At 62.7% G+C, this 112,459-nt stretch carries 114 protein-coding genes (2 of these 114 only partly in view); 71 read left to right on the forward strand and 43 right to left on the reverse strand.

Translation table 11 applies throughout. The annotated features are described in order from the left end of the window. From atzF to urtA, 12 genes are all read right to left on the reverse strand, one after another. Positions 1–1,333: the 5' portion of an allophanate hydrolase gene (gene atzF / locus ACVZUB_RS07715; RefSeq protein WP_063314794.1), read on the reverse strand. It extends 377 nt beyond the left edge of the window; 1,333 of the gene's 1,710 nt are visible here — the first part of the coding sequence; it begins with the start codon at positions 1,331–1,333; its stop codon lies beyond the left edge, outside the window. A 17-nt stretch (positions 1,334–1,350) separates the two neighbouring features. Then, entirely contained in the window at positions 1,351–2,052 is a 702-nt protein-coding gene (locus ACVZUB_RS07720; RefSeq protein WP_019744458.1) for a GntR family transcriptional regulator, read from the reverse strand. A gap of 76 nt (positions 2,053–2,128) precedes the next feature. Then, the gene (locus tag ACVZUB_RS07725) at positions 2,129–2,662 is read right to left on the reverse strand and encodes a carboxymuconolactone decarboxylase family protein (protein ID WP_003941526.1); all 534 of its coding nucleotides are present in this window, start codon (positions 2,660–2,662) and stop codon (positions 2,129–2,131) included. Further along, on the reverse strand, positions 2,659–3,465 hold the full coding sequence (locus tag ACVZUB_RS07730) for an SDR family NAD(P)-dependent oxidoreductase (protein ID WP_118606415.1): 807 nt from the start codon (positions 3,463–3,465) through the stop codon (positions 2,659–2,661). Before ACVZUB_RS07730 ends, ACVZUB_RS07725 begins: the two co-directional genes overlap by 4 nt. A 97-nt stretch (positions 3,466–3,562) precedes the next feature. Further along, positions 3,563–4,816, reverse strand: coding sequence for an MFS transporter (locus ACVZUB_RS07735; RefSeq protein ID WP_058227455.1), 1,254 nt, complete (start codon positions 4,814–4,816; stop codon positions 3,563–3,565). Positions 4,817–4,825: 9 nt separating this feature from the next. Further along, the gene (locus tag ACVZUB_RS07740; protein ID WP_039973481.1) at positions 4,826–5,815 is read right to left on the reverse strand and encodes an LLM class flavin-dependent oxidoreductase; all 990 of its coding nucleotides are present in this window, start codon (positions 5,813–5,815) and stop codon (positions 4,826–4,828) included. A 136-nt stretch (positions 5,816–5,951) separates the two neighbouring features. Further along, positions 5,952–6,641, reverse strand: coding sequence for a GntR family transcriptional regulator (locus tag ACVZUB_RS07745; protein ID WP_042923309.1), 690 nt, complete (start codon positions 6,639–6,641; stop codon positions 5,952–5,954). Position 6,642: 1 nt separating this feature from the next. Then, positions 6,643–7,335, reverse strand: a complete 693-nt coding sequence (urtE, locus tag ACVZUB_RS07750) for an urea ABC transporter ATP-binding subunit UrtE (protein WP_003941544.1) — start codon at positions 7,333–7,335, stop codon at positions 6,643–6,645. Between the two features lie 3 nt (positions 7,336–7,338). Further along, on the reverse strand, positions 7,339–8,175 hold the full coding sequence (urtD, locus tag ACVZUB_RS07755) for an urea ABC transporter ATP-binding protein UrtD (RefSeq protein ID WP_003941545.1): 837 nt from the start codon (positions 8,173–8,175) through the stop codon (positions 7,339–7,341). Continuing rightward, complete coding sequence (gene urtC, locus ACVZUB_RS07760; protein ID WP_007735392.1) at positions 8,172–9,278, reverse strand: urea ABC transporter permease subunit UrtC; 1,107 nt, start codon at positions 9,276–9,278, stop codon at positions 8,172–8,174. The genes urtD and urtC overlap by 4 nt, the downstream gene beginning before the upstream one ends. Continuing rightward, on the reverse strand, positions 9,275–10,159 hold the full coding sequence (gene urtB, locus ACVZUB_RS07765; RefSeq protein ID WP_003941514.1) for an urea ABC transporter permease subunit UrtB: 885 nt from the start codon (positions 10,157–10,159) through the stop codon (positions 9,275–9,277). The genes urtC and urtB overlap by 4 nt, the downstream gene beginning before the upstream one ends. A 54-nt stretch (positions 10,160–10,213) precedes the next feature. Continuing rightward, positions 10,214–11,470, reverse strand: coding sequence for an urea ABC transporter substrate-binding protein (gene urtA / locus ACVZUB_RS07770; RefSeq protein ID WP_482628276.1), 1,257 nt, complete (start codon positions 11,468–11,470; stop codon positions 10,214–10,216). A 267-nt stretch (positions 11,471–11,737) separates the two neighbouring features. Here urtA and ACVZUB_RS07775 point away from each other — a divergent pair, with 267 nt between their 5' ends. The 9 genes from ACVZUB_RS07775 (at position 11,738) to ACVZUB_RS07815 (ending at position 21,076) form a co-directional block, all read left to right on the forward strand. Next, positions 11,738–12,478 (forward strand): TetR/AcrR family transcriptional regulator, encoded by a 741-nt coding sequence (locus ACVZUB_RS07775; protein ID WP_003941474.1) that lies wholly within the window; start codon positions 11,738–11,740, stop codon positions 12,476–12,478. Between the two features lie 126 nt (positions 12,479–12,604). Further along, positions 12,605–13,789: an ABC transporter substrate-binding protein gene (locus ACVZUB_RS07780; RefSeq protein ID WP_063314791.1), complete on the forward strand. Its 1,185-nt coding sequence runs from the start codon at positions 12,605–12,607 to the stop codon at positions 13,787–13,789. Positions 13,790–13,804: 15 nt separating this feature from the next. Further along, positions 13,805–14,680 carry a branched-chain amino acid ABC transporter permease gene (locus ACVZUB_RS07785; RefSeq protein ID WP_020906730.1) on the forward strand — a complete coding sequence of 292 codons (876 nt, stop codon included), beginning with the start codon at positions 13,805–13,807 and terminating at the stop codon, positions 14,678–14,680. Then, entirely contained in the window at positions 14,680–15,708 is a 1,029-nt protein-coding gene (locus tag ACVZUB_RS07790) for a branched-chain amino acid ABC transporter permease (protein ID WP_054781648.1), read from the forward strand. The genes ACVZUB_RS07785 and ACVZUB_RS07790 overlap by 1 nt, the downstream gene beginning before the upstream one ends. After that, positions 15,705–16,478: an ABC transporter ATP-binding protein gene (locus ACVZUB_RS07795; protein ID WP_007735383.1), complete on the forward strand. Its 774-nt coding sequence runs from the start codon at positions 15,705–15,707 to the stop codon at positions 16,476–16,478. The genes ACVZUB_RS07790 and ACVZUB_RS07795 overlap by 4 nt, the downstream gene beginning before the upstream one ends. A gap of 1 nt (position 16,479) precedes the next feature. Further along, a complete protein-coding gene (locus ACVZUB_RS07800) occupies positions 16,480–17,184 on the forward strand; it encodes an ABC transporter ATP-binding protein (protein ID WP_054781647.1) in 705 nt (234 codons plus the stop codon). 9 nt (positions 17,185–17,193) lie between these two features. Beyond that, a complete protein-coding gene (locus ACVZUB_RS07805) occupies positions 17,194–18,834 on the forward strand; it encodes a class I adenylate-forming enzyme family protein (RefSeq protein WP_063314790.1) in 1,641 nt (546 codons plus the stop codon). Between the two features lie 68 nt (positions 18,835–18,902). Further along, positions 18,903–19,922, forward strand: a complete 1,020-nt coding sequence (locus tag ACVZUB_RS07810; RefSeq protein WP_063314789.1) for an alpha/beta hydrolase — start codon at positions 18,903–18,905, stop codon at positions 19,920–19,922. A gap of 131 nt (positions 19,923–20,053) precedes the next feature. Then, positions 20,054–21,076: an alpha/beta hydrolase gene (locus tag ACVZUB_RS07815; RefSeq protein WP_063314788.1), complete on the forward strand. Its 1,023-nt coding sequence runs from the start codon at positions 20,054–20,056 to the stop codon at positions 21,074–21,076. Between the two features lie 5 nt (positions 21,077–21,081). On the opposite strand, the gene ramB is transcribed toward ACVZUB_RS07815, so the two are convergent. From ramB to ACVZUB_RS07835, 4 genes are all read right to left on the reverse strand, one after another. Further along, entirely contained in the window at positions 21,082–22,494 is a 1,413-nt protein-coding gene (ramB, locus tag ACVZUB_RS07820) for an acetate metabolism transcriptional regulator RamB (RefSeq protein WP_003941547.1), read from the reverse strand. A gap of 125 nt (positions 22,495–22,619) precedes the next feature. Continuing rightward, positions 22,620–23,879: a formamidase gene (gene fmdA / locus ACVZUB_RS07825; RefSeq protein WP_042923284.1), complete on the reverse strand. Its 1,260-nt coding sequence runs from the start codon at positions 23,877–23,879 to the stop codon at positions 22,620–22,622. 94 nt (positions 23,880–23,973) lie between these two features. After that, the gene (locus ACVZUB_RS07830; RefSeq protein WP_037129638.1) at positions 23,974–24,261 is read right to left on the reverse strand and encodes an FmdB family zinc ribbon protein; all 288 of its coding nucleotides are present in this window, start codon (positions 24,259–24,261) and stop codon (positions 23,974–23,976) included. Between the two features lie 79 nt (positions 24,262–24,340). Further along, complete coding sequence (locus ACVZUB_RS07835; RefSeq protein WP_233405668.1) at positions 24,341–24,964, reverse strand: serine/threonine protein kinase; 624 nt, start codon at positions 24,962–24,964, stop codon at positions 24,341–24,343. 504 nt (positions 24,965–25,468) lie between these two features. Here ACVZUB_RS07835 and aceA point away from each other — a divergent pair. From aceA to ACVZUB_RS07855, 4 genes are all read left to right on the forward strand, one after another. Then, positions 25,469–26,758, forward strand: coding sequence for an isocitrate lyase (gene aceA, locus ACVZUB_RS07840; RefSeq protein ID WP_003941533.1), 1,290 nt, complete (start codon positions 25,469–25,471; stop codon positions 26,756–26,758). A 184-nt stretch (positions 26,759–26,942) separates the two neighbouring features. Beyond that, on the forward strand, positions 26,943–27,839 hold the full coding sequence (locus ACVZUB_RS07845; protein ID WP_003941541.1) for a 3-hydroxybutyryl-CoA dehydrogenase: 897 nt from the start codon (positions 26,943–26,945) through the stop codon (positions 27,837–27,839). A 91-nt stretch (positions 27,840–27,930) separates the two neighbouring features. Then, complete coding sequence (metE, locus tag ACVZUB_RS07850) at positions 27,931–30,237, forward strand: 5-methyltetrahydropteroyltriglutamate--homocysteine S-methyltransferase (protein ID WP_336504916.1); 2,307 nt, start codon at positions 27,931–27,933, stop codon at positions 30,235–30,237. Positions 30,238–30,309: 72 nt separating this feature from the next. Continuing rightward, complete coding sequence (locus ACVZUB_RS07855) at positions 30,310–31,350, forward strand: NAD(P)-dependent alcohol dehydrogenase (protein WP_042452947.1); 1,041 nt, start codon at positions 30,310–30,312, stop codon at positions 31,348–31,350. 37 nt (positions 31,351–31,387) lie between these two features. Here the strand turns inward: ACVZUB_RS07855 and ACVZUB_RS07860 are convergent, their stop codons facing one another. Beyond that, on the reverse strand, positions 31,388–32,182 hold the full coding sequence (locus ACVZUB_RS07860) for an RNA polymerase sigma factor SigF (RefSeq protein WP_482628277.1): 795 nt from the start codon (positions 32,180–32,182) through the stop codon (positions 31,388–31,390). Next, positions 32,179–32,610, reverse strand: coding sequence for an ATP-binding protein (locus ACVZUB_RS07865; RefSeq protein WP_003941553.1), 432 nt, complete (start codon positions 32,608–32,610; stop codon positions 32,179–32,181). Before ACVZUB_RS07865 ends, ACVZUB_RS07860 begins: the two co-directional genes overlap by 4 nt. 391 nt (positions 32,611–33,001) lie before the next feature. On the opposite strand from ACVZUB_RS07865, the gene ACVZUB_RS07870 reads away from it, so the two are divergent. After that, a complete protein-coding gene (locus ACVZUB_RS07870; protein WP_007735372.1) occupies positions 33,002–33,445 on the forward strand; it encodes an STAS domain-containing protein in 444 nt (147 codons plus the stop codon). A 55-nt stretch (positions 33,446–33,500) separates the two neighbouring features. Here the strand turns inward: ACVZUB_RS07870 and ACVZUB_RS07875 are convergent, their stop codons facing one another. Next, positions 33,501–34,769: a glycosyltransferase gene (locus tag ACVZUB_RS07875; protein ID WP_475845388.1), complete on the reverse strand. Its 1,269-nt coding sequence runs from the start codon at positions 34,767–34,769 to the stop codon at positions 33,501–33,503. Between the two features lie 120 nt (positions 34,770–34,889). Here ACVZUB_RS07875 and ACVZUB_RS07880 point away from each other — a divergent pair, with 120 nt between their 5' ends. Continuing rightward, a complete protein-coding gene (locus tag ACVZUB_RS07880) occupies positions 34,890–35,303 on the forward strand; it encodes a DUF6292 family protein (protein ID WP_003941464.1) in 414 nt (137 codons plus the stop codon). Positions 35,304–35,325: 22 nt separating this feature from the next. Here ACVZUB_RS07880 and ACVZUB_RS07885 read toward each other — a convergent pair whose 3' ends face one another. Further along, positions 35,326–35,895, reverse strand: a complete 570-nt coding sequence (locus ACVZUB_RS07885) for a DUF2231 domain-containing protein (RefSeq protein WP_065352112.1) — start codon at positions 35,893–35,895, stop codon at positions 35,326–35,328. A 114-nt stretch (positions 35,896–36,009) separates the two neighbouring features. On the opposite strand from ACVZUB_RS07885, the gene ACVZUB_RS07890 reads away from it, so the two are divergent. Then, positions 36,010–36,231 (forward strand): hypothetical protein, encoded by a 222-nt coding sequence (locus tag ACVZUB_RS07890; RefSeq protein WP_039973486.1) that lies wholly within the window; start codon positions 36,010–36,012, stop codon positions 36,229–36,231. Positions 36,232–36,247: 16 nt separating this feature from the next. Here the strand turns inward: ACVZUB_RS07890 and ACVZUB_RS07895 are convergent, their stop codons facing one another. Both ACVZUB_RS07895 and ACVZUB_RS07900 read right to left on the reverse strand, forming a co-directional pair. After that, the gene (locus tag ACVZUB_RS07895) at positions 36,248–37,102 is read right to left on the reverse strand and encodes a polyphosphate kinase 2 family protein (RefSeq protein ID WP_047268875.1); all 855 of its coding nucleotides are present in this window, start codon (positions 37,100–37,102) and stop codon (positions 36,248–36,250) included. 57 nt (positions 37,103–37,159) lie between these two features. After that, positions 37,160–37,894, reverse strand: a complete 735-nt coding sequence (locus tag ACVZUB_RS07900) for a TetR/AcrR family transcriptional regulator (RefSeq protein WP_003941527.1) — start codon at positions 37,892–37,894, stop codon at positions 37,160–37,162. Between the two features lie 170 nt (positions 37,895–38,064). Here ACVZUB_RS07900 and ACVZUB_RS07905 point away from each other — a divergent pair, with 170 nt between their 5' ends. The 5 genes from ACVZUB_RS07905 to ACVZUB_RS07925 all read left to right on the forward strand — a co-directional run bounded on the left by ACVZUB_RS07905 (position 38,065) and on the right by ACVZUB_RS07925 (position 42,367). Beyond that, a complete protein-coding gene (locus tag ACVZUB_RS07905; RefSeq protein ID WP_020968906.1) occupies positions 38,065–39,345 on the forward strand; it encodes a DUF445 domain-containing protein in 1,281 nt (426 codons plus the stop codon). A gap of 103 nt (positions 39,346–39,448) precedes the next feature. Continuing rightward, positions 39,449–39,955 (forward strand): helix-turn-helix domain-containing protein, encoded by a 507-nt coding sequence (locus ACVZUB_RS07910; protein WP_003941483.1) that lies wholly within the window; start codon positions 39,449–39,451, stop codon positions 39,953–39,955. Continuing rightward, the gene (locus ACVZUB_RS07915; protein WP_003941552.1) at positions 39,948–40,775 is read left to right on the forward strand and encodes a heparin-binding hemagglutinin; all 828 of its coding nucleotides are present in this window, start codon (positions 39,948–39,950) and stop codon (positions 40,773–40,775) included. The genes ACVZUB_RS07910 and ACVZUB_RS07915 overlap by 8 nt, the downstream gene beginning before the upstream one ends. 95 nt (positions 40,776–40,870) lie before the next feature. Continuing rightward, a complete protein-coding gene (locus ACVZUB_RS07920) occupies positions 40,871–41,167 on the forward strand; it encodes a DUF2516 family protein (RefSeq protein ID WP_003941505.1) in 297 nt (98 codons plus the stop codon). A gap of 168 nt (positions 41,168–41,335) precedes the next feature. Continuing rightward, a complete protein-coding gene (locus ACVZUB_RS07925; protein WP_482628278.1) occupies positions 41,336–42,367 on the forward strand; it encodes an alpha/beta fold hydrolase in 1,032 nt (343 codons plus the stop codon). Between the two features lie 12 nt (positions 42,368–42,379). Here ACVZUB_RS07925 and purU read toward each other — a convergent pair whose 3' ends face one another. Further along, positions 42,380–43,267: a formyltetrahydrofolate deformylase gene (purU, locus tag ACVZUB_RS07930; RefSeq protein ID WP_003941509.1), complete on the reverse strand. Its 888-nt coding sequence runs from the start codon at positions 43,265–43,267 to the stop codon at positions 42,380–42,382. Between the two features lie 64 nt (positions 43,268–43,331). On the opposite strand from purU, the gene deoC reads away from it, so the two are divergent. Next, positions 43,332–43,997, forward strand: a complete 666-nt coding sequence (gene deoC, locus ACVZUB_RS07935; protein ID WP_482628279.1) for a deoxyribose-phosphate aldolase — start codon at positions 43,332–43,334, stop codon at positions 43,995–43,997. Here the strand turns inward: deoC and ACVZUB_RS07940 are convergent. Continuing rightward, a complete protein-coding gene (locus ACVZUB_RS07940) occupies positions 43,994–44,764 on the reverse strand; it encodes an LmeA family phospholipid-binding protein (protein ID WP_058227464.1) in 771 nt (256 codons plus the stop codon). The genes deoC and ACVZUB_RS07940 overlap by 4 nt on opposite strands. A gap of 127 nt (positions 44,765–44,891) precedes the next feature. Between ACVZUB_RS07940 and ACVZUB_RS07945 the strand changes: the two genes are divergently transcribed. The 3 genes from ACVZUB_RS07945 to ACVZUB_RS07955 all read left to right on the forward strand — a co-directional run bounded on the left by ACVZUB_RS07945 (position 44,892) and on the right by ACVZUB_RS07955 (position 49,326). Then, positions 44,892–45,470, forward strand: a complete 579-nt coding sequence (locus ACVZUB_RS07945; RefSeq protein ID WP_003941523.1) for a type IV toxin-antitoxin system AbiEi family antitoxin domain-containing protein — start codon at positions 44,892–44,894, stop codon at positions 45,468–45,470. Positions 45,471–45,780: 310 nt separating this feature from the next. Then, positions 45,781–47,211, forward strand: coding sequence for an Ig-like domain-containing protein (locus ACVZUB_RS07950; RefSeq protein ID WP_482628280.1), 1,431 nt, complete (start codon positions 45,781–45,783; stop codon positions 47,209–47,211). 81 nt (positions 47,212–47,292) lie between these two features. Beyond that, positions 47,293–49,326 carry an Ig-like domain-containing protein gene (locus ACVZUB_RS07955; RefSeq protein ID WP_064074207.1) on the forward strand — a complete coding sequence of 678 codons (2,034 nt, stop codon included), beginning with the start codon at positions 47,293–47,295 and terminating at the stop codon, positions 49,324–49,326. Positions 49,327–49,396: 70 nt separating this feature from the next. Here the strand turns inward: ACVZUB_RS07955 and ACVZUB_RS07960 are convergent, their stop codons facing one another. The 3 genes from ACVZUB_RS07960 to ACVZUB_RS07970 all read right to left on the reverse strand — a co-directional run bounded on the left by ACVZUB_RS07960 (position 49,397) and on the right by ACVZUB_RS07970 (position 51,267). Continuing rightward, on the reverse strand, positions 49,397–50,185 hold the full coding sequence (locus ACVZUB_RS07960) for a hypothetical protein (protein ID WP_007735354.1): 789 nt from the start codon (positions 50,183–50,185) through the stop codon (positions 49,397–49,399). A 7-nt stretch (positions 50,186–50,192) separates the two neighbouring features. Continuing rightward, complete coding sequence (locus ACVZUB_RS07965; RefSeq protein ID WP_007735352.1) at positions 50,193–50,693, reverse strand: DUF2505 domain-containing protein; 501 nt, start codon at positions 50,691–50,693, stop codon at positions 50,193–50,195. A gap of 76 nt (positions 50,694–50,769) precedes the next feature. After that, entirely contained in the window at positions 50,770–51,267 is a 498-nt protein-coding gene (locus ACVZUB_RS07970; RefSeq protein WP_003942023.1) for a DUF2505 domain-containing protein, read from the reverse strand. A 74-nt stretch (positions 51,268–51,341) separates the two neighbouring features. Between ACVZUB_RS07970 and ACVZUB_RS07975 the strand changes: the two genes are divergently transcribed. The 4 genes from ACVZUB_RS07975 (at position 51,342) to ACVZUB_RS07990 (ending at position 56,013) form a co-directional block, all read left to right on the forward strand. Then, positions 51,342–52,385, forward strand: coding sequence for a UDP-N-acetylmuramate dehydrogenase (locus ACVZUB_RS07975; RefSeq protein ID WP_051649640.1), 1,044 nt, complete (start codon positions 51,342–51,344; stop codon positions 52,383–52,385). 32 nt (positions 52,386–52,417) lie between these two features. Continuing rightward, complete coding sequence (locus tag ACVZUB_RS07980; RefSeq protein WP_042452959.1) at positions 52,418–53,614, forward strand: L,D-transpeptidase; 1,197 nt, start codon at positions 52,418–52,420, stop codon at positions 53,612–53,614. Between the two features lie 120 nt (positions 53,615–53,734). Continuing rightward, entirely contained in the window at positions 53,735–55,258 is a 1,524-nt protein-coding gene (locus ACVZUB_RS07985) for a hypothetical protein (RefSeq protein ID WP_064074206.1), read from the forward strand. After that, positions 55,255–56,013: an ESX secretion-associated protein EspG gene (locus ACVZUB_RS07990; protein ID WP_054187843.1), complete on the forward strand. Its 759-nt coding sequence runs from the start codon at positions 55,255–55,257 to the stop codon at positions 56,011–56,013. The genes ACVZUB_RS07985 and ACVZUB_RS07990 overlap by 4 nt, the downstream gene beginning before the upstream one ends. A gap of 15 nt (positions 56,014–56,028) precedes the next feature. Here ACVZUB_RS07990 and ACVZUB_RS07995 read toward each other — a convergent pair whose 3' ends face one another. The 3 genes from ACVZUB_RS07995 to ACVZUB_RS08005 are packed head-to-tail and all read right to left on the reverse strand — an operon-like array spanning position 56,029 to position 60,089. Continuing rightward, positions 56,029–56,778: an SDR family NAD(P)-dependent oxidoreductase gene (locus ACVZUB_RS07995; protein WP_064074205.1), complete on the reverse strand. Its 750-nt coding sequence runs from the start codon at positions 56,776–56,778 to the stop codon at positions 56,029–56,031. Positions 56,779–56,793: 15 nt separating this feature from the next. Continuing rightward, positions 56,794–59,115, reverse strand: a complete 2,322-nt coding sequence (locus tag ACVZUB_RS08000; protein ID WP_482628281.1) for an arylsulfatase — start codon at positions 59,113–59,115, stop codon at positions 56,794–56,796. Beyond that, complete coding sequence (locus ACVZUB_RS08005) at positions 59,112–60,089, reverse strand: TauD/TfdA dioxygenase family protein (protein ID WP_042452972.1); 978 nt, start codon at positions 60,087–60,089, stop codon at positions 59,112–59,114. Before ACVZUB_RS08005 ends, ACVZUB_RS08000 begins: the two co-directional genes overlap by 4 nt. A gap of 342 nt (positions 60,090–60,431) precedes the next feature. On the opposite strand from ACVZUB_RS08005, the gene ACVZUB_RS08010 reads away from it, so the two are divergent. Continuing rightward, positions 60,432–61,703, forward strand: a complete 1,272-nt coding sequence (locus ACVZUB_RS08010) for an ROK family transcriptional regulator (protein WP_082845690.1) — start codon at positions 60,432–60,434, stop codon at positions 61,701–61,703. A 15-nt stretch (positions 61,704–61,718) separates the two neighbouring features. Here the strand turns inward: ACVZUB_RS08010 and ACVZUB_RS08015 are convergent, their stop codons facing one another. After that, positions 61,719–62,078: a YybH family protein gene (locus ACVZUB_RS08015; protein WP_054187841.1), complete on the reverse strand. Its 360-nt coding sequence runs from the start codon at positions 62,076–62,078 to the stop codon at positions 61,719–61,721. Positions 62,079–62,148: 70 nt separating this feature from the next. Here ACVZUB_RS08015 and ACVZUB_RS08020 point away from each other — a divergent pair, with 70 nt between their 5' ends. After that, positions 62,149–63,018, forward strand: a complete 870-nt coding sequence (locus ACVZUB_RS08020) for a LysR family transcriptional regulator (RefSeq protein ID WP_063314780.1) — start codon at positions 62,149–62,151, stop codon at positions 63,016–63,018. Here ACVZUB_RS08020 and ACVZUB_RS08025 read toward each other — a convergent pair. The 3 genes from ACVZUB_RS08025 to ACVZUB_RS08035 form a co-directional block, all read right to left on the reverse strand. Beyond that, complete coding sequence (locus ACVZUB_RS08025) at positions 62,984–63,988, reverse strand: tocopherol cyclase family protein (RefSeq protein ID WP_063314779.1); 1,005 nt, start codon at positions 63,986–63,988, stop codon at positions 62,984–62,986. The genes ACVZUB_RS08020 and ACVZUB_RS08025 overlap by 35 nt on opposite strands. After that, on the reverse strand, positions 63,985–64,377 hold the full coding sequence (locus tag ACVZUB_RS08030; protein ID WP_058227471.1) for a PaaI family thioesterase: 393 nt from the start codon (positions 64,375–64,377) through the stop codon (positions 63,985–63,987). Before ACVZUB_RS08030 ends, ACVZUB_RS08025 begins: the two co-directional genes overlap by 4 nt. Positions 64,378–64,441: 64 nt before the next feature. Continuing rightward, complete coding sequence (locus ACVZUB_RS08035; RefSeq protein WP_003942001.1) at positions 64,442–65,215, reverse strand: PIG-L family deacetylase; 774 nt, start codon at positions 65,213–65,215, stop codon at positions 64,442–64,444. Between the two features lie 111 nt (positions 65,216–65,326). On the opposite strand from ACVZUB_RS08035, the gene ACVZUB_RS08040 reads away from it, so the two are divergent. From ACVZUB_RS08040 to ACVZUB_RS08075, 8 genes are all read left to right on the forward strand, one after another. Then, positions 65,327–66,553 (forward strand): MFS transporter, encoded by a 1,227-nt coding sequence (locus ACVZUB_RS08040; protein ID WP_003942019.1) that lies wholly within the window; start codon positions 65,327–65,329, stop codon positions 66,551–66,553. Further along, positions 66,499–67,326 carry an alpha/beta fold hydrolase gene (locus tag ACVZUB_RS08045; protein WP_042452989.1) on the forward strand — a complete coding sequence of 276 codons (828 nt, stop codon included), beginning with the start codon at positions 66,499–66,501 and terminating at the stop codon, positions 67,324–67,326. The genes ACVZUB_RS08040 and ACVZUB_RS08045 overlap by 55 nt, the downstream gene beginning before the upstream one ends. A 42-nt stretch (positions 67,327–67,368) precedes the next feature. Then, positions 67,369–68,697, forward strand: coding sequence for a D-inositol-3-phosphate glycosyltransferase (mshA, locus tag ACVZUB_RS08050; protein ID WP_003941843.1), 1,329 nt, complete (start codon positions 67,369–67,371; stop codon positions 68,695–68,697). Next, positions 68,694–69,191 (forward strand): type III secretion system chaperone family protein, encoded by a 498-nt coding sequence (locus ACVZUB_RS08055; protein WP_047268888.1) that lies wholly within the window; start codon positions 68,694–68,696, stop codon positions 69,189–69,191. The genes mshA and ACVZUB_RS08055 overlap by 4 nt, the downstream gene beginning before the upstream one ends. A gap of 139 nt (positions 69,192–69,330) precedes the next feature. Further along, a complete protein-coding gene (locus ACVZUB_RS08060; protein WP_312638323.1) occupies positions 69,331–70,932 on the forward strand; it encodes an AMP-binding protein in 1,602 nt (533 codons plus the stop codon). A gap of 46 nt (positions 70,933–70,978) precedes the next feature. Beyond that, complete coding sequence (locus tag ACVZUB_RS08065) at positions 70,979–71,734, forward strand: phosphoglyceromutase (protein WP_003941992.1); 756 nt, start codon at positions 70,979–70,981, stop codon at positions 71,732–71,734. A gap of 162 nt (positions 71,735–71,896) precedes the next feature. Beyond that, positions 71,897–73,132: a sensor histidine kinase gene (locus ACVZUB_RS08070; protein ID WP_003941938.1), complete on the forward strand. Its 1,236-nt coding sequence runs from the start codon at positions 71,897–71,899 to the stop codon at positions 73,130–73,132. Then, on the forward strand, positions 73,129–73,818 hold the full coding sequence (locus ACVZUB_RS08075; protein WP_003942020.1) for a response regulator transcription factor: 690 nt from the start codon (positions 73,129–73,131) through the stop codon (positions 73,816–73,818). The genes ACVZUB_RS08070 and ACVZUB_RS08075 overlap by 4 nt, the downstream gene beginning before the upstream one ends. 87 nt (positions 73,819–73,905) lie before the next feature. On the opposite strand, the gene ACVZUB_RS08080 is transcribed toward ACVZUB_RS08075, so the two are convergent. Then, positions 73,906–74,691, reverse strand: a complete 786-nt coding sequence (locus ACVZUB_RS08080; protein WP_003941928.1) for a DUF3109 family protein — start codon at positions 74,689–74,691, stop codon at positions 73,906–73,908. A gap of 66 nt (positions 74,692–74,757) precedes the next feature. Here ACVZUB_RS08080 and ACVZUB_RS08085 point away from each other — a divergent pair, with 66 nt between their 5' ends. From ACVZUB_RS08085 to ACVZUB_RS08095, 3 genes are read left to right on the forward strand one after another with little or no spacing between them, the layout of a single operon-like run. Next, on the forward strand, positions 74,758–75,708 hold the full coding sequence (locus ACVZUB_RS08085; RefSeq protein ID WP_003941975.1) for a Ppx/GppA family phosphatase: 951 nt from the start codon (positions 74,758–74,760) through the stop codon (positions 75,706–75,708). Continuing rightward, positions 75,708–76,826, forward strand: coding sequence for a hypothetical protein (locus ACVZUB_RS08090; protein ID WP_064688318.1), 1,119 nt, complete (start codon positions 75,708–75,710; stop codon positions 76,824–76,826). Before ACVZUB_RS08085 ends, ACVZUB_RS08090 begins: the two co-directional genes overlap by 1 nt. A gap of 7 nt (positions 76,827–76,833) precedes the next feature. Then, complete coding sequence (locus ACVZUB_RS08095; protein ID WP_042923251.1) at positions 76,834–77,718, forward strand: sugar phosphate isomerase/epimerase family protein; 885 nt, start codon at positions 76,834–76,836, stop codon at positions 77,716–77,718. Here ACVZUB_RS08095 and ACVZUB_RS08100 read toward each other — a convergent pair. The 4 genes from ACVZUB_RS08100 to ACVZUB_RS08115 form a co-directional block, all read right to left on the reverse strand. Beyond that, complete coding sequence (locus ACVZUB_RS08100; RefSeq protein ID WP_003941905.1) at positions 77,698–79,131, reverse strand: HAD-IB family hydrolase; 1,434 nt, start codon at positions 79,129–79,131, stop codon at positions 77,698–77,700. The two genes, ACVZUB_RS08095 and ACVZUB_RS08100, sit on opposite strands and share 21 nt — an antisense overlap. Further along, entirely contained in the window at positions 79,128–81,464 is a 2,337-nt protein-coding gene (locus ACVZUB_RS08105; protein WP_007735324.1) for a glycerol-3-phosphate 1-O-acyltransferase, read from the reverse strand. The genes ACVZUB_RS08100 and ACVZUB_RS08105 overlap by 4 nt, the downstream gene beginning before the upstream one ends. Positions 81,465–81,467: 3 nt before the next feature. Further along, on the reverse strand, positions 81,468–82,934 hold the full coding sequence (locus tag ACVZUB_RS08110; RefSeq protein ID WP_058038153.1) for a wax ester/triacylglycerol synthase domain-containing protein: 1,467 nt from the start codon (positions 82,932–82,934) through the stop codon (positions 81,468–81,470). Between the two features lie 155 nt (positions 82,935–83,089). Beyond that, complete coding sequence (locus ACVZUB_RS08115) at positions 83,090–83,713, reverse strand: TetR/AcrR family transcriptional regulator (protein WP_003942051.1); 624 nt, start codon at positions 83,711–83,713, stop codon at positions 83,090–83,092. Between the two features lie 150 nt (positions 83,714–83,863). Here ACVZUB_RS08115 and ACVZUB_RS08120 point away from each other — a divergent pair, with 150 nt between their 5' ends. From ACVZUB_RS08120 to ACVZUB_RS08150, 7 genes are all read left to right on the forward strand, one after another. Then, a complete protein-coding gene (locus ACVZUB_RS08120; RefSeq protein WP_042453006.1) occupies positions 83,864–84,502 on the forward strand; it encodes a MerR family transcriptional regulator in 639 nt (212 codons plus the stop codon). Then, positions 84,499–85,344 carry a thioesterase family protein gene (locus ACVZUB_RS08125; protein WP_042923249.1) on the forward strand — a complete coding sequence of 282 codons (846 nt, stop codon included), beginning with the start codon at positions 84,499–84,501 and terminating at the stop codon, positions 85,342–85,344. The genes ACVZUB_RS08120 and ACVZUB_RS08125 overlap by 4 nt, the downstream gene beginning before the upstream one ends. A gap of 34 nt (positions 85,345–85,378) precedes the next feature. After that, on the forward strand, positions 85,379–86,194 hold the full coding sequence (gene proC, locus ACVZUB_RS08130) for a pyrroline-5-carboxylate reductase (protein ID WP_003941923.1): 816 nt from the start codon (positions 85,379–85,381) through the stop codon (positions 86,192–86,194). 126 nt (positions 86,195–86,320) lie between these two features. After that, a complete protein-coding gene (locus tag ACVZUB_RS08135) occupies positions 86,321–86,557 on the forward strand; it encodes a helix-turn-helix domain-containing protein (protein ID WP_003941845.1) in 237 nt (78 codons plus the stop codon). Positions 86,558–86,801: 244 nt separating this feature from the next. Further along, positions 86,802–86,903 carry a 30S ribosomal protein bS22 gene (locus ACVZUB_RS08140; protein ID WP_003402602.1) on the forward strand — a complete coding sequence of 34 codons (102 nt, stop codon included), beginning with the start codon at positions 86,802–86,804 and terminating at the stop codon, positions 86,901–86,903. 217 nt (positions 86,904–87,120) lie between these two features. Continuing rightward, complete coding sequence (locus ACVZUB_RS08145; protein WP_007735316.1) at positions 87,121–88,254, forward strand: NAD-dependent epimerase/dehydratase family protein; 1,134 nt, start codon at positions 87,121–87,123, stop codon at positions 88,252–88,254. Further along, on the forward strand, positions 88,251–89,288 hold the full coding sequence (locus tag ACVZUB_RS08150; protein WP_007735315.1) for a lysophospholipid acyltransferase family protein: 1,038 nt from the start codon (positions 88,251–88,253) through the stop codon (positions 89,286–89,288). The genes ACVZUB_RS08145 and ACVZUB_RS08150 overlap by 4 nt, the downstream gene beginning before the upstream one ends. Before the next feature lie 39 nt (positions 89,289–89,327). On the opposite strand, the gene ACVZUB_RS08155 is transcribed toward ACVZUB_RS08150, so the two are convergent. Next, positions 89,328–90,323 (reverse strand): HAD family hydrolase, encoded by a 996-nt coding sequence (locus ACVZUB_RS08155; RefSeq protein WP_003941873.1) that lies wholly within the window; start codon positions 90,321–90,323, stop codon positions 89,328–89,330. Between the two features lie 200 nt (positions 90,324–90,523). Here ACVZUB_RS08155 and ACVZUB_RS08160 point away from each other — a divergent pair, with 200 nt between their 5' ends. The 12 genes from ACVZUB_RS08160 (at position 90,524) to ACVZUB_RS08215 (ending at position 99,278) form a co-directional block, all read left to right on the forward strand. Beyond that, positions 90,524–90,784 (forward strand): glutaredoxin family protein, encoded by a 261-nt coding sequence (locus tag ACVZUB_RS08160; RefSeq protein ID WP_003941953.1) that lies wholly within the window; start codon positions 90,524–90,526, stop codon positions 90,782–90,784. A gap of 140 nt (positions 90,785–90,924) precedes the next feature. Then, a complete protein-coding gene (locus tag ACVZUB_RS08165) occupies positions 90,925–91,812 on the forward strand; it encodes a redox-sensing transcriptional repressor Rex (RefSeq protein WP_007735314.1) in 888 nt (295 codons plus the stop codon). Beyond that, on the forward strand, positions 91,809–93,170 hold the full coding sequence (locus tag ACVZUB_RS08170; RefSeq protein ID WP_003941867.1) for a glutamyl-tRNA reductase: 1,362 nt from the start codon (positions 91,809–91,811) through the stop codon (positions 93,168–93,170). Before ACVZUB_RS08165 ends, ACVZUB_RS08170 begins: the two co-directional genes overlap by 4 nt. Further along, a complete protein-coding gene (gene hemC / locus ACVZUB_RS08175; RefSeq protein ID WP_482628282.1) occupies positions 93,167–94,141 on the forward strand; it encodes a hydroxymethylbilane synthase in 975 nt (324 codons plus the stop codon). Before ACVZUB_RS08170 ends, hemC begins: the two co-directional genes overlap by 4 nt. Before the next feature lie 60 nt (positions 94,142–94,201). Next, positions 94,202–95,764, forward strand: a complete 1,563-nt coding sequence (locus tag ACVZUB_RS08180) for a bifunctional uroporphyrinogen-III C-methyltransferase/uroporphyrinogen-III synthase (RefSeq protein WP_003941969.1) — start codon at positions 94,202–94,204, stop codon at positions 95,762–95,764. A gap of 75 nt (positions 95,765–95,839) precedes the next feature. Next, positions 95,840–96,814 (forward strand): porphobilinogen synthase, encoded by a 975-nt coding sequence (gene hemB, locus ACVZUB_RS08185; protein WP_217018562.1) that lies wholly within the window; start codon positions 95,840–95,842, stop codon positions 96,812–96,814. A gap of 49 nt (positions 96,815–96,863) precedes the next feature. Continuing rightward, the gene (locus tag ACVZUB_RS08190; RefSeq protein ID WP_003942024.1) at positions 96,864–97,526 is read left to right on the forward strand and encodes a hypothetical protein; all 663 of its coding nucleotides are present in this window, start codon (positions 96,864–96,866) and stop codon (positions 97,524–97,526) included. A gap of 57 nt (positions 97,527–97,583) precedes the next feature. After that, complete coding sequence (locus ACVZUB_RS08195; protein ID WP_003941930.1) at positions 97,584–97,739, forward strand: hypothetical protein; 156 nt, start codon at positions 97,584–97,586, stop codon at positions 97,737–97,739. A 15-nt stretch (positions 97,740–97,754) separates the two neighbouring features. Next, entirely contained in the window at positions 97,755–98,192 is a 438-nt protein-coding gene (locus ACVZUB_RS08200) for a hypothetical protein (RefSeq protein ID WP_003942066.1), read from the forward strand. Continuing rightward, complete coding sequence (locus ACVZUB_RS08205) at positions 98,185–98,700, forward strand: hypothetical protein (protein WP_003941872.1); 516 nt, start codon at positions 98,185–98,187, stop codon at positions 98,698–98,700. Before ACVZUB_RS08200 ends, ACVZUB_RS08205 begins: the two co-directional genes overlap by 8 nt. Then, complete coding sequence (locus ACVZUB_RS08210) at positions 98,693–98,965, forward strand: hypothetical protein (RefSeq protein WP_007735305.1); 273 nt, start codon at positions 98,693–98,695, stop codon at positions 98,963–98,965. Before ACVZUB_RS08205 ends, ACVZUB_RS08210 begins: the two co-directional genes overlap by 8 nt. Before the next feature lie 31 nt (positions 98,966–98,996). Next, complete coding sequence (locus ACVZUB_RS08215) at positions 98,997–99,278, forward strand: metal-sensitive transcriptional regulator (protein ID WP_003942012.1); 282 nt, start codon at positions 98,997–98,999, stop codon at positions 99,276–99,278. 12 nt (positions 99,279–99,290) lie between these two features. On the opposite strand, the gene ACVZUB_RS08220 is transcribed toward ACVZUB_RS08215, so the two are convergent. Then, a complete protein-coding gene (locus tag ACVZUB_RS08220) occupies positions 99,291–99,902 on the reverse strand; it encodes a TetR/AcrR family transcriptional regulator (protein WP_003942004.1) in 612 nt (203 codons plus the stop codon). A gap of 254 nt (positions 99,903–100,156) precedes the next feature. On the opposite strand from ACVZUB_RS08220, the gene ACVZUB_RS08225 reads away from it, so the two are divergent. The 9 genes from ACVZUB_RS08225 (at position 100,157) to ACVZUB_RS08265 (ending at position 109,748) form a co-directional block, all read left to right on the forward strand. Beyond that, on the forward strand, positions 100,157–100,903 hold the full coding sequence (locus tag ACVZUB_RS08225) for a 3'(2'),5'-bisphosphate nucleotidase CysQ (protein ID WP_482628283.1): 747 nt from the start codon (positions 100,157–100,159) through the stop codon (positions 100,901–100,903). Then, positions 100,900–101,805 carry a sulfate adenylyltransferase subunit CysD gene (gene cysD / locus ACVZUB_RS08230; RefSeq protein ID WP_019744365.1) on the forward strand — a complete coding sequence of 302 codons (906 nt, stop codon included), beginning with the start codon at positions 100,900–100,902 and terminating at the stop codon, positions 101,803–101,805. Before ACVZUB_RS08225 ends, cysD begins: the two co-directional genes overlap by 4 nt. Further along, a complete protein-coding gene (gene cysN / locus ACVZUB_RS08235; RefSeq protein WP_063314774.1) occupies positions 101,805–103,706 on the forward strand; it encodes a sulfate adenylyltransferase subunit CysN in 1,902 nt (633 codons plus the stop codon). Before cysD ends, cysN begins: the two co-directional genes overlap by 1 nt. Before the next feature lie 24 nt (positions 103,707–103,730). Then, positions 103,731–104,090, forward strand: a complete 360-nt coding sequence (locus ACVZUB_RS08240) for a nuclear transport factor 2 family protein (protein WP_003942015.1) — start codon at positions 103,731–103,733, stop codon at positions 104,088–104,090. Beyond that, positions 104,084–104,875, forward strand: a complete 792-nt coding sequence (locus ACVZUB_RS08245; RefSeq protein ID WP_075832653.1) for an SDR family oxidoreductase — start codon at positions 104,084–104,086, stop codon at positions 104,873–104,875. Before ACVZUB_RS08240 ends, ACVZUB_RS08245 begins: the two co-directional genes overlap by 7 nt. A 22-nt stretch (positions 104,876–104,897) precedes the next feature. Continuing rightward, on the forward strand, positions 104,898–106,043 hold the full coding sequence (locus ACVZUB_RS08250) for a sulfotransferase family protein (RefSeq protein ID WP_075832655.1): 1,146 nt from the start codon (positions 104,898–104,900) through the stop codon (positions 106,041–106,043). A gap of 88 nt (positions 106,044–106,131) precedes the next feature. Beyond that, a complete protein-coding gene (locus tag ACVZUB_RS08255) occupies positions 106,132–107,193 on the forward strand; it encodes a DUF1214 domain-containing protein (protein WP_064113988.1) in 1,062 nt (353 codons plus the stop codon). 24 nt (positions 107,194–107,217) lie between these two features. Next, entirely contained in the window at positions 107,218–108,876 is a 1,659-nt protein-coding gene (locus ACVZUB_RS08260) for an ABC transporter substrate-binding protein (RefSeq protein ID WP_482628284.1), read from the forward strand. Further along, complete coding sequence (locus tag ACVZUB_RS08265) at positions 108,873–109,748, forward strand: TIGR03619 family F420-dependent LLM class oxidoreductase (RefSeq protein ID WP_482628285.1); 876 nt, start codon at positions 108,873–108,875, stop codon at positions 109,746–109,748. Before ACVZUB_RS08260 ends, ACVZUB_RS08265 begins: the two co-directional genes overlap by 4 nt. On the opposite strand, the gene ACVZUB_RS08270 is transcribed toward ACVZUB_RS08265, so the two are convergent. Then, positions 109,739–110,299, reverse strand: a complete 561-nt coding sequence (locus ACVZUB_RS08270) for a TetR/AcrR family transcriptional regulator (RefSeq protein WP_007735287.1) — start codon at positions 110,297–110,299, stop codon at positions 109,739–109,741. The genes ACVZUB_RS08265 and ACVZUB_RS08270 overlap by 10 nt on opposite strands. Before the next feature lie 131 nt (positions 110,300–110,430). Between ACVZUB_RS08270 and ACVZUB_RS08275 the strand changes: the two genes are divergently transcribed. Then, the gene (locus ACVZUB_RS08275) at positions 110,431–111,447 is read left to right on the forward strand and encodes an ABC transporter permease (protein WP_075832659.1); all 1,017 of its coding nucleotides are present in this window, start codon (positions 110,431–110,433) and stop codon (positions 111,445–111,447) included. 40 nt (positions 111,448–111,487) lie between these two features. On the opposite strand, the gene ACVZUB_RS08280 is transcribed toward ACVZUB_RS08275, so the two are convergent. After that, positions 111,488–112,459: the 3' portion of an acyl-CoA dehydrogenase family protein gene (locus ACVZUB_RS08280; RefSeq protein WP_024487810.1), read on the reverse strand. It continues 960 nt past the right edge of the window; the window shows 972 of its 1,932 coding nt (coding positions 961–1,932); its start codon lies off the right edge, out of view; the stop codon is at positions 111,488–111,490.

Below are 112,459 nucleotides of genomic sequence, written 5' to 3' on the forward strand. Positions count from 1 at the left end.
TTCCGGTATCGACGAGGGTGGGTGAAGGCACACCGCCGAGTCGCGCAGCGAGGTCGATGGCGATCTGGTCGTCGAAAGCGGGTACGACGAACATGACGCCGAACGGGTGATCTTCGGCAGTGCGGTGTCCGGGCGCCGCGACGGCCGCCATGTCGAGCAGGTTGCAGAAGTTGGTGAAAGCTCCCATCCGGCGGTTGATTCCGAACGGATCCTCGGTCACGGCGGCAATCGTCGGGTGTTCGGTGGTGGTGGGAAGCAGTAGGGCGTCGAACCCGGCGAGGAGTTCCCGGGCGGCAGCCTTGGCGCGGGTGAGAGCATCGAGATCGTCGACTAGCTGGTATCCGGTGGGGTGCTTCGCACCGAGCACGATGTCGGACACCGCGGGATCTGCTCCGGCAGGACGAGTTTCGAGGAACTCGCCGGCAGCGGCGTACCGCTGCGCCACCACGGCGCCGTCGTAGAGCAATCGGGCCGCGTCGAGCAGTCCGGATATGTCGACGGTCTCGGTCTCGGCGCCGCCGGCTACCAGAGCTGTCACAGTGTCCTGAAATGCTGCCAGATACGGCGGGCTCAGTTGAGCGAGATCCTCGATTCGGGGGACGGCGACGCGGGGATTCGGCGCCGCCGCGAGACGAACGTCGGAAGGCCAGACGCGGCTGCGGGGATCTCGAGGTTCGTGGCCGATCATGATTGCCGCTGCCGCGGTTGCCGATTCGAGGTCGTCGGCAAATACCGTCAGAGCGTCGTAGTCGACGCAGGCGGGCACTACTCCGTGGGCGGGGATGACGCCGAGCGAGAGCTTGAGTCCGTAGATCCCGTGGAACGCTGCCGGCACCCGGCCCGAACCGGCAGTGTCGGTGCCGATTCCGATGTCTGCAATTCCCAGCGCGACAGCGACGGCGGATCCGGAGCTACTACCGCCCGAGATCAACTCTTCGTCCCAGGCGCAGCGAACGGCTCCGTACGGACTGCGCGTTCCGACCAGTCCGGTGGCGAACTGGTCCAGATTGGTCTTCCCCAGAACAACAGCCCCGTGCTCGATCAACCGCGCAACGGCACTGGCGGTTTCGTCCGGCGAATACGCGAATTCGGGGCACGCCGCTGTGGTCGGCAGACCGGCGACGTCGACGTTGTCCTTGACGGCGACCAGACGCCCAGCCAGAGGAAGATGCTCGCCCGTGGCGATTCTGGCTTCGACCGAAGCGGCATCGGCAAGCACATCTTCCTTGCGGCGCAACGTGATCCAGACTTCGGGGCGATCTACTTCCTCGATCCGCTGGAATGCCTGCTCGACCCGGGCTGTCGGGGTGAAAACTTCTGCTGCGATGGTCATGGTGTGTACTGCTCCGATCAGTCCGTGATGTTGGCGAGTGAGAGCGCGGTGATCGCGCGGGTCACTCGGTCGAGGACGACGTCGAGAGACTCGCCGATGTGCTGGTGCAAAAGCGTGCGGGCCTCGGGCAGATTGCCGGCACGTAGTTCTTCGAGGATTCGAATGTGCTCCGCGATCGAGGTGTCGATGCGGCCGTTGACCATGAAGTCGTACATCCGAACGTGCCGGATACGGGAATTCACCGACAGCAGCGACGCGACCAGTTCATTGTTTCCCGACGCCCTCAGTACGGCGACGTGGAATTCCTCGTCCAGTTCGACGAACCCCGGTTCCTGAGCGGGCGGATCGAGAGCCAGGGCACGCCACCGCACCAATTCGTCGTCGAGGATTGTTCGGTCGTGCCGGATCGTCGGATCTGCGATCGCCCGGGTAATTCCTTGTAGTTCCAGAGTGATTCGGAGTTCATACAGATCTCGGATCCGCGGGATACTCGGGCGCACGGCGGAGAACCCGTACTCTTCCCGGCGCAGGAGTCCATCGGCGCACAGCATCGTCAACGCTTCCCGTACTGGTGTGCGAGAAATGCCGAAACGCGTGGAGAGTTTCGGTTCCGTCAGGCGCTGATCGAACCCGATAGTCCCGTTGACCAGTTCGGTGCGTAGTTCCCGGTAGACCACCTCACGCAGTGGCTCCGGCGCCGTATTCATCCCTGTCGACATACCTGTATACGCTATTGATCAGGTGTTTCGTCCAGATGTCTTCGGGTTAGAGCTGAGTTACGGCCGCCGCGGAACTTCAGGAGAAGTCGCGCTGAACCCGCAAGGTTCCGATCGTGGTGGCCAGGCCGTCGTACTGAGTGACCAACAAGGTGAATTCGATCAACCGACGATCGTCGAGATGCTGCGAGAGCGTTCCCCACGTGTCGTCGGTGACGTCCTTGGTGGTGACCAACTCGTCGACCGCAGTCAAGATCGCACGGTGACGCGGACTCAACTCGGAAGCGCCAGGGCCCTCGATGATTCGGGCCAGTTCTTCTGCGTCGATTCCGGCTTTGCGGCCGAGCCTGATGTGGTGATCCATCTCGTAACCGCAGTCCCGCAGGTGCGCGACCCGCAGGATGATCAGTTCGGTGTCGTGGCGAGAGATCTTGCCGCCGGGCATGAGTGAGCCGGAGTAGTGCAGCCAACCGCGGAAGAGTCCACCCGTGCGCCCCAAGGTGCTGAACAGATGCGCATCGGGTGCTCCGGCAGCCTTCGACAGGACACGCCAGATTCCCCAGTTGATCGGACCGAGGTCCTTGAATCGGCCGGGCGGGATGCGGGGGTTCATGCGACTCCACGGATGTGAGAGGGACGGAGGTCTATAGCTCGTTGCGCGATGTGGCGAACCGCGGCGCTGCGGCGGGGCGCGTGTACGCGTGACTTCCGGCCGACGATACCGCGCTCGAACGCGTCGACGGCGTCAGCGACGGTCGTGGTGCCGGCGCTGGCGAGGGTTCCGCGTGCTCCGTCGAACGACAGTGCGGTGGTATCGGTGTCGATGTCGCCGATATACGCGACGCCCACCTTGGTGCCGAGGTGTTTCATTTCCAAGCGCAACGCGTCACCCAAGGCTTCGACGCCGGCGCGCGAAGCACCGAACGGTCCGCGAAACGGATGCTTGGCGGCGCCGTGAGCCGAGGCGACCACCAGGGCGTAACCGTTTTCGTGACTGATGTGCGGACCGGCTGCGCGCAGAGTGTAGTACGTGCCCATGAGATTGACTTCGACGGCGCGGCGCATGTCCGCAGGGTCGCCGCCGAGGATCGACGAGTTCGCCTCGACACCGGCATTGGCGACGACGACGTCGATGCCTCCCAGCTTCTCAGCGATGTAGTCGACGCCGCGAGATACCTGCTCGAGGTCGGCGACGTCGCACAACTGCCACGGCGCGCGGCCGCAGGAAGTGGCGACTTGCTCGAGAAGTTCCGGCTCGAGGCCGAGCAGTCCCACGGACGCACCACGGTCGTACAGGCGTCTGGCCAGCGAAGAACCGATATTGCGGGCAGCGCCGGTGATCAGGATGCGCCGACCCGTCAGATCGTCGCCACTGCTCTTGGCCGATTCGGCCTTGCCCGCCTCGCTCTTGCCCATGTGCTGTGTCCCTACGCAGTTACCTTCTGGTCCTCCGACGCTAACACCGCCGGGTAGCTGCGACTGCAAGTACCGCCAACTCCGTCCGAACGGGTGTTCAGACCGATGCGGCTTCGAGACGCGGATGTGACGAGGAAGCCTGGGTCGACCGCAATCGACGGAATCGGACCACGGCAACGACGGCGGCAACAGCGGCGAGGATCACCAACGGCAGTGACGGACCCATCGTGGGTTCGATGACAACCAGTAGCACCGGCAGTCCGAATCCGAGATAGGTGCCGACGTAGAAGATCCCGGTCAAAGCGCCCCGCGAGGCCGGGGGAGCCAGCGACTCGAGGTCGAGCAGTCCCTCACGCAGACACAGTCCGTAGGCCGTACCGAGGACGAGCGCGCAGACGATGAACAACCCGAGCGCGGGGTGTGCGCCGCCGACGGCGACCAGGCAGTATCCGAGCGCCGCCAGTGCGGCGCCGACCGTGCCGGCCTGAGGACCCCAATTGCGATGGCGCGCAGCGGTTTGAACCAAGATTCCAGCACCCAGAGTCAGCGCCGCCGCGAAACCCGGAAGGAGAGGGCCGGAGTAGCGGTCTCCGAGCCTGGCCGTCATGGTCACAAAAGAGACTGTTGCGCTGGCGAACACCCACGGCGCCAACGGAAGTGCCCAGAGCAGCGCATTTGCGACGGAGCGCTCCGCGCCGTCTGGCGCATTTGCGACGGAGCGCTCCGCGCCGTCTGGCGCATTTGCGACGGAGCGCTCCGCGCCGTCTGGGACAGGTGTGATGGTCGCGGCTTCTACGGAAACAGGTGTACGACTCCACACAGCTGCCGCGGTAACCGAACCCACCGACAAGAAGGCCGAGACGACAAAGGGCGTAGCGAGTGGGAAGGCGGCAAATTGTGCCAACAGACCCGAAAACAGTGGTCCCAGTGCGAAACCCGAGGTGAGTACTACGCCCGCCATCACGGTTCCGGACTTGCCGCGAAGGTCAGCCGCCCACGCGGTACCGGCGCCGATTGCCAGACCGGCACCGATACCGACAACGAGGCGCCCGACCATGAGCCCGGGCGCGTCGTGCCAGAGAAGAAGAATCAAGGTTCCGAGCGAGGCTATGAGCGCTCCGGGCAGGACGACTACAGCTCGGCCGACGCGATCCGACAGTGCTCCACCGGTCAACAGGCCGGGTAGAAGTCCGAGCGCGTAGATACCGAAAACACCGTCGAGCACGGTATGCGAAAGGCCCTCGTCCACCCGGAGAACCGGGATGAGCGAAGCAAAGTGGTTGGCGGCCCAACCCGTCGAAAGTAGAACTGCCAGTACCGAGATGAACCCGCGACGGGATGGATCGCCCATACCGGCAGCTTAGGCGGGTACCAGATCGCTCACGTCGGCGAGGAGTTCGAACGTGCGCAACCAAGCCTCGCGGTTGGTGCCGGTCGACACCGTGATCAGCTCGTCGGCCTGTGCATGCTCGGTGAACTCGTCGAGGTAGGCGCGGACCTCCGTGGGCGTGCCGATGGCGCTGTACTTGGTCATCTGCAGAACCTGCTGACCCGCGGGGGAGTCGAGCAGCATGTCCGCTTCGTCGTCCGTGAACTTGCGTCCGCGTCCGAGAAGAAGGCTGACGCGCGAACGCTTGGCCGCGAGGAAGTCCTGCTGAGCCTGCTCATGGGTGTCGGCGGCGATGACGTTGACGCCCGCGATGACGTACGGCTCCGCCAACTGCTCCGACGGCTTGAACTCGCGTCGATAGATCGCGACGGCGTCGCGCAGGGCGTTGGGGGCGAAGTGCGAGGCAAATGCATACGGCAGGCCGAGCATCGCGGCAAGCTTGGCTCCGAACAGTGACGATCCGAGAATGTAGAGCGGAACGTGAGTGCCCTTACCGGGAACGGCATTGATTCCGGGGACGCGCGAAGTGTCGCCGAGGTAGCCCTGAAGCTCGAGTACGTCCTGCGGGAAGCTGTCCGAAGAACTCGGGTCGCGTCGCAAAGCCTGCATGGTCTTCTGATCACTACCGGGCGCGCGACCGAGACCGAGATCGATGCGACCCGGGTGCAGAGTCTCGAGGGTGCCGAACTGCTCGGCGATCGTCAGCGGCGCGTGGTTGGGCAGCATGATTCCACCGGCGCCGAGGCGGATTTTGCTGGTGTGCGCGGCGACGTGGCTGATCAGAACGCTGGTGGCCGAAGACGCGATGGAACCCATGTTGTGGTGCTCGGCATACCAGATTCGCTTGTAACCCCACTCCTCGGCGCGCTGCGCCAAGGTCACGCTGGCGTCGAAGCTGTCTTTGGCGGTTTCGTTGTCGCCGATGTGGGCGAGATCGAGGATGGAAAGTGGGACGGCCATGAATGTGGTGCCTTTCTCAGCGAATAGAACGCAAGCGTCGTTGTGAGGTGCAACCGCTGTGAGTCCATTCCTATTTCCGAGAGCCTTCCCACGCTGAGCAAGTGCGATTTTCGGAGGGGCGGTGACTCCCGCTCGATCAGTTCCGCACAGCGTTGGCCATGGCGGCCAACGAGAGGGCCTGCCGAGCGCGGTCGAGGACAACCGCACGAGAGATGTCGATGTGCGACACCAGTGCCTCGTGCGCTTGCGGAATCTTGCCGTCCAGAACCAGCTCGACGACGGCGATATGTTCCTCCACCGTGGCCTTCATACGGTCGGGAGTCAGGTAGTCGAACATCCGCACCGGGCGCAGCTTCGAGTTGACGGCCTGCAAGGCGTCGACCAACGCATGGTTTCCGGACGAGGCGAGGAGCGCGATGTGGAACTCCTCGTCGAGCGTCACGAAACCGGCGTCCGGTACCGGCATCTGTTTGAGAAATGCGTACCACTTGTCGAGTTCGGAACCGAGCGCGTCTCGATCATGAGCGGGGGCCTCACCGTCGAGTACCCGCCGAAGTCCGTGTACCTCGAGGAGTATGCGCAGCTCGTAGAGGCCACCCAACTCGTCGAGGTGCGGTCGGTACGGAAAGAGGCCGTGTTCGTCGCGCTCGACCAGCCCGTCGGATTCCAACTTCGCGAGCGCTTCGCGCACCGGTGTTCGCGAGACACCGTAGAGATGGGCCAGGCGTTCCTCGCCCAGTCGTTCGGATGGCGCGATCTGACCCGACATCAGATCGTTCCGGATCGACCGATAGACCTGCTCGCGCAGCGGCGGGCGCACACTCATGTCAGATTGCCATCGCTCGACGAACCGCCTCGGTGGACGTGGTGCCGCCCTCACCGGTCGAGGTCACGTGTCCGGCCGCGAGAATGCTGTAATGCTGAGCAGATTGGAGCGCGAAACCGATGTGCTGCTCTACGAGGAGGACACCGAGATCGCCGCGCTCGGTGAGTTCCATGACGGTTCTTTCGATTTCGGCGACCACGTTGGGCTGAATGCCCTCGGTTGGTTCGTCCAGAATGAGGATCTTGGGCTCGGTGATCAGGGCGCGAGCGATGGCAAGCTGTTGTCGCTGCCCACCGGAGAGAAGTCCCGCGCGACGGTCGAGGAGCGTGGTGAGTGCGGGAAACAGATCCAATGCCTCTGCGATGAGTGCCTTTCCGCGTTTGCGCCCGTCGGCGACCACCCGAAGATTCTCGGCAGTTGTCAGTTGTCCGAACGACTGCTGACCCTGGGGTACGTAGGCAAGTCCGCGAGCGACGCGGGCGCTCGGCCGTAGACCGGTGATGTCCTCACCGTTCAGAAGTACCTTTCCCCGTGTAGGTTTGATCAGACCGACGGCGGCGCGCAGCAAGGTGGTTTTACCCGCACCGTTGTGACCCATGACTGCCGCAACTCCGTCGCTGGGAACCAGCAGGGATACGCCGTGGATCACTTCGGTGCGTCCGTAGCCGGCGCGGATGTCGACGAGCTCGAGCATGATTCAGTCCTCCGGGGTCGGTTCGGTGTCGGCGCCGAGATCGGTTCCGGCAGCGGCTGTGCCGAGGTAGACCTCTTGCACCTTGGGGTCGGCTTGGACCTCCGCCACAGTTCCTTCGGCAAGCACTTTCCCAGCGGCGAGCACTGTGACGGACGTGGCGAAGGATCGCATGAAGTCCATGTCGTGCTCGACTACGACGACGGTTCGCGCACCGCCGATGCGCCGCAGAAGGTTCCCGGTCTCCTCGCGCTCCTCGAGGCTCATGCCTGCGACGGGCTCGTCGAGCAGGAGCACGGAACAGTTCTGTACCAACAACATTCCGATTTCGAGCCACTGCTTCTGTCCGTGCGCCAGAATGCCTGCGGCGGTGTCCCTGAGGTGCTCCAACCCGGTTGTCTCCAGCGCCTCTTCGATCTCGGGAAGCACACCTTTGCGTTTTCTGAGCAGGTTCCACGGTGATCGGCCGGCTCCGGCCGCGATGTCGAGATTCTGCAGCACCGAGAGCTCTTCGAAGACGCTTGCCGTCTGGAAGGTTCGCCCGACGCCGAGGCGGGCGATCTTGTGAACCTTCTTGCCGAGCAGTTGCTCGCCGGACTTCGTGATGGAACCCGTCGCGGGAACGAGTCCGGTGATGGCGTCGACCAACGTTGTCTTTCCAGCCCCGTTCGGGCCGATGAGAAACCTCAGGTCGCCCTGCATGAGGGTCAAGTCGACGCCGTCGACGGCCTTGAAACCGTCGAAGCTGACCGAAAGATTTCGTACTTCGAGGTACTCGGACGACATTCCGGCGTTGCCACCCAGTGCCGGTGTGGGTTCGCTGGTGGCGGTTGTGTTGGTCATGACGACACCTCCACTGGTTCGGGTTGGGAGACCTTGACCGGCGGGTCGGCCGGGGTCTCACGCTTCTTGCGGTGGCGCATCAGGGCGAACAATCCGGCCACACCTGCCGGGAAGAACCCGACCACGACGATGAACATCAACCCTTGTGCGTAGATCCATCCCGAAGGGAGTTTCTCCGAGAATGTCGACTGCGCCCACGCGACGCCGATCGCACCGAGTACCGGACCGAGAAGCGTTGCGCGGCCGCCGATCGCGACCCCGATGAGGAAAGCGATGGACGGGACGATCCCGACGTCGGCGGGGGAGATGATGCCCACGATCGGAACGAACAGCGCGCCGGCGATACCGGCGAGGAACGCCGCGGTCACGTAGGCGACCAGTTTGATGTTCGCCGGATCGTATCCGAGGAAACGTACTCGCTCCTCTTGATCACGGACGGCGACGAGGAGTTCGCCGTATCGGGAGTTCATCAGCTGGCGAATCAGAGCGACCGATGCGAGAAGAACTCCGGCGGCGATGAAGAACAACATCTGCTTGTTCGCCGGATCGTTGAGATTGAAACCGAAGAACGTGCGAAAGCGGTTGAGGCCGTTGCTGCCACCGATCGACTGCTGGCCGATCAAGAGGATCGCGAAAGCCGCGGCGAGTGCCTGCGAGAGGATCGCGAAGTACGCGCCCTTGACTCTCCGCTTGAACACACCGAGTCCGAGGAGAAAGGCAACAGCGGCCGGCAGGAAAAGGATGGCGAAGATCGCCACGAATGGCGAGGCGAACGGTTGCCAGTATCCCGGCAGTTCGGTCTTGCCGGCGATGGACATGAAGTCCGGGACCGCGTCGCCCTTGAGTTCGGCATCGGCGATCTTGAGGTGCATCGCCATCACGTATGCGCCGATTCCGAAGAAGACGCCCTGGCCGAGCGTGAGCATTCCGCCTCTGCCCCAAGCCAAACCGATACCGACAGCGACTATGGCGAAGCACAGGAATTTTGCCAACAGTGACAGCCTGAAGTCGGAGAGCACAGCCGGAGCGACGGCGAACAGCACGATCGCGGCAAGTGCAAAACCGCCCCACACCCGAATTCGGGAATTGTTCAGGATGCTCATACGAGGCTCCTCGTCTTGACTGCGAACAGGCCCTGCGGCCGAACTTGAAGGAAGACGACGATGATGACGAACACGATCACCTTCGCGATCGACGCTGTCGTCGAGTACTCGATGAACGAGTTCAAGATGCCGAGGGCGAAGGCTGCGATCACGGCTCCCTTCATCTGACCGAGACCGCCGACGACAACAACCAGGAAGGCGTCGATCAGATAGGACTGGCCGATGGTCGGGCTGGTGGAACCGATGAGCGTCAACGCGACACCCGCGACGCCGGCGAGCCCGGAACCGAGGAAGAAGGTCGTGATGTCCGTACGACGAGAGGAGATTCCGCTCGTCTCGGCCAGATCGCGATTTTGGACGACGGCCCGGATGCGTCTACCCATCGACGACTGCTTCAGTGCGACCGAAAGTGCGATCACTGCTGCGATCGCCAACACCAGAATGAAGATGCGGGTTTTCGGCACCACGGCGCCGAAAATATCGACCCCGCCCGAAAGCCAGCTCGGCGCCGAAACATTGACTGCCGGCGCGCCGAAGATGTCGCGCGCCAACTGCTGAAGGATCAATCCGACGCCGAATGTCACCAACAGGGTGTCGAGGGGTCGGTGGTACATCCGCGATACCAGGACCACTTCGAGCACAACACCCATCAGTCCGCCGACGACGAAACCGACGAGCAGAGAAATGATCAACGATCCCGTTGCATTCGAGATCACCTGCTGCACTACGTATGCGGTGTACGAGCCGGCCATGATGAACTCGCCGTGTGCCATGTTGATGACACCCATCTGCCCGAACGTGAGAGACAACCCCAACGCTGCCAACAGGAGAATCGATCCGATACTCAAACCCGTGAACAACTGCCCGATCACAACATCCATGACAGACGCTCCACCTCTCTACTCGTCGATTCCGTCAATTCCGCCTTTTGTCGATCAGCTACCGAGGCCCTCAGCCCAGGGGTAGTTCTTCAGGTACGGATCCGGCTCGATCGGCTGTCCCGAATCCCAGACCGTGTAGATCATTCCGTCGGAACGGATTTCGCCGATCCGGGCAGTCTTGGTGATGTGGTGGTTGTCGCCGTCGATGGTGACGAGTCCTTCGGGCGCCTGGAAGGTCACACCGTCGGCGTTGTCCTGAATATCCTTGACCGCAAACGAGTTGGCCTTCTCGACGGTGTTCTTCCAGAGGTAGACGGAGGTATATGCCGCTTCCATCGGATCGGACGTGGGCTTGTCCTGCCCGAACTTCGCCTTGTACGCCGCGACGAACTTCTTGTTCTCGGGGGAGTCGATGGTCTGGTAGTAGTTCCACGCCGTCAGCTGGCCTTCGACGTTCTGGACTCCGATACCACCGACCTCTTCCTCCGCAATGGAGACGGAGACGACGGGCATGTCGGCGGGTTTCAGGCCGACATTCGAGTATTCACGGAAGAACGCAACGTTGGAATCGCCGTTGAGTGTGTTGAACACGGCATCGGCGTCGGCTGTGCGGACCTTGTTCACGATGGTGGAGAAGTCGGTCGAACCCAGAGGCGTGTAATCCTCGCCCTTGATCTCGATGCCGTTCGCTGCCGCGTACGCCTTGATGATGCGGTTGGCGGTCTGCGGGAACACGTAGTCGCTGCCGACCAGATACAGCGACTTGACGCCCTTCTCCTTCAGGTAATCCAGCGCCGGGATGATCTGCTGGTTGGTCGTTGCGCCCGTGTAGAAGATGTTCTTCGAATCTTCCAGTCCCTCGTACTGGACCGGGTAGTAGAGCAAAGAGTTGTTGTCCTCGAACACGGGCAGCATGGCCTTGCGGCTCGAGGAGGTCCAGCCACCGAAAACTGCTGCGACGCAATCGCTGCTGATCAGTTTCTCGGCCTTCTCGGCGAACACTGTCGGCTCCGACGCACCGTCCTCTGCCACGATCTGGATCTTCTTACCCAGTACACCGCCGGAATCGTTGATCTCCTGCACCGCCAACGAGATGGAGTCGCGGACCGTCACTTCACTGATGGCCATGGTGCCCGAGAGTGAATTCAGGGAACCGACCTTGATCGTGTCCCCCGAGGTGTCGACGCACGACGTAGCCGTCGAATCTCCCGATGCGGTGTCTGTTGCCTTGCTTCCGCAGCCGGTGAGAACCAAGCCCAGCGCGGCGAGAGCGGCCGGCGCGGCAAGGGTGCGCTTCGAGAAGGTTCGCATGTACGGGCCTTTCGTGTCGATGGCTCTGGCAGACAATGGCTCTGACAGATCTGTATCCGGAGTGCGTATACAACGCTGTATTCGTCGAGTGCACAGAGTAGGTGGAAGTTGTTGCGGTGGAATGACTGTCGGTGACAAGTGTGTGTCCGGTGTTTCGATTGGGTATCCAGGACCTCACACCGCAGGTCAGCGAGGGTGCGGTGTTAGCATCGACGAGAAATTGATCAAGCACTCGCTTGACGATCGGAACGTCGGAAGGATCTTCTCGTGCGCTCGACCCGACGGGACGAAATACTCGCTCATGCGGCCAAGCTGTTCAGTGAGCGGGGAATCGCCGCGACGACGGTGCGCGACATCGCCGACGAAGTCGGGATCCTCTCCGGCAGCCTCTATCACTACTTCGACTCCAAGGATGCGATAGCCAACGAGATCGTCGTCCGGTTCCTCGAAGATCTCAACGTCCGGTACGAGGACTCGATCGAACCGGAAGGTTCGGCTCGAAATCGCCTGGCCACGATGGTGTCGGTCTCCTTTGCCTCGGCGGTGGATCACCCGTATGCCACGGAGGTCTATCAGGGAGAAGCCATACTTTCGTCGCAACCGGCGGACGCGCCCATCACCATCCTGGTTCAGAAGGCACACAGCTACTGGCGATCGGCTATCGCTCGCGGAATTGCCGACGCGGAGTTTCGGGAAGACATCGATCCCGAACAGTTTCACCGTCTCCTGCGTGAATCCGTCTGGTCCACCGTCGCGCAGTATCGCCCACAGCTTTCCGAATTGGCCGAAGATCTGCAGCGCAATCTGATTTCGGTTTTCCTGGACGGCTTTGCCGCACGTTCCGTCGACGGTGAGCCGGTGGCACGCATTGCGCGGCGCACGGCGAAGAAGGAAGCGCAGACCGAATCTCCCGACTCGGACCTTGCCGAACTCCGCTCTGATGTCGACGAATTGAAGTCCGTCATTCGCGAACTCAGCTCGTCGATCCGGCAGCTGCAGAAGCCGTAACACCGCAGTTCCTGCGCGTGTAGTTCGGATTTTGACTATCAGTGTGACCCAGTGCATACTTCTGTCCACACTCGTAAATCAAGCGCTTGTTTGATTTACCAAGCACAGTTTGGACGGGAGTTCGATGTGAGACTCGGAAAGGCGATCGCCGTCTGCGCGGCAGTGGTCCTCGGGGCGAGCGCGTGCGCATCTGCCGGTGTCATTCCCGAAGACACCATCGTCATCGGTTTGGACGAGGACTCCACCGGGCCCGGTGCGTCGTACAGCACGATCGCCGGCAAGACGGTGCGGATGACCGTCGACCTGATCAACCAGGCGGGCGGAATCAACGGTAAGCAAGTCGAATTGGTTGTCGAGAACGACGAGAGCAGTCCCACCAAAACCCCGTCGATCATTCGGAAGTTGGTCGATCACGGGTCCAGTGCGGTCATCCTCGCCACGGGCAGCGGGTCGGTGCTGCAGGCCAAGTCGATTCTCCAGCAGTCGAAGATTCCTGCGATAGCTCCGGTCGTTCTCAGCGACGCCTTTGCCTCGGCGCCCGACAACGACTTCTCGTTCATGATTCCGAACTCGTTGAAGCAGTACGCCCAGGTGTACTGCGGGGCTTTCGAGAAGATGGGGTACAAGTCCCTGGGAATTCTCGGTGACGCGAGTGCGTCCATCGACGGAATCATCAAGACCCTGTGGCCGGCGCTCGAGAAGTGCGCGAGAGTGACGGGCGTCGAAAAGGCGCCGGTCGATGCCGCGGACATCACCGCACAGGTCTCACGTCTCGCGGAAACCGAACCGGACGCGATTCTGGTCGCCAGTATCGGCGGGCACTTCGAAATCCTCGCGCACAACACCTTGTCGAAGGTCACCCCGCAGACGCAACGCTTCTCACTCGCTTCCATCGGAAACCAGCCCGCATCTTGGGCTTTGGCGGACCCGAAGGCGTTGAGCGGCATGGTGTACATGGGCTCGCTCAGTGAGAACAACCCGAGAACCGCCGAACTGCGTCGCAAGGTGCAGGCGGTGAAGGGGCCTGATTATCAACTGACCGCCTACGACGCACAGGCGTACGACGCCGTCATGATGTTGGCCGAGGCAATCGAAATTGCCGGCGACCACCGAGATCGGACGGCCGTTCGTGATGCTCTTCAACAGGTTTCGGCACTTCCCGCCAGCTTCGGCCAGGACGGATTGACACTGTCGTTCTCCTCGCAGGATCACCTGGCTCCGGACAGCCTCTGCGGCCTGGTACTCGTCGAATTCGGTGAGGACAACAAGCCTGCCCGTCCGTGGGATTCCTACCAGCCCCCGTGCGGATAACCGAGGAGCATTGACATGACAGACGCACAACTGTGGCTCGCAGCCATCGAGATCGGTGCCTTCTTCTCGCTGATAGCCCTCGGAATGTATCTCGTGGTGGTCGGCGCCGATTTCTTCAACTTTGCGATGGGCCCGTACGCGATGGCTGCGGCCATGGCGTCGAGTTGGGTCGCGATCAATTACGGGCTCGCTCTCTGGATTGCCATGCCGCTGGGGATCGCGGTAGCGGTGGCGCTGTCGATCCTGACGGAAAAGCTTGTGGTCAAACAGGTTCAGAAGCGTTCGGGTCGTGGGGAACTACCGGCGTTGGTGGCGGTGACCGCAGTACTGTTCGGGATCCAGCAGCTCGCCGGCACGGTCTTCGGCCGAACACCACTTCCCGGACAGAAGATCTTCGACTTCGATCCGATATCGGTGCTCGGTGCCACCGTCGACAGTTCGACCGTTGTACTCGTCGTCGGAACTGCCGTGATCTTCGTCGGTATCGGACTGTGGCTGAACCGGTCCACCTCGGGCCGTCTGCTACGCGCCGTCGGCGACAGTCCGGATGCCGCCCGCGTCCTGGGCTTGCCGGTGGATCGGGTACGCCTCATCGCGTTCACCCTCGCGGGTGTGATCGCCGCCGTCGCCGGACTTCTGTTCGCTCCCAAGGCCGGTGTTCAGTTCACGAGCGGTCTGTCATGGACGCTGACGGCATTCATCGCACTCGTCATCGGTGGTACCGGCCGAAGTTGGGCTCCGCTGATCGGCGGAATGGTGTTGGGCGTCGTCCAGGTATTCGCCCCGTACTACTTCGGTGCGAGTGCTGCGCAAACCGCGATTCTGTTGATTGCCCTGGTGTTCTTCGCTTTCCGTCCGGAAGGCTTGCTCTCGAGGAAGGTTCGCGTCTGATGGCCTCGCTTTCTACCAGTCCGCTGACGTCAAATCCGCCCACTACATCCGGCCGTTCCCGGACGAGGATGCTCGCCCTGTCACGAGAAGCGCTGATCACCGTGGTCGTGGTTGCTGCCGTGCTGCTGTGGATGGGGCCGAGTCTGTACCGGCAGGATCTGGTGTTCCTCGCTGCGACGTATTCGCTGATCGCACTCGGCATGTACGTGCCATTCGTGCTCGCGGGATCACTGTCGATGGCGTACAGCGCGTATGCGGCGATCGGCGCGTATGCCGTTGCGCTGATCTCGGTTCGGACCGGGTTGTCGATGTGGTGGGGATGGATTCTCGGCGCCCTCGCCGCTGCAGCGGTTGCAGTACTCCTCAGCTTGGCAACACAGAAACTCTCCGGCTTCTACCTTGCCGCGGTGACCTTGTTGTTCGGTATCGCTTTCGAGCACTGGTTGATCGACGGGCCGAGTTTCACCGGCGGGTCGGCCGGGATCTCGGGTGTCGAGACTGTGACGATGTTCGGCTGGGAGCCACCGCGCTATGTGTTGGTCGTGTTCGCGATCTTGTTCGTGTGTCTGATCGCGGTCGCTGTGGATCGACTCCGGAAATCGGTGTGGGGGCTGATGTTGCAAGCTGCCCGCGACAATCGTAATGTCGCACGGTCTTCCGGCGTCAATCCTGCGCACCTGACCGTCGTGGCGCTGGCGATCGGTGCTGCGATCGCGTCGACCGGCGGATCGCTGTTCACCGTGTCGGTGCAGGCTGTCACTCCTGAAACCTTCACTCTCAGTATTGTTTTCCTCGCAATCTTCATGCCGATCATCGGCGGTCGCGGTTCGGCGTGGGGTGCTCCGCTCGGTGCATTGATCGTGGTGATCGTGACGCTGAATATGCCCGGGTACCAGGGAAGTGGCGAACTCCTGCTTGCCGGAGCCGTCCTGGTGATCCTCATCGTCGCGCCTGGTGGGGTGATCGGGTGGAGTCAGAACGTTCTGGGTCGAATGAACCGTCTGTACAAGGAGCGTGGCAATCGATGACTCGGCTACTCGAAGTGAGCGGGCTCCACAAGTCCTACGGAGGCGTCCGCGCTGTCGACGATGTCTCGTTCAGCGTCGGACCGGGAGAGGTGATCGGACTGGTCGGCCCGAACGGGGCAGGCAAGACCACACTGGTGGACTGCATCTTCGGCACTCAGCAAGCAGACTCCGGAACCGTCGCGCTCGCGGGTGCTCCCTTGACCGGGCCGTCGGAGCGCCGTGCACGGCAAGGGCTCTCGCGCACGTTTCAACATCCGCAGCTCGCGGCGGAACTCGACGCCGTCGACAACATCATCCCGGGACTGTACGGGCACAAGATCACCTCACCTCTGCACTCGCTGTGGTGGGCGATCAAAGGACCTTTCGAGAACTGGGACCGGACAGCACAGCGGGCCCGGGAGATTGCTGCGCGATACTCGGTCACCGACGTCGAGAGTGCTTGCGGGGATCTCAGTTTGGGGGCGCAGCGTCTGGTCGAGGTGGCGCGGGCGATGGCGACCGAACCCGAAGTCCTCCTGTTGGACGAACCGTTTGCCGGCGCGGATCACGACGGCATCGCTGCCATCTCCGGTGCCGTGCGATCGATTGCCGCGCAGGGCAAAGGAGTAGTCCTGGTTGATCACAACGTCGATCTCATCGCGGCGCTCGCAACCAAGATCGTGCTGCTCAATTTCGGATCAGTGGCGTTCTACGGACCACCGCAGGAGTGCTTGGCCAGCGACGCGATGCGAGAAGTCTATTTCGGTTCCGAATACGAGGAAGGCGCCTGACATGCTCGAACTCGACAGAGTCACAGTTCGATACGGATCCGCTGTCGCCGTCCGGGAAGTCTCCCTTGCCGCTCCCGCCGGTGAAGTGACAGCCATCGTCGGGCCGAACGGTGCGGGCAAGACCAGCTTGGCGGGATCCATCTACGGCTCGGTTCCCGCCACCGGGACAATCAAATTCGATGGTCGAGAGATCCAGAAATTATCGGCACTGGATCGTGTCCGCAGCGGATTTGCCTACGTTCCCCAAGGCAGGCAACTGTTCATGCGAATGTCCGTTCGCGAGAATCTACGCGTGGGCGCAGACCTGCTGGGATTGAAAGCCGAAGCCGTGGAAACAGCTTTCGAGAGGTTCCCGATCCTGCGTGAACGCTCGGAGAGTTATGCCGGGGTCCTCAGCGGTGGTGAGCAGCAGATGTTGGTTCTGGGGCGGGCCCTTCTGGAAACCCCGAAGGTGTTGCTCCTCGACGAGATGATGACAGGACTGGCACCGAAAATCGTCGCGGAGCTGCGAGCATTGGTCGGGGGTCTGGCCGCCGAGGGTGTGACCGTCATCGTGACGGAACCGGCACTTACTGCACTGAAATCGGTTGTCGACCGCGGATATGTCATGCAGCGCGGCGAACTCGTCCACGAATGCGATTCCGCAGCGACACTGGACAACGCGTACAAACAATCGATGGGCGTCCTCAGCGCCGACGGGAGATGATCGACGATCATGCTTGAAACGAAGACACTCGACTTCACCGTCGGTGAATTCGCCACGAATCCGGACCGCTTCGCCGGCGTCAGCATCAGCGAAATGGTCAGGCATTGGTCTGAGACCATCCCGGACGAAACCGCCTTTGTCACTCCGGAATCGAGGGTGTCGTGGAAGCAGTACGACGCGGCTGCCGATGCGATCGCGTCGGCGCTGGATCTAGCTGGTGAGGGATACGGACATGTAGCCGTGTTGCTCCCCGACACCGCTGTATTCCATGCGGCTCTCTGCGCAGCATTTCGTACCGGCCGCGTCGCCGTCGGAATCGGTTCGCGCTCGGGCATTCGCGAGATCTCTCATCTGATCGCCCGCTCGGAAGCCTCCGTTCTCGTCACCACTCGCACGCTGCGCGGCGTCGGTACCGCCGAACTCGTGGCGAGTCTGCGGGCAGAGCATCCCGGACTGGACGTCGTCTTCGCCGACGAACGCGCCGACGTGAGTTTCGAACGCGTGAGCGCAAACGGCGAACTCACCTCGTTGCCGGTCGAGTTAAAGCAGTTCCCCGCAACCAGTCCGTGTTTTGTCACGTCAGCCGTTTCGATGCTGAACTCGACCTCCGGCACAACGGGCCTACCCAAACTGGTCACACAAACCGAGGATCGTTGGGTTGGTTTCTCCGAGATTGCCGCCGAGGCGGCGGCGATCGGTTCGGATGAGGTGTTCCTCGGCGCGGTTCCAGCACCTTTCGGATTCGGCCTCTGGACTTCGCATTTCCTGCCGGCACTACTCGGTGCTCGCAATGTCGTCATGGAACGCTTCGACGTTTCGGTGATGATCGAGTTGATCGAGCGCGAACGGGTGACTGCTTTGAATTGTGTGAGTACACAATTCAAGATGCTGTTGCGTTCGGAGGCCGCGGAATCGGCCGATCTCTCGTCACTTCGTTTCATGTTCACCGGTGGTGAAGCCGTGCCCTATTCGGAGGCGCTGGCATTCGAACAACGTACCGGAGCGGCTGTCCTGCAGTTCTACGGATCGAACGAAACCGGCGCCGTCTCGGTGACGACGGTTTCGGACGATTCCGACACCCGACTGAAGACGTGCGGCCACGTCATCGATCGCATGCAAGTTCGTGTATTCGACGATGCGGCAAAGGAAATGACCGGCTCCGTCTGCCGCGGTCAGCCTGGGGTGAACGGACCGCTGATGTGTCAGGGCTATTGGGGGGACACCGATGCGAACGACGAGTTGTACACCGATGACGGTTGGATGCTTCTCGGCGACATCGTCGAGATCGACGAGACAGGACGGGTGCGTGTGGTCGGGCGCAAAGCCGACATCATCATTCGTGGCGGCAAGAACATCTCCGCGGTCGAAGTCGAGGAGTACGTGCGCGCGCACCCTTCGGTGGAGTTGGTCGCCGTGGTCGGGGTCGACGATCCGCTGTTCGGTGAGAAGGTCTGTGCGGTCGTCGTGTCCGCCGATGACGATCTGAGTTCGGAGGATCTGACCGCCTGGCTGCAGAGCCGAGGAGTGACCCGCGAGTACATACCCGAGTACGTGATGACGGTCGCCGAATTGCCGATGGCGGCAGGCGGCAAAGTAGCCAAGGGTGAAGTCAAGGCACTCGCGCAGAGGCGGATCGCTGAACTCGGCTGATCGCACTTGGCGGTACCGGCTTCGCGTTACGCTGATCCGGACATTGTGCCGAGAGTGAAGGAAACCCGATGACGAACCCTTCACCGCATCGGTGGCGCAGGCGCTTGCTGTGGGCTCTGGCAATTGTGTTCGTTCTGGTCGGAGCCGTGGTTCTGGCCTTCGTTCTGAGCCCGAGACCTGGCGCACTCACCGTGCGATGGGTCTTCGATCGTGATGCGGTGAAAGTCACCGAGGCGCTCGAGAAGCACGCGCCCGGAGGCGTCGACTCGATCAAGGACCAGCAGTACCGCGCCGATGACGACGACGCATACCTGGATGTCTACTTTCCCGCAGCGACGACGACCGCATTGCCTACGGTGATCTGGACTCATGGCGGTGCCTGGATCTCGGGAAGCAAGTCCAACTACGCGCCGTACTACGAGTTGCTGGCCTCGCGTGGCTACACAGTTGTGTCCCTGGACTACTCACTCGGACCTGAGCACCACTATCCGACGGGAGTGCGGCAGCTCAACGACGCTCACGCGTACGTCGTCGCGAATGCGGAACGGCTGCATGTTGATCCGACGACGGTCGTTCTGGCGGGTGATTCTGCGGGAGCGCAACTCTCGAGTCAGCTCGCCACTCTCATCACTGATCCCGCCTATGCGAACCGTGTGGGCGTGGTCCCGTCGCTGCGGCCGGATCAGTTACGTGGAGTAATCCTGAACTGTGGAATCTACGACGTCGGGAACATGGTCGGCGGACCCGGCATCATCGGTTGGGGAGTTGATCGGTCCCTCTGGGCGTATACCGGCGTGCGTGACTTCATGAGTACCGCCGCAGCGGATCAGATGTCGACCTTGAACTACGTCACCGATCGATTTCCGCCTGCCTACATCAGCGGCGGCAACGCCGATCCGTTGACGGATTCTCAGTCGAAACCGATGGCTGACAAATTGACCGGGTTGGGAGTTGCGGTCGACACACTGTTCTATCCGGCCGATCACGTTCCGGCGCTCGGTCACGAGTATCAGTTCGATCTGGACAATGCCGACGGTCTCACTGCGCTCGATCGCACGGTTCAGTTTCTCGAGGCTCATACCGGCTAAATGTCGGATTGTGGTGAACCACTGCGAAAATGGTCATTTTGGACAAAGCTCCGCGGGTGCGTTGCCAGGGAATTCTCAACTGGTCCTTTTGGTCTAGCCTGGGTGAATCCGATCCGACCCCAGGAGTTGTTGTGCGCGCGTCTTCCCCCGACAGACGGCGAAGGCGCATTGTCGGAATCGCGGCGGTATTCGTCGTCATTCTGCTGTCCGGGGTAACCGCGGCACTCGTCAGTCCGTGGCCAGGAGTTCTCCTCGTACGGTGGATGTCAGCGGGTGGCTCCGAAGCGACTCACGCACAACTCGACAGGCATGCACCGTCAGGAATCGTCTCGATTCTCGATCAGTCGTACCGCGACGGCGACGACGATGCACAACTGGACGCGTACTACCCGTCGGAGTCCACTTCGGCGCTACCCACGGTGGTCTGGGTGCACGGCGGTGGCTGGATATCAGGATCGAGAACTGATGCCGACGGTTACTACAAACTGTTGGCAAATCAAGGCTTCACTGTGATTTCGGTGGACTACTCACTGGGACCAGATGCGTATTACCCCACCGCAGTGAATCAGCTGAACGACGCGTATCGATTCATCGTGAGCAATGCGGACAGGTTGCATGTCGATTCGACCAATCTCTTTCTTGCGGGAGATTCGGCAGGCGCGCAGTTGTCCAGTCAGTTGGCGACCGTCATGACCAGCCCTGACTACGCGTCGGAAATGGGTGTGGAGCCGGCCTTACGTCCCGAGCAGATACGCGGAGTTGTCCTCGACTGTGGGGTCTTCGATCTGAAACCGCTGCTGTCACAGGGGAAGTACTTCGGTTGGGGCGTCGACAAGCAATCGCTGTGGGGGTACCTCGGAACGAGGGACTTCGACGGGTCGACTGCAGTGGGTCAGATGTCGACACTGGGTCATGTGACCTCGGACTTTCCAGCGACGTTCATCACCGGCGGAAATGTCGACCCACTGACCGCCAACCAGTCGAAACCCATGGCAGAACGGCTCGCCGATCTGGGCGTCGAGGTCGATGCACTGTTCTACCCGGACGATCACGAGCCTGCACTCGACCACGAATATCAGTTCGACCTCGACACCGTGGACGGGGTGATCGCGTTCGATCGCACAGTCGCGTTCCTACGCGACCACGTGCGTTAGCGCGGTCAGCGAATCACGTACGGCGAAATCGAACTCCGGTGCTCGCTGATGTCGAGGTCTTTACCCAACGGAGGGAAGGCACGCTGCGGACAATTGAGGCGTTCGCAGACACGGCAGCCCGAGCCGATCGGCGTTCCCGGATTCGACTCGTCCAGATCCAGACCGTCGCTGTAGACGAGTCGGTGGGCGTGTCGAATCTCGCATCCCAATCCGATGGCGAAGATCTTTGCGGGCTGTCCGTATCGAGCCGCTCGACGTTCGACCGTGCGCGCAACCCAGAGGTATCGACGACCGTCGGGCATCTGCGCGATCTGAGGCATGATCTTGCCCGGATATGAGAACGTCTCGTAGACGTTCCACAGCGGGCACGTACCGCCGCTGGTGGAGAAGTGGAATCCGGTGGCGGACTGACGCTTCGACATGTTTCCGGCACGATCGACACGCACGAACATGAACGGAACCCCGCGAAGTTTGGGGCGCTGCAGGGTCGAGAGGCGGTGGCAGATCGTCTCGTAGCTCGCGGAATAGAAGGCGGACATGCGCTCGATGTCGTACCGGAAGTCCTCGGCAACCTCGTGAAACTGGCTGTAGGGCAGCACGGTGGCCGCGGCGAAATAGTTGGCCAAACCAAGCTTCGCCAGGGAGACCGACGCTTCGCTGGTGAAGTTGCCCTCGGCCACCAACGAGTCGAGCAGGTCGCCATGCTCGAGGTATGCGAGTTCTGTCGCGAACTTGAAGACCTGTTGCCCGCCGGAGAGCCTTGCGGAAATTTCCAGGACCCTGGTGTCCGGGTCGTAACGGTGAAGTATGTTCTCGCCCAAGTCGACTCGTCGAACGATCTGCACGTCATGGACGGACTCGAGGCGTCTGGCGATCTCGCCGGCGACGTCGCCACGGTGAAAGCGCATCCGGGCAGTGAGTTCTTCGGCTGCGGTGTCGAGATCGTGGATGTAGTTCTGTCGCTGATAGAAGTAGTCGCGCACTTCCTCGTGCGGCATGGTGATCGAACCGCTGCCGCTGCCGTCCGAGAAACGGTCCTCCGTGGCTGCGGCGAGCTGGGCCGTCGTGTTGCGGAAGCGGCGATGCATGTTCACCATCGCCTTGGCGAGGCCGGGGTGGGTGGAGACCATCTCCGCGATTTCGTGGGCGTCGGCGTCAATACCCATCTCCTGATCGAGGGCAACTTCACGCATTTCCGCGATCAGGCGTGTGTCGTCCTGCGGGGAGAAGAAGGTGGTGTCGACACCGAAGACTTCACTGATTCGCAGGAGAACCGGCACGGTGAGTGGCCGGACGTCGTGCTCGATCTGATTGAGATAGCTTGCCGAGATCTCGAGCGTCTTGGCCAGCGAAGCCTGACTCAACCCGCGCTCGGTCCGCAGTTGGCGGAGCCGGACACCGACAAAGGTTTTCGACATTTTCCCAGGATACGAGTGACAGTCCGGCTTCGCAAAGGTGGGTTCGCAGTCTTCGCACAGGGGCTCCGCCCCCGTGAGTGGTTGAGGAGCCTCGGCACTCCCTAACCACTCACGGGGCCGGAGGCCTAGACCCTGTTCTCCGAACGCGGGGCGCCGATTCCGGGATCGATCTGGAACGGCCCGCTCGACGAGGGTGCAAGGGGGAAGTCGAAGATCGCAGTCGGGAGATAGACCGTCGAACACGAGTTGGGGATATCCACGACACCCGACAGGCGGCCCTCGATCGGCGCCGCGCCGAGTAGCAGGTACGCCTGCTCTGGCGCGTACCCGAACTTGGTCAGATACTCGATCGCATGCAGGCACGCACGCTGGTAGGACAGATGTGAATCCAGGTACTTCTGTTCGCCGTCCAACGTGACGGAAGTGCCCGAGAACGCAAGCCACTCGGAATACTGCGGATCCGTGTTGCCCGGCATGAAGATGGCGTTCTCGGAAACGCCGTAGGTATCCATTCCGCCCTTGATGATGTCCACACGAAGATCGATGAAGCCGCCCATCTCGATGGCACCGCAGAAAGTGATCTCTCCGTCGCCCTGGGAGAAGTGAAGATCGCCGACCGACAGATTCGCACCGTCCACGAATACCGGATAGAAGATTCGGCTGCCCTTGGTGAGGTTCTTGATGTCCTGGTTTCCACCGTTCTCGCGAGGGGGAGCGGTGCGCGCCGCCTCGCCGGCCACGCGTGTGTACTCGTCACCGGTCAAGGTTCCCAGTACTGCATCGCGGGGCTCGGGCGGAAGTGCAAGCGGGGGAACCCGATTGGGATCGGTGGCAATGAGGGCGCCCTCGCGGGCATTCCACTTGGCGAGCAAGGCTGCCGACGGAGCCGTGCCCATGAGTCCCGGGTGGACGATGCCCGTGAACGAGACGTGCGGAATGTGACGCGACGTCGCCGTTTGGCCGGAGAAATCCCAGACGGCTTTGTACGCATCGGGGAACTGTTCGGTGAGGAAGCCGCCGCCGTTGTTCCGAGGGAAGATGCCCGTGTACCCCCAGCCTTGGCCGGCCAACGGACCCGAATCTTCTTGGGGGATAGGCCCGATATCCAAGATGTCGACGATCAAGAGGTCGCCGGGCTTCGCGCCTTCGACGGCAAAGGGGCCGGACAGCGTGTGGACCGTGGTCAGTGGTGCATTGAGAATGTCGTCGGCTGAGTCGTCGTTGTGTATTGCGCCGTCGAACCATTCGCGGCAATGGACACGAAACGCATCACCGGGTTTCACTGTCACCGCCGCTGGGATGTCCGGGTGCCACCGATTGTGGCCGACGATTGCCTGGTCGGTGAATTTCTTGGCGGAATCGAGTGGAAACAGCAGTTCAGGCATATGCACTCCTCATTCTCGAAGAAACGGAAAACTCGTGGCGGCAGGACTTTCGTGTCGGATCGGGCCTCATGGCGAGGACGCGCGGTGAGGACGCTCAGGGGCGAGGTAGCTTGCGGTGCAACGGATTGGACGTCGTCGGGGCAGATTGCCGGCCGCGGCCGGGTAGCGACCCACTGACCACGGCAGGCTCGTGAGCCGATCGAGCAGTGCTGTCCAGTAGACCCATCGCGGCCGACGACGCGTGACTCAACCGGGGAGACGAGACCACCCGCTTGGACTCGAGACTGCACTGGGGGCAAGTAATCGACTGGGGCACTTCGGCCATCGCGAACGACCGCTCGAGCGGGCCGCAGCCGGTACAGCGAAACTCGTACAGAGGCATGCGGTCACGCTATCGGAGGATCCGTAAGTGCGACACTGGAACGACACGCACCGGGTTGCCGATGCCGCAATTGCGCCCGTCAGCGCAAGTACACAACCGCGTTGTCTCCGCCGGTACAGGTGACGATGCCGGAGGTCACCTTGCATGCCATCGTGTACTCCTTGCCGGTCACCGGACTACGTGCGGACACGGTGCTGGATGCACCGGTTGCACCGGAGTTCCCGTAGGCGATCCGAACCGCCTCGGCAAACTCACATGAAGTTTTGCCCCCACTTGTCGCGGACTCCTTGTAACTTCCGGCCGGCTGCCCGCCGGGGCAGGCGGACGCACCGGCCGGGAAGTTCGCGGCGCGTGTGGTCGTCGGGGATGTCGTGCTGGGAGCGGTTGTCGTGGTGCCGGGTGTGTTCGCGGCGCCGATGGTGGTGTGGGCGGCGCCACCGGCGGCCGAGTTGGGGACGTCCTTCGGCCAGAGGACCCAGGCAAGCCCGCCGAAGAGAGCCAACACAGTGATGACTCCGATTACGGATACCGGAATCACCCAGCCGGGCCGACGCGGCGGCGGATTTCCACGTGGCGGTGCAGGCGGGAATCCCTGGGGCGGGGGATACGACTGCGGCGCGGCTCGGTAGCCCAACTGCGGCGGCTGTGGACCGGATTGCGACCATGCCTGGTTGTTCGGTGGCCGCTGATAGTTGTCCGGCACCGCTTTATCGCCCGGTCGGGGGCGTCGAACGACAAGTCATGGTTCGACAGCATATGGCCGGCGAACGGGTTGTCTGTGGCTTTCTGGCGGGTAGATCCCTGGAATTGCCCGAGCGAAGCCTGTTGCCGGGGAGTGATTGCGGTCACTCGCAGGTAGCGAAGTTGGCTCCGAAGTAGCGGAAGGGCCTGTTCCGAGTGCCATGCGAACTGCCGGAATTCGCAAGCGGCGGAGTTGAGTGCATTTCGTTCACAGCCTGCGGTTTCTTTCCTACTCGCCAGTACGGAACCTGTCCGATTGGGTAGTACCAGTCGCGTAGGAATCTTCACAGGCTTAGCAAAGTGTGTTGAAAAGGTAGCGAAGATTGGCATTAGCAACAGGTAGACGGCACTTTTTCGATGTGCCATCCTCGGTAAGTACACAAGAAGGGCCTGGCAAGTATGTGAAGTAGTACGCACGTACTGCTCACAACAGGCCGGACCAGCAGATCAAAGAGATGGAGTCTTGATGTCGACCACCGGCACCCCGAAGACCGCAGCTGAGCTCCAGCAGGATTGGGACACCAACCCTCGCTGGAAGGGCGTTACTCGTAACTACACGGCCGATCAGGTCGTCAAGCTCCAGGGCACCGTCGTCGAGGAGCAGACCCTCGCTCGTCGCGGATCCGAGATCCTGTGGGATCTCGTGAACAACGAGGACTACATCAACTCCCTCGGTGCACTTACCGGCAACATGGCTGTGCAGCAGGTTCGCGCCGGCCTGAAGGCCATCTACCTCTCCGGTTGGCAGGTTGCCGGCGATGCGAACCTCTCGGGCCACACGTACCCGGACCAGAGCCTCTACCCGGCCAACTCGGTTCCGACCGTCGTCCGTCGCATCAACAACGCACTGCTGCGCGCCGACGAGATCGCCAAGACCGAGGGTGACACCTCCGTCAGCAACTGGCTCGCTCCGATCGTTGCCGACGCCGAAGCCGGCTTCGGTGGCGCTCTCAACGCTTACGAGCTGCAGAAGGCCATGATCGGCGCCGGCGCTGCCGGTGTCCACTGGGAGGATCAGCTCGCTTCGGAGAAGAAGTGCGGCCACCTCGGCGGCAAGGTGCTCATCCCCACGCAGCAGCACATCCGCACCCTGACCTCGGCTCGCCTGGCTTCCGACGTCGCGGACGTTCCGTCCGTCATCATCGCCCGCACCGACGCTGAGGCCGCAACCCTCATCACCTCCGACGTGGACGAGCGTGACCGCCCGTTCCTCGACGGAACCCGCACGGCTGAAGGCTTCTACGGCGTCAAGAACGGCATCGAGCCCTGCATCGCTCGCGCCAAGGCTTACGCACCGTACGCAGACCTCATCTGGATGGAGACCGGCGTGCCGGATCTCGAGGTTGCAAAGAAGTTCGCCGAGTCCGTTCGCAGCGAATTCCCGGACCAGCTCCTGGCCTACAACTGCTCCCCTTCCTTCAACTGGAAGGCGCACCTGGACGACGCGACCATCGCGAAGTTCCAGAAGGAGCTCGGCGCAATGGGCTTCAAGTTCCAGTTCATCACGCTGGCCGGCTTCCACTCGCTCAACTACGGCATGTTCGACCTTGCCTACGGCTACGCCCGCGAAGGCATGACGGCATTCGTCGACCTGCAGGAGCGCGAGTTCAAGGCTGCCGAAGAGCGTGGCTTCACCGCCATCAAGCACCAGCGTGAGGTTGGCGCCGGCTACTTCGACACCATCGCCACCACCGTTGACCCCAACACCTCGACGGCAGCTCTCAAGGGCTCCACCGAAGAGGGACAGTTCCACTAAGAACTGACTTCGGGTGGGGGAGAGGCTCGGCTTCGGGTCTCTCCCCTGCTTGTATCACCGCACTACTTTCTCTCGTCTTCAAGGCAGTTCCGATTGCGTCGGCCACCAGCGTCGACGCAGTTCGAAGTGCTTGTTTTGCAACACCTTCACCAGACAAACTCCACGAGACAAACAAGGAGCTGACGTGACCAGCGAAAAAATTCAGCGCGTCGGCGTTATCGGCGCCGGAATCATGGGTGCCGGAATCGCCGAGGTGTGCGCCCGCGCACATGTCGATGTTCTGGTCTTCGAGCAGACTCGCGAGCTTGCAGCAGCCGGGCGTTCACGCATCCTGCGTTCGCTCGACCGCGGCGTGAGCAGCGGAAAGATCACAGAACGTGAGCGTGAGCAGGCCGCATGGCGTCTGCGTTTCACCTCCGATCTGGGAGATTTCGCGGACCGCCAGCTCGTCGTGGAGGCCGTCGTCGAAGACGAGAAGATCAAGAGCGAAATCTTCGCCGAGCTCGACGCGGTCGTGACGGACCCGGATGCGGTTCTCGCGTCCAACACGTCGTCGATCCCGATCATGAAGCTCGGCATCTCAACCAAGCGTCCCGAGCGAGTCATCGGCATGCACTTCTTCAACCCGGTTCCGGTTCTGCCGCTCGTCGAATTGGTGACGACGCTCAAGACCAGTGCCTCCGTCTCGCAGCGCGCCGAGGCTTTTGCCAGCGACATCCTCGGCAAGCAGGTCGTCCGCAGTGCCGACCGCTCCGGCTTCGTCGTCAACGCACTCCTGGTGCCGTACCTGCTCTCGGCGATCCGCATGGTCGAGTCGGGCTTCGCGACCAAGGAAGACATCGACAAGGCAACGGTTCTCGGCCTCGCGCACCCCATGGGTCCGCTGGCTCTGACGGACCTGGTCGGACTCGACACCGTCAAGTCCATCGCCGACTCCATGTACGAAGAGTTCAAGGAGCCGCTGTACTCCGCTCCGCCGTTGCTCCTGCGTATGGTCGAAGCAGGCTTGACCGGCAAGAAGTCCGGCGCGGGCTTCTACGAGTACGCCGACAACGGTCGCTCCACCAAGCAGGCAAGCTAAGGCCCAACGCCCCTGTGCGCCTTTCTGGTAGTTCCGGCTACCACAAAGGCGCACAGGGCGCTCGCGCCCCTCGGTTAGAAAGGTCGACCGCATGTCCAGCAGCACTGCAGCATTCGGCTCCAGCGTCCTGGGGTATCCGCGCATCGGGCCGCGCCGTGAGCTCAAGCGCGCCCTCGAGTCCTACTGGCACGGCACTTCGGACAAGGACGCACTTCTCGCGGTCGCCAAGGAACTCCAGGAATCGACCTGGAGCGAATTGGCTGCGACGGGATTGAGCCAGGTTCCCGGCAACACCTTCTCCTTCTACGATCACGTGCTCGACAATGCGCTGCTCTTCGGCGCAGTGCCGGAGCGGTTCAAGCCGCTCGAGGGCGCCCTCGATCCGCTCGATTTCTACTTCACGATGGCCCGCGGCCGCCCGGACTTCCCGCCTCTCGAGCTGGTGCGCTTCTTCGGTACGAACTACTACTACCGTCAGCCCGAGATCGACGCGAACACTGTGTTCTCGCTCAACTCGGATGCACTTCTCGACGAGTTCGAACGTGCGAAGGCGCGCGGCATCGAATTGCGCCCCGTCATCATGGGGCCCGTCTCGCTGCTTCTGCTTTCGAAGGTCGGACCTGCCACCGAGAAGTCCGATCCGAACTTCACCCCGCTCGACCTGTTGGACGCGCTCCTGCCCGAGTACGAGAAGCTCTTCGAGCAGCTCGCCAAGGCCGGTGCGACCTGTGTTCAGTTGGACGAGCCTTCGGTCACCGAGGACCGCACCCCCGAGGAGCTAGCCGCTCTGGGACGTGCGTACGAGAAGCTTTCGACGGCCCCGCTGCGCCCGCGCCTGTTGGTGACGGGTCCGTACGGCAAGTTCGGCGAAGCCCTCAACATCTTGGCGCCCACCAAGATCGAAGCCTTCGGTCTGGACCTGGTGCACGGCAAGATCACGGCCGAGGAACTGGCCGCGGTGCCGAACATCAAGCGCAAGCGCATCTACGCGGGCGTCGTCGACGGTCGCAACGTCTGGCGCGTCGACCGGTTCAACACCTTGACGTACCTGAACGAACTCAAAGACGTTGTGCCTGACCTCGTCGTCTCCACGTCGTCGTCGCTGCTGCACGTGCCGTACGACGTGCTCTCCGAGTACGACATTCCGGGAGACGTCGCAGACCGTCTGGCTTTTGCGAAGCAGAAGGTCGGCGAAGTCGTCTCACTGGCGAAGGCGCTCACCGAAGGTCCTTCGGACAAGTGGCGTAAGCGTCCGACGAAGGTGCACTTCAAGCTCAAGCACGCTGTCCGTGCTCGGGTGAACGCGATCAAGCCCGAAGATCGTGTGCGTGCACCGTACGAGGAGCGTCGTAAGGCTCAGCAGGAACGGTTGAATCTGCCCTTGGTGCCGGCCCAGACACTGGGTTCGTTCCCGCAGACCGACGCGATTCGCCAGGCTCGTTACGAACTCGGCCAGGGGCGTTTGGAGTGGGACGACTACTACAAGCGCATCCAGGAAGAGATCGAGCGCACAATCCGTCTGCAAGAGGACATCGGTCTCGATGTTTTCGTGCACGGCGAGCACGAGCGCAACGACATGGTCCAGTACTTCGCCGAACTGCTCGAGGGCTATGCCTTCACGCACAACGGTTGGGTTCAGGCCTACGGATCTCGTTGCACGCGTCCGCCGATTCTCTACGGCGACATCGCACGTCCGAAGCCGATGACGGTCGAGTGGATTGCGTACGCGCAGTCGCTGACCGACAAGCCGGTCAAGGGCATGCTGACGGGTCCGGTCACCATGATCGCCCGTTCGTTCGTTCGCCAGGATCAGCCGCTCTACGAAACGGCAGAGCAACTGGCACTTGTCATTCGAGACGAAATCGCGGATCTCGAAGCTGCCGGAATCGCCATCATCCAGGTGGACGAACCGGCAATTCGTGAACTGCTGCCACTGCGTGAGGACGGCCGGGAGGCCTACCTGGAGTGGGCCGTCGACGCGTTCCGTCTGGCAACAGGTGGAGCGAAGCCGGAAACACAGATCCACACACATTTGACGTACTCCGCTCGGTCGTCGGTGGTCGACGCCATCGAACGGTTGGACGCCGATGTGACGGCTATCGTCGCGACCCGCTCCATCACGTGGGTTCTCGAAGCACTCAAGGAAGGCGCGCTCACGCACGGCGTCGGCCCCGGTGTCTACGAATCTCGCTCGGCTCGGATTCCCGACATCGACGAACTCGACGAATTGCTCACTGAGGCAAGCGAATCGATCTCTCTCGATCGCTTGTGGGCAAACCCGGACGGCGGCCTCAAGACTCGCCATCCGTGGCAACTCGAGCCTTCGCTGCGCAATATGGTTGCGGCCGCGAGGCGCCTGCGTCGTCGGGCCGAGCAAGCCGAGCGCGACGCCGGGTAAGTCACGTAAAGAACAAGTCATGGAGGGGCCTGCGAGTTGCAGGTCCCTCCATGCACGGGTAGGCATGTGTGCATGGTTACTGCTGCTGCTTATGCCGCGACGTCCGCTGACGGTCCCCTCGAGAAGACCACTGTCGAACGCCGCGAGCTCGGTCCACTGGACATTCTCATCGACATCAAATTTGCCGGCATCTGCCATTCCGACATCCACACCGCTCGCAACGAGTGGGGCGGAGCGAAGTACCCGATCGTCCCCGGACACGAAATCGCCGGCGTCGTCGCCGCCGTGGGTTCCGATGTCACCAAGCACAAGGTCGGCGACCGAGTGGGCGTCGGCTGCTTCGTCGACTCGTGCGGGGAGTGCGACGCCTGCACCGCCGGTGAAGAGCAGTACTGCCGCAAGGGTGTGACGGGTACGTACAACGCCACCGGCCGCGACGGCGAGCGCACTCAGGGTGGCTACTCGACGCACATCGTCGTCACCGAGCACTTCGTGCTCTCGATCCCGGAGGGCATCGAACTCGACGTTGCAGCGCCGCTCCTGTGCGCGGGCATCACCTTGTACTCACCGCTGCGGCACTGGAATGCCGGCCCCGGCAAGAAGGTCGCCATCATCGGGTTCGGCGGCCTCGGTCACGTCGGTGTGAAGATCGCCAAGGCGCTCGGCGCGGAAGTCACCGTCCTGAGCCAGACGCTCGGCAAGAAGGAAGACGGCCTTCGTCTCGGTGCCGATCACTACTACGCGACCAACGACCGTGAGACGTTCAAGGCTCTTCGTGGCGAGTTCGACCTGATCCTCAACACGGTCTCGGTCAACCTCGACATCGACGCCTACATGTCCTTGCTCGCCATCAACGGCACTCTCGTCGAACTCGGCCTACCCGAGAAGCCGATCGAAGTTCGAGCATTCTCGCTCGCCGCAAACCGTCGTAGCCTCGCCGGCTCCATGGTCGGCGGTATCCCGCAGACACAGGAGATGCTCGACTTCTGCGCCGAGCACGGCATCGGCGCAGAAATCGAACTGATCCCGGCGAGCGACATCAACGACGCTTACGAGCGCGTGATCAAGAGCGACGTCCGATACCGATTCGTGATCGACACCGCAACAATCTGACCCGCTCGGTCCTGCTCAGTCGAATTGTTCGCGGAGCTCAGTCGAGTTGCTCGCGAAGATTACTCAATGTCTTCGCGAGCAACCTCGACACGTGCATCTGGGACACACCGACTTTCTCGGCGATCTGTGTCTGCGTCAGATTTCCGAAGAATCTGAGCATCAACACCGTCCGCTCTCGCTCGGGCAGCTTGTCGAGAAGCGGACGCAACGCCTCGTGATTCTCGACGTTCTCGAGAGCTGCGTCGTAGTCACCGAGTGTCTCCACGAGCGGGAGATCGTCGGTGTGATTGGACGCGGCACCGTCGACCGAGACCGTCTGATACGCGTTGCCGGCGATCAAGGCCTGGGCAACTTCTTCGCGTTCGATCCCCAACGTCTCGGCCAACTCGTCGACGGTCGGCGCGTGCCCGAGCTGTTGTGACAGCTCGCTGATGGCCTGCCCGAGTTGGAAGTGCAACTCCTTCATCCGGCGGGGAACCCGCAATGCCCAACCGGTGTCGCGGAAGTGTCGTCGAACCTCGCCCATGACGGTGGGAACTGCGAACGAGACGAAATCGGATCCGCGCGTGGAATCGAAACGGTCGACGGCGTTGACCAGACCGAGACGCGCCACCTGAACCAGATCGTCGTGTGCCTCGCCACGACCGTCGAATCGTCTGGCGATGTGCTCGGCCAACGGTAGGCATCTGGTGATGAGTGCAGTGCGCACTCGTTCGTACTCCGGGCTGTGGGGCTCGATGGTCCGCAGTTCCTCGAAAACTGGTATTACGTCCCGATATTCGTCGGTGGACCGCCGACGCGGGCGTGACGGGCCGTCTGCGGAAGCGGTCACAGGCGCCCGCTGAGGGCCTTGGTGAACTTCATGGTGGTGATGTAGCCGACGCCGCCGAGGTTCTCTTCCTGGTCGAGCGAAATCGAATCGGTGAGTTCGGTGAGGATGTGCCACCCGAACGAACGCTGACTGCTGTCCTCGTACTCCGTGGTCGTCGTGGACACGGACACGTGCAATTGCGGGGGCGTGAAGACGAACCGACACACCAGAACCGAATCAGGCGCAGCGCGAACGATCAGATGCGTACAGATTTCGTCCATGGCCAGTTTGATGTCGGCGATGGCGTCGAGGTCGAAGTTTTCCTGAATGGCAACGGTGGCGGCCAGTGCACGCAAAATCGACAGCTGATCGAGAGTCGCTTGAATCCTCAACTCCACAACTGGCTGAGTCTGATCCTGATCGGGCTCGAGTGCGCTGAGGTGTGCCATAAGTTCTCCGGATCGTCGTACCAGGGGTCGCGGTGAAGTCTGGTGCCGAGAACGATACCCATCCCGACCTTCACAGTGACCCCCGAACACGAAATTTGGTCGATGGTGGTGCCGGGGTAAACGACACGATTCTGCTCACGACCGTTGGCGATCGCAACATCGGATTACCTCGCGGAACCGCAGACCAAACCACATTTTTGTTCGGAACACCGAAACGAATGGTCGCAACGCACTTGTGACGTCCGTCATGCTGGCGTACTGTTTCAAACCGAGGTTGAGCACACAGCCGATGAGGGATTTATCCGTATTTCTGGAGACCCGTTCATCGTGCGTCTCCTTCGGAGGTCCCTTCTCTTTTGCAGAGTGTAAACCGTTGCGGGATGGGAGAACCATGACTGTTGTTCCAGGATCATCTATTTCAGGCTTTACGAACGCGGCGAAGGGATCGGTAGACTACGGACCTCCCGCGACCGGGACAGCGACCGCATCGTTTCACGCGCACCGCATCAGTGCACACACCGCTGTGATCAAAGTTCGTGGTGAGATCGATCTGATGAGCGCCAATGCTTTTCGTGACTTCTTGACGTACCACGTGGCCGCGGACCGGACGCTGGTCGTCGATCTATCCGAACTCGAATTCATGGGGACGTGCGGCTTGTCCGTACTGTCGGTCCTGTCGACGCGATCACGCGACGTGGGCGGCACACTCGCGCTCGTCTGCGCCCGCCCGGTGCAAAGGTTGCTCAAAGCAGCTGGTCAGGAGTCGATGTTTGCCTGCTACGAGTCGCTCGATCATGCAATCGGACTCGAAGAGACCCGACGTTTCCCCGCTTGATCACGCAGTTTCAGTCCAAGCTTCGTGAAATTCAGTTTCGTAGAGCCCGTCAGCGTCAGTGCACTTCACTTCGGTGAGTGCCCTTGTGTTGGCGGGCTCTCGGCGGTGCTGTGACGCAGCGGCCGTAGGTGCGGACCACTTCGGTGGCGACGTGATCCCACGAATACGATTCGCACGCTCGGGCCCGGCTCTGCCGTGCAAACGCCGCGCCTTCGTCCTCGTCGTCGAGAAGATGGCGGACTGCGCGCGCGGTTTCCACCGGGTTGTTGACCGGGACCCGACGCCCGGTGAGTCCGTCGATCACCGTATCCCGCAGTCCGCCAACAGGAGTCGCGACTACGGGAACTCCGCACGCCATTGCTTCCAGCGCCGCGATTCCGAACGGTTCGTATCGAGGGGTGCACACGAGGGCGTCGGCCGATCGCATCAGTTTCGGTAGTTGGCGGTGCGGAACCCGTCCCAATAATTGGACGCGATCTGCGACGCCGAGGCGCTCGGCGAGCTTGACCAAGCGGATCGCCACTTCGTCGGTGCTCAGTTGCGCGACGGGTGGCCCGCCGATCACCACCAACTCCGTATCCGGCAGCGAAGCCAGCGCGGCGACGGCAACATCGAAGCCCTTCTGCTCCACCAGTCTTCCGACGCAGATCAATCGATGCGGTGCGGTTTTCTTCGCGGCGGGTCCCTCCGGGGTGAATGCTTCGGTGTCCACGCCCGAGGGCACCATCGTGGTCCGTGATCGCGGTGATCCCTGCCGGACCAGATCGAAGATTTCGTCCGAACTGGTCGCGATGACATGGGTTGCGCCCCTGGCGATCAACGGTTCCAGGTGAGTCCGCTCCGAGGGGCTGTCGTCGGCTGCTCCGAGGTGGCGGTGCGCCGCAGATCCCAGGGAATGGAATGTCTGAAGTACGGGGATGCCGAGCGATCGGGTCGCGAGTTCCGTTGCCACACCGGACATCCAGAAGTGCGAGTGCACCACATCGGGTCGGTCGGTACTCCACTGAGTGCGCAGAATGCTGGCAAAGGTTCCCAGGTGAGGGAGGATGTCGCCATCCGGGAGAGCCTGCGTCGGGCCGGCCTCGAGATAGTCGACGGAGTACCCGGCGCGGGCGCGAACGCGGTCCGGCCCACCGACGTGGGCACGCCTGGTGAAGACGGTGACGTCGTGTCCGGCACGAACCAAGGCGGCAGACAGTTCGTCGACGTGCAGGTTCTGTGCACCGGCTGCCGAGCAGCCCACCGGTGCGAGTGGATCGGCGTTCACCGACACCATGGAGATCTTCAGCATTCGTCCGGGAGCCATAGCGGGCGAGTACTTCATCGGGTCCCCTCTCCACTTGATCGGTTCGTCTGGGGATACCCGGAGTCCGTGATCTGAACCGGGTTTCGACGCGGTCAGCGCTGGGCACATTCCAAACACGATGGCGAGGAGTGAGGTTCGATGACAGAACAAATGCTGGTCGACGCAACCGTCGGACTCGGGTTCGAGCGGTACGTACAACGGGTGGCGGTCGGTGTGGGGGCCGGCATCGAGCAGTGGTGTTGCAGGCGCGAGCACCCTCTGGAGGCTTACATCGCATTGGACCGAACTGTGCCGCGTTTCCCCGGGCGCGAGGTGGCTTTGCTGTGGGAGGAGACGTGCGGTTGGGCCCTGGCCGTGGAGACCAGATCAGGGGAGGACCTCATCGTTCTCGGATATCTGGGCGAACACGCAGTGCCGACCCCGGACGCCGTCGCCGATTTTGCCGCGACACTGGGTACGCGCAGCCCACACTGGGTCATGAACAGACCATTGGCGGATTCGGACGAGACCGCGCGAGAACTGCGGAGCTACTCCGGAAGTGCTTACGCCTGAACAGTATCGAGGTCCGATCGGCTCAGTTGACTACATCCAGGATGGGATCGAGAACCGGAGTCGCTGCAGCCTCGACGGCCGGATCGTCCATGAGCTTGAAAACGATGTGACCACCGAGCGCGCCACCGACACCGACCGCGGTGAGCCCCAGCACCGACAGCACTCGCGCCAGTGCGAGTGAGTCCTTTCCGCGTAGCCTGTACGACGCCGCAAAAGACCAGATCCCCACTGCATTCGACGCCGCGTGCACCAGCCCCACTCGGCGTGCGACGTCGCCACGTTCGGACCAGTCCAGCCATCCCGTCAGCAAAGCCGGCGGAGTCGAAACCAATCCGAGCCCGATCAGCCGTCGTGCAGTCTGCGGATCGCCTAGAACATCGAAGATCAACGAAGCCGTCCACGCGCCCGCGGGAATGGTCACGAGGGCAGGATGGATGGGATGCCCGACGGCGGCGCCGCGCAGAAGTGCGGCGACAGTGCGCGATCGGTCGGATCGCTCCGTGATCTCGAGGATTCTGCGCCTGATGCCAGTGGACGGACCGTCCAGTCCGCGAGCGGATTCGATTCCGCGATAAAGAGTTCCGATGTCCATGTAATTCGGCTACCCGGCGTAGACGTCGGGAAACCTCGAGGCGGCAGTGTCTTGTCGACCGTCATGCTCCGGCGTACGGTCGAAACGAAAGAGATCCGACCGGAGGAGCGAACGATGAAGCTCAATCTCTTTGCAGCGTGGGCGTCGTATTTCCTGGTGCTGGCCACAGTGGTCTGCCTCGGCAGTTTTCTGGTGGCGGCAGGTTCAGGCCAGGGTGGTTGGGCATTGATCGCCGGCCTCGCCGGCGTCGCGTGCATCGGCCTCGCGGTAGCCCTGTACGCCAGTACTGTGCGTCACGACCACAAAGTGCACCGAGAATCCCCACACCTGTTCTGATCAGGCCTGCTTCTGATCAAGACTGTGCGAGTCGTGCCTTCTCCACCTCGATGTCGAAGTCGGCAGGGGGCCAGTCGAGATCGAGCTTTTCCAGAGCGTCGATCAGTAGCTCCGTGACCGCAATGCGGCTGTACCACTTCCGATCACACGGCACGACGTACCACGGCGCGTGCTCGGTCGACGTCTTGTCGAGCATTGCCTGATACGCCTGTTGATATGCAGGCCACAAACCGCGTTCGGTCACGTCGCCGGGGTTGTACTTCCAATACTTGTCCGGGCGGTCGAGACGTTCTTCGAGTCGCTTCTTCTGCTCGTCGAGCGAGACGAACATCGCGACTTTCACGATAGTGGTTCCGGCGTCGACGAGTTCCTTTTCGAACTGGTTGATCTCGTCGTAGCGCTTGCTCCAGACATCCTCCGGGACAAGATCGTGGACGCGCACTACCAGGACGTCCTCGTAGTGGGAGCGATCGAACACACCGAGATAGCCGCCGCGGGGGAGTTCCTTCTTGATCCGCCAAAGGTAGTGATGTTGCTTTTCCTCTTCGGTCGGGACGCCGAAGGCCGCGTGCTGAACTCCCGAAGGATCCACGTGACCGATCACGTGTCGGACCATGCCGCCCTTGCCTGCGGTGTCCATTCCTTGCAGAACCAGCAGGACTGAACGACTGTCCCCTGACCGGCCGTTGGCGTACAGCAACTCCTGCAGGTCGGACAGAACCGCGCCGCGCTCCTCGAGCAGACGTTCGCCGTCAGCTTTGTTTCCGGTGAATCCCGGAGTGCTGTTGCGATCGAGTTGATCGAGTTCGAACCCGGGCTCCGCCCGCAGGGTCTTGGCGGCCGGTGTTTCCCACAGCGAGTCTTGTGCCATGCCGAAAGAGTGCCACAGGATCGCGCCCGGCGGCTCGAAAGTTCGGTCTCGGGCGAGTCAGTCCTCGGCAGGCTTGACGAGGGGATGCGGAACCGACTTGAACTTGGCCGGTGATCCGTTGACCGCCGCTATGCCGGTGATGCCGCCCCACGTCATCATCGTGAGGTAGTCGATCAGCGATTCCGCGGACATCGACTTGTTGGAGATCCACCAGTGCGTCGCGAGCTGAATTCCGCCGACGATCCCGAACGCCCACGGCAGCGAACCGCCGGAATCCATCTCCATCTCGCGAAGACGATTGCCCAACACCGTGGAGAGCAATTCGGCGATCATGCGCTCGGAATCGGCAACGACGTCGCGGTTGGCGCCGGCGCCGTTGGCCATGACGTAGAGGTAGATGTCGGGGTCGGATGCCACCGTCTCGACGTATGCGGTGATGCTCGCCTGGGTGAGTTCGAAATCGTCGAGATCGCCACTGATCGCTTCGTAGATACGCGGCGACAGGATGGTCTCGACGTACCGCATCATCGTGGCGGTCGTGAGGTCGCTCTTGTCGGCGAAGTATCGGTAGAGCACGGTCTTGGAGACACCGATCTCGGACGCGATCTCGTCCATGCCGATCTCACGGCCGCGCGCGCGGATGGCGGCGATGGTGCCGTCGACGAGTTCCTCGCGGCGAGCGATCTTGTGCTCACGCCAACGACGCTTCCGACCGTCGGATTTCTCGGGCTTCGCATCAGCAACGACTGGGCCGTCTACCTGCTCGTTGTCCTGCACGGCATTCTTGGCCACGAGTCATCTCATATCTGTGGTGCGAGCCACGTCCGATCGGTCTACTTTCCGGTCCAGCTTAATGTCCGCGCCTTTATCTCGGGCACTCACATCCGCAGTTCGGGGGATTAGGTCCTGCAGAATCGGACTTCGTGTCGCTCGCGCTACGCCGCGTCACACCTTTCGGCACAATGGCGAGGGTGCAGCAACTGAGCCTCTCCGCCTTCGACGACGCCGCCAAGCGTCGGGACCTTCGCAAGATGAAGGTCTTCGCTACTGGCCTTCTGGGCTTCGCGACGGTGGTCTACATCTTCTGCCGGTGGCAGGAATCCCGCGGCGCCGGAGAGTGGGTCGGGTACGTCCGGGCCGCGTCCGAGGCAGGCATGGTCGGCGCGCTTGCCGACTGGTTTGCCGTCACCGCGCTCTTCCGTCATCCGATGGGCCTTCCCATCCCGCACACTGCCATCATCAAGCGTAAGAAAGACCAGCTCGGAGCCAGCCTGAGCTCATTCGTCGGTCAAAACTTCCTGGCTCCCGAAGTTGTGTCGGCCAAGGTGCAGCAGGCGCAGATTCCGCTCCGCCTCGGCACGTGGATGGCCGAACCTGCCAACGCCGCTCGCGTCGCCGCCGAGACGTCGACGGTCTTGCGCGGCATGGTCGAGGTTCTTCGCGACGAGGACATCGCCCAGATCATCGACAACACGATCGTGAAGCGTCTGGCCGAGCCCATGTGGGGACCGCCGATCGGCCGAGTGCTCGGTGAACTTCTCAAGGACAACAAGCAACTGCCGATCATCGAATTGCTTGCCGAGCGGGCACATCAGTGGGCTCTCGGCAGCCAGGAGACGATCGATCGTGTGATCGTTCGCGATTCGCCCGCGTGGTCGCCGAAGTTCGTCGACGCCATGCTGGGGGAGAAGATATACAAGGAACTCGTCGAGTTCACCTGGAAGGTCCGTTCCAACCCCGAACACGAGGTACGCCTCGCCGCCAACCGCTTCCTGATCGACTTCGCCGATGATCTGCAGAACGACCCGGAGACCATCAAGAAGGCCGAGGGGATCAAGGCCGAGATCATGGGTCGCGAGGAAGTGACGGGTCTGGCGTCGTCGACATGGCAGGTTGCCAAGCGGCTCATCATGGAGTCCGTCGACGATCCGAACAGCACCCTGCGGACCAAGGTCGCCGAGAACGTCGCCGGCTTCGGAGTCAGGCTGCGTGACGACGAGTCCATGCGTGAGAAGGTCGACGGCTGGCTGGTGCAGGGCACCAAGTACATCGCGGAGAACTACACCGACGAGATCACTGGAGTCATCAGTGACACCGTCGAGCGGTGGGACGCCGACGAAGCGAGCCAGAAGATCGAGTTGCAGGTCGGTCGAGATCTTCAGTTCATCCGTATCAACGGCACCGTTGTGGGCTCGATCGCCGGACTGCTGATCTACACGATTTCGACGCTCATCTTCGGCTGAGCTGTCCAGTATGTGACGTCCACCACGAGTGCTAGCAGTAGTGCTTGCAATAGTTAGCACCCTCTCCTATCCTGGGAAATGTCCACTGGAAAGGGAGGACGCAATGCCAGCGAAGTCGACGAACTCCGATGACGGAGATCGTGAATCATCCGGTGCCGCAGCCGGAGCAAGCGACTTGGCAGCTCGCGTCGTCAGCTCTGCGGCACACGACATCGGGGGGTTCATTCGTGCACAGCGGGAAGCCGCCCAAGTTTCGATGCGCCAACTCGCTCAACTCGCCGGCGTCAGCAATCCGTATCTGAGTCAGATCGAACGCGGATTGCGCAAACCGTCGGCGGACGTACTGGCGCAAATCGCCAAGGGCCTTCGAGTCTCATCAGAAGTGCTGTACGTCCAAGCGGGATATCTCGAGCAACGCCCGCACAGTCCCATCAGGGACGCGGTGTTGGCCGAGACGGCCATCAACGAACGGCAGAAGCAAGTACTGCTCGAAATCTACGACTCGTTCTGTCGCGAGAACGAGTCGTCAAGACCAGCCGCAGCGCCCGATTTCGCTGAATCGGCCGCAATTCCAGACACCGAGACTTCACTAGGAGAACAAGATGACTGACAAGAACGCCATCGACAGCGTCAAGACCTCGCTCTACGCCGCCGTCGGCGCAGGCGACCTGGTTGTCCAGGCCGTGGCCGATGTAGTTGCTCAGGTTCGTGAGCGCGCCGAGAACACCCAGGGCGATGTCAACGGCCGTGTCGACGGTGCTCGCGAGAAGCTCGCTTCCGTCCAGGGTGACGTTGCCGAGAGCGTCGATGCGCTGCGCGAGCGTCTCGCCGGCCTGCCGTCCGAGCTGCCCGAAGAGCTTGCCGAGCTGCGCGAGAAGTTCTCACCCGAGGAACTCCGCAAGGTCGCCGAGGCATACCTCAAGGTTGCCGGAGATCTGTACAACTCCCTCGCAGAACGTGGCGAAGACGCAGTCGAGCGCATCCGCAAGCAGCCCGCAGTCGAAGAAGGCATCGCTGCTGCAGAGTCGGCACTCGGCGACGCCGTCGAGCTGACCGAAGACGCACTCGGAACCGTTGCTCGTCAGACGCGCGCCGTGGGCGAGCAGGCTGCCAAGCTGGCCGGCCGCGCTGCCGGACGCATCTCCGACACCGCAGAAGAGGTCGGCGAGAAGATCTCTGACGCCGGTGAGAAGATCGCCGACGCAGGCGACGAGGCTGCACTGAAGGTCCTCGACCTCGGTGACCAGGCTGACGAGGCTTCCAAGGAAGCTGCCGCTCGCGTGACCGCTGCTGCTTCCGACGTCCAGGAGCGCGCGACCACCGCCGCGAAGAAGGCCGCTCCGGCCAAGGCTGCACCCGCCAAGGCTGCTCCGGCCAAGGCCACCGCACCGGCTCCGGCCAAGAAGGCTGCTCCGGCCAAGAAGGCCTGATTTGCCCAGCTCCGCCTGACGAAGGCTCCCTCACTCAGCCGAGTGTGGGAGCCTTCGTGTTCGTCGGGAACCGGATGAGAACTTAGGATGTAGTTGTGACTCAAGTCGATGGGCTAGTCGGTCTGATCTTTCTCGCACTCAAAGTGCTCGCGTTGGTGGGTGCTGTCTACGCGATCGTTCATGCCGTCAGGCAGCGTCCTGACGCTTTCACCGCGGTCAACAAATTGACCAAGCCGATCTGGCTGGGAATTCTGATCGTCGCGGCGTTGATCCTCTTGGCGACGTCCCCTGTCGGGCTCCTGGGCATCATCGCGGTCGTTGCAGTGTGCGTGTATCTCGTCGACGTTCGCCCGCGGGTGGACGACATTCAGCACGGCGGTTCTCGCTGGTAGTTTGCCGCACTCCCGCTCATTCCGAGCCGTGGTTCCCGGCTCATGGTGTGCTGCCCCACTCTTCTCGCCAACGCTGACAACGGGCGTTGTTCGAGTGATAGTGTCGGTTAACGGCAGTCACACATAGATTGCATCCGTCTGTCGTCAGCAGCAGTCAGGGGTAAATGCATGTCCAGTCGTTCGCGCACCACAGAGCTTCGAGTACTGGCAGGCGCCGTCGGAGTGGGAGCACTCGTCGCGGCCGTCGCTGGGATCCGTCATCGGCGATCCACGCGAGGGTTGACTCTGTCGAGCGACGTCGAGCCCAATGCACTCCTGAAGACTCCGACGCTCAAAGCTGACATCAGCGAACTGACCACCGACGACGGTGCGATCATCAATGTCCGGGCTTACGGTCCCGTCGACGGCGATCCGATCGTTCTCAGTCACGGCTGGACGTGCTCCACCGAATTCTGGTACCCGCAGGTCAATGCGCTTGCCGGCGAATATCGGGTCATCACCTACGATCAGCGCGGTCACGGCCGCAGCACCGTCGGCAATCTTCCGCTCGGCCCGGACGTCCTTGCCGACGATCTCTCTGCAGTGCTGGCGGCCACGGTTCGCGAGGACAAGAAGGCCGTCATCGTCGGTCACAGCATGGGCGGGATGAGTATCATCGCCTGGGCGGGTCGTCACCCCGACGAGGTCAAGAAGTACGCGTCGGCGGTCATGCTCGCGAGCACCGCGAGCGAAAGGTTGATCGCCGAGACCACGGTCATCCCACTGCCTAATCGTTTCCCTCGCGTGCCGGTCCCCGTGGGCCGCGCCATCCTCAGTTCGCCCGTTCCGTTCGTCTCCTCGGGCGCCATGACGAAGGCGATCCAGTACGTCTCGATGTCACCGAACGCGACCAAGGCCGAGATTCAGTTCTGCGAGAACATCGTTCGTGAGTGCAAGCCCCGCATCCGTGGAGGTTGGGGAGCAGCGCTGAGCACCCTCGATGTTCACGAGGGACTCGACAATCTCGAAGTGCCGACCACCGTGCTCGTCGGTTCGCTCGATCGGCTCACTCCGCCGGTCCATGCGCGCAAGCTTGCGCAGGTCCTCGACGACGCCGGCAACCTCGAACGGTTGATCGTGTTGCCGGGCGTCGGTCACATGTCGTCGATCGAGAACATCGACGAGTTCGACAAGGAAATCGTGCGACTGCGCAATCTCTAGCGCAACGCAGCTCTAGCTGAAGACGACCGTCTTGCGCCCGTGGACCAGCACACGATCCTCGAGGTGCCAGCGCAGTCCGCGGGAGAGTACGAGCTTTTCGATGTCTCGACCCTGACGGACCATGTCGGCGACATCGTCGGCGTGGTCCACACGGATCACGTCCTGCTCGATGATCGGACCGGCATCGAGTTCGGCGGTCACGTAGTGGCAGGTGGCGCCGATCAACTTCACGCCGCGGGCGAACGCCTGGTGATAGGGGCGGGCACCGATGAACGACGGCAAGAAGCTGTGGTGGATGTTGATCGCGCGCCCGGCCCAGTGCTCGCACAGTGATTCGGGCAGCACCTGCATGAATCGGGCAAGCACCACGGCGTCGGGATTGTGAGCGTCGACCAGGGCGCGGACCTTCTCGAAGGACGGTCCCCGTTCTGCCGGGTCCTTGGCGAACGGAACATGGTGGAAGTCGATCCCGTGGCGCTCGGTGACACTGCGCAGATCTTCGTGGTTTCCGATGACGGCGCTGATTTCTGCGGGGAGTTCCCCGCCCGCGGCGCGGCCAAGGAGGTCATGCAAGCAGTGACCTTCCTTGCTCACGAGCAACACGATCTTCTTGGGTGCGCCGGAGTCGTGAAGAGTCCACTCGGTTTCCGGACCGATCTCGGCCGCAACAGCTTTGAACCGTTCACGAAGCTCGTCGATGCTCATGCTCACCGACGATGCACGGACCGCCTGACGCGTGAAGAACCATCCGGTGTCGGCATCGGCGTGGTATGCGGCCTCCACGATCCATCCACCGACGTCGGTGAGAAAGGTCGAGATGCGTGCGACGATGCCCGTGGTGTCGGGGCAGCCGAGGGACAGAACATAGCGACGATCATCGATCGATGGTGCAGCGGTCATGCGGCCTAGTCTCTCAGGTGCGGCTGCAGCGACGGTCGCGTGGTGGTGTGCCAAGCTTTCCAACATGTCTGAAGCTGCACTCACTCGTTCCCAGGTTGCCGCGATGGTGGACCACACTCTCCTCAAACCCGAAGCCACCACGGCCGATGTGACCGCCCTGATCGACGAAGCACGCAGCCTCGGTGTGCTGGCTGTCTGTGTCTCGCCGTCGATGTTGCCGATTCGCGCCGAGGGACTTGTGACGGCGGCCGTCGTCGGATTCCCGTCGGGGAAGCATCATTCGCTGGTCAAGGGTGCTGAAGCGCGACTGGCCGTCGATCAAGGCGCAGCCGAGATCGACATGGTCATCGACGTAGGAGCGGCGGTCGCCGGCGACTACAGCGCGGTGTTGGCCGATATCCTCACCGTCCGCGAGGCGATGGGGGAGAGTGCGATCCTCAAAGTGATCCTCGAAACCGCAGCGCTGTCCGACGAGGCCATCGTCGAATGTTGCCGCGCAGCTGTGCGTGCCGGGGCGAACTTCGTCAAGACCTCCACCGGCTTCCACCCCGCGGGTGGAGCGACGGTCGAGGCCGTCGCACTGATGGCGCAGACGGTTGGCCCGGGCGTGGGAGTCAAGGCCAGTGGCGGAATACGTACGACGCAGGCAGCGCTCGACATGATCGCGGCCGGCGCCACCCGCCTCGGACTATCCGGAAGTCGAGCAGTATTGGACGGTCTGGCCGACTAGGTCAGCAGGCCGCAGCTGTCCGGAACCGCCGAGGTGTTCTGGTTGTTCGCGTCGGCGACGGGCATGGCGTAAGCGCCGCCCTCCAACGAGATCTGGATAGCGTCGTCGGTGACGGTCAGCTTCGTGGGCTTCATGTCCAGCGGGTAGGTCTGCAGGCTGTCGGTGAGTGTCTGGACGATGCCGTCGACCAGATCGGTCGGCAGACCCAATCCGAGAATCTCGGCGCCGACGGTCTGGACGTCGACCACACCGTTGGTGACGGTGGGCTTGACCGTGAGCTTCGCGAGCCCGACCGGACCGACGTCGAACGCGAGTGTTCCGGCGCTCGAGTCGGCGGTGACGCCGGAGACGAGCCCGCCGAAGGTCTGTTCCTGCAAGGTGGCGAGAATGCCTGCGGTAGACCAGGTGACGTCGGCGCTGGAGCTGCCGACGGTGCCGCTGTTGCCCGCCGAGGGCTGCAAGTTGATGTCGTTCACCTTCGCGTGAACCTGCATTCCCGTTGCGGGGCCGAACGAAGAGTCGTCACTGTCGATGCTGATGTACGGCACCTTCTTGTCGACTGCCTGCAGGAGTACGGGCTTCCAGCTCAACCCGACGTCGACCTGGGATCCCAGTTCGCTCTGGAACTGATCGGCCATGCAGGTCTTCACCTGGTTGCGTACGTACAGTTCTCCACCGACGAGCGCCGCGACGAGTACGGCGATCACCACGAGAAGGATGATGAGCACTCGGTTGCGCGGACGAGGATTGTTCGCTGCGACAGTCATTCGCCAGATTCTTCCCGACGAGTCTGAACGAACTCTGTGAATACGCACTTCCTCATTCCTGTGATGCGCGACACACTCGCCCGTAGTCTGTTCGAAACGGCGTTTTCGACGGTCACCGGAGGTGGTCATGGCTTCGGACTACGAATCACTCGAGCTGCTGGCGCTGCGACAGTGCGGATTTGTCACGGCTCTCCAGGCATCCGAACTGGGTTTCGGTCTGGCGTTGATGGAAGAAATGACGGAATCCGGAACATGGACATGTGAGTGCCGCGGGCTTTTTCGCCTCGAACGCGTCAGACATACCGCCTTGGACGAGTTCGCGAAGTGGTGCACGTGGTTCGCCGGTAGCGCCACCGTCTCGCACTACAGTGCCGCAGATCTGCATGGCCTCGGGCACCTGCAACCTCGCTTCATCCACCTCTCCGTTGCGCACCCTCTCGCGGCGCCGACCCGCCAGGTAGCACTGCACCGACTGCCGCTCGCGGACGACGAGTGTGAACAGATCGGGCCCATCCGCATCACCACGCCTTTGCGCACCGTGCACGACCTCGCTTCCGGTGGAATCTCTCAAGTTCTGCTCAACGAAGTAGTCGCCGATGCGGTCGCGATAGGCCGACTGGACGCGCACGAGTTGTATCTCTCGTGTGAGAACGCGAGCGTCGACGTTGCTGTTCGGGTCGAGTTGGCTCTGGCCGCAAGCCTGTAGCCGAGAGAGATCTTCGAGGCTCCTGCGACCTTCTGGCATCACGCCCGAAATCGAATATGACGCCGATATCAGAGATTTGTAAATCGCTATTTTCGGGCGACTGTTTTGTCTTTAGCGCAGGTAAGAACGCATCCAGATGTGCGGTTCGGGACGTTCAGCCCACTGTTACTGCAGTTCGGCGATGTCGCCGATGAACTAAATCTGCGAAAAGCGTAGTTACTTTACAGTCAATGGGATAACGTCACGGCATCGAAAGCAGACGGACGCTTGTCCTGGACGCCTGTCTGCCCCGTTGTCGAGAGGGATCTGGATGTCCGTGAGTGGTGTTCGTCGTGTTGTCGGTGGGTTGAGTGTTTTTGCTGTTGCTGCGGGTTTCGCGGTGGTTGCGGGTGTCGGGGTTGCTGGTGCGGCTCCGGTGACGGCGGAGTTCAATTCCGACGGGTACAAGGTGACTCGGACGATCAGTAACGGGACGCCGTCCGAGGGTGATGTGATCACGTCGAAGACGGTGTTCAAGCGAACTGCCGCGGTTCACAATCTGTATGCGGTGCGCGATTTTCATCCGGCGTGTATGACGTATGTCGATGGTTCGGCGACGGTGAACGGTAGTGCGTTCCGTGTCAACGAGGTGGCTACTGATTCTGTTCGTTTGAGTGCGGGTGTTACGGAGTGGCCGATGTGGGGTGGTGACGTCAAGACGTTCGAATTCCAGTATCGCGTCGGTGCGGATTGTGCTCGTGGTACTGATTTGTCGACGACGGTGCATTTCGACGGGACGGTGTTCGTTGACGACACGACAAATGGTCGTGGTCCGTCGATCAACGTTCAGAAGAACGTGTCGACGACCGCCGTGTCACCGGTCAGTGGCGCTCAGGTGGGGCAGCCGGTGACGCTGAGCGCGACGGTGACCGGTGGTGCCGACGGTGATTCGGTGGAGTTCTTCGACGCCGGTTCCAAGATCGGTGCGGGCGCGCTCGCCAATGGTGTTGCAACACTTGCCTGGACACCGACCACCCGTGGAGACCACTCGATCACAGCGAAGTTCGCCGACACGGCGCGTGCCGTCGGTTCCGCTTCGGCAGCGCTGATCGTGAACGTTTCGCAGGCCGATGCTCAGTCCAGTACGACGCTGGCGCCGATCTCGGGCGCGCAGGTCGGCAAGTCGACCAATCTCAAAGCGACTGTGTCCGCGTCGGGCACCGGTGGAACGGTCACGTTCAAGGTCGGCGGAACGGTGCTCGCTTCGGTGCCGGTGGCAGGCAACGGTGAAGCGACCTACGCCTGGGTTCCGACGGTTGCCGGTGCGCAGACCGTCGAGGCTGTGTTCTCCGGCAGATCCGGCGTCACTGGGTCGAGTACCACCGCGAATGTGACAGTCGCCGAACAGCCCGCCGGAACAACAAGCTCCACAACAGATCTCAGCGTAGTGGCGGGCCAGGTCGGCGTTGCCCAGACGATCTCCGCTCAAATCAGCCCCGCCAATGCGGGTGGCACAGTCACCTTCAAGGACGGCGAGACCGTCATCGGCACGGCCACGGTCGATTCATCCGGAAAGGCCAGCCTTTCGTGGAAGCCCGCAACTCAAGGGCAGCGAGTTGTCGCGGCGGAGTACTCGGGCGCCGGCACGGTGACGGCATCGTCCGATCAGGTCTCCGTCCAGATCGCCGCACCCGTCGACGGTGAAGAACCAGGCAACGGCACCGGTTCGCTCGGCAGCCTCGGCAACATCTTCGGCTCCTAGCCGCCGACACCTGGTGATGCCCCGCCCGCGTTCGGCGGTGGGGCATCACCCATTTCGCTCACTTCTCGAGAAGGAAAAGCTATGTCTGTAGGTTCTGCACGCCGTGCAGTTGCAGGTTTGAGTGTGTTTGCTGTTGCTGCGGGTTTCGCGGTGGTTGCGGGTGTCGGGGTTGCTGGTGCGGCTCCGGTGACGGCGGAGTTCAATTCCGACGGGTACAAGGTGACTCGGACGATCAGTAACGGGACGCCGTCCGAGGGTGATGTGATCACGTCGAAGACGGTGTTCAAGCGAACTGCCGCGGTTCACAATCTGTATGCGGTGCGCGATTTTCATCCGGCGTGTATGACGTATGTCGATGGTTCGGCGACGGTGAACGGTAGTGCGTTCCGTGTCAACGAGGTGGCTACTGATTCTGTTCGTTTGAGTGCGGGTGCTACGGAATGGCCGATGTGGGGTGGTGACGTCAAGACGTTCGAATTCCAGTATCGCGTCGGTGCGGATTGTGCTCGTGGTACTGATTTGTCGACGACGGTGCATTTCGACGGGACGGTGTTCGTTGACGACACGACGAATGGTCGTGGTCCGTCGATCAACGTTCAGAAGAACATCTCGACGACGACGCTGTCACCGACCAGTGGCGTGAAGTTGGGACAGCCGGTGACGTTGAGCGCGACGGTGACCGGTGGTGCCGACGGTGATTCGGTGGAGTTCTTCGACGGTGCCACCAAGATCGGTGCGGGCGCGCTCGCCAATGGTGTTGCAACGCTTGCCTGGACACCGGCTGACGTCCGAACCCACAGCGTGACGGCCAAGTATCTCGGTAATGCAAAGGTGGCGTCTTCCACGTCGTCAGCTGTCGACGTCGTAGTGTCCGAAGCGGACAAGAGCACTGCAACCGCGATCACCGGTCCCGCAAGTGCAGTTGCAGGTGATTCCGTGACCGTCGAGGCTACGGTGTCGCCCACTCCGGCGGGTGGCACGGTGCAGTTCAAGGACGGTGCAACCGACCTCGGCGGCGCCGTTCCCGTCGATGCCAACGGCAAGGCTTCGCTGACGAATTCCTATGCAGTCGGAGCGCATTCGATCGTGGCGGTGTACTCCGGTTCCGGTGTCTACCAGACTTCGACATCGGCGCCACATGCGCTGACAGTCGCTCCGGTGGTGGTCGAGGAGAACACAACGACTACCCTCGTCGGCCCGTCGACAGGTTCGACAGGGGAGGCCTTGTCGTTCACTGCCTCCGTCTCGACCGGTGCTGCAGGCGGAACCGTGCAGTTCAAGGAAGGTGGCAGGGATCTGGGATCCCCGGTTCCCGTGGATGCCTCAGGTAAGGCAACAACCACGCCGACCTTCAACGTGGCGGGTGAGTACAGCATCACCGCAGTGTTCTCGGGTTCGGGTAACTACTTGGGTTCGACATCGAACGCCCAGACCGTGAACGTCAAGGCGCCGGCTCCCACCGACCAGCAGACCCAGACGGTCTTGACCGTTCCGGCGGATGCAAAAACCGGTACGGCAGTTGGTCTGTCGGTAACCGTCACGCCGACGCCGGTGGGCGGCACAGTGCAGTTCAAGGACGGCTCGGGCAATCTCGGCTCGCCGGTGCCGGTCGTCGAGGGCAAGGCGTCGATCATGCACGAGTTCGCGAGCGTCGGCACGCATGACATCACGGCCGTGTACTCGGGTGCCGCGGGATTCCTCACCTCTACCTCGGCTGCTCAGTCGGTTTCGGTCACGGCTCCGGCCGCGGAGGATCAGGAAACGTCCATCACCGTGAGCGCTCCGGCGTCAGCGGTCAAGGGCGCGAAGGTCGATCTTGTTGCGGCAGTGGTACCTACGCTCAGCGCAGGAACGGTTCAGTTCATGGACGGAACCACCCCGATCGGTGGACCAGTTGCGGTGGTGAACGGTAAGGCCACGCTCTCGCACACCTTCACTGAACTCGGAGATCGCCGAATCACCGCGGTGTTCAGTGGAACTGACGGCTATCTCGGTTCCGAGACCCAGGCCGCAGTCACCGTCAAGGTGACGGCAGCGTCCGACGGCGGCGATCCGGGCAACGGCGGCAGTTCGACCGGTTCACTGGGAAGCCTGGAAAACATCTTCGGGTCCTAGCCCGACGCCTGCACACGGACGCCTCGCTGCGGAGAACACCTCCGCGGCGGGGCGTTTCCCGTCTGTGAGTTCAGGGATTCGGCGCTACGACGTGCCAGGGCACGGTCAGGATGCAGTCACGAAGACGTCGCCGCGCGGGTTGCACGGGAATTCCTTGCGCCCGAAGTATTTCCAATGCGGCAGCCCAACGATGGCGAGGTCCGAACGAGGCGTGCGGCGCGGCGGTGGCCCAGGCTCGATCGGCCGCGCTGAGCAACGCGTGGATCGGCTCACCGGGAACGTTGCGGTGGATGAGAGCCTTCGGGAGACGTTCCGCGATGTCGGAAGGGCGCTCGATGTCGAAGGGATCCCAGGCCAGTGTCAGGGTCAATGGACGATCAGCGTCGAGAAGCACCCAGGCGCAACGTCTCCCGAGTTCGTCGCAGGTTCCGTCGAGTAGCAGCCCGCCCGGCGCGAGACCGGACTGAATGTGTGCCCACGCAGAGTCCACAGCCTCCTCCGGATACTGCCGGAGCACGTTGAAGGCGCGTACGAAGACGGGTGTGAGACCGGCAAGTTCGAATCCACCACGGGCGAAGCTGACACCGTCACGACTCTCGACCACGCGGGCGGGGTCGATCTCGAGCCCGATGACGCGTCGATCCCGCCGGACAGCGGTGAGGCGGCTTGCCATCTCGAAGGTGGTGTCCGGCCTCGCCCCGTACCCGAGGTCGACGATCAACGGATCGGTCGCGTTGTTCAGGGCGTGCGCGATAGTGCGGTTGTGCACGATCCACCGGTCACTACGTCGCAGTCTGTTGATTCCCGTCGTGCCACGGGTGATGACCCCCTCGATCTTCGGGGGTGGAGCTTTCTTCACGCCGGGTTCAGCGTGCGGCGAGCCAGGTCGCGGTGACCTGGGCTTCGGTGCGGAACAGATCTACGAGGTTGATGAGCATCAGTTGCTCCAACTTCGCGCCGATGAACGGTATGAAGACCTTGGCCTCGGACGTGGTTCGCAGCGTGGACCCGGTATCGGTCGCGAACAACTCCATGGTGCCGGACAAACTCCCCGGCCCGGCCGGGATGGACGCTTCGTACGTTCCGGTCACGGTGTCACCGAAGGCGCCGTACGACTCCTTACGAGTGATGACAAGATCCTTCTTCATCACTGTCTGAGCGATGTCAGGCAAATCCGTGCGCGGAAGAATGTGGTGGAGCACGAGATCGATTCCGGAATCGGTGACCTCGAAATGTTCCACATGGTTCTCGGAATGCTTGCGCATCTCCTCGACACGGGCCTCCCAGTACGAGCGGTCCGCCAGCGCCGCATAGACCTGCTCGGGGGAGTGCTGATAGCGGGCGGAGTAGTCGATGCGGCGAGCCATGATCGAAAAGAATACCGGTTACACGCTGTGACAAGCCAAATCGGCTGTATCCACAACTGCCGCCGCCCGCAGGGTTTTACTTCGCGATCCACTCCCGGGTGAAGTCCTGTTCGGCCTGGATGAGCCGGACAACCTCGTCGACAATCGCACTTTCGATCTTTCCGCCGAGGAACGGGATCTTGACCTCGACCTCACCGTCGATCTCGAGAGTGGCGGAGTTCTCGTCACCTGTCAGCACCTGCGTGCCCTCGACACGGGCGGGAACGCCGTCGACGTGGGCGGAGAAGGTGCCGGTGGCCTTGCCGTCCTTGAAAGGCGCCATCGTTTCACTGCGCTTGATGACGATGTCGCCGTTGACGACTTTCGACACCATGCTGGGGAGATGCTCTGCGGCAATGATCTGCGACATCGTGACCGCGACGGTTTCGTCGCGAACGGTCAGCTCTTCGATCGTTGCGCCGGGACCACCGACAGCGACGATTCGGTCGCGCCAGTACTGCTCGGAGGTCACCGCCTCATGGACCTTCTCGGCGGGGACTGTGTACTTCGACGAATGCTCGATGCGACGGCTCACGATTGTGGAGGCTACCGTTTATCGATGTGTGGGACGTAACCATTGGCAGACGCGTCGTGGAATCAGGCGCTTTCGTGTCCGAGAACGTTGACTTGTCGGGATTGACGACGCTCCGAATCGGGGGACCGGCGCGGCTGCTCGCCGAATGTCCGACGACGCAGTCGTTGATCGACGTCGTGACGCTGCTCGATCGCGAGCAGATCCCGACGCTGATTCTCGCCGGCGGATCCAATCTCGTGATCTCCGACTCGGGATTCGACGGAGTTGTCGTTCGTGTGGCCAACACCACCGTGAGCCTCGACACGGACCGCGTCGTCGCCGAAGCGGGCGCGGTGTGGGACGAAGTAGTCGGTCAATCGGTCGCCGCGGAACTGGGTGGCCTCGAGTGCCTGTCCGGGATTCCGGGCTCGACCGGTGCGACGCCGGTGCAGAACGTCGGCGCGTACGGCGTCGAGGTGGGCTCGCGGCTCCGGCGGGTTCAATTGCTCGACCGACGCAGTGGCGAAGTGTCGTGGGTCGAACCGTCGAAACTCGAATTGGGTTACCGGTCGAGCGTCCTCAAGCATTCCGATGCAGCAGTGGTTCTCGCCGTCGAATTCGATGCGTCGACCGACGGACTGAGTGCCCCGCTCGCGTACCGCGAACTGTTCACCGCACTCGGGGCCGAAGAAGGCGAGCGGTTACCTGCGTCGCAGGTCCGCGAGGCAGTTCTGGGTCTTCGGACGGGTAAGGCGATGGTCCTCGATCCGTACGACCACGACACTTGGAGCGCGGGTTCCTTCTTCACCAACCCCGTGGTGCCGGACGACAAGCTGCCCGCTGTGCTCGGAGCAATAACCGAACAGCTCGGAGACGTCACCGTGCCGCAGTTCCCGGGCAGTGGTGGAACCAAGCTCTCGGCCGGATGGTTGATCGAACGGGCCGGATTCTCGAAGGGTTATCCCGGTGAAGATGCACCGGCCAGGCTGTCGACGAAACACACCTTGGCGTTGACCAACAGAGGGTCGGCAACGAGCGCGGATGTGGTCTCGCTCGCGCGGACAGTGCGCGACGGCGTCGAAGCCGCGTTCGGTGTGCACCTGGAACCGGAACCGGTAACTGTGGGCTGCACCGTCTGATTCCTGACAGAGCCCGCAGGTAGCCTGTTGAAGTGCATGAGCTGGGTGGTAGGAGAAGTCGTTCGCGTCTTGTTGCGTTGGTAGCTGTATTGCTCGCTGTGATGGTGGCCGTCGTCGGCTGCACGATCGGCGGCAAGGACGGACAGGGCGGCGCGGCGGCCGCCGAACCAGCACCGGTGGCGACCGTGGTGTCGACGCCGGCGCCCGGCACCAAAGATGTCAGCCCGGTCGCCCCCGTCTCGGTAGCCGTGACCCAGGGAACGCTGTCCGACGTCAGCCTCAGCAACGCAGCCGGTAAAGCCGTTGCAGGACAATTGTCGCCTGACAAGACATCGTTCACCGTCAGTGAGGCACTCGGCTACGGCACCACGTATTCGTGGTCGGGCTCGGCAACCGGAACCGACGGTAAATCCGTGCCAGTCCAAGGGAGCTTTACGACGGTTGCCCCGGAGTCGACCACCGGCGCCACCCTCAACATCGCCGACGGCCAAGAAGTTGGCATCGCGGCACCGATCACGTTGCAGTTCGACAACTCCGTCGTCGACAAGGCGGCCGTCGAGAAGGCGCTTGTCGTGACCACCGTGCCGCCCACCGCCGGATCGTGGGCTTGGCTGGCCGACGACAACGGCGGATCGCGGGCCCATTGGCGTCCGGCCGATTACTGGGTGCCGGGCACGACTGTCCATCTGGACGCCAAGCTCTACGGCTTGAACTACGGCGGTGGCGCCTTCGGCGACCAGGATCTCACGCTCGACTTCACGATCGGTCGTAGCCAGATCGTGAAGGCGAATGCGCCCAGCCACCGCATGCAGGTGGTGCGCGACGGTCAGACGATCATGGACATTCCCGTCAGCTACGGCGAGGGAAACGAACCTCGCAACGTCACGCGCAGCGGCATTCACATGGTGACGGAGAAGTACGAAGACTTCATGATGTCCAATCCGCCGTTCTACGAGAACGTGCGTGAGCGTTGGGCCGTGCGCATCTCCAACAACGGCGAATTCATCCACGCCAATCCTGAGACCACCGGGGTGCAGGGCTCGTCGAACGTCACGAACGGTTGCATCAACCTGTCGACATCCGACGCGCAGGAATACTTCGGAACCGCCCTCTACGGTGACCCCGTCGAGGTGACCGGCACGTCGATCGACCTGTCTCCTGCGGACGGCGACATCTACGACTGGGCAATCGATCTGCCGACCTGGAAGTCGATGTCGGCACTGCCGTAACTCTGTACTGCGGTAAATCCGTGGATGAGGGAACCGTCCGGGCTCTGCTTGCGTCTGTACAGGTAAGTGCTGTCGGCTCGGGGGAGTCCGACGGGGGTTTTCGACTTCAGGGGGACAGCGGTGGGCATTCCATTTCTGGAAGACGTGCTGGGAAGAATCTCCGAAGCGACGCAGGCCGTGCCTCCTGGCGTGGCGGCATTGCCAGTTGTCGGCACTCCCATCGCGAGCGCAATCGCTACATCTGCTCTGGTGCAATCCATAACCGACGACCGCGGCGCGTTCGACGACGAGATGGCTGCTGCGACCGTCGACGCCGATGTGGAGCGCGCACGAGCCTGGGGTGAGCGCGATGCCCTCACCGCCCAGACGTCGTCGCTCGAGTACAGCGAACACGCAATCGTGGACGACGATCCGTTCGATGCGATGTCGCACTCCGAAATCTTCGACCACGTCAACGAGATGAATCCGGCAACCCTGAGTGCGATCGGTGAGGCTTGGAAGGCCATTGCAGGCCGGGTCGAAGCCGGCATCGGGAAGTTCCAGAACGACGTGAACGGTGCGATCACCGAAGGCTGGCAGGGGCGCGGCGGCTCGGCTGCGCTGGAAGCAGTGCTGGCCTACTCGGCTGATGCGGGTGAGCTGAAGGTGCGGGTCGATCTGATCTCGAACAAGATCGAGGAGGCGAAGATCGCACTCGACGAGGCCAAACGCTCGATTCCGGCCCCCGACGGCGCCTCGACGGTCGAGAGGTTTCTCAGCATGGTTCCCGGGGCTACATGGAAGCAGGCCCAATACGAAGCGGAAGAAGCCGAACGTCAAGCGCGCCAGGTGATGAAGGACGTGTATCTGCCGTCCATGAAGCGTGCGGACGATCAGGTGCCGATCCTCCCGGCCGCATTCAATCCGGTCACCGGCGGTGGAGGGGCTGGAAGTGGCGGCGCATTCGGTAGTGGTGGTGCCGACGGCGGGAACTTTTCGGGTCCAGGAAACGGGCTCGGCGCGCCGTCTACATCGGGTGGCGGGGTCGGTGGGGGAGCGGACGGTGGAAACTCCGGCGGGGCAAACCCGCCTGGACACGGTTCCGGTCAGAATCCATCCGGCACCGATTCCGGAAATGGTGACAACCGTAGCGGCGTTGATGCCCAAGGGAATCCGAACGTCGATGCAGTTCGATCCGGAACCGATTCCGACCCGGCCGGGACCACGGCGGCACATGCCGGTCCACTGTCCGCCGGTGCAGCGCCAGATGGCCTAGCTCGTGCAACTCCGAATGGCGCTCAGCTTGGTTCCGGAACGCCGTCAGGCCTGGTAGGTAGCGGTTCGGGTGGTGGTCCTGCTGGTGGAATCGGTACCGGAGGCTTCGGGCCAGGCGGAACCGGAGTCGGAGCCCTCGGCCCTGGCGGTACCGGTGGCCTCGCCGGTGGCGGACGTGGGGGCGTCAACGGAGCTGGCGGTACCTCGGCGACGGGCGCGCAGAGCGGTCGGGGCGCGATGGGTGGCGTCGGCGGCATGGCACCGGGACGAGGGCAAGGGCAAGACGAAGACAACGTTCACGACACCCCCGGCTACCTCGTCACAGTCGAGAACGGCAACGCCCTGGTCGGCGACCTACCGATGGTCTCCCCGGCGGTGCTGGGCGAATGACCACCATGCAGTGGCAGTTCACCGGCCTCGAATTCCAGATTCTCTGGGAAGCGGTCGGACGTGACCGACTCCCGTACCCGCTGCGGTTTCGTCCGACGGCCGAAACCATGAACGAGCTGACAGAAGAGCGACGTCGAGCGGGAGCACACCTGGCTTGGTTGCTCGACGATCGGCTGCATCACGTTCTCGGTGCTCTTGCGAATCCTGATGCTCGCGTTGAGGTTTCCGGTTTTCACGGGCAGAACATGAGTACGGTGACGCGATTGCACGGCGTTGTTGCCGGCGACCTGGGGGTGCTCCTGACTCAACTGCCCGGCAGGACTGTCGACTGTGGCTCCGACGTGGTTTTCACCGTGGTACGCCCATCGGCAATTCCACGGATGCTCGTCGATCACCTGCCGACCTGCCCCGCTGGATCGGAGCGTGGTGTGAGCATCGAAAGGCCGAAAACTTCCGGTAGAGCGAGCTTCCTGAGCAGTGCCGCCGGTGCGCGCGGGAGCGAGGAAGTGAGCAGATTCTTCGGCCGAGAGCGGACCTCGATCGGTGAAGTCACCACATACCCGGGAGGAGCAGTGGACAGCAGACCGACAGACGACGGCATAACGTTCCACTGGTACGACTATGCCGGAGATGGTCGGTACATCGTCACCGCTGATGAAACCGTAAGTGCCCGTAGCGCTTCCACGGAAATGACGGAGGCCGAGATTGCACGCAATCTCGGCCTCGTCCTGCACCGGGTGATTCGCACTGGTTAGTCAGAACGATTCGAACTAGCTGATGGTGCGGTGGAACCGACCGGGGCTTGCCTGATCCCTCGGCTTGACGATGATCTGATCGAGGTTCACATGTGACGGCCGCGACGCGACAAAACCGATGATCTCGGCGATGTCCTGCGCCACCAACGGTGTGATTCCCTCGTACACCTTGTCGGCCTTGTCCTGATCGCCCTCGAACCGGACGAGTGAGAACTCCGTCTCGACGGCTCCCGGCGCGATTTCGGTCAGTCGAACGGGCTTGCCCAACAGTTCACCACGCAATGTCCGATGAAGGACGGCTTGAGCGTGCTTGGCGGTGGTGTAGCCCGAGCCGTTGTCGTATGCCTCCAGCGCGGCCACCGAGGTGATGGTCACGACCAGACCGTCACCCGAATCGATCAGCTTGGGCAGCAGTGCCTTCGTCACACGCAACGTGCCCAGAACATTGGTCTCCCACATCCACCGCCAGTCGTCCAGATCGGCGTCCAGGACTGTTGCCAGACCCTTTGCACCACCCGCGTTGTTGACCAACACGTCGACACGTGGGACCACGGCCGCGAACGCGTCGACGGAATCCTCGTCGGTGACGTCGAGTTCGAGAGCGGTACCACCGATTTCCTCGGCGATCTTCTCGAGACGATCGACGCGGCGAGCACCGATCACGACGTGGAATCCCTGAGCTGCCAGGGTGCGGGCGGTGGCCTCACCGATTCCGGAGCTGGCTCCGGTGACTACGGCGATGCGGGCATCGGAAGAAATGGTCATGATGCAATCGTAGGGCTAGTCGGCGGCATACTCTGCTTCCCGTTCGATGGATTCGATGTGACGACGCGGTACTTGTATCCGGCCGGGTGTGTAGGTGACGGCGCGCAGCGCGCCGCTGTACCGGAAGGGACCATGGCGTCGTCGTACCTCCCACGACACAGGTCCCCTGGCGTCGACACCGACCGAGATACCGGTCCACGGCGCCATTCCCACCAGTTGTACTTGCCCGAGCAGCTGGCCCGCGTGAATGCCGTCGACGCTGACGTGGAGATCCCAACGCAACCGCGGTACCACCGTCACCGACAGCCCGATGCGTTCGGTGCCGAGCGCCAGCGGTCCGGCGTCGACAACGGAGTAGGAACCGAACGCGTTGTACCCGAGATGCAGATGCCCGTCCTCGACGTAGAGAAGGTACCCACCCTGCGGATCGCCATGGGCGACAAGGACACCGGCGTCACCTTCGCGGTAACCGTCGAGTTCGACCGTGATGTCGAAGTCGCGGAACCCGATCAGCTTGGATGAGCGGTAGCGCTCCAGCGGGGGCGTTCCGGCAAGTAGTCGCACCGGGCGTGAGAGTGCTCCTTCCTCCGGACGGCGAACCGCGCCGACGGTATTGCCGAGTAGAGGAAACACGGTGTTCGCCCACGCCGAGTGGTCCCAGGCCTCGGCGAGTTCGCGAACCTTGTCGGGAAACCGTGATGCCAGGTCGTCGAGCTCGGTCGGGTCGGTGCGGACGTCGAACAACTGCCAGTGCGGTTTGTCGATGTCCGCCGGGGTGAGAGCCAGCAGTTTCCAGCCGTCCTTGTAGTAGCCACGGTTGCCGGTCATCTCGGTGTACTGCTCGGTGTGAGTGCTCGGAGCGGCAGACGAACGCAGAACGGACGCGGAAGACACCCCGTCGAACTCTTTCACCGGGAGCCCGTTTCGCACACTGGGTGCGTCGATTCCGGCCAGTTCGAGCAGCGTAGGGGTCAGGTCGGTGACGTACGCGAACTGGTCGCGAATCCCGTTGTCGTCTGCTTCGGGTTTCAATCCAGCGGACCAGGACAGGAGAAAAGGAACACGGATCCCGCCGGCAAAGGATTGCCCTTTGTAGAACCGGAACGGGGTGTTGGACGTCTGTCCCCATCCACGTGGATAGTGGACGCCCAATTCAGGTCCGCCGATGAGGGATTCGTCGTGGGGGACATCGCCCACCCAGTCCGGATCCTGAATATGCGCGAACTGTGCGAAGTAGCTTCGGGTCCCGTCCGAACCGCCCTCGGCGGTGCCGCCGTTGTCGGAGGTGAAGACGATGATCGTGTTGTCGAGCTCGCCGAGTTCGTCCAGGGTGTCGACGATGCGTCCGACGCTCTGATCGATCGAGTCGACCATCGCCGCGTACACCTCCATGTAGCGGGCGAACCTGGACTGCACTTCCGGCGTGAGTGATTCCCATTCGGGGACGTCGAAGCCGGGTTCGGAGTTTCGCGGTGCTTGTTGCGTACCTTCCGGAAAGAGGCCTTGCACGAGCTGAGAGGCGAACCGCGACTCGCGGATTCGATCCCACCCTTCGTCGTAGCGGCCGCGGTACTTTTTCTGGTCGGCAGGCTTGGCCTGCAACGGTCCGTGCATGGCGACGTGTGCGAAGTAGAGGAAGAACGGCTTGTCCTGATCGTGGGCGCGGAGGTCCTTGATGTACCCGACCGCTTTGTCGGTCAGATCGTCGGTGAGGTAGTACCCCTCGGGGTACTCGTCCACGTCGACCACAGAATTGTCGGAGATCAGTTGATTGGGATAGTAGAAGGAGTTGAGGCCTTCGAGTGAGCCGTAGTAGCGATCGAAACCGCGCTGCGTCGGCCAGGAGTCACGACTTCGTCCCGGGGCCAGGTTGGCGTCGCGTACGAGGTGCCACTTGCCGACGGCATAGGTCGCATAGCCCGCGCCGCGGAGGATTTCGGGGAGTGTCTGGACGTCGTCGGCCAATTCCAGACGCAGTCCGGGGTAGCCCGGATCGGCGTTGGCGACAAAACCGTACCCGGCGCGGTGCGGATTCAGGCCGGTGAGAAGAGCTGCGCGCGACGGCGAGCAGAGGGGCGTCGTGTGATAGTTGGTCATCCGAATGCCCTGCGCGGCAAGGCGGTCGAGGGTGGGAGTCTCGATCTCGGAGCCGAACGGCCCGATGTCGCTGTACCCCATGTCGTCGATCAGAACCACGACGATGTTGGGTGATCCGGGAATCGGGGTCGTGGAGGTGGGCCACGACGGGGTCGAATCGGCTGCGGTGCGGCCGATTCGACCCTCGAAGCCTTCGTATCCGCGGGCGTGCGGAGGAGGGGCGGAATCCGGTGAAGTCATGGGAGAGTCGAGGCGCCTTCGATGATCGAGTATTCGGAAGCGTCGCCGGCGATGCTGCGGCTTCGTTCCCCGTGGATGTTGACCGGGATGTCGCCGGCAAGGGTGATGCGTTCCAGACGCCGGTACTGATCGTCGTAGTCGGCGATCGCGTAGTGCTGGGTGGCGCGGTTGTCCCAGATCGCGACGTCACCCGCTTCCCAGTTCCACCGCGTCGTGTACTCGAGCTTGATGGCGTGATCCTGCAAGAGCTTGAATACACCGTTCGACTGTTCGGTGCTCAACCCGACGAAGTTCTTGACAAAATGTCCGAGGACGAGCGTGCGTTCTCCGGTTTCGGGGTGGACCCGCACCACCGGGTGTTCCGTCTCGAAGTACGTGGACTGGAACTCCTCGCGGTAGGCGGCCGTGCGATCTTCGGTGAGCCGCTCGGCGCTGGTTGCCGCATAGTCGTAGACGTTCGTGTGGCGAGCCCAGAGGTTCTCCGCGAGCGCCTTGAGCGGATCCGGCAGTCCGTTGTAGGCGGCTACCCCTGACGCCCACGTCGTGGAACCGCCGTATTCGGGTAGCTGCACCGCGCGCAGGATCGAAGCCTTGGGGATGCGGTCGACGAAGGTGACGTCGGTGTGCCAGCTGTTGGCCTTGCCCAGGTCCGAGTCGATGGGCAGAACTTTTGCGCCGTGCGACTTCACGGTGGGGTGGGCAGTGGTCGGGGTACCCAGCAGTTGGGCGAACTCGTACTGCGAATCGTTGTCGAGGTGGTCTTGCCCGCGAAAGAAGATCACCTTGTGTTCGAGAAGTGCTTGCCGGATGAGGGAAATCGTCGCCGGGTCGAGATGCCCGCCGAGAGTGATTCCGTCGATTCGGGCGCCGATATGCGCGCCGAGGGTGGTGACAGTGCCGCGAGCGGCGTCAACGGCCGCTCCGTTCGTTGATGCCGAATTCGTGAGGGTCGGCTTGGCGAAAGCTGTAGACATGGTGCACCTTTCGTGGGGAGTGTGCCCACCCAAACACGCGAGATTTCGCCCCGACAGGGTTGCGTTCAGTGTGATCGTTACCGCACCTGATTTGTGAATCTCGGTGAAGCTGCTACTTTTGGAGCCATGTCGACCGACCAGCCTGCCGCTTTGCGGGTCACCTATGTGACCGCTGCGCTTGGTTCGCGTCTGCCTCTGGCGCGAGAGCTGTGTTGTCGCCGCCGTTCTTTCTGCAGCTAATTTCTGCGCCTTTTCTGTCTATTTCTTCGTGTGACCAGTGGAAACGCTGATTTCTCGGTCGACAGAGATATGCGCCTTCTCCTCCTTCTGCAAGGGACAGCCATGTCGACACCCACAATCTCCGCCATTCCGAACATCCGATCGCGAACCGCGCTCTCGGGAACCCGGACCCGTACCCAGATAGTTGCGCCCGAACTACGCATCGCCGACGGTCCGTCCGCGACTGTGTTGCGCATTGCTCGATCCCGTGGGCCGCTCTCACGTGACACTGCGGCAAAGGCATCAGGGCTGAGCATCGCCACCGTGAACCGGCAGGTCACGAGCCTGCTGGACCTCGGGATCCTGCGCGAACGCGCGGACCTGACGGCATCCGGAGCAATCGGGCGTCCGCGAGTTCCGTTCGAGGTCAACCACGAGCCTTATCTGACAGTCGGCATCCACATCGGTGCCGTCGTCACCAGCATCATCGCCAGCGACATTCGTGGAAAGGTGCTCGGCGCCGTCGAGATTCCGACGCCTGCCACCAATTCTGCTGTCGCGCTTGCCACGATTGCGCGCTCGGCCAAATCCTTTGCCTCGCGGTGGCACAAGCGTCGTCCGCTCGCCGTCGGCGTGGCCATCGGCGGTCGCGTCGATTCAGCGACCGGAGTCGTCGATCACCCGCGTCTGGGATGGAAGGGCGCCAAGGTCGGGTCCATCATCGGAGCCGGCTTGGATCTCCCTGTATCGGTAGCCGCCCACGTCGAGGCGATGGCCGCGTCGGAACTTCTGCTCAGCACCGACCGTGCCGAAGCCCCGACGCCGGGCACTACCGGCCTGTACTTCTATGCTCGTGAAACTGCCGGTATCGCAATCACTTTCGAAGGGCGAGTACACACGCCGTCCAGCGGACCCGGTTCGATCGCGCACCTCCCCACCGGTTCGTCCGCACGGTGCACCTGCGGAGCCGTGGGTTGCCTTGAAGCGACGATCAGTGACCGCGCCGTAGTCGCGCGGGCTTTGTCTTCGGGCGCCGTGATCCAGGGCAGCGAGCGTGTCACGATCGCGGACGTCTACCGGGCCGCGTCGTCGGGTTCCATTCCGGCACACGAGCTTCTGGTTGATCGAGCACGCGTCCTCGGCCGGACAGTGGCGATGCTGCGTGACCTGTTCAACCCGGATCGGGTGATTCTGGGTGGTCAGGCATTTACCGACTATCCCGCCGGGGTGCCCCATGTCGCCGAGGCCTTCTCGACGGCATCCTCCTTGGAGCGTAAGGACATTCGAATTACCGGTTTCGGCAATCGGGTTCAGGAATACGCTTCCACGGTCGTGTCACTGAGCTCACTGTTTGCTGATCCCGCTGCGGCTATGCGCCGCGCGTCGGCCGTCTGACTGCGAAGAGGGTAGTCAGAGTTCCGGTCGATCCAAGACTCGCAACCATGATCCGTCGGGCTGGCGGCGCGCGACCTGCGTGCGCCCGCCGGTTCCGTCGGAAGGTTTGGTCGAGGTCATTGCCAGGTCGCCGCTGATCACCGTCGGTAGAGATTCCTCGACGGTGAATCTCGGTGCAGCTGCCAGCATCTGAGAGATCACCTCGCGGATGGCTTGGCGGCCCACGGTGAGGGATCCGGGCGGGAAGGCCATCACCGCATCCTCCTCGTAAAGTGCGGCGACGGCGTCTGCGTCACCAGCGTTGGCAAACTGCACGAAAAGCTTCGCGATGTCTTCCGGGGTTCCGGCCTTCTGAACGTCATCTGTTGTTGTCATGCTTCCATCGTTCTACCGTACCGGCGATAAGTCCAAGATCTAGTTTGTCTCGCAGCTAGAATTAGCAGTTATGGAACTTCGGCAACTCGAGTACTTTGTCGCTGTCGTTGAGGAAGCTAATTTCACTCGCGCCGCCGAGCGGCTTCACGTAGCCCAGCCGGGTGTGAGTGCGCAGGTCAAAAGGCTGGAACGTGAGCTGGGGCAGGAATTGCTCGATCGTAGTGGTCGAACCGTTCGTCTGACCGACGCCGGGCGAGCTGTCCTCCCACACGCCTACGCTGCACTTGCTTCCGTTCAGAGCACCCGCGACGCTGTCGATGCCCTGAACGGACTTGTTCGCGGCTCCGTTTCGGTCGGGATGGTCACCGCCTGTGCCTCCGCCGATCTGACCGATCTGCTCAGTCGGTTGCACACCAGACACCCCGGCCTGGACATCTCGCTGGCCGAGGACGATTCGCGCAGTCTGCTTGCCGGAGTGTCGGACGGAACCTTCGACATAGCCGTCATCGGGGTGGCGGGAGAGCTGCCGGAAGGGCTCGAATCGAGGGTGATCACCGACGAACGACTGGTGGCCGGAGTGGCAACGGATCATCCGCTGGCCGAGGTGTCGTCTCTACCGTTTGCCGAGCTCGCCACGCGATCGGTCATCTGTCTGCCGGAGGGAACCGGTATCAGGACGTGTCTGAACTTCGCGTGCGCCGCGGCCGGCACCACGCCGACGGTTGCGCTCGAGGCAAGCAACCTCGGCATCATCGTTTCATTGGCAGCGCAGGGGCTGGGAATGGCCGTGCTTCCCGAGTCGGCAGTGGGGGAGTTGCATCGGATCGATCTCGAACCGGAGGCGCGATCTCGGCTGGAATTGGTCTGGCGTTCGTCGGGCGGCAAGAATCCTGCGGCCTCCGCTCTCATCGATCTTGCGAGAGCTGTTCCCGCCGAGTGAGTTCGGCCTGCGCCCGATCCAATCCGCCGTGCTCGAGAGCAGCCAACCTCGACCTGTCCTTCCAGACAATGGTGCCGCGTCGCCGGACGATGACCGACATCGTTCCACCGAGATGCTCGAGCGCTCCTGGCACGTTTCGACGCTCGGCAGGTATCGGAACAGGAAGTATGTGTGCGTCGGCGATGGGTGCGGTCCCGTTGATGTCGACGCTCCACTTCCGGCTGTAACCCCGAAGCGTCCAGCGATCGTCGGACACCGTCGTCTCCACCTGTGACGTCAGTGGATTACCCAGCCGCAATACCGTTCCGTCCGGTAGCGCGGCAACGACGGCGGTGACTTCGGTGCGCAGAGGTCCGGCGCTGACCTGTCCGCCGGCAAACGCCACGCAGGCTCGAGGATCGGTGAACCCCTGTGCCTGTCCCCACCACCAGGATTCCGGAAATCCTCCCTTTCCCCAGTTCTTCTCGCCGTACACCTGCGCTCCGGTGAGATCCCAGCTCTGCCCGTCGATGACGGCGCTTCCCTCGACCCGGCCGCCGAGCAGCCACGGATGCCAGTACTGATTGAGTGCGGGAATTGATTGGAAGTAACTCGATCCCCCGAAGCGGCGGTGCGGCCAGAATCGCTGACTACTGATGCGCACGTCGAGATGACTGTCGCCGAAATCGACCTGGAGTCGATCGGCATTGCCGCGGAAAGCGTTGTCGGCGTAGGCCCCCAGGATACGGGGATCGGCCGATCCATTCGGATGCTCAGCAGTGCGGAGGAATCCGCCTGGATGTGCCGCGAGACCGAGCGTCGACCAGCTGTCGCCGTCGGCCTTGTTGATTCCGGCGAGCGCGATCACCACCCGCCCGCTGTCTGGCATCGTGAATCGCCAGAAGTAACCCTCCATCGCAACGTCATGGGAGGCAAGCAGATTGCCGTACGGCAGGGTGGCACCCGAAGCGCGGTACGCGGGAAGCTTCACGATCCCAGTACTGCCTGTGATGCGGTGACCTGAGCGACGAGGCGGCCCTCGTCGTCGCGGATCTCGGTCACCACCGCGACGGTGCTGCGCCCCGCGTGCAGTGGCCGGGCGGTGGCGGTGACCGTGCCCTTGCGCACGCCGCGAGTGAAGACGGTCGACGAACTGGTGGTGGACGTACTTGCGCCGGGCGGCAGATTGAGGAATGCACAGACGGCGCCGACGCTGTCTGCCAGCGTCATCAAGGCGCCGCCGTGCATTCCGTTGCCGGCGGTGGTGCGGTGGCTGTCCCAATCCAGATGGCCGACAACCTGTTCGGGTGCCGCGCTGTCCAACTGAATTCCGGTGTGAACTGCAAAAGGCATGCTCGCGACAAGTTGTTCGAGGTCCATGCCTACCGATGTTAACGAGCCGCCGAAACCTCCGTCGGGACTTCGGTTTATCGAGGGCGGTGACTCACAGGGGCAGGGCGGTTTCCGACAGCCCTTCCGGCGCGTTGCGACGACGGAACCACTCGGTGCCGAATGCCGCGGCGAGCTGCTCCGTCGGCATTTCGAGGAACGGGCCGAAATCGCCGACCTGCGTTGCGTGCGCGTACATGGCCGCGCGCTTGGACGAGATCACCGAACTGACGTCGACTGCGGTGGTGAGTTGGTCAGCCGGAAGCCCGAACGATTCGATGTCCGGCGGCTGCGCCTCCTCGGTCCACTCGGGGTTGGCCTGCATCAGCATCTTCATGTGATCGCGGTTGGTGGACGCCTCGTAGACGAACGGCGTGCCCGCGAGTTCTGCAGCACGAACGCCGACGTGGTGGACCTGGATGTGATCCGGGTGGCCGTATCCGCCGTTGGGGTCGTAGATGGTCAGGACATCGGCGTTCTCTTCACGAAGAACCTCGGCCAGACGCTCGGCGGCCTTCTCGACGTCGACGTTGCAGAACGCTTCCGGATTCTCGTTCTCGGGCGTACCCACCATCCCCGAATCCGGGTAGTGCAGGGACACGACGCGACTGGCACCCAACGCGTCGGTGGACGCCTCGAGCTCACGGCTGCGGCGCTGAGCCAACGTCTCGTATTCGTCCAACAGTCCGTCGGGGAATTCACCGAGAGCACCGTCGGTAGCGGTGACGACTACGACGCGGTGACCTGCGTCGGCGGCCATTCTCATCACGCCGCCCGTAGTGAAAACTTCGTCATCGGGATGGGCGTGGAAACACACCAGGACACTCATTCGCGCAATCGTAAGGCAAGTTACCGACAGGTCAACCCGAGCGCACAGTGAAAACGATTTGTCGAGTCGGCCTCGGCTCTGTGAACCTTGTTCAGTGCACGAGAAGCTGACATGAGCGAATCCACCAACAAAGGCCTGCTGAGCGCCTACCGCGAGATCTTTGCCGCCCCCGGATCGGTCGCCTTCTCGGCCGCCGGATTTGTCGCAAGGCTGCCGATCGCCATGATCGGTATCGGAATCGTGACGATGATCTCGCAACTTCGTGGTGACTACGCGCTCGCCGGCGCGCTCGCCGCGGTTTTTGCGCTCTCGTCGGCGATCATCGCGCCCGCGGTCTCGCGTGCGGTCGACCGCTTCGGACAGCGAGCGGTCCTGCCGATTGCCGCAGCCGTGAGCGTCACCGCGATCGGGGCGCTCCTGCTCGCAGTCCGGATGGAAGCTCCCGACTGGCTGCTGTTCGTTCTGGTCGTCCCCGGCGGCGCCACTCCGACGATCGGCGCGATGATTCGCGCCAGGTGGGTGGCGATCTATGTCGGAAAACCTCAGCTGCGCACCGCCTTCGCCTTCGAATCGGTGGTGGACGAGCTCTGCTTCGTGGCGGGCCCGGTCATATCGGTAGGTCTGAGCATCGGGCTCTTCCCCGAGGCTGGACCACTGGCAGGGTTGATCCTGCTGGTCACCGGAACCCTGCTGCTGGTCATACAGCGCGGAACCGAACCGAAGGTGCATCCGCGTCGACCCGGCCGCGGACGATCGGTTCTCGGTAACCACGTGATGTGGATCGTCATCGTGATCATGGTGATGCTCGGAACGATCTTCGGCGTCATCGACGTCGGCGCCATCGCGTTCACCAAGGAACAGAATTCGCCGGGGTCGGCGACGCTGGTCCTCGCGCTGTTCGCCGGCGGTTCGGGAATCGCGGGACTGATCTTCGGGTCGATGCACCCGGCGCGATCGCTGCGCGGGCAGTTGATGATCGCGTCCTCGGCGGTCGCCGTTCTCAGCGTCCCGCTTCTGTTGGTCGGAAACGTGGCCGCACTTGCGGGTGCCTACGTGCTGGCGGGCGCGACCATCGCACCGACGCTCATCATCGCGACAGCCCTGGTCGAACAGATCGTCCCACCGGAAAAGCTCACCGAGGGAATGACCCTGACGGTTACCGGCCTCGGCGTCGGCGTGGCGCTCGGGTCTGCGCTGGCCGGACAGCTGATCGATCGCTACGGCGTCCCGTCGGCCTACATGCTCGCCGTCGGCGCCGCAGTCGCAGCCTCTATCGTGACGGCATGTCTATTCGTGAAGCCGTCAGCGTCGACGGCACGTCCATCGTCTATCGAGTAACCGGAAATTCGGCGGGGACCCCGCTGGTGTTGCTGCACGGCTGGGCTCAGTCCTCGCAGTGCTGGGGCGAGCAGGTCCTCGCGGACCTGGCCGCGGACTATCGGCTGATCGCCGTCGATCTGCGCGGCCACGGTTACTCAGATGCGCCCGAATCCGGATACGACGATTCCGCGAACTGGGCCGGCGACGTCGCGGCTGTTCTTGCGGCCGAAGGCGTCACCGAGAACGCGATCCTGCTCGGCTGGTCGTACGGCGGTCTGGTGATCTGCGATTACCTGGCAGCGCACGGCACCGGCGCGGTGGCGGGCGCGGTTCTGGTCGGGGCGATCACCAGCATCGGGCGCGGCGAAAAAGGTGGCAAGGTCGGCTCGGCGATGCGTAGCGCAGTTCCCGGCGCGATGTCCGAAGATCCCCGCGAGGCGATCCGTGCACTCGGCGCTTTCGGCAATGCTCTCACCGGCCCACCCGAGGGCAAGGGTGCAGCGTCGCAGGCCTTGTTCGGGTACAGCCTCTCGACGCGTCCGCGGGTGCGCGCAGCACTGTTCAACCGTGCTGTCGGTCACGACGAGTTGCTTCGCAACCTGGACATCCCGGTCCTCGTTCTGCACGGAACCGACGACTCCGTCGTCGACGTGAGCGCAGGTAAGCACGCCGAGGAACTGATTCCCAAGTCCCAGGCGTCGTACTGGGAAGGCTGCAATCACGGCCCGTTCGTGGAGGATCCGACACGATTCGTGTCCGAAGTGCGAACCTTCATCTCGAGCCTCGGTTAGAGTTCGCGCCCGGTGAGGGGGCAGTATGGAGTCGTGACGCCCATGCACATTTCGCGCCCTCGCCGGGTGGCCGTTCTCTCGGTCCACACCTCGCCATTGGCACAACCCGGCACCGGTGACGCGGGTGGGATGAACGTCTACGTTCTGCAATCCGCCATTCAGCTCGCCAAACGTGGCGTCGAGGTGGAGATATTCACCCGCGCGACGTCCTCGGCCGACGCACCCGTGGTGGACGCCGCTCCCGGAGTGCGGGTTCGGAACATTGCTGCTGGTCCCTTCGAAGGGCTGGACAAGGCGGATCTGCCGACTCAACTGTGTGCCTTCGTCGCAGGAGTTCTGCGGGAGGAAGCGCGCCACGAGCCCGGGTACTACAGCCTGATTCACTCGCACTACTGGTTGTCCGGTCAGGTCGGCTGGCTGGCCCGCGACCGCTGGGGCGTGCCCCTCGTACACACCGCCCACACCCTCGCGGCGGTGAAGAATCTTTCGCTTGCCGAGGGAGACACCCCGGAGCCGGCAGCACGTCAGATCGGCGAGCAGCAAGTAGTCGCCGAGTCCGATCGCCTGGTCGCCAACACCACCGACGAAGCCAAGGCGCTGCACGAGTTGTACGGCGCAGATCCCACGCGTATCGACGTCGTGGCTCCCGGCGCCGATCTCACCCGCTACCGACCGGGCGATCGCGATTCCGCCCGCGCGTCGTTGGGGTTGGACCCGGGCGAGGTCGTCGTGACTTTCGTCGGCCGGATCCAACCTCTGAAAGCGCCGGACGTTCTGCTGCGTGCTGCCGCCGAAGTGATCAGCCGTCGCCCCGAGTTGCCGTTGCGCATCCTCGTCGTCGGCGGGCCGTCCGGAACTGGCCTCGCGCGGCCGGACGTGCTGATCGAACTGGCACGCTCACTCGGCATCACAGCGCAGGTGACGTTCTTGCCGCCGCAGGCTCCTGAGCGTCTCGCCGATGTCTACCGTGCCTCGGATCTGGTTGCGGTGCCGAGCTATTCGGAGTCCTTCGGATTGGTCGCCATCGAAGCTCAAGCCTGCGGAACTCCCGTGATCGCCGCCGACGTCGGCGGACTGGGAGTAGCCGTACGCAACGGGGAGACAGGCCTGCTGGTTCAAGGACACCGCACCGAAGACTGGGCCGGCGCCCTCGAATCTTTGGTGACAGCACCGACGCGCTTGGCCGAACTCGCCGCGCAGGCACCGCGTCACGCCGAAAATTTCTCGTGGGAACACACCGCGGACGGTTTGCTCGAGAGCTATCGCAAAGCCGCAGTCAACTACAACAACGGAACCGGTCCCAGCGACTTCTCGCCCCGCCGTGCGCGGGGTCTGTGGCGTCTGCGCCGGACCGGGGGAGTGCGTACATGAGCAGCATTTCGGACACCATCGAGCAGGCCCTCACCGAGCGTGAACTCGACTTCACCAGAAAAGACGACGCGCATTTCATCGTCGAACTTCCCGGTGAACACAAACTCAAGACGTCGACTCTGCTCACCGTTGGCAATCACGGTGTGCGGGTCGAGGCCTTCGTGTGCCGCAAGGTGGACGAGAACTTCGAAGGCGTCTACAAGTTCCTGCTCAAGCGCAACCGCCGTCTGTACGGGGTGGCGTACACACTCGACAAGGTCGGGGACATCTACCTGGTCGGCAAGATCGCGGAGCATGCCGTGACCGGCGATGAACTCGACCGAGTGCTCGGTCAGGTTCTCGAAGCCGCCGACGGCGATTTCAACGTCATCCTCGAACTCGGCTTCTCCTCGTCCATCAAGCGTGAGTGGGCGTGGCGGGTGTCGCGAGGCGAGTCGCTGGCGAATCTCGAACCGTTCAAGCACCTCATCGAGGAGGAGCCCGCGCAGAGCTGATCGAGCGGGGTGAGACACATCGCGGATGTGTCACGTAAAGTGACCTTTACTTGTGACTGTCGTCACGGAATAATACTGTTCCCGTGAGTCACAGTAAGTTGGTCACACCACCCCGCCGCGCAACTTTTCGAGGAGCACAGTGAGCTTCAAGAGTCCGTTCCCCGACGTTGAAATCCCCAACCTCAGCGTCTACGACTTCCTGTTCGGAAACACCGACCCCGCAGACCTCGACAAGACGGCATTCGTCGAGGGCAGTTCGGGCGCAGTCACCACATACGCTTCGCTGATCGCACAGATCAACGGCGTTGCAGGCGCTCTCGCAGCGCGCGGACTCAGCGTCGGCGACGTGGTCGGGCTGCATTCGCCCAACGTCCCGGCCTTCGGTTCCGTCTTCCACGGCATCCTTCGTGCCGGTGGCGTCGCGACCACGATCAACGCGCTCTACACCGCCGAGGACATCGCCAAGCAGCTCACCGATTCCAAGGCCAAGTTCCTCTTCACCGTCTCGCCGCTCCTGCCGCAGGCAAAGGCCGCTGCTGACCTGGTCGGTATCCCGGCCGAGAACGTGTTCGTACTCGACGGGGCCGAAGGCCACCTCTCGCTGCGTGATCTGCTCGGCGAGGGTGCAGCGGCGCCCGAGGTCTCCTTCGATCCGGCCACCCAACTCGCGGTGCTGCCGTACTCCTCGGGCACCACCGGCCGACCCAAGGGGGTCATGCTCACCCATCGGAACCTCGTGGCCAACGTCTGCCAGATCATTCCGCGGATGGGCATCGAGACCGACGACAAGATCCTCGCGGTCCTACCGTTCTTCCACATCTACGGCATGACGGTCCTGCTCAACGCTGCGCTCTACCGCCGCGCGAGCCTCATCACGATGCCGAAGTTCGATCTCGTCGAGTTCCTGCGGATCGTCGCCGAGCAGAAGTCGACGTACATCTTCGTCGCACCGCCCGTTGCCGTCGCGCTGGCAAAGCACCCGCTCGTCGATCAGTACGACCTCTCGAGCGTGCACACCATCTTCTCCGGTGCGGCCCCGCTCGACGCGGCGCTCGGCAAGGCCGTCGCCGACCGGTTGAACTGCCACGTCCGCCAGGGCTACGGCATGTCCGAGATGAGCCCGGTCTCGCACGCGATCCCGTTCGATCGTGACGACATCGCCCTCGACACGTGTGGTCCGACCATCGCCAACATGGAATGCAAGCTCGTCGACCCCGGAACGGGCGAAGAGGTCGCGTACCCGGCTCTCGGCTCGGACGGCGTCAGCGAGCCCGGCGAACTGTGGTGCAAGGGCCCGAACATCATGCTCGGCTACCTCGGCAACGACCAGGCCACCAAGGACACCCTCGACGACGACGGTTACCTGCACACCGGTGACATCGCGACCGTCGACGGCGACGGCGTCGTCAAGATCGTCGACCGCCTCAAGGAACTGATCAAGTACAAGGGCTACCAGGTTCCCCCGGCGGAACTCGAGGCCTTGCTGCTGACCCATCCGCAGATCGCCGACGCCGCAGTGATCGGCGTGCTCGACGCCGAGGGCGAAGAGGTTCCGAAGGCATTCGTGGTGCTCCAGGACGGCGCCGAGTTGACCGAAGCCGACGTGATCTCGTTCGTCGCCGAGCGCGTCTCGCCGCACAAGAAGGTTCGCCAGGTTTCGTTCATCAGCACCGTGCCGAAATCCGCGGCCGGAAAGATCCTCCGCAAGGATCTGCGAACTGCGGAAGTAGGCCCGAGCTGATTTCCGGACAGGGTTGATCAAGAAGGGTTCCGGTACTCGTGCCAGGATGAACGCCATGAGTATCGGAACCCTGGTCCTGCTCCGCCACGGCGAGAGCGAATGGAATGCACTCAATCTGTTCACCGGCTGGGTGGACGTACACCTGACAGACAAGGGCATGGCCGAGGGCAAGCGCGCCGGCGAACTGCTCGCCGAGCACAACTTGTTGCCCGACGTTCTCTACACGTCTCTGCTGCGCCGCGCGATCAGCACAGCCAACCTCGCGCTCGACGCCGCCGATCGCCACTGGATCCCGGTAGTGCGCGACTGGCGTCTCAACGAGCGCCACTACGGCGCTCTGCAGGGCAAGAACAAGGCGCAGACCAAGGAAGAGTACGGAAACGAGCAGTTCATGCTCTGGCGTCGTAGCTACGACACCCCGCCGCCCGCCATCGAAGCCGGCAGCGAGTACAGCCAGGACACCGATCCCCGGTACGCGAACCTCGACGAGGTTCCCTTGACCGAGTGCCTGCTCGACGTCGTCAAGCGTCTGATCCCGTACTGGGAGGACACCATCTCCCAGGAGCTGCTCGCCGGCCGGAACGTGCTGGTCACCGCGCACGGCAACTCGCTGCGTGCGTTGGTCAAGCACCTCGACGGCATCTCGGACGAGGACATCGCGGGCCTGAACATCCCGACCGGAATCCCGCTGCGTTACGACCTCGACGAGAACCTGAAGCCGCTCAATCCCGGCGGCACCTACCTGGATCCGGAGGCCGCAGCTGCCGGCGCCGCCGCGGTGGCGAATCAGGGCGGAAAGTAGCAACCCGATGATGTGCGTCGAGGCCCCCCGAACAGTGATTTCGGGGGGCCTCGGCCAACAGCAGATGAACGACGAACCAACGCCGTCCACCTGGCGGATTACACGGGTGGGAACGTCCGAACCCGCCGTAACCGACTCTTCGCGCGAACGTACGATTGCGCCGTGAGTGTCGTGATTGCAGTGCTGCTGGTCGTGGTCGCCGGCTTGGTCGGCTACCTCGTCGGCGGGGTGCTGGTACCCAGGCTGTCGTCGCGCCAGAGTCAGCGCTCGGACGAACAGACCGGGCTCACGATGTCCCAGGTTCTCGACCTCATCGTGTTGGCTTCGGAAAGCGGTATCGCCGTCGTCGACGGTTTTCACGACGTCGTGCTCTTCAATCCTCGCGCCGAGGAACTCGGTCTCGTCAAGAATCGTCTGGTCGACGAGCGAGCTTGGCGGGCTGCTCAGGAAGTTCTGCGGACCGGTCAACCTGTCGAGGTCGATCTGACGGCGCAGACCGCTCAGCGGGGCCGCGACAAGATCGCGGTACGTGGCACGGCCCGGTTGCTCAGCAAGGACGATCGCAACTTCGTGGTCCTGTTCGCCGACGACGATTCCGAGCAGGTCCGCATGGAGGCGACCCGACGCGATTTCGTCGCGAACGTCAGCCACGAACTGAAGACGCCGGTCGGTGCGATGAGCCTGCTCGCGGAGGCACTGCTCGAGTCCGCTGACGACCCGGAATCGGTGCGGCACTTCGGCGAACGGGTGCTCGGTGAGTCGATTCGTCTGGGCAAGATGGTCACCGAGTTGATCGCACTCTCGCGTCTGCAAGGTGCCGAGAAGCTGCCGGATCTCGACGTGGTCGACGTCGACACCGTGGTGTCCGAAGCACTGTCGAGGTCGAATCTGTCGGCCGAGGCCGCCGGGATCACGGTCACCACCGACCATCCGAGTGGGCTGGAAGTACTCGGGGATCAGACTCTCCTCGTCACGGCATTGTCCAACCTCATCGAGAACGCTATTGCGTACTCGCCCAAGGGTTCTCCGGTTTCCGTCAGTCGGTCGGTACGCGGCGACAATGTCGCGATCGCAGTCACCGACCGAGGAGAAGGCATCGCGAAAGCGGACCAGGAGCGAGTGTTCGAGAGATTCTTCCGCGTGGACAAGGCGCGGTCACGGCAGACCGGTGGAACCGGTCTGGGGCTGGCGATCGTCAAACACGTCGCGGCCAATCACAACGGCTCCATCGAACTGTGGAGCAAACCGGGTACAGGGTCTACCTTCACGTTGCAGATACCGGCACACGTGGAGTCGGACGACGACATCGACTCTGACGACGCGGGAACCGCCGGTTCCACGCGGATCGGCAGACGAGAACAAGGCAGTAGAGAAAACGGCATGGAGGCCAAACGATGACGAGTGTGCTGATCGTGGAGGACGAGGAGTCCTTGGCGGACCCGCTGGCGTTCCTGCTCCGCAAGGAAGGCTTCGAGACCACCATCGTCAACGACGGACCGTCGGCGTTGGCGGAATTCGATCGCTCCGGAGCGGACATCGTCCTGCTCGACCTCATGCTGCCCGGCATGAGTGGCACGGACGTCTGCAAGGCGCTGCGGTCGCGCTCCGGCGTCCCCGTCATCATGGTGACGGCGCGTGACAGTGAGATCGACAAGGTCGTCGGACTGGAACTCGGTGCGGACGACTATGTGACCAAACCGTATTCGGCGCGTGAGCTGATCGCTCGCATCCGTGCGGTGCTGCGCCGCGGGGTGGAGAACGAGGCGGACCTCGCCTCCGACAACGGGGTGCTCGAGGCCGGACCGGTACGGATGGACGTCGAGCGCCACGTCGTGCAGGTCGCGGGTAACCCGGTGACGTTGCCGCTCAAGGAGTTCGATCTCCTCGAGTACCTGCTCCGCAACTCCGGTCGGGTGCTGACCCGCGGACAGTTGATCGACCGCGTCTGGGGCGCCGACTACGTCGGTGACACCAAAACCCTTGACGTACACGTGAAGCGGTTGCGTTCGAAGATCGAATCGGATCCGGCCAAGCCGGAACATCTGGTCACGGTCCGTGGATTGGGTTACAAGCTCGAAGCGTGATCGAACCTCGTCGAGAAGAAATGTCGAGAAGAATTCAGCCGCTCACACGATCGTGTGAGCGGCTGAATTCTTTTTGTTCAGGCGGAGTCAGCCCTGAGCTTTGTTCTGAGCGATCGTGGTCGCCGGATGGACTGCGATGAGGCCGAGGCCCGCGCGACGCCTGCAGAGGCGAGCCAGCTCGTCGTACGCGCGCTTTCCGAGAAGTTCCGTCAACTCGGGCCCGTAGGACTGCCAGACCTGCCGCTCCCCGACATGAGCGTCGGGGGAGCCGGAGCAGTACCAGGCGAGGTCGTCGCCGCCCTCACCCCAGCCGCGGCGGTCGTACTCGGTGATCGTGGTCTTGAGGATCTGGACGCCGTCCGGCCGGTCGACCCAGTCCTGGGTGCGGCGGATCGGTAGCTGCCAGCACACGTCCGGTTTCACCTCGAGCGGCTCGATGCCCTTCTTGAGCGCCATGGAATGCAGAGCGCAGCCCTCGCCCCCGGCAAAACCCGGCCGGTTGAGGAAGATGCACGCTCCTTTGTAGCGGCGGGTGCGCAGCGCGGGCTCGTCCTCGAGGTCGTCTTCTTCGACGTAGCCCTTCTTGCCGAGACCCTTTTCCATGAACTGCCAGTCTTCGGCTGTGAGCATTTTCACTGACGCATCGAGCTTGTCCTGATCTTCCTGATCGGAGAGGAAAGCGCCGTGCGAGCAGCAACCGTCGTCCGGGCGGTCTCCGATGATGCCCTGACACGCCGGCGTGCCGAACACGCAGGTCCAATGCGAGAGCAACCACGTCATATCAGCGGAAATGAGGTGTTCGGAGTTATCCGGATCGACAAATTCGACCCATTCGCGCGGGAAATCGAGATCGACCTCGGGGCTCGGAGTCATCTTGTGGGACCGGTCTGGGTTACCTGCTGTCACAAGGGCCGACCGTAGACCCAGTAACGTGGCGATGTGCGACTAGGGGTACTCGACGTCGGAAGCAATACCGTCCATCTATTGGTTGTGGACGCCCATCGGGGCGGCCACCCAACACCCATGAGCTCGACCAAGTCCACGTTGAGGCTGGCAGAAAACACTGACGACCGTGGCGATATCACCACGTCAGGAGCCGATCGGTTGGTGTCGACGGTTTCCGAATTCGCCGGTATCGCCAAGACGTCCGGGTGCGAGGAAATGATGGCTTTTGCCACTTCCGCGGTCCGTGACGCCAACAATTCCGAAGCCGTACTCGCCCGCGTCCGCGCCGAGACCGGAGTCAACCTCGAGGTTCTGTCCGGGGTCGACGAAGCCCGCTTGACCTTTCTGGCCGTGCGCCGCTGGTACGGCTGGAGCGCCGGACGCATCCTGAACCTGGACATCGGCGGCGGCTCGCTCGAACTCACAGCAGGTGGTGACGAGGATCCGGACGTCGCCTTCTCACTGCAACTCGGTGCCGGACGGTTGACGCGCGACTGGCTACAGGCCGATCCGCCGGGCAAGCGCCGGGTCGCTGTATTGCGTGACTGGCTGGACGCGGAGTTGGTCGGACCAGCCAAGGAACTGCGCGCCGCCGGCGACTGGGACCGCACGGTCGGGACTTCGAAGACCTTCCGATCGTTGGCTCGGCTCACCGGCGCGGCCCCTTCTGCCGCAGGCCCCCGGGCAAAACGGACCCTGACTTCCAGCGGACTCAGGCAACTCATAGCCTTCATATCCAGGATGACGGCGGCGGACCGTGCAGAATTGGAAGGAGTGAGCTCGGATCGGTCACAGCAGATTGTGGCCGGCGCGCTCATCGCAGAGGCAACCATGCGGGCGCTCGGAGTGGACGAACTGGAAATTTGTCCCTGGGCACTGCGTGAGGGTCTGATTCTGCGAAAGCTCGACACAGAAATGGGCGGTGAATTGGTGGTGAGTGCTTGATGACCGAGGACAGTCAGCAGATTTCCGTAGCGGAACTGCTCAAGCGGAACGGTCAGAGCGTCGAATCCCGAGGTGGACGACGCCGGCGCGGCGTAGCCGGTGGCATCTCCGTCGCCGAACTGACGGGTGAGATCCCGATCGTTCGCCAGTCGGGATCGCGCGCGGCCGCCGAGCCCGAGTCCGACGAACCAGCAGCCCAGCCCGAAGCCGCTGCGCCGGAAAACTCTGCACCTTCAGCGCCGGCCGAGGCTGTCGCGGAAACCGCCAAGTCAGCCGAACCGGCACCGAAGGTTCCCGCCGATCGCACCGCAGCCTTCGCCGTCTCGTTCGACGACGACGATGACGATGACGAGCCGCAGGCACCCAAGGGCGAGTCGAAGCCGGTTGCTGCGCCGCCGGTCACCACTCCGAAGCCGACTTCCACACCTTCGCCGGGACAGACCTCGAAGTCCTCGCCCGGGCAGTGGGTGAGCCGGGCACCGCTCAACTCCTCGTCACCGACGCAGGTAACGCAGGAACCAGCCCTGCTGTCGGGTCAGACCCTGGCGGGCGACCTGATGCGTCAGGAGCGCGCCGCAACGCAGTCGCCGTCGTTGCGTCCGCCGATCCTGCCGCCGCGTGTCCCCACTCCAGTCGTGAAGGCACCTGCACCGACTGCTCCTGCTCCGGCCGCGCCGGAAGAGAGCACCGAACTGATCGACAAGATCGCAGACGCGGATGCCGGCGAGGCCGAATCCACCGCCGTGGTCGATCTGGTCAAGGCGCCGGCTGTCGATGACGGTGCAAAAAAGACCAGTGCCGCCGCGGAGTCCGATGTCGAAGCCGAATCGGCAGCGGAAGAGGCAGGCGAGCGTAACTCGATCCGTGAATGGGCAGTGCTTGCCGGTCAGGTGGTTGTTGCACTGATCGTCGGCGGCGCGATGTTCAAGGGCTTCGAGAAGCTGTGGGACATGCTGCCATGGGTGGCGTTGGTGCTCGCGCTGATCGTGATCGTCGGCCTGGTTGCTGTCGTGCGGGTTCTGCGGAAGACGGACGACATCACGAGTTTCGTGATCGCGGTGGTCGTCGGCATGATCGTGACGCTCGGTCCACTGGCGTTCTTGTTGACCTCGGGTTGATCGGACGATGATCGGGGGATCGCAGCGCATGGTTCGTCGGCCGATAGCCGTCGGCCTGTCGACGGCTTCGGTGTATCCGGAGAACACGGAAGCGGCATTTCGCTACGCCGCTGATCTCGGATACGACGGCGTCGAACTGATGGTGTGGGCCGAATCCGTGAGTCAGGACATCGGTGCTGTCGCTGCCCTCGTTCGCAAGTATGCGATTCCGGTGCAGGCCGTGCATGCGCCGTGTCTGCTGATTTCGCAGCGCGTGTGGGGTTCCGATCCGGTCGAGAAGCTCGAGCGTTCGGTGCGCACCGCCGAAACCTTGGGAGCGACGACGGTGGTCGTCCACCCGCCGTTCCGGTGGCAGCGCAAGTACGCCGAAGGCTTCGCGGAACAGGTTGTCGAACTCGAATCGAAGAGCAGCGTCGTTGTGGCGGTGGAGAACATGTTCCCCATGCGCGCCGACAGCTTCTTCGGCGGCAAGGACAAGTCCGCGGAGCGTCTGCGTAAACGTGGCGGTCCAGGGGCAGCGTTGTCCGCGTTCAGTCCGTCGTACGACCCGACCGATTCCGATCATGCTCACTACACACTCGACCTGTCGCACACCGCGACGGCGGGCATGGATGCCCTGGAGTTGGCCTCCCGTATGGGCAAGGGGCTCGAGCACCTGCACCTGGCCGACGGTCGCGGGGCGTCGATGGACGAGCACCTGATTCCGGGGCATGGCTCACAGCCGTGCGCGGAGTTGTGTCAGCAATTGGCTGCGAGCGAATTCAGCGGCCAGGCAGTCATCGAGATCAACACGCAGAACGCGCGCACCCGGCGGGAGCGGTCGTCGATGCTGGCGCAGGCGCTCGCGTTTGCACGCGAGCACCTGGCACGCTCAGCGGTGGCCGGCAAGTAGCGCAGCTTCGAACTGCGCGCGCACCTTCTCGACGTGTGCGTCGAGGTCTTTGGTCTCCCAGCCTTCGGTCGAGATGGGATCGAGCACCGAGACATAGACCGGGCCTGGATGGGCGACAAGCGAATTGCGCCACATCCGTTCACCCGCGTTGTGAATCACCACGGGCACGATCGGCACACCGGCTTGGATCGCCAAGTGGAATCCACCCTTCTTGAAAGGGCCCAGACGTGGCGTCGGAGAACGGGTGCCCTCCGGAGCTATGACTATCGAGACACCATTCTTCAGCTTGTCGACTGCCGGTTGCAGTGCAGCCTTCGCCTTCGTGGTGTCGGTGCGGTCGATGTAGGCGACGTCGAGCAGTGCACCGACGGGCATGAACCGCGGATCGCTTGCCGCTTCCTTCTTCGCGACGCCGGTCACGTCACGCTTGATCACGGTGCCCAGGACCAACATGTCCAGGGAACTCTGATGGTTGAACATGAACACCGCCGGGCGGTGATCCCACACGTTGTGCTCGCCGTCGATCTCGACGTCGATGCCCAGCAGTGAGAGCGAGATGTCGGGGCCGTACGTGCCGACCAGGTTCGCACCCAGTTGACGGTTCCCGGTGACAATGCCTGCCGACGCACCGAGGGCGGCGGTGGCAGCAAGCGCGCCCATGGCAGTCGCCGTTCGGATCGTGGAGATCGGTGTTGCGCCTCGTTGCGGTTTACGCAGGCTGACCGAAGGCCAGTGATTGCGCAACGCGATCTTGGCCAGACCACGATCGGGATTCAACGCGACAGGTCGCCCGACGGCCTCGAGCATGAAGACGTCTTCGACACCGTTGGAGTATGCAAACGCGTTCTTCAGATCGGCGCCCATCTTCTCGGCATAGCCTGCAAGGGCATTGGCCTTGGCCGGCCCCCACAGTGCGGGCGAAGACAGTTCGCCGGTGAGCATGCCGTCCACGACTTCGGGCTCGGTGCACAGCACGTCTTCGATGTCGAGATCTTCGGCGACGTACTTGGCCTGGAACGGAGTCGCCGACGTAGCCATCACGATCGTGTGGCCGGCTCGCCGGTGTGCCGCCAGTAGCCCGCGGGCTTCCGGGTAGATCATCGCGGCGATTTCCTGCTTGAACAGCCGTCGGCCCCAGTCGTTCAGTTCCTCGACGGTACGGCCGCCCAAGGCTCGAACGCCGATGTCCATCAGTGCTCCGACGTCAGCGCCGCGGAATTGGGTGTCGATCGCGGCACCGGTGGTGCGCAAGAGTTCGCCGACGCTGATATCCAAGCGTCGCAGGCGGTCTCGGTACACAACGCTGGCCGAGTACCCGCTGATCAAGGTGCCGTCGAGGTCGAAGGCGGCGATCGTTCCGGGCCCGGGCGGGGCGGCTTCGATGGCGGAGTGCAGACGCTCGAGTCCGGTCACAGTCCTACTTCCTCGTTCGCGGCGGGCGCTCGGTTTGCTTCTGGAATGGTCACTACCGCAGCGGCGTCCGGTACCGGCATCGCCACCTGATCGAGTCGTGCATGCGCGAGTGCGCGAAGGTGACGCAGGCGCTCGACCTGAACCTTGATCTCGGCAGCGAATGCCAGGCGCCGGGCCCGGACTCCGTCGTCGTCGACTTCGATCAAGTTACGGTTGCGCGCCAAATTCAGTGCGGTGGCGAACAACTCACCGGAGACGGATTCGTTGCTGGCGATCTGCTGCCGCAGTCGACGCTGATGTGCGACGTCGATGCAGTTGCTGATGAACGACTTTTCGTCGAACGATGTCGAAATCGGCGCGAGCACAAGCTGATCGGCGACAACCTGGTACGCCTCGAGGAACGGTTGGAGCACGCGGTGCGCGAGGTACGGGCGAACCGTCTCGATCATGTGCTCGGTTCGTTTGTCGTCGGCCATGACGGTTTCCCACTCGGGGTCGATCAGCGTCAGCTCGGTCCGCATCTCCTGCTCGAACGTGTCCCGGTCACTGAAGAAGAACTCGAATTTCAACAAATCTCGGATGCGCTTGGCCTCTGCCCACCCGTCCCCGATGGGGTCCTCGAACCGCTCTTCGACGGCTGCCTGAAGTACGAGTTCGGTGATGGCACGCACGACAAGAAAGTGAATCGTGTTGTTGCGGTAGAAGGCAGCGACGAGATGCTGGTCCTTGCCGAGGTAGAAGACCTGCTCGCCGCCCCGATCGAAGCGCTCGAGCACCCCGGAATCGACGTGTGTCTGCAATGCCTTCTCGATGACACGCGGATCGGACAGTTCGACGTCGCCGGCGATCGGAAGATTTCGCGCGGTGATGTAGCCGAACAGCGGCGTGAGAATCGCGGTGAGTTCACGAACTGTCAACGCCCGGTCTTCGATTCCGAGGAACGCCAACATCGCCAGTGAAGACACGGTCACCGGGGTGACCTCGTTGATGCGGTGACACACCTCGATGCCGGCCTTCTGAATGGCGAGGCGCTGATCGGTTTCCTGGCTGAGTGCGTCCGCGAGTGAGAGCGGCCGGCCGATGGTCACGTGCGCGACACCGTTGCGCTTTCCCTGGGCGCGTACGTAACCCACCATCCAGCGCAGGCCTTCCGGTGTCTTCTCGGCGCCGAGCGCCTCGGCAGCCATGGCCCCGACCTCGTAGAGTTGGTCGTAGCTCAGCGCAACCGGGACGAGGTACACGTCGGACGCTCCGCTGACCTGAAATGCCTTGGTCAGGTAGGTCAGGAGACCGAAGCGCGGCGGGCGTAGTTTCCCGGTACGTCCGCGTCCACCTTCGATGTACCACTCCAGATTGAAGCGCTTGGTCAGCAGATAGCGCATGTACTCGTGCATCGACCACTTGTAGACCTCGTCGTTGCCGATGCTTCGACGAATGAAGACGGTGCCGCTGCGCTTGAGGATCGAGCCCATGGGCCAGAAACTGATGTTGAGGCCGCCCATGACGTGATTGAGCGGCAAGCCGTTCGCGATCAACGCCGGACGCAGGACGAGGGGATCGAGGTACGAACGGTGACTGGGGAGGAAGACCAGTGAGTGTTCCTTGTTCAGCTCACGGAGTTCCTCGAAGCGGCTCGTGTCCACGTCCAGCTTGTAGGCGCGAGCGAAGTAGCGGCCCAGGCGATCCCACACCGCGATGGCTTGGCGACTCTGGGTGGCAACCATTTCTTCGAGAGCTTCACGTGCGCGGCGATCGACTTCGGCGACAGCGATGTTCAACCGGTCGGCCAAAGCCATGACCTCGGTGGCGAATCGGCGGGTGTCGGTGATCTCGTCGACGACGAACCGTGACACCTTGTACTGGCCACCCAGTAGGCCCAATTCGGCGCGTTCGAGTGCCAGAGCGGCCTGCCGTCGGATGAACTCCGGTAGCGAACCGCCACCGCTCTTTTCGAGGCGACGCTCGAGATCGCTCAGTGGTGCGGGTTCACCTTCGATGACCTGGCACCGTGAGGGGTCGGTGCGCAGGGTTCTGCGTTGTGCACCGCGTCCGGGGTGGAGAGGATCGCGTGGTGCCAGCGCATCACGTAGTCGCACCGCGACGTTGTGCTTGGTATGGGTGTCCGGAATCCACACCACGCGAAGCGGTGCGAGCATCGGGTCGTCGGTCCGTGCCGCCAGTTCTGCCAGGGTCTTGTCGGTGATGTTGACGGTGACCGGCCGAGTTTCGGATGAGCTTGCCTTGTCGGCAAGCCACTTTCGCAGCACGCCGGCTTCGGCCTCTGTCATGGTTTCGGTGAGGTACACGCGCGGGTTGGTCGTGTTCTCGCTCATGACTCACGCACCTTCCGTTGTGACTCCGAGAGCGACGATCTCGTCCAGGCTCTCCTGCAAGCACTGCATCAGCAGCGCGGGTTTTGTGATCGCAGCGGTGTCGAGATTGATTCCGATACAGCACACCCCGACGTGGGAGACCAGTGTCGCCATTGCCGCGCAACCGGGCGCCGGGCCGAACGGGAACATCCGCTCGATCTTCGCTCCGGCGAGATAGACCGGTACCGGTACGCCGGCGACGTTGCTGGCCTGCAGGTCCAGACCCGTCGACTGTGACAGATACCAGTTCGCGAGTAGATAATTCGGCAGGCGGGCGAGGATCGGGGCGGCGACGTCGATAGCGTCCAACGCCGGTTCCTCACGCAGACTCAGAACGATCTCTCGCACCTGCCTGATGCGTTTGGCCGGATCGGTTTCGGAGACCGGGCCGTTGAAGCGAACGGCTGCAAACCTGTTGCCGCCGTTGGCGTCTGCGCCCGTACGCATGCTGATCGGCATACCCATCGGAATGCTGTCGACGGACTGTCCGAAGGCTTCGTGGTAGCGACGGAAGCCGCCGAGCAAGGCAGCGACGTACGCATCGTTGAGTGAGCCACCGGCAGCTTTCGCCCCGGCCTTGAGCTCGGGGACACCCACCTCGAGAGTTCCGAACCATCGTCCGAGACCACGATCGTGGAGCAGAGGGGAACCGGAACGAGCTGGGGGAGTGACGATCTTGCGGAGTGAATTGGCGTAACCGAGGACCTCGGAAGCAGTCGTGATCGGACTCGAGATCGCCGTGGTCGCAACATTGGTGGCACCACGGACCAGCTTGGCGATACGCGAGGGCGCACGCCGGATCTCGCTGACGACCTCCTCGCCGAAGGCGCCCACCGACGACAGATGCTCAGGAGCAGGCGGTGTGCGGTCGGGCTTGTTCGGAGTGGGGTCCGGGCGTCTGCTGTGCAGGAGCGTCATCATCTGGATGCCGCCCATGCCGTCGGTGATGGAGTGGTGAGTCTTGACCACGAACACGGCGCGACCGTCGTCGAGACCTTCGATGAGCAGCGCGCTCCACGGCGGTCGAGCCTTGTCGAAAGGTTCCGTCGCAAGGTGACGACACATGCGCAGTGCGTGATCGAAGTCCGCCGGTGCAGGTAAGCGGACGCGTCGTAGGTGGTAGCCGATGTCGAACTCGGGATCGACGGACCACACCGGGTTGCCCAGCTGCATTGCCGGTTCCACTGCTCGCATACGAATACGCGGAACCACGTGCGATGCCCACTCCACTGCGTCGAGAAGTCGATCCCAGTCCGGGGCACGATCGAGAACCTCCACCGCAACGATCGGTGAGCGCAGTTGCGGCTGCGCCTCTTCCATCCGCCACATTCCAGTCTCGAAGTCGGACATCGTGCGGTTCGCCCCCCAGGCGACCGCGGAAAGGTCGACGTCGACCGCGCTAGGAGGAACAAATGGATTGCTGTTGGCCATACGTCAAGAACTCCCTCGGTCTGCGGATCCACCCCGCGCATCTCTGCTTCTAAGTGTGGACCCGCGACCGTGGGCGCGTCCCGGTTTCGGTGTCAGCCGACAGGTGTGACGTTCGTCAGTTAAGGGCTAATCGGACATGCCGGGAAGTTCAGTGCTCAAGAAGTGACGCCGACGGCTTTCAGGGCTATCTCGCGGTAGAGAACACTGACTTCGCGCGGAGTCTGCGGTCCGTCGAGTCGATACCAGAGGACGACGGACTGACACATTCCCAGTAGCGCACGGCCCGTTCCGGTGATGTCCGGGACCGTGAACTCACCGCTCTCGACGCCTGCCGTCAGTACGTCGACGAGTAGGTTCTCGAGCTTCTTTCGCTTGGCGGCGTAGCTCTTTCGTTCCGCGTCCTCGAGGTATCGCAGTTCGGAATCGAGGAAGGCTATGTCGGAGCGACTGGTCATGTGCAGAACACACGCCTCGACGAGATTGCCGAACTGTGCCGTCGGCGACGGTCCGGCAGCGTCGACCGCAGCGCTCGCGCGTGCGGTGACGTTCTCGATGCCCGGTTCCATCAGCGCGACGAGGATGCCCTGTTTGTTGCCGTGGTGGTAATACAGCGTCGGCACGGTGACACCGGCACGTTTTGCGATGTCACGAACCGACGCTCCGTGGTAACCGAGTTCGTGGAACACCTCGAGTGCGGCGGTGAGCAGGGGAGTCAGCGTCAGTGGTTCCACGATGCGCCACTGTTCGTCGGGCTGAGCCTCCGACTGCAAATCCGTCATTCCGCCTGTTCGCTCCGTTCGGAAATTTCTGGTGGTGTGACTAAAGAAGGTTCAACCCTAGCGCAAGGCGTGTCCTCCTTACCGATGCTCGGCCACCATTGGATAGCATCACTATCCAGTAAAGGGTCGAGCGAGTTGGACGGAGGAGCGGTGAAGGTTTCCGAACTGGCCGCACAGTCCGGCGTTGCACTGGCCACTATCAAGTACTACCTCCGTGAAGGTCTGCTGATGCCTGGTGAGCCGACCAGCGCAACGGGAGCGAGGTACGGCGAACAGCACGTCCGGCGACTCGCGTTGATCAGGGCCCTGGCCGGGGCGGGACTCGCGATTCCACGGATTCGCGCGGTGCTCGAACTGGTGGACACTGACGAGCGATCCGAATTCGAGACTTTCGGCCGCGCAATCGCGCAACTACCCCCGTACGTCGAACCTGAACCGGATCCAGAGTTCCCCAGAGCTCGCAAGGTTCTGGAGTTTCTCGGTCAGGTTTTCGAGCCGAGGTACGTGGCGGTCGCGCACCTCGAGCGGGCACTGATCGGCCTCGAGGATGCAGGACTGAGTCTCTCGGACGAGCGCCTGCGCGCCTACGGCGACCACATCCGAGGGATTGCCGAAGTGGAAATCGAGCTGATGCCTACCAGTTCGACCGAGGACGGCATTCGCTATGCGGTCCTCGGAACCGCCATGTACGAACCCGTCCTGACAGCTTTGCGACGCCTGGCGCACCAAGATTTGGCCGCACGACATTTCCCGCAACACCGAGAAAGCACCGAACAGGAAAATCGATGAGCACCAGTCCCTTTCAAGATCTCAATCGCCTCACCTCGCTCGGCGACGGGCGATACACCGCAACGATCGATTCGATCTGGACCATCGGGCCGAAAGTGCACGGCGGCTCCATGATGGCTGTGTGCGCCGCTGCCGCGCGTCGATGTCTGCGAGACGGCGCAGGTGAGAACGACTCGCTTCTGAAGATGCAGCCACTCGCGGTGAGCGCCAACTATCTGTCGGCCCCAGATCCGGGTGAAGTCGAACTGGAGGTGATCGTCCGAAAGCAGGGACGCCAGGTCGCGTTGTTCGACGTCGAGTTGAGCCAGGCGGGCCGCAGCGCTGTTCGCGCGGCGGTCACGCTCGGATTCCCCGATGACGGCGACCCCACCTTCGTCACGGCCTCGTCGATCGACGACATGTCACCGGAACCGCCGGAGAGTGCGGTGGCAGTCATCGGCGATCACCCGATGGCGCAGGTCGTGCATGTCGGTCAGGGTTGCGACATGCGAATCGACACCACCTCGGCGCACTTCCTGACTGGCAGCCAAGGCGAGGCCGAGGTCAGGATGTGGGTCCGTCCTCGACCCGAGGACGAAAACGACCTCGACACCGCTGTGCTGTTCGCGATCATGGCGGGTGACATCAGCGCGCCGGTGACGATGAACCGCGGCCTGTTCGGGTGGGCGCCGACCGTGCAGTTGACGACGTACCTGCGCCGACTGCCGACGCCGGGATGGCTTCGCGTGCGGGCGAGCTCGGATGTTCTGGGCAGCACGTGGTTCGAAGAGGATCATGCTGTTCTCGATTCGACGGGCGCAGTCGTCGTCCAGAGTCGTCAATTGGCGATGATGCCCCGCTAGGGTCGATCGCTGCGGTCGTGGCAGGCTGTTCGCCATGACAAGAATTGCGATTATCGGTGGCGGCAAGATCGGCGAGGCGCTGATCTCCGGGCTGTTGCAGGCCGGCCACGCCATCAAGGATCTGGTCGTCGCCGAGCAATATCAGCCTCGCGCAGACGAATTGATCGCCGAATACTCCATCCGCGTCAGCACGGTCGCCGATGCCGCCGAGGGTGCGGACGTCATCGTCATCGCGGTGAAGCCGAACGACGTCGAGTCAGCGCTCACGGCGTTGACGAAGGTCGATCTGGACGGCGACCTCGAACAATTGATCGTTTCCCTTGCGGCGGGAATCCCCACGGGATTCTTCGAAACGCGTCTGCCCGCAGGGTTCCCGGTCATCCGCGTCATGCCGAACACCCCCATGTTGGTCGGGGAGGGCGTGAGCGTGCTCTCGCCCGGACGGCACGTCAAGGCCGAGCATCTCGAGCTCGTACGCGGCATCCTCGGCAGCGTCGGCAAGGTGGTCACGGTTCCCGAATCGCAGATCGACGCGGTCACGGCTGTCTCCGGTTCCGGCCCGGCCTACTTCTTTCTGGTCGCCGAAGCGATGATCGACGCGGGAGTCGGTCTCGGCCTGACGCGCCCGGTCGCTACCGAATTGGTGGTGCAGACGATGGTCGGTTCCGCAGCGATGCTCGATCGCACCGGCGACAGCGCGACGGATCTTCGCGCCGCGGTGACGTCACCGGGCGGAACGACGGCTGCGGCACTGCGTCAGCTCGAAGCGGGCGGCCTGCGGACGGCGTTCTTCGATGCCTTGGATGCCGCCAAGTCGCGCTCGGCCGCGATGGGTGCAGCTGCGGATTAGTCGTCCGTTTAGCCACACCCGTCGCTTTAACCCCACCAGTACAGCTAAGCTCGACTTAGTACGTACGTGTCTGTTCCGCCGGAGGGGAAGCCGGCGGCGCGAGTCGTGCTGGAGGTATGTGGATTAATGGTGTCTGCAAACAAGCCGTCCATGGGTTCGTCCCACGACGGAAAGCCGGCAGTGGCCGGCACGCAATTCCTCACTGTTGCTGAGGTAGCAACTTTGATGAGGGTGTCGAAAATGACTGTGTACCGGTTGGTACACAGTGGCGAATTGCCTGCTGTACGAGTGGGCCGTTCGTTCCGTGTACATGCGAAGGCAGTACACGATTACCTCGAAACCTCGTACTTCGATGCCGGCTGACCAGCCGGTTCGAAGAGGATGACCTCGGCGTGAGCCGAGTCGCGGGCACAGCGGTTGCTGTGCCGGAGGCTCGGTTTATGCCGAGTGACTCCACACCGGTACGATGAGTCACTGTCGTACCAGCAAGCTGGTGTCGTAAGGCGCTGAGCTAGTTAAAACGAGGGCCAGGCGCCAATTGCTTGGCGCAGGCGTACGTGACCGGCGTGCGCAGGAACGCTAGAGAAGAACGTGAGGGACACCCGCTATGGGTTCAGTGATCAAGAAGCGTCGCAAGCGCATGTCGAAGAAGAAGCACCGCAAGCTGCTTCGTCGTACCCGAGTACAGCGCAGGAAACTCGGTAAATAAGCAGTACCTGTTGATGCCCGCCACCCCTTCCGGGGTGGCGGGCATCAGCATATTCGGGGGGAAGCGATGTGTGCCACGTCTCATTGGCTGGGCGGTTTGTCTTGAATGGCCGAAATTTGGGTAGTCAGCGCGGGACCCCCTCTGCCCGTAAAGTGGGGGAAAATCGCGGGAGGGACGCTTCGGCAGAGCGCGTTTCTACTGGATATGGGGGTACTTGGTGGTTGAAGGTGACAACACTTCAGGGGGCACGACGCCTCGCGTCGTACTGGTGACCGGGGCGAGCAGATTTCTCGGCGGCTACCTGGTGACCAGGCTTGCGCAGAATCCGTCGATCGAGCGTGTCATCGCCGTCGACGCCGTCAGTCCGAGCAAGGACATGATGCGCAGAATGGGCCGCGCGGAATTCGTGCGAGCAGACATCCGCAATCCGCTGATCGGCAAAGTGATCCGAAACGCCGAGGTCGACACCGTCGTGCACGCGTCGACGCTTCAGAAAGCCCCCAAAGCCGGCAGCCGCGCCGCGATGAAGGACATGAACGTCATCGGCGCCATGCAACTGTTCGCGGTCTGCCAGAAAGCGCCGACGGTTCGCAAGGTGATCCTGCGCTCGGCTTCGGTCGTCTACGGGTGCAGTGCCAAGGATCCCGCTCAGTTCACCGAAGAAATGAGTGCGCGCCGCCGGCCGCCGGGCGGATATGCCCGCGACAGCCTCGAGATCGAGGGATACCTCCGCGGAATGGGGCGTCGGCGCCCGGACATCTCGGTCGGGATTCTGCGGTTGGCGCCGTTGATCGGACCTCAGCTGACTGCAACCGTCGGGCACTACGTCACCGCCCCACTCGTGCCCACCATCGTCGGGCGCAACGCGCGCCTGCAATTGCTCCACGTCGAGGATGCCCTCGCGGCGCTGGAGAAGGCGACCATCGGACACGCTTCGGGTACGTACAACATCGCCGGCGACGGAGTGGTCATGATGTCGCAGGCGATCCGCCGGGCAGGCAGGGTGGAAGTTCCCATGCCGCTCGCTCTGTTCCGCAGCGTCGGGAGCGCGTTGGTGGGGTCGTCCATGAGGCTGTACACCGACGAGCAACTCGAGTACTTCCGGTTCGGCTGCGGACTCGACACCACTCGCATGCGCAGCGAGCTGGGGTTCGAGCCGCGATGGACCACCATGCAAGCACTCGACGATTTCATGCGTGCGATGCAGACGCGCCGGATCATCAAGTCCGAGTGGATCGATCGGGCGGAGAATGCGTTGACCACCATCCTCGGCGGTGACACCGCCGCGGCGGCAACAAGTGCAGACGTGATGCACATGCCGCTGTCGGGACGAAGTGCGGTGAAGGGGTGACTGACGTGGCGAAGGTAATTCCCCTGCGGCCCAGCGCAACTCACACCGGAAAGTCGGCAACTTCCCGTTCGCGTGAGTCCGTCACCGGTGCGGAGCGTGACATCCGTGAACAAAGTGAACGTCGGCATCCGTCCGGAGTGTCCTCGGCGGCCGACCACGGCGGTGAGAGCACGTTCGTCGATTCGGCCAGGTCGGCGATCGTCGACCAGATCGCCTCGGCAGCAGAATTCCTCCGACGTCGGGTGTCCGGCGACTACGAGGTCGACGAGTTCGGGTTCGACCCGCATTTCGCGGACAACGTCGTCATGCCGATGTTGCGCCCGTTGTTCGAGAAGTGGTTTCGCGTCGAGGTCAGTGGGATCGAGAACATTCCCCTCACCGGGGGAGCGCTTGTGGTCGCCAACCACGCCGGTGTGATCCCGATCGACGGACTGATGACGTCGGTTGCCGTGCACGATCACCATCCAGCGCATCGTCCACTGCGAATGTTGGCTGCGGACATGGCATTCGAGATGCCAGTGGTGGGTGGACTGGCGCGCAAAGCCGGTCATACGTTGGCCTGCAACCCCGACGCCGAGCGTCTGCTCAACGACGGTGAAGTCGCGGCCGTGTTCCCGGAAGGATTCAAGGGCATCGGGAAACCGTTCAGTGAGCGGTACAAGTTGCAGCGGTTCGGGCGCGGTGGCTTCGTGTCGGCCGCAATGCGAACCGGTGTTCCGATCATTCCGTGCTCGATCGTGGGTTCGGAGGAGATCTATCCCAAAATCGGTGATCTCACCACACTCGCACGCGTTCTCGGTCTTCCGTATTTCCCGGTGACACCGCTGTTTCCACACTTCGGGCCGCTCGGCCTGGTTCCGTTGCCGTCGAAGTGGTACATCGAGTTCGGAAAGCCCATCGTCACCGACACCTTCGAGAGCGGTGCCGCCGACGATCCGATGGTCCTGTTCGAGGTCACGGACCACGTCCGGGAAACCATTCAGCAGACGCTGTATCGACTGTTGGCCAAGCGTCGCAACGTCTTTCTCGGCTGAGTTCGGTCCGGATCGCTGCTCGATCCGGACCGAACCCGCTCAGACGTTCTGTTCTTTGCGCCTGGCGAGAATTGCCGCGAGCGCCCCGCCGACCGCTCCGAGCACCAGCGCCGTCGGTACGCCGATCTTGGCGGCCTTTCGTCCGGTGCGGAAATCGCGAACTTCCCACCCGCGGTTCTTCGCGAGTTCACGAAGATCTGCGTCGGGATTGATCGCCACCGGTGTCCCCACCAACGAGAGCATCGGAACGTCGTTGTGGCTGTCGGAGTAGGCGGAACAGCGCTTGAGATTGAGTCCTTCACGCACCGCCAACGTCCGTACGGCGTGCGCCTTGCCCATGCCGTGCAGGATGTCGCCGACGAGTCGGCCGGTGAAGACGCCGTCCTCACTCTCGGCGACAGTGCCCAAGGCGCCGGTCAATCCCAGTTTCTCGGCGATGACCTGAGCCAGTTCGACCGGAGTTGCCGTCACCAACCACACCTGTTGTCCGGCGTCGAGGTGCATCTGGGCCAACGCCCTCGTGCCTGGCCAGATCTTGTCGGCGATGACCTCGTCGTAGATCTCCTCGCCGAGGCGGGCGAGTTCGGCGGTGGATCGACCGGCCACGAAGGACAGTGCTTTCTCGCGGCCTTCGGCGACGTCGTCGCTACTTTCTCGGCCGGTGACTCGGAACTTGATCTGCTTCCACGCGAAATCCACCAGATCCGAGGTCTTGAGATACTTTCGTGCAGCGAGACCACGGGCGAAGTGGATGATCGACGCACCCTGCACCATGGTGTTGTCGACGTCGAAGAATGCGGCGGCCGTGAGGTCGCGCGGAACGGCCGGGGGCTCTTCGCCGGTTTCCGGTTCTGTGGGGTTGGCAGCTTCGTGCAATGCCAGAGCTGCGTCAGCGCTCGCCTCGCCGGCGAGATTGGCTCGAACTTCCGACTCACTCGGGCCCAGCGGATTCTTCACATGGCGACGTCCGGGGAGAATGACCCCGGCAAGCCCTGATCCGAATCCGGAGCCGTTCGGTAGTGATCGCGCAGGCACCCGCACCTCCCGTGTTGCATTCTCGAGCAGAGAACTCTTCGAGTCAGCCTATCCTCCGCGATGAGGCCCGATGGGTTGGATGGTGACCTTCCCTGTGGTGTGTGACGTTCCTCTCCGCCGATTTGGCACCGAGTGGGGCTCCGGAGGCACACTCGACCGATCAAGTAGATGGCGTCCCCGTAGAAGAAAGGTATGCGTCGATGACTGCAGCTACGCATGAAGTGACCCTGTTGACACGCGCAGGATGCGCGTCCTGCGTCGGCGCGGCGGAGGTCCTGCGACGGGTCTGTTCCGAGTTCGAGCTGGAATTGACGTGCATCGACGTGGACGAAGCTGCCGCGACGGATCCAGAGCTGAGAGCGGAGTACGGAGACAGATTGCCCGTCATTCTTCTCGACGGACGCGAGCACGGTTACTGGGAAGTCGACGAGGAGCGCCTTCGTGACGATTTACGCAAGTAAGGCAACCCTCAAAGTTGTCCGCGGAGCCGCTTTGCAGGTGAACGGCACATCGAACCCGTCTCGAGCAACTTTGTGCATGGGTTCACAAGCGGTTACCGTGGTGTGAACATTCCCCCGGAGCATCGTGGAGGTCGACAGTCGTGTCGACCGGACGAGGAGCCAGCGACGTGACCGAACCGCACCAGACGCATGAGCCTGTGGCTCAGCGCGTCACCGGCGCTGCGGGCTCTTCCGTCACCGACGCTTCCAGCGCCTCGGTTACCGACCCGATCGCTCAGGATCGCGTCATCCCCCAGGCTACGGTGACGCGCTTGGCCGCATACCTGCGGGTCCTCGGAGTGATGTCCGACCGGGGTACCTCCATCGTCTCGAGCGAGGAACTCGCGCAGGCGTCAGGTGTCGGATCAGCGAAGTTGCGTAAGGATCTGTCGTTCCTCGGACCCAACGGTGTCCGCGGCGTCGGGTACGACGTCAACAGGCTCCGCATCCGCATCGAGCGTGCACTCGGACTCGATCGTGGGCACAAGGTCGTTCTCGTCGGAGTCGGAAACCTCGGCAAGGCGCTGGTCGGCTACGGCGGATTCAGCCGCCGCGGTTTCGAGATGGTCGGACTCTTCGACAGTGATGCAGATCGAATCGGAAGCAGAGTCGGGGATCTCGTCGTGCGCAGTACCGAGGAACTGACCGTCGCCTGCCGTGAACTGAATGCGACCATCGGCGTCATCTCCACACCGGACGAGGCAGCTCAGGGCGTGTGCGACCAGTTCGTCAGCGCCGGGCTGCGCTGCATCATGAGTTTTTCGCCGATCGCCCTCGACGTTCCCGATCACGTGGAACTGCGACGTGTAGATCTAGCCGTCGAGATGCAGGTTCTCTCCTTCAACAGTGCGCGCAATGCCGATCAGGCATCCAGCGCGCCGCGAGTACGAGTGGCTCACGCCGCATCCGCTTCGTCAGTCCCATCCACCAGTTCACCCGCTCCGGTCGGAGCAGGTTCGACAAGAAACGGATCAGTGATCGCGCCGTGAGTGTTCTGCTTGTCGGGGTCTCGCATCGAACCGCGCCCGTCCCGGTGCTCGAGCGAGTAGCTGTCACCGACACCGATCGTCCGAAGCTGATCGACAAGCTTCTGGCGTCTTCGCACATCTCCGAAGCGATGATCGTCTCCACGTGTAACCGGGTGGAGGTCTACGCGGTGGTGGACGCGTTCCACGGTGCACTCACCGAGGTCGGTGAAATCCTGGCCGACCATTCGGGTCTCGACCTGACAGCGCTGCACGCTCACGCGTACGTCCGCTACAGCGAAGCAGCCGTCGAGCACCTCTTCGCGGTGGCCAGCGGCCTCGATTCCATGGTGATCGGCGAACAGCAGATCCTCGGCCAGATCCGTTCGGCCTACGCATCTTCGGATGCGCAGCAGGCCGCCGGACGCGTAGTCCACGAACTGGCTCAGCAGGCACTGCGCGTCGGCAAGCGAGTGCATTCCGAAACCGGAATCGACTCCGCCGGAGCATCAGTCGTGTCCGTGGCTCTCGATCGTGCAGCGGGCATCATCGGTGAGGGTGGCCTGGTCGGCCGCACTGCCGTGGTTGTCGGTGCAGGCTCGATGGGGGGTCTGTCGGTTGCGCATCTCACCCGCGCCGGAATCGCACGCATCGTCGTCGTCAACCGGACACAGGAACGCGCCGAGCACCTGGCAGAGACGGCACGCTCCAACGGCGTCGACGCCGACGGTGTTGCCTTCGATCAGCTTTCGGCCGCGATGGCGCAGGCAGATGTCATGGTCACCTGTACCGGCGCGGTCGGGGCAGTGGTCACCCTGGCGGATGTGCACCGCGCACTCGCCGAGCCCGATCGCGACAACACCAAGCACCTCGTCATCTGCGACCTCGGGCTGCCGCGCGACATCGATCCCGCCGTCGCCGGCCTGCCGGGTGTGACCGTTCTCGACATGGAGACGCTGCAGCGTGATCCAGCGGCGGGCGCAGCCGCCTCCGACGCAGATGCCGCACGCACCATCGTCGCCGGCGAGCTTGCGACGTACCTCGCGGGACAGCGCCTCGCCGAGGTCACTCCGACCGTGACGGCTTTGCGTCAGCGCGCCGCCGACGTCGTCGAAGCCGAACTGATGCGACTCGATTCGCGTCTGCCCGGCCTGGACGATCCGCAGCGCGACGAGGTTGCACGCACCGTGCGACGCGTCGTGGACAAGCTGCTCCACGCCCCGACCGTGCGCGTCAAGCAACTCGCGTCGGCCCCCGGCGGCGACTCCTACGCAGCAGCGCTGCGCGAACTCTTCGAACTCAGCCCCGGATCTCCCGCGGCCGTGGCCACACCCACCGATCTGGTGGACGGCGACCGCACTGGAAGGGACCTGCAGGCATGAGCGTCACCACCCCTCGATCGGGGAGCCCGCTGCGGATCGGCACTCGCGGAAGTCTTCTCGCGACCACGCAAGCCGGTACCGTGCGCGATGCCCTCATTGCGGCCGGACATCCCGCCGAGTTGGTCATCATCAAGACCAAGGGCGACCAGTCCACCGATCCCGTCCAGAAGATCGGCGTCGGAGTGTTCACGGCAGAGCTTCGAGAAGCCTTGCTGGACAACCGCGTCGACGTTGCGGTGCATTCCTACAAGGACTTACCGACCGCGCAGGACCCGCGTTTCGTCATCGCGGCGATTCCGCCACGCGAAGATCCGCGTGACGCGCTGGTCGCCCGTGACGGTCTGGTCCTCGGGGAGCTTCCGGCCGGTTCCAAGGTGGGAACCTCGGCGCCGCGCCGTGTTTCGCAGCTGAAGGCACTCGGTCTCGGCCTCGACATCGTGCCGTTGCGGGGCAACCTGCAGCGCCGTCTCGGCAAGGTCGAATCCGGTGAACTCGACGCCGTGATCCTCGCTCGCGCCGGCCTGTCTCGTATCGGTCTGCTCGATCTCATCACCGAGAACATCGAGCCCGTGCAGATGCTCCCCGCTCCGGCGCAGGGTGCTCTGGCCGTCGAATGCCTTTCTGCCAATGCGGAATTGGCGGCGATCCTCGCCGAGCACGACGACGCGGGTACCCGGGCGGCAGTTACGGCCGAGCGCGCCCTGCTCGCCGAGTTGGAAGCCGGCTGCACCGCTCCGGTGGGAGCGATCGCGGAGATCGTCGAATCCCTCGACGACGGCGGCAGAATCTTCGACGAACTGTCGGTACGCGGCTGCGCAGCCGCCATCGACGGTTCGGACGTCATCCGTACCGGCGCCGTGGGTGCGCCGGACAAGGCCGAGGAACTCGGCCGAGCGGTAGCGCGCGAGTTACTCGAACTCGGCGCCCGAGAGTTGATGAACGTGACTACAGGCGAGGCAGCCGATGTTTGACGCCCCACTTTGCACTTGCACCAAGTTCCCATTTCGATACAGCGCACTGGAGAATCACCGATGACCCGAGTCCGAAAGAACACTCCCGGACGGATCCTGTTCGTGGGATCGGGACCGGGCGACCCCGCCCTGCTCACCGTTCGCGCACGTGACGTCCTCACCGGCGCCGCAATGGCATTCACCGATCCGGATGTCGACAAGGGCGTCGTCGCACTCGTCGGCATCGACATGGGCCGCGACGAGGAGACCGGCGAGCTGATCGCGGACGTGCGTCCGGCACTCGGCGAGCCTGCCGAGGTTGCAAAGACATTGGTGCACGAGGCCAAGAACGGCCACGACGTCGTGCGTCTGGTCTCCGGCGACCCGCTGACCACGGATTCCGTGATCGCAGAGGTCACCGCAGTCGCCCGTACGCAGGTTCAGTTCGAGGTTCTCCCGGGTCTGCCTTCCGGTTCGGCTGTGCCGAGCTACGCCGGCATGGCGCTCGGCTCGGGTCACACCGAGGCCGACGTTCGCGGTGAAGTCGACTGGGCTGCTCTGGCCGCTGCACCGGGACCGCTTGTCCTGCACGCGACGTCCGGACATCTCGCCGAGACCGCCAGCGCGCTGGTCGAGAACGGCTTGGCCCCGCAGACGCCTGCTGCGATCACCGTCCGCGGTACCACTCGTCAGCAGCGAACCGTCGAGGCAACTCTCGCGACGCTCAACGAAGCCGGATCCGAACTGGTGGGCTCGCTCATCGTCACCGTCGGCAAGGTTGTCGCGCAGCGCAACAAGATGTCGTGGTGGGAATCGCGCGCTCTGTACGGCTGGACCGTCCTCGTGCCGCGCACCAAGGATCAGGCCGGCGAGATGAGCGACCGTCTGGTCACTCACGGAGCGATCCCGATCGAGGTTCCGACCATCGCCGTCGAGCCGCCTCGCAGCCCGGCTCAGATGGAGCGTTCGGTCAAGGGACTCGTCGACGGTCGCTACCAGTGGGTCGTCTTCACTTCCACCAATGCTGTTCGCGCAGTGTGGGAGAAGTTCGAAGAGTTCGGCCTCGACGCTCGCGCCTTCTCCGGTGTGAAGATCGCCTGCATCGGTGAAGCAACCGCAGCCAAGGTGCGCTCGTTCGGCATCAACCCCGAGCTGATCCCGACCGGTGAGCAGTCCAGCGAAGGCCTGTTGGCCGAATTCGCCCCGTACGACGACGTTTTCGATCCGGTCAACCGGGTTCTGTTGCCGCGGGCGGACATTGCGACCGAAACCCTCGCAGAGGGCCTGCGCGAACGCGGTTGGGAGATCGACGACGTCACCGCCTACCGCACCGTCCGGGCAGCGCCGCCGCCGGCCGAGACCCGCGAGATGATCAAGACCGGTGGATTCGACGCCGTCTGCTTCACCTCGTCCTCGACCGTGCGCAACCTCGTCGGCATCGCCGGCAAGCCGCACGCCCGCACGTTGGTCGCGTGCATCGGCCCGAAGACGGCCGAAACCGCTATCGAGTTCGGTCTGCGCGTCGACGTGCAGCCCGAGACCTCGCAGGTGGGACCGCTGGTGGAGGCTCTCGCCGAGCATGCTGCTCGTCTGCGCGCCGAAGGTGCTTTGCCGCCCCCGCGCAAGAAGTCTCGAAGGCGCTAGCGCACCCGTGAGCGGTTGAGGAGTCTGTGGACTCCTCAACCACTCACAGGTTCCGACGAAGGAGGGCTACTTCTCGTGTTTCCCACTCATCGCCCTCGCCGGCTCCGGCGCACTCCTGCGCTCCGGCGACTCGTGGCAGAGACCTCGCTCGAACCCCGGCACCTCGTTTTGCCGATGTTCGTCGCCGACGGCATCGACGCACCGCGTGAGATCAGTTCCATGCCAGGCGTTTTCCAGCACACTCTCGATTCGCTGCGGTCCGCAGCGGTGGAAGCGGTGGAAGCCGGCGTCGGTGGCCTGATGCTGTTCGGTGTCCCGAAGGCGGAGGACAAGGATCCCCAGGGGTCCGGTGCCTCCGATCCCGACGGAATCCTCAACGTCGGATTGCGCGCTCTGGCAGACGAACTCGGCGATTCGACGGTCATCATGGCCGATACCTGCCTCGACGAGTTCACCGATCACGGCCATTGCGGCGTGTTGACTGCCGGCGGCGCTGTCGACAACGACGCGACCTTGATCCGATACGTCGAAATGGCTCTCGCACAAGCTGAATCGGGTGCGCACCTGCTCGGTCCCAGCGGCATGATGGACGGTCAGGTGGCTGCGATCCGCGGTGCACTCGATGCTTCGGGGTATGTCGATGTCGGTCAGCTCGCCTATGCCGCGAAATATGCGTCAGCGTTCTACGGGCCGTTCCGTGAAGCCGTCGGATCCTCACTGCAAGGCGACCGTCGTACGTATCAGCAGGACAGCGCCAATCGCCGCGAGTCGATGCGCGAGGTAGACCTCGACGTCGCCGAGGGCGCCGACATGGTGATGGTCAAGCCTGCAATGTCCTACCTGGACATTCTGCGTGAGACCGCCGACCGGTCCCCGGTTCCGGTCGCTGCGTACCAGATCTCGGGGGAGTACTCGATGATCACCGCGGCCGCGCAGAACGGGTGGATCGATCGGGACGCGGCGATTCTCGAATCGCTCATCAGCATTCGCCGCGCCGGTGCCGACGTGGTCCTCACGTACTGGGCGTCGGAAGTTGCCGGATGGCTGTGACGGAGTCACGCATGGTGGCTGCGCCGGTATCGACCGATACGCTGGTGTCATGACCGAGCAGTGGCCGCCGTCGCGCCAGGAACCGCCCCGCCGGGAACCTCCCTACGAGAACCAGCCGTTCGAGAATCAGCCGTACCGCGAACTCGGACCGATGCCGACGGGTCAGATCCCGGGATACGGCCCCGGTTACAACGGATACCCGGGACCTGCGCCGAAACCCGAGCCGCCGACGGACGTCGTGACTGCGATTCAGTTGTGGTGGGCTGTGACGGCGCTGGGGTTGGTCCAGGGCGGCGCGATGATCTGGATGCTGCTCGGGCAGAAGTCGATGTTCGTCGACGAGATGCTCAGAAATCAGGCAGCTGTCGACGCCGGTCTGACGCGTTCCGACGTGGAGGGCATGTTCCCACTGGTCATCGTATTCTCTGCGGTTTTGGTCGTGATCGTCACCGCCGTGTTCCTTCTGTTCGTGCGCGCGATGAGTCGCGGCAAGAACTGGGCTCGAATGTTGCTGACGTTCTGTGGCGTCTTCATGCTGGTCTCCGCGATCCCGGTGATCTTCGGGCTCGGCGGAGACGGCGGCGCGGCCACTCTGCTGTTCGGCGGAGCGGAAATCCTGCAGGCAGTTGCTGCTGTCGGGGCGATCGTGATGATGCACCGAAAAGAGTCCAATCCGTACTTTCTTCGTTTCCCCCCGGCGGGGAACCGGTAGGTAGCTCGGGGTACTGTGAAACGGGTCACTGAAGTAGTAGGGGAGAGGTCGGACGCGATGAGTTCTCAGGAAGCCCTGCGTACGGAAAGCACCCACGACGCGCCACTGCGCCAACGTGGTTCACGCACCGAAGTGATCTTGTTCGCGATCCTCGGAGCCTCTGTTCTGGTGACACTCCTGATGCTCATGATTCCGGGCATCGTCAGCGGATAGCGCACACTTGAACCCGTGAGTATCTCTACGAAGGTCAGGCGCCCGACGGCTGTCGAGGCAGCATTCTGGCTGTGGATCGCCAGCGCGTTCCTGCTCATACTCTTCGGCCTGATCAATGTCACCAGCGCTTCGTATTCGTTGCGTGAGCAGTTCACCGATCAAGGCGTTTCGGCCGGAAACATCGACATCTACGTCACCTTCGTGCGGGTGTCAGGGCTGGTTCTGCTGTTGACCGGCCTCGCGATCGGCGGCCTCGCCGGTCCCACTCGCGCCGGAAGGGCGTTGTGCCGACGGATCCTGGTGATCGTGTCCGGAGTGTTCGCGGTGCTGCAGATCGCGCTGGTCGTCGCCGGGATCAGTACCGTGCTCGCGCTGGTTGTTCCCGTCATGCTGATCTGTGCCTGCGTCGCGATCTACCGCGACACCACCCGAAGTTGGTTTGCCCGTGGCTGATCGCGCGCCGGAAATCGGCCCGGACGTTCTGTACTACGAACCGGGTTCTCGGTGGTGGGCCATCGCGTTCGGTCCGATCTTCTGCCTGATCGCCTTGGTCATCGAACTGTTCACCGGCCCGGTGGTGCATTGGTTCGGTCTGGCGATGTTCGCCGTGATCCTCACCGGATTGGTCTACGTGCAGGTGATCGCAGCACGGCGGCACGCGAGCGTACTTCTGACCGCGACCACGTTGCGTCAGGGAACCGAAGAGGTGCCGATCACCGAGATCGCCGAGGTGTTCCCGGAGTCCGACGACGCTGCCTACGAGGACGAAATGGAACCGTGGGAAACGGCACGCGCGCTCGGTGAGCTGTCCGGAGTGCCCAGGCGTCGGCACGGTATCGGCTTACGTTTGACCACCGGGGGATTGGTGCGGGCGTGGGCAAAGGACGATCAGGCACTGCGCGAGGCGTTGAGTCAGGTCGTTGTGGTTGGTGTCGAACCGGACGGGTCTGCCGATGACTGAGCCACAGCCATCCCCGCGTGTCGACGTGAAGACGTGGATCGGTGTACTCGGTATCGTCGCCGCAACGATTCTGGCGGTCGTGTGCTGGCGAGCGGGTACGACGACGTCCGACTTCGGACCGATACTGGAGGGCGCTCCACCGTTCGAGAGCACGCACTACGACGGTCTCTGGATCTCGGGCGCCGGGTTGTCGATTCTGGTTGCGGGGCTGATGGCCATCGATGTCGTGCGCCGCGTCCGGGTGGGCTTCGTCGCATCGCAGTAGCCCTCATACGGGTAGGGGGTATAGTTGCGGTATGAGTAGTTACAGCCCCGAGCAGGACGATCTGCTCAAGCGCCTTCGTCGTATCGAAGGTCAGGTAGCCGGAATTTCACGCATGGTCGCAGACGACCGGTACTGCATCGACGTGCTCACCCAGGTATCCGCCGCGACGAGCGCGTTGCAGTCCGTGTCCCTGAAGCTTCTCGACGCCCACCTTGCGGGTTGCGTCGTCGAAGCTGCCAAGCAGGGTGGTCCGGAAGCGGACGTCAAGATCAAGGAAGCTCAGGCGGCCATCGCTCGCCTCGTTCGTTCGTAAGGTGTCGGTCCGTCACTCCGTGATGGACCGCGCGAGCGCCCGGGCGGAGAAGCTCACGAAGTACTCGGGTGTGACTTCTTTGGCGATGTTGATGACGATGGTGTCCGACAGGCCTTTGAGTCCGGAGAGCACGAGATGGATCAACGCGGGGTCGTCGATCAATCTGCTCCCTTCGGCTGCAGCAGATTCGGTGAGCGCTCGAATCAATGCCGAGTTGTAGACCGCTACGGATGCGTGAAGTTCCCGCATGCTTTCTCGGTCGGACCCGGCCATGCCTTCGATGTCGCGCCAAGTGGTGGTGAGTCGACCCACCCGTGCCCAGTGCCGAGCAAACTCGGAAATCATGGACTCGAGTAAGGCGCTCAGTCCCTGCTCGCGGGGGAGCGAGTTCACGAAGTCCGCCATTTCCAGCTGACTTTCGCTGAGGAGGGCGGCGAAGATGTCCTGCTTGTCGACGAAGTACTGGTAGATCAGGCCAGTGCTGGTGCCGGCTCGTTTGGCGACAGCGCGGATCGTGAGCGCGGAGTAGCCTCCTTCGTCCAGAAGCGAGATCGCCGCGTCGAGAGTTCGGCGTCGACGCACTTCGGCGTCGCCGTAGATCGACTTGCTGCTGGTACTGCTCATTTGATCACCGTAGTCGCGGTGGTCGGCATCCTCAATTCACATCGAACACTGTTCGTTGTCGAACGCCGCCCAGAATTCGATGTGACTCAGATCATAGAATGAACATTGTTCGAAATAGAATGAACATCGTTCATTCTGGTGTTACGGTATGGCGCAGACCACATCGAGGCCAGTGCAAAGTGCTGGACACTCTGCGGTCGGCCTGACCTTTCTTCCCGTATCGATCGGGAGGTCTACACAGTTGTGGAGTACCTATGACACGCACTAACGACGAACGCGCGGCGATCGACATCGCCGCTGCGGCTGGAGAACTTCTGCTCGACCATCGGAAATCCCTCGGCGAAAACGAGAGTGATGTCGCGACTTTCAAGAACGCGGCCGATCGGCTCAGTCACGAATTCATCGTCGCCGAACTTGCCCGACGCTTTCCTGCGGATGCAGTGCTGTCGGAGGAAGGGGCTGACGACCTCGCGAGGCTGGCTGCGGATCGGGTGTGGATCGTCGACCCTCTCGACGGCACCCGTGAGTACGGCGAGGCCGGACGATCGGACTGGGCCGTTCATGTTGCACTGACTGAAAACGGTGTCCTCACAACAGGTGCGGTCGCAATGCCTGCCCTTGGCGTCACCTATTCGAGCAGCGATGATCGAACCGAACGGGATGCCGCGACGCCGGTTCGAGTCGTCGTATCGCGGACGCGTCGTCCGGAACCGGTCATGCGCATGGCCGACTCGATGGGCGCGGAGTTGATCGAATTGGGATCCGCCGGAGCCAAAGCAATGGCGGTCGTCTCGGGTGAGGCAGACATCTATGCACATGCGGGCGGACAGTACGAGTGGGATTCGGCGGCGCCCGTTGCTGTCGCACGTGCTGCGGGACTGCATGTTTCGCGTATCGATGGCAGCGAACTGCGCTACAACCAGGAAAACCCGTGGTTGCCGGATCTGCTGATCTGCCGACCCGAACTCGCCCCGAAAGCACTGGAGGAACTGGGCCGATGACCGCGACACTGACGCACCTCGAACGACTCGAAGCCGAGAGCATTCACATCATGCGTGAAGCTGTTGCCCAGAGCGAGAACCCGGTGATGTTGTACTCGGTGGGCAAGGACTCCGCCGTGATGCTGCATCTGGCGCGCAAGGCCTTCTATCCGTCGAAGCTGCCGTTTCCGCTTCTGCACGTCGATACCACGTGGAAGTTCCGTGAAATGTACAAACTTCGTGACAGTACCGCTGCTGCAGGCGATCTCGATCTGATCGTCCACACCAACCCGGACTGCGTGAAGCAGGGGATCAACCCGTTCACTCACGGCAGCGCTGTCCATACCGACATGTGGAAAACCGAAGGCCTCAAACAAGCCCTCGATCACTACAAGTTCGACGCTGCATTCGGCGGCGCCCGCCGTGACGAAGAAAAATCCCGCGCCAAGGAACGCATCTTCTCGATCCGATCAGCTGCGCACCGTTGGGATCCCAAGCAGCAGCGACCGGAACTGTGGCGGATGTACAACGTCCGCAAAGCGCCGGGCGAGAGCCTGCGCGTCTTCCCTCTCTCGAACTGGACCGAGCTGGATGTGTGGGAATACATACGCCAGGAGGAGATTCCGATCGTTCCGCTGTATTTTGCCGACAAGCGGCCCGTCGTCGAGCGGGACGGTGCGCTGATCATGGTCGACGACGACCGGATGCCGTTACTGCCGGGAGAGACCCCGGAACTCAAGAGCGTTCGTTTCCGCACCCTCGGCTGCTACCCGCTGACCGGAGCCGTCGAATCGACCGCAACGAGCCTGACCGAGATCATCTCGGAAATGTTGCTCACCACCACTTCCGAACGCCAGGGACGGGTCATCGACCACGACTCCAGCGCGTCGATGGAAAAGAAGAAGCAAGAGGGGTACTTCTGATGACTGTTTCCTCGGATCTGATCGCTGACGACATCGAGGCGTACCTCGAACGTCATGCAAACAAGAGCATGCTGCGATTCATCACGTGCGGCAGCGTCGACGACGGCAAGAGCACCTTGATCGGCCGTCTGCTCTACGAATCGAAACTCGTCTTCGACGACCAGTTGACGGCGCTCGAAGCCGATTCGCGCAAGAGCGGAACCCAGGGGGAGGGGCTCGATTTCGCGCTCCTGGTCGACGGTCTCGCTGCCGAACGTGAGCAGGGCATCACGATCGACGTCGCCTATCGCTACTTCACGACCGAGCGACGCAAGTTCGTCGTCGCCGATACTCCGGGGCACGAGCAGTACACCCGAAACATGGTGACGGGCGCGTCGACCGCCGATCTTGCTGTGATCCTTGTCGATTCCCGCAAGGGGATACTGACTCAGACCCGCCGGCACTCGTATCTGGTGTCGTTGCTGGGGATCAAGCACGTGGTGCTTGCCGTGAACAAGCTCGACCTCGTCGACTACTCGCAAGAGGTCTTCGATGCCATTACCGCGGATTACGCAGAGTTCGCTCACGAGATCGGTCTGGACGGGTTCGTCGCCATCCCGATGTCGGCATACATGGGTGACAATCTCACCGAGCGCAGTGCGAATACCCCGTGGTATTCCGGACCAAGCCTGATCGAGCATCTCGAAAGCGTGGACATCGACGATGCTGCCGCCGCGGCTCCGTTCCGGATGCCGGTGCAGTGGGTCAACCGGCCGGACCTCGACTTCCGCGGATTCTCCGGCCAGATCGTTTCAGGCACCGTATCTCCCGGAGATCCCATCCGCGTGCTCCCCAGTGGAAAGACGTCCACAGTCGAGCGCATCGTGACCATGGGTGGCGACCTCGACGTTGCCGGTGCGGGCCGCTCGGTCACCATCACGCTCGCCGACGAGATCGACATCAGTCGCGGTGATGTGCTGTCCATCGGCGACAATCCGCCGGCCGTAGCCGATCAGTTCGAGGCCTGCATCGTCTGGATGGGTGAGGCTCCCATGCTGCCCGAACGGCCGTTCCTGTGCCAGATCGGTACCGTCACAGTCACTGCGCGCATCACCAAACCGAAACACAAGATCAACGTCAACACTCTCGAGAAGACCGCAACGACTACTCTCGCGCTCAACGAAATCGGTGTGTGCAACCTCAGTTTCGATCGACCGGTCCCGTTCGACCCGTACGTCGGTAACCGTGACACCGGTAGCTTCATCCTCATCGACCGCCTTACCAACGGCACTGTCGGTGCGGGCATGATCACGCACTCGCTGCGTCGATCGGACAACATTCACTGGCAATCCGTCGACGTCGACGAGGCCGCGCACACCAGGCTCAAGGGACACCAACCCGCAGTTCTGTGGTTCACCGGTCTCTCCGGTTCGGGAAAGTCGACCATCGCGAACGATGTCGAGCGTCAACTGCACGCACTCGGCGCGCACACCTACCTCCTCGACGGAGACAACGTCCGTCACGGGCTGAATCGAGACCTCGGATTCACCGAAGCCGACCGCGTCGAGAACATCCGTCGCGTCACCGAGGTCACCCGACTGATGGCGGACGCCGGTCTGATCGTGCTCGCGTCCTTCATTTCACCGTTCGAGGCCGAGCGTCATGCCGCCCGTGAATTGATCGGCGACGGACAGTTCGTCGAAATCTTCGTCGACACCGCTCTTGCCGTCGCAGAGGAGCGAGATCCCAAGGGTCTGTACAAGAAGGCTCGACGGGGCGAGTTGGTGAACTTCACCGGAATCGATTCGCCGTACGAACCGCCGCAGAACCCTGACATTCACATCGACACCAGTGTCACGACGACCGAGGACGCTGCGATCGCGATCGTCGACCATCTCCGCGCCCGCGGAACCATTTCTTGATCCGCCTGAACACGAGGAGCATCCATGCCTGACAGGGCTGAAATAGTTTCTGCCGTAGAAGATTACGTCAAGTGTCTCGGAAGTCACGACGTCGACGGACTGGTTGCGCTGTTTGCGCCCGACGCAGTTCAACACGAACCGCTGGGGGTCCAGACCTACCGCGGAATCGACGAGATTCGCGAATTCGATACCGCGAACGCGCAGGTCGATTTCACAGTCAGCCTGCTCGGTCCGATTTCGGTGACGGGAAAGTACGCAGCCATGCAGCTTCGGGTGCAGCGCGCCGGTATCCCTGACTTCGCTGCCACCGATGTGTTCGAGTTCGACGAGAACGGCAAGATCATCTCCCTGAGTGTTGTTCTCGATCCGCAGGCGCTGTGCTGACCCATCAGGGCCTGCTGGCAGGCAAGGTTGTCGTCGTCTCGGGAGTGGGCCCGGCGCTCGGTCGTTCGATTGCGCTGCAGAGCGCGGCGGCCGGAGCGAAGGTTGTTCTGGCTGCCCGCACACCCGAGCGCTTGGAATCGGTGGCAACGGAGATTCGAGACCGCGGCGGAATCGCGTTGGCCGTCCCGACGAACCTCACCGACGTCGATTCGATCGCTTCGTTGGCGGAGACAACTGTCGCTGAGTTCGGTGCGGTGCATTGCTTGGTGAACAACGCATTTGTTCAACCCGCGCAGGTCCCGCTCCTGGACGCCGACGTGGCGTCCATCCAGTCGGGCATCGACATCAACTTGCTCGCGGCGTTGAACGTCACCAGAGAATTTGCTCCGGCATTGATCGAGTCGCACGGGTCCGTCGTGATGGTCACGTCCATGGTGTTGCGCAACCAGCTTCCCGGGTTCGGGGCCTACCGCATCATGAAATCCGGGCTCCTGGCAATGGCACGCAGTTTGTCGATCGATCTCGGTCCCAAGGGCGTTCGAGTCAATTCGGTTGCTCCCGGCTATATCTGGGCGGACTCGGTCAAGAACATGTTCGAGAAGAAGGCGGCGGAGGCAGGAGTCGACCCCAAGGTGATCTACGACGAGATCGCAGCGGGCGCCGATCTGCGCCGATTGCCGGAGCCAGATGACATCGCAAACGCTGTCGTCTTCCTCCTGTCCGATTCAGCCAGGGCCATCACAGGGCAATGTCTCGACGTCAACTGCGGTCACACGCACCACTGATCAACTCATACAAGGACTAGCCATGACACAGGATTACGACGGCATCGGTTCCATCGATCACCTGCACCAGGCTGCGCGCGAGGCGGCCGGGTACGAAAACTTCGGCAGCGAAGGCTATCTCGAAGGACTTCGAGTTCTCCTCGAGTCGTTCCAGAACGAGGCCGACCTCACTCCTCACGGCAAGGTGATCGCTCGCAAGATGATCGTCGGAGCGCTCGCGGGTCGCCTGACCAGTGAGGCCGGATTCGCGAAATATCCAGAGCACGTAGATGTTCCGATCGAACGCCCGATCTTCGTGGTCGGGTTGACCCGCACCGGCAGCACCGCGCTGCACCGCTTGCTCGGTGCCGACCCAGCGCATCAGGGCGCCGAGATGTGGCTCGCCGAGACGCCGCAGCCGCGCCCCGAGCGCGACACGTGGTCGGAGAACGAAGATTACGTTCGCTCCGACGCCTTCTACCGTGCTCGCCAGCGTAACGAGGCAGACCTGATGAAGGTTCATTTCATGGGGGCGGAGGAGGTCGAGGAATGCTGGCGGCTGCTGCAGCAGACGATGCTCTCGACCGCGTTCGAGACGGTGGCGTACGTGCCGAGTTACACCCGGTGGCTGGCGGAGCAGGACTGGACCGAAACATATGCGCGGCACAAGAAGAACCTGCAGTTGATCGGGCTGCACGACCAGGACAGACGGTGGGTGCTCAAAAGCCCGAGCCATGTCTTCGCGATCGACGAGATCATGTCGGTCTATCCGGATGCACTGTTCGTTCGGACCTTCCGGGACCCGTTGACATCGATGGCGTCCACCTTCAGCCTCGTAGAGCAGGGCGGACACGACATGTCGAGGGCCTTCGATCGTCCGGCCATCGGGCGCACGCAACTGGAGTTGTGGGCGCGAGGGAATGCGAACTTCAACAATGCCCGTAGCCGTTACAACCCCGATCAGTTCATCGACGTCGACTACAAGGACTTCATCGCCGATGCGGTCGGCACCGTCGAGAAGATCTATGCACAGTTCGCCCTGCCCTTCACAGACGACGCCCGCGCCGCGGTGGAGGCGTCGCATCAGGCCAGCCTTGCCGAGCACCGTCGTCCGTCGCATCGCTATTCGCTCGAGGATTTCGGCGTGAGCGCTGCCGACGTCGAAGCGAAGTTCGCCACCACACCCTGAAGCCCTCCGGCCCTGTGCGCCTTTTTGGTAGTGCCGACTACCAAAAAGGCGCACAGGGCGAAGCCCCAACCGAAACAAGGAGATTCACATGAATGCTGTTTGGGAAAAGTTCTGCGCAGATCTGCTCGAGGTTGGAAAGGTCCTGGAAGACGAGATCGTCCCTCAGGATCCGCTGACTCAAGCCGAGGGCGTCCGCTACCTGAGTCGGTTGCTTCGGTACGGCACGATCAACTGTGTCGAGTACACCGATCCACGGTGGCCGCAGTTCTCGTCGGCTCCGAACCCGAACATGATGACGAAGATCGGTGCCGACAACCCGGACAACGTCTACATGCGCGCCAACATTTCCGGTAAGTACAACTACCGGATCATCGGCACCCGAGGCACCGTCCCGCTGATCACCTTCGGCTCGCGCGTAAATCGGTACCACATCGACGGCACCATGCTGCAGACCGGCGATCTGCATATCCACGACCTCGAGGTCGACGAGAACGGCCGTTTCGAGTTCATCGCGAGCGTCGACAAGCCCGATGAGGGCGCTTGGCTGCCTTTGGCGCCCGACAGCAACCTCATCTCCGTTCGGCAAACTCACCGGGATCGGCGCAACGAGGTCATCGGTGATCTGACCATCGAATGCCTGAACCCGGACGGGGAGTTCGTCCCGTTGACTCCGGAAGAGATCGGCGAGCGCCTCACCAAGTCCGTCGGGATCGTGAAGGGGATGGCGGAGACCTTCCTGGAATGGTCGCGCAAATTCCAGCCGCACACCAACGAGATCTTCGACTGGGGACAGGACTACTTCCAGGATGCCGGCGGCGATCCGACGATCTTCTACTTCCACGGTTACTGGAAGCTCGCCGAGGACGAGGCGTGGGTCATCGAGACCGAGGTTCCGAACTGCGAGTACTTCAACTTCGTGCTGCAGAACTTCTGGGTCGAGTCCCTCGACTACAACCGCACGAACATCTACATCAACAATCACACCGCGAAGCTCAACGACGACGGCACCATGACAATCGTCGTGGCGGCGAAGGATCCGGGTTATGGCAACTGGATCGACACCGATTCGCATGCCGAGGGGACATGGGCGCTGCGCTGGATCAAGGCGGACTCGCACCCGATCCCGACGTCGAAGGTAGTCAAGATCTGACACGCTGACGGAGATTGGGAACGTATGTACACCAGGAAGATTAGGTTCGGCCCTCGCTTTGTCGCGCTCGGGCTTGCCGGTGCATTGATGTTGGCCGGCTGCGCGTCGAGCAGTGGGGACAACTCGGGATCGGCTTCACCGAGCAGTAGTGGCGCAGCTGGTTTTGTGGGCGCCCCAGATGTGGGGGAGCGGATCGACGGCGGTGTTCTCACCTTCGGGTCCTATTCGTTCCCTTCCTCGTTGGACCCCACGAGAACGCAAGCCGCCGGTTCGACCGGCGGAACCGAAATGGCCGCGATTTACGACACGCTGGTACGCAGCGACTCCACAAACGGGAGCTTCGTGCCACAACTCGCGAAGACACTGTCGAACAACAGCGACTTCACCTCGTACACCGTCACTTTGGCTGATGGCCTCACCTTCAGCGACGGAAGTCCGCTCGACGCGGAAGCGGTGAAGTGGAGTATCGATCGATTCGTGGCAGGCAAGGGTGATGTATCGCAGACCTGGCTCAACATCGTGGATCGGATCGAGACGCCCGACGCCACCACAGTCGAATTCGTGCTCGAGCGGCCCTGGCGTCAATTCCCGGCGCTGTTGTCGCTCGGGCCCGGAATGATCGTTGCGCGAAGTTCAGGGGGAGAGGCAGGGTCGGTTTCAGGAACCGGGGAGGGAGCGTTCACACCGATCGGGGCGGGTCCGTTCACCCTGGCCAAGTTCGCCCCGCACGAAGAACTGGTACTCGCCGCACGCACGGATTATCAGGGCGGTAAACCTCCACTGGACACAGTGCGGTTTGTTCCTACATCGGGTGCGCAGTCTCAGTACGAATCGTTGAAGAGCGGCCAGATCGACATGACGTACATTCTCCGCGACGAGGCCGTGATCGAACAAGCTCTCGACGACGGATACTCGGGTTACCTCAGTCCGACCGGACAGAACGGGATCGGCACGATCAACAACCGTGAGGGCAAGCCCGGGGCCGATGTTCGCGTCCGTCAGGCGATCGCCTACGGGGTGGATCCGGCGGCGGTCAATACCCGGGCGAACAACGGATTGGGCACCGCCAGTTCCGAACTGGTCCCGCAGACGTCACGTTGGTACAACAACACAGCAGGCATTCCGTTCGATCAGGTGAAGGCAAAGGCGCTGCTCGATCAAGCGAAGTCCGACGGGTTTGACGGGAAACTCCGCTACCTCACCACCTCGGAGCCGAGCCAACAGGCGACGGCACTGACGGTTCAGGCGTCGCTGAACGCGATCGGTTTCGACGTCACCATCGACTACGCGACCGATGTGACCGATCTGGTTCGACGGGTATACAAGGACCACGATTTCGACATGACCAGAGGTGGCGCTCCGGTCGGAGAAGAAGCGCCGTACCTCAATTTGTACAACAGTATGGCCAGTGATTCGAAGAACAACCCGTCCGGCTTCGCGGACCCGGAGATGGACGCGATGATCACAGCTGTGCAGACGGCATCGACGGACGATGCTGTTCGTGAGGCGATCAGCAAGGTGCAGGAGTACGCCAACGTGACTGTGCCTTACGTGATCTGGGGGCCGGCGTCGGTGTTGACCGCATGGGACGGCAATGTTCACGGCGTCGTACGCAACATCACCGACATCATGTTCTTGGGCGGCGCTTGGATCTCGCCCAACGGCGAAACGGTGGAACGATGAAGTGGTCCTTGGCGGGTGCGATGATCGACGCCCTGGAACTGTGCGAGTTGGCGCAGGTCGCCGAAGAGGTGGGGTTCGACGGAATCGCGATGCCGGATTCCGTGTTCTATCCGGAGCAGGTGTCGGCGCCGTACCCGTACACTGCTGACGGGAAGCGGATGTGGGCGCCCGAGACGCCGATGCCTGATCCGTTCATTGCCATGGCGGCGATGGCGGCCGTCACATCGCGAATTCAGTTCTACACCAACGTGTTCAAACTTCCACTGCGCGATCCGCTGTTGGTAGCCAAGCAGGTCGCGACCATGGCCGTGATGTCGAGGAACCGCGTCGCTCTCGGCGTCGGTTTGTCCTGGATTCCCGAGGAATTCACCTTCACCGGTACCGAGATGCGCACCCGCGGCGCGCGTACCGACGAAGCCATCGAGATCATCAAGGCGGTGTGTGCGGGACGTGGGCCGGAATGGGTCGAATACCACGGCAAGCACTACGATTTCGACGCTCTGATGATCAGTCCTGCTCCGGAAATTCCGGTTCCGATCTACATCGGTGGGCACAGCGAACCGGGGTTGCGCCGTGCAGCCAGGCTGGCCGACGGTTGGATGTCGGTGAACACGACCAAAGCCGAATTAGCCTGCGCCATCGATCGTCTCACGGAATTGCGGGTCGAGTACGGTCGTGCCGATATTTCTTTCGGCGTCAACGTCTCGCCGACGGATGTTCGTGATCTGGACGGATATCGCGAACTCGAGACTCTCGGAGTCACGGAAATCAGAGTTTTGCCCTGGTATCACTACGGAGTTGACGCCGGTGATCGTCAGGGACGACTCGACTCCATTCGGCGGTTTGCCGAGGAGGTCATCGCTCAGTACTGATCGATCAGCGTCTGCATCGCCCGGCCGTAGAGTTTTGCCAACTCGTCGCGATCTGCGGACTGGGGGATACTCTCGTCGCTGAGGACGCTCAACAGCCCGGACACCTGGGCGGAGACCAGGAGTGCGCGGGTGTACGCGTCTTCGCCGTCTAGACGAGCGGCGAGATTGGTGGCGAATACTCCGGTCATGTCTCGGAGTCGCTCCCGGATGCGTGGACTGTCCGACGCTCGCATGAGCGCTGTGTACACCGACAGCATCCGGGCGTCGGCCTTGCCCAGGACGAAGGCGGCGATTCGCTCACCGAGGGTGTCGAGTGGGCCGTCGAACTGGCCTTCGAAGTAGTCCGCAACCGGCGTGGTTTCCAGGAACAGTGCTTCTTTGGACCCGAAATGCCGGATGACCAGGGCCGGATCGATTCCGGCAACTTTGGCGATGGCGCGAACTGACGTGCCGCCGAACCCGTGCTCGCCGAACAGTTGGAACGCCGCCGCGCGAATCGCCTCGGATGTCGAGGGGTGCTCCTGCTCTGGCGTGTGCCTCGTGGGTGTCACGACATCGACCTCTGTGCTCGCTCGCCGACCGCGTTGTCAACGGCGTTGACTATAACGTGTCAACGGTGTTGACTGTTGAGTCTGTCAACGGTGTTGACAGCTAGATGCGGTTAGTGAAGAGAGCGTGGAATATGACAGATACCGACGTCCGAGCACCCAGCGAAGAAGTTGTCGATCCGCCGACCAATTGGAAGATGGTGGGCAGTGGACTCGCATTTCCGTTGTTCTTCGTCATCATGTTCTGCTTGTGCTACGTCAGCGCCTTCCATTCGCCGACGCCGAATCAGGCACCGATCGTGGTGGTCGGGTCGCCGTCCGTCACGGCCCCGCTGATCGACGGAATCCAGGCTTCGTCGGGTGACAAGTTCGACATCGTTGCCACAGCCAACGCCGCCGACGCACTCTCTCGGATCGACAACCGCGATGCGATCGGCGCCATCGAGATCGGTGACACCGTGACCGCACATATCGCCACCGGCGCGGGCGCCTCGACGGTTTCCGTGGTGAGCAGCTTGGCGCATTCGGTTGCGGAGCAGACGGGGCAGCAGGTCACGGTGATCGACTCGGCGCCTGTCACGGCGCGCGACTCCTCGACTGTCGGACTCTTCTACTTCCTGATCGTCTGCACCCTCGGTGGCTACCTGACCATCACGGTGCTCAGTCAGGTTGCGCCGAGAATGCGGTTGCGAGAGCAGTATTCGATCCTGGCCGGTGCGGCGATACTCACCCCGCTCATAGCCTTCGGCATCACCAGCATCTTCATGCACGCCTTCGGGGCGTCATTCGGCCAGATCCTGCAACTGCTGGGAATCTCGATGGTTTACACGTTCACCGTCGGTGCGGTGAGCATTCTGCTCAATCGACTGCTCGGCCAAGCCGCGATCTTCGCGGTGCTGACGGTGCTCGTTTTCATCAACTTCCCGAGTTCGGGTGGTGCCATTCCGGTGTCGTTCCTGCCGGGATTTTGGCAGCACATCCATTCGTTCTGGCTCGGATCGGCAGCCATGGAGCCCATCCGCTCCGTCATCTACTTCAGTGGCAACGGCGCCGGACCGCACCTGCTCGTTCTGGGGATCTGGCTGGTCGCGGCACTCGGCCTGACCGGACTGCTCGCCTCTCGCCAGTCGAAAAAGGCAGCAGCGCACTGAGTGTGGTGGGGCCGGCGATTGCCGACCCCACCCGAACCCTTTACTTCAGCCGTACCGCGTCGGTGCCCGGTCCGTCGAGCATCGCGGACCCCAGCAGGATGTCCGGAATGCCGAACCCGTCGATCAGTGTCTCGACGTGGGGGCGCAGGGTGCGGCAACGCTCGTTGATTCCGCGCGTCACGGCCTTCGAACGCTCCACCGACAGATGCCGGTGCTCCATGAACCAGGCCTTGTCCTCTTCGATCACGGACAGTGCGTAGAGATCGCACACCTCGCCGAAGAGTTCCTTTGCGGTCTCGTCCTCACACGAGTCGATGCCGGCGACGAATGCTTCCAGGATGACGCGCTCGATGTGCGCCTGAGCGGCTTTGAGCACGTGGTCCTGCACGAAGTTGAACGCGTCGAACGGGTTCTCCTCGCGCTTCTGCGCTGCCTGCAATCGCCTTGCCGCAGTGGCGAGTAGGTACTCTTCGCGGTCTTCGAACATCTTCATCTGGGTGCCGCGATTGAAGAGGCTGCCGTCCTCTTCGTTGTCCTGGCGAGTGTCGACGATCGTCTGCAGGATCTGCTGCGCTGCCGTGCGTTTCTTGACCACGTCGGAGACCGTCGTAGCGGCGAAGCGCATCCAGTCGACCGGGCTCATGCCGCGGACTTCGTCGGCGTAGGAGGTGAGGAGTTCTTTTGCGACCAACTGCGTCAGAACGTGGTTGTCACCCTCGAACGTGGTGAAGACGTCGGTGTCCGCCTTGAGTGCGGTGAGGCGGTTCTCGGCGAGATAGCCTGCGCCGCCGCAGGCTTCGCGTGCTTCCTGGATGGCCCGAGTGGCATGCCAGGTGTTGGCGGCCTTGAGTCCGGCGGCGCGACCTTCGAGTTCGCGCTGCTCCTGCGGATCCGGGTCGTCGCTGCTCTGGATGTCGTGCATCGCGGCGACGAGTTCGTTCTGTGCGAACTGCAGAGCGTACGAGCGGGCGATCAACGGCAGCAGACGCTTCTGGTGGACGAGGTAGTCCAT

Source organism: Rhodococcus sp. OS5 (assembly GCF_056837585.1).

Bases quoted from the DNA above. Each gene is read 5' to 3' on its own strand.
- ACVZUB_RS08225 (WP_482628283.1), top strand. From the start codon at position 100,157: ATGACACGCACTAACGACGAACGCGCGGCGATCGACATCGCCGCTGCG.
- ACVZUB_RS08240 (WP_003942015.1), top strand. From the start codon at position 103,731: ATGCCTGACAGGGCTGAAATAGTTTCTGCCGTAGAAGATTACGTCAAG.
- ACVZUB_RS08065 (WP_003941992.1), top strand. From the start codon at position 70,979: ATGAACGCCATGAGTATCGGAACCCTGGTCCTGCTCCGCCACGGCGAG.
- ACVZUB_RS07800 (WP_054781647.1), top strand. From the start codon at position 16,480: ATGCTCGAACTCGACAGAGTCACAGTTCGATACGGATCCGCTGTCGCC.
- ACVZUB_RS08000 (WP_482628281.1), bottom strand. From the start codon at position 59,115: ATGACTTCACCGGATTCCGCCCCTCCTCCGCACGCCCGCGGATACGAA.
- ACVZUB_RS07745 (WP_042923309.1), bottom strand. From the start codon at position 6,641: ATGAGTGTGCGCCCGCCGCTGCGCGAGCAGGTCTATCGGTCGATCCGG.
- ACVZUB_RS07830 (WP_037129638.1), bottom strand. From the start codon at position 24,261: ATGCCTCTGTACGAGTTTCGCTGTACCGGCTGCGGCCCGCTCGAGCGG.
- ACVZUB_RS08125 (WP_042923249.1), top strand. From the start codon at position 84,499: ATGAGCACCAGTCCCTTTCAAGATCTCAATCGCCTCACCTCGCTCGGC.
- ACVZUB_RS07865 (WP_003941553.1), bottom strand. From the start codon at position 32,610: ATGGCACACCTCAGCGCACTCGAGCCCGATCAGGATCAGACTCAGCCA.
- urtE (WP_003941544.1), bottom strand. From the start codon at position 7,335: ATGCTCGAGCTCGTCGACATCCGCGCCGGCTACGGACGCACCGAAGTG.
- metE (WP_336504916.1), top strand. From the start codon at position 27,931: ATGTCCAGCAGCACTGCAGCATTCGGCTCCAGCGTCCTGGGGTATCCG.
- ACVZUB_RS08210 (WP_007735305.1), top strand. From the start codon at position 98,693: ATGACTGAGCCACAGCCATCCCCGCGTGTCGACGTGAAGACGTGGATC.
- deoC (WP_482628279.1), top strand. From the start codon at position 43,332: ATGTCTGAAGCTGCACTCACTCGTTCCCAGGTTGCCGCGATGGTGGAC.
- ACVZUB_RS08260 (WP_482628284.1), top strand. From the start codon at position 107,218: ATGTACACCAGGAAGATTAGGTTCGGCCCTCGCTTTGTCGCGCTCGGG.
- ACVZUB_RS08195 (WP_003941930.1), top strand. From the start codon at position 97,584: ATGAGTTCTCAGGAAGCCCTGCGTACGGAAAGCACCCACGACGCGCCA.
- ACVZUB_RS08045 (WP_042452989.1), top strand. From the start codon at position 66,499: ATGTCTATTCGTGAAGCCGTCAGCGTCGACGGCACGTCCATCGTCTAT.
- ACVZUB_RS08115 (WP_003942051.1), bottom strand. From the start codon at position 83,713: ATGACGGATTTGCAGTCGGAGGCTCAGCCCGACGAACAGTGGCGCATC.
- hemC (WP_482628282.1), top strand. From the start codon at position 93,167: ATGAGCGTCACCACCCCTCGATCGGGGAGCCCGCTGCGGATCGGCACT.
- urtD (WP_003941545.1), bottom strand. From the start codon at position 8,175: ATGACCAACACAACCGCCACCAGCGAACCCACACCGGCACTGGGTGGC.
- ACVZUB_RS07955 (WP_064074207.1), top strand. From the start codon at position 47,293: ATGTCTGTAGGTTCTGCACGCCGTGCAGTTGCAGGTTTGAGTGTGTTT.
- ACVZUB_RS08265 (WP_482628285.1), top strand. From the start codon at position 108,873: ATGAAGTGGTCCTTGGCGGGTGCGATGATCGACGCCCTGGAACTGTGC.
- ACVZUB_RS08180 (WP_003941969.1), top strand. From the start codon at position 94,202: ATGACCCGAGTCCGAAAGAACACTCCCGGACGGATCCTGTTCGTGGGA.
- ACVZUB_RS08140 (WP_003402602.1), top strand. From the start codon at position 86,802: ATGGGTTCAGTGATCAAGAAGCGTCGCAAGCGCATGTCGAAGAAGAAG.
- ACVZUB_RS07875 (WP_475845388.1), bottom strand. From the start codon at position 34,769: ATGAAGTACTCGCCCGCTATGGCTCCCGGACGAATGCTGAAGATCTCC.
- ACVZUB_RS07950 (WP_482628280.1), top strand. From the start codon at position 45,781: ATGTCCGTGAGTGGTGTTCGTCGTGTTGTCGGTGGGTTGAGTGTTTTT.
- ACVZUB_RS08010 (WP_082845690.1), top strand. From the start codon at position 60,432: ATGTCGACACCCACAATCTCCGCCATTCCGAACATCCGATCGCGAACC.
- ACVZUB_RS08105 (WP_007735324.1), bottom strand. From the start codon at position 81,464: ATGAGCGAGAACACGACCAACCCGCGCGTGTACCTCACCGAAACCATG.
- ACVZUB_RS08015 (WP_054187841.1), bottom strand. From the start codon at position 62,078: ATGACAACAACAGATGACGTTCAGAAGGCCGGAACCCCGGAAGACATC.
- ACVZUB_RS08220 (WP_003942004.1), bottom strand. From the start codon at position 99,902: ATGAGCAGTACCAGCAGCAAGTCGATCTACGGCGACGCCGAAGTGCGT.
- ACVZUB_RS08035 (WP_003942001.1), bottom strand. From the start codon at position 65,215: ATGAGTGTCCTGGTGTGTTTCCACGCCCATCCCGATGACGAAGTTTTC.
- cysN (WP_063314774.1), top strand. From the start codon at position 101,805: ATGACTGTTTCCTCGGATCTGATCGCTGACGACATCGAGGCGTACCTC.
- cysD (WP_019744365.1), top strand. From the start codon at position 100,900: ATGACCGCGACACTGACGCACCTCGAACGACTCGAAGCCGAGAGCATT.
- ACVZUB_RS07735 (WP_058227455.1), bottom strand. From the start codon at position 4,816: ATGGGCGATCCATCCCGTCGCGGGTTCATCTCGGTACTGGCAGTTCTA.
- ACVZUB_RS08080 (WP_003941928.1), bottom strand. From the start codon at position 74,691: ATGACTCCGAGCCCCGAGGTCGATCTCGATTTCCCGCGCGAATGGGTC.
- ACVZUB_RS07905 (WP_020968906.1), top strand. From the start codon at position 38,065: ATGGCGAGGGTGCAGCAACTGAGCCTCTCCGCCTTCGACGACGCCGCC.
- ramB (WP_003941547.1), bottom strand. From the start codon at position 22,494: ATGTCGAAAACCTTTGTCGGTGTCCGGCTCCGCCAACTGCGGACCGAG.
- ACVZUB_RS07925 (WP_482628278.1), top strand. From the start codon at position 41,336: ATGTCCAGTCGTTCGCGCACCACAGAGCTTCGAGTACTGGCAGGCGCC.
- urtC (WP_007735392.1), bottom strand. From the start codon at position 9,278: ATGAGCATCCTGAACAATTCCCGAATTCGGGTGTGGGGCGGTTTTGCA.
- ACVZUB_RS07910 (WP_003941483.1), top strand. From the start codon at position 39,449: ATGCCAGCGAAGTCGACGAACTCCGATGACGGAGATCGTGAATCATCC.
- ACVZUB_RS07990 (WP_054187843.1), top strand. From the start codon at position 55,255: ATGACCACCATGCAGTGGCAGTTCACCGGCCTCGAATTCCAGATTCTC.
- aceA (WP_003941533.1), top strand. From the start codon at position 25,469: ATGTCGACCACCGGCACCCCGAAGACCGCAGCTGAGCTCCAGCAGGAT.
- ACVZUB_RS07965 (WP_007735352.1), bottom strand. From the start codon at position 50,693: ATGGCTCGCCGCATCGACTACTCCGCCCGCTATCAGCACTCCCCCGAG.
- ACVZUB_RS07895 (WP_047268875.1), bottom strand. From the start codon at position 37,102: ATGGCACAAGACTCGCTGTGGGAAACACCGGCCGCCAAGACCCTGCGG.
- ACVZUB_RS07995 (WP_064074205.1), bottom strand. From the start codon at position 56,778: ATGACCATTTCTTCCGATGCCCGCATCGCCGTAGTCACCGGAGCCAGC.
- ACVZUB_RS08090 (WP_064688318.1), top strand. From the start codon at position 75,708: ATGACCGAGGACAGTCAGCAGATTTCCGTAGCGGAACTGCTCAAGCGG.
- ACVZUB_RS08255 (WP_064113988.1), top strand. From the start codon at position 106,132: ATGAATGCTGTTTGGGAAAAGTTCTGCGCAGATCTGCTCGAGGTTGGA.
- ACVZUB_RS07740 (WP_039973481.1), bottom strand. From the start codon at position 5,815: ATGGCCGTCCCACTTTCCATCCTCGATCTCGCCCACATCGGCGACAAC.
- ACVZUB_RS08075 (WP_003942020.1), top strand. From the start codon at position 73,129: ATGACGAGTGTGCTGATCGTGGAGGACGAGGAGTCCTTGGCGGACCCG.
- ACVZUB_RS08055 (WP_047268888.1), top strand. From the start codon at position 68,694: ATGAGCAGCATTTCGGACACCATCGAGCAGGCCCTCACCGAGCGTGAA.
- mshA (WP_003941843.1), top strand. From the start codon at position 67,369: ATGCACATTTCGCGCCCTCGCCGGGTGGCCGTTCTCTCGGTCCACACC.
- ACVZUB_RS08040 (WP_003942019.1), top strand. From the start codon at position 65,327: ATGAGCGAATCCACCAACAAAGGCCTGCTGAGCGCCTACCGCGAGATC.
- fmdA (WP_042923284.1), bottom strand. From the start codon at position 23,879: ATGCCTGAACTGCTGTTTCCACTCGATTCCGCCAAGAAATTCACCGAC.
- ACVZUB_RS07720 (WP_019744458.1), bottom strand. From the start codon at position 2,052: ATGTCGACAGGGATGAATACGGCGCCGGAGCCACTGCGTGAGGTGGTC.
- ACVZUB_RS07870 (WP_007735372.1), top strand. From the start codon at position 33,002: ATGACTGTTGTTCCAGGATCATCTATTTCAGGCTTTACGAACGCGGCG.
- ACVZUB_RS07810 (WP_063314789.1), top strand. From the start codon at position 18,903: ATGACGAACCCTTCACCGCATCGGTGGCGCAGGCGCTTGCTGTGGGCT.
- ACVZUB_RS07915 (WP_003941552.1), top strand. From the start codon at position 39,948: ATGACTGACAAGAACGCCATCGACAGCGTCAAGACCTCGCTCTACGCC.
- ACVZUB_RS07730 (WP_118606415.1), bottom strand. From the start codon at position 3,465: ATGGGCAAGAGCGAGGCGGGCAAGGCCGAATCGGCCAAGAGCAGTGGC.
- ACVZUB_RS07855 (WP_042452947.1), top strand. From the start codon at position 30,310: ATGGTTACTGCTGCTGCTTATGCCGCGACGTCCGCTGACGGTCCCCTC.
- ACVZUB_RS07795 (WP_007735383.1), top strand. From the start codon at position 15,705: ATGACTCGGCTACTCGAAGTGAGCGGGCTCCACAAGTCCTACGGAGGC.
- ACVZUB_RS08160 (WP_003941953.1), top strand. From the start codon at position 90,524: ATGACTGCAGCTACGCATGAAGTGACCCTGTTGACACGCGCAGGATGC.
- ACVZUB_RS07790 (WP_054781648.1), top strand. From the start codon at position 14,680: ATGGCCTCGCTTTCTACCAGTCCGCTGACGTCAAATCCGCCCACTACA.
- ACVZUB_RS08215 (WP_003942012.1), top strand. From the start codon at position 98,997: ATGAGTAGTTACAGCCCCGAGCAGGACGATCTGCTCAAGCGCCTTCGT.
- ACVZUB_RS08005 (WP_042452972.1), bottom strand. From the start codon at position 60,089: ATGTCTACAGCTTTCGCCAAGCCGACCCTCACGAATTCGGCATCAACG.
- ACVZUB_RS08250 (WP_075832655.1), top strand. From the start codon at position 104,898: ATGACACAGGATTACGACGGCATCGGTTCCATCGATCACCTGCACCAG.
- ACVZUB_RS08135 (WP_003941845.1), top strand. From the start codon at position 86,321: ATGGTGTCTGCAAACAAGCCGTCCATGGGTTCGTCCCACGACGGAAAG.
- ACVZUB_RS08095 (WP_042923251.1), top strand. From the start codon at position 76,834: ATGATCGGGGGATCGCAGCGCATGGTTCGTCGGCCGATAGCCGTCGGC.
- ACVZUB_RS08020 (WP_063314780.1), top strand. From the start codon at position 62,149: ATGGAACTTCGGCAACTCGAGTACTTTGTCGCTGTCGTTGAGGAAGCT.
- ACVZUB_RS07890 (WP_039973486.1), top strand. From the start codon at position 36,010: ATGAAGCTCAATCTCTTTGCAGCGTGGGCGTCGTATTTCCTGGTGCTG.
- ACVZUB_RS07940 (WP_058227464.1), bottom strand. From the start codon at position 44,764: ATGACTGTCGCAGCGAACAATCCTCGTCCGCGCAACCGAGTGCTCATC.
- ACVZUB_RS07885 (WP_065352112.1), bottom strand. From the start codon at position 35,895: ATGGACATCGGAACTCTTTATCGCGGAATCGAATCCGCTCGCGGACTG.
- ACVZUB_RS08190 (WP_003942024.1), top strand. From the start codon at position 96,864: ATGACCGAGCAGTGGCCGCCGTCGCGCCAGGAACCGCCCCGCCGGGAA.
- ACVZUB_RS08110 (WP_058038153.1), bottom strand. From the start codon at position 82,934: ATGGCCAACAGCAATCCATTTGTTCCTCCTAGCGCGGTCGACGTCGAC.
- ACVZUB_RS08275 (WP_075832659.1), top strand. From the start codon at position 110,431: ATGACAGATACCGACGTCCGAGCACCCAGCGAAGAAGTTGTCGATCCG.
- ACVZUB_RS07880 (WP_003941464.1), top strand. From the start codon at position 34,890: ATGACAGAACAAATGCTGGTCGACGCAACCGTCGGACTCGGGTTCGAG.
- purU (WP_003941509.1), bottom strand. From the start codon at position 43,267: ATGACCGCTGCACCATCGATCGATGATCGTCGCTATGTTCTGTCCCTC.
- urtA (WP_482628276.1), bottom strand. From the start codon at position 11,470: ATGCGAACCTTCTCGAAGCGCACCCTTGCCGCGCCGGCCGCTCTCGCC.
- ACVZUB_RS07945 (WP_003941523.1), top strand. From the start codon at position 44,892: ATGGCTTCGGACTACGAATCACTCGAGCTGCTGGCGCTGCGACAGTGC.
- ACVZUB_RS07725 (WP_003941526.1), bottom strand. From the start codon at position 2,662: ATGAACCCCCGCATCCCGCCCGGCCGATTCAAGGACCTCGGTCCGATC.
- ACVZUB_RS07805 (WP_063314790.1), top strand. From the start codon at position 17,194: ATGCTTGAAACGAAGACACTCGACTTCACCGTCGGTGAATTCGCCACG.
- urtB (WP_003941514.1), bottom strand. From the start codon at position 10,159: ATGGATGTTGTGATCGGGCAGTTGTTCACGGGTTTGAGTATCGGATCG.
- proC (WP_003941923.1), top strand. From the start codon at position 85,379: ATGACAAGAATTGCGATTATCGGTGGCGGCAAGATCGGCGAGGCGCTG.
- ACVZUB_RS07785 (WP_020906730.1), top strand. From the start codon at position 13,805: ATGACAGACGCACAACTGTGGCTCGCAGCCATCGAGATCGGTGCCTTC.
- ACVZUB_RS08030 (WP_058227471.1), bottom strand. From the start codon at position 64,377: ATGGACCTCGAACAACTTGTCGCGAGCATGCCTTTTGCAGTTCACACC.